This is a genomic window from Prosthecobacter gellanilyticus, from assembly GCF_007992435.1.
GTDB classification, from domain to species: Bacteria; Verrucomicrobiota; Verrucomicrobiia; order Verrucomicrobiales; family Verrucomicrobiaceae; genus Prosthecobacter; species Prosthecobacter gellanilyticus.
In genome coordinates, this window is sequence record NZ_BKAG01000013.1 from 1 (window position 1) to 115,343 (window position 115,343).

The 115,343-nt window shown below is 59.9% G+C and carries 100 protein-coding genes (1 of these 100 running past the window's edge); 52 read left to right on the forward strand and 48 right to left on the reverse strand.

Translation table 11 applies throughout. The annotated features are described in order from the left end of the window. Positions 1–110 precede the first annotated feature (110 nt). Positions 111–1,592 carry a chromosomal replication initiator protein DnaA gene (dnaA, locus tag BGE01nite_RS10790; RefSeq protein ID WP_146850467.1) on the reverse strand — a complete coding sequence of 494 codons (1,482 nt, stop codon included), beginning with the start codon at positions 1,590–1,592 and terminating at the stop codon, positions 111–113. 365 nt (positions 1,593–1,957) lie between these two features. Further along, on the reverse strand, positions 1,958–2,890 hold the full coding sequence (locus tag BGE01nite_RS10795) for a ThuA domain-containing protein (protein WP_146850468.1): 933 nt from the start codon (positions 2,888–2,890) through the stop codon (positions 1,958–1,960). Between the two features lie 231 nt (positions 2,891–3,121). Between BGE01nite_RS10795 and BGE01nite_RS10800 the strand changes: the two genes are divergently transcribed. Beyond that, positions 3,122–3,757: an NAD(P)H-dependent oxidoreductase gene (locus BGE01nite_RS10800; RefSeq protein ID WP_146850469.1), complete on the forward strand. Its 636-nt coding sequence runs from the start codon at positions 3,122–3,124 to the stop codon at positions 3,755–3,757. Between the two features lie 134 nt (positions 3,758–3,891). On the opposite strand, the gene BGE01nite_RS10805 is transcribed toward BGE01nite_RS10800, so the two are convergent. Both BGE01nite_RS10805 and BGE01nite_RS10810 read right to left on the reverse strand, forming a co-directional pair. After that, entirely contained in the window at positions 3,892–4,293 is a 402-nt protein-coding gene (locus tag BGE01nite_RS10805; protein ID WP_146850470.1) for a hypothetical protein, read from the reverse strand. 169 nt (positions 4,294–4,462) lie between these two features. After that, on the reverse strand, positions 4,463–7,201 hold the full coding sequence (locus BGE01nite_RS10810) for a phosphoenolpyruvate carboxylase (RefSeq protein ID WP_170266723.1): 2,739 nt from the start codon (positions 7,199–7,201) through the stop codon (positions 4,463–4,465). Positions 7,202–7,318: 117 nt separating this feature from the next. Between BGE01nite_RS10810 and BGE01nite_RS10815 the strand changes: the two genes are divergently transcribed. Beyond that, positions 7,319–9,205, forward strand: a complete 1,887-nt coding sequence (locus tag BGE01nite_RS10815; protein ID WP_170266724.1) for a hypothetical protein — start codon at positions 7,319–7,321, stop codon at positions 9,203–9,205. A gap of 7 nt (positions 9,206–9,212) precedes the next feature. On the opposite strand, the gene BGE01nite_RS10820 is transcribed toward BGE01nite_RS10815, so the two are convergent. After that, positions 9,213–10,664, reverse strand: coding sequence for a DUF1501 domain-containing protein (locus BGE01nite_RS10820; RefSeq protein ID WP_146850473.1), 1,452 nt, complete (start codon positions 10,662–10,664; stop codon positions 9,213–9,215). A 179-nt stretch (positions 10,665–10,843) separates the two neighbouring features. Between BGE01nite_RS10820 and BGE01nite_RS10825 the strand changes: the two genes are divergently transcribed. Continuing rightward, on the forward strand, positions 10,844–11,233 hold the full coding sequence (locus tag BGE01nite_RS10825; RefSeq protein WP_146850474.1) for a hypothetical protein: 390 nt from the start codon (positions 10,844–10,846) through the stop codon (positions 11,231–11,233). A gap of 13 nt (positions 11,234–11,246) precedes the next feature. Here BGE01nite_RS10825 and BGE01nite_RS10830 read toward each other — a convergent pair whose 3' ends face one another. Both BGE01nite_RS10830 and BGE01nite_RS10835 read right to left on the reverse strand, forming a co-directional pair. Further along, positions 11,247–12,797, reverse strand: coding sequence for a serine/threonine-protein kinase (locus tag BGE01nite_RS10830; protein WP_146850475.1), 1,551 nt, complete (start codon positions 12,795–12,797; stop codon positions 11,247–11,249). 99 nt (positions 12,798–12,896) lie between these two features. Beyond that, entirely contained in the window at positions 12,897–13,490 is a 594-nt protein-coding gene (locus BGE01nite_RS10835) for a DinB family protein (RefSeq protein ID WP_146850476.1), read from the reverse strand. A gap of 54 nt (positions 13,491–13,544) precedes the next feature. Between BGE01nite_RS10835 and BGE01nite_RS10840 the strand changes: the two genes are divergently transcribed. Next, positions 13,545–13,976, forward strand: coding sequence for a winged helix-turn-helix transcriptional regulator (locus BGE01nite_RS10840; RefSeq protein ID WP_218032956.1), 432 nt, complete (start codon positions 13,545–13,547; stop codon positions 13,974–13,976). Positions 13,977–14,068: 92 nt separating this feature from the next. On the opposite strand, the gene BGE01nite_RS10845 is transcribed toward BGE01nite_RS10840, so the two are convergent. Further along, positions 14,069–14,791 carry an RNA polymerase sigma factor gene (locus BGE01nite_RS10845; protein ID WP_146850478.1) on the reverse strand — a complete coding sequence of 241 codons (723 nt, stop codon included), beginning with the start codon at positions 14,789–14,791 and terminating at the stop codon, positions 14,069–14,071. Positions 14,792–14,896: 105 nt separating this feature from the next. On the opposite strand from BGE01nite_RS10845, the gene BGE01nite_RS10850 reads away from it, so the two are divergent. Next, positions 14,897–16,840, forward strand: coding sequence for a potassium transporter Kup (locus BGE01nite_RS10850; RefSeq protein ID WP_146850479.1), 1,944 nt, complete (start codon positions 14,897–14,899; stop codon positions 16,838–16,840). A gap of 49 nt (positions 16,841–16,889) precedes the next feature. On the opposite strand, the gene BGE01nite_RS10855 is transcribed toward BGE01nite_RS10850, so the two are convergent. Next, positions 16,890–17,312 (reverse strand): type II toxin-antitoxin system VapC family toxin, encoded by a 423-nt coding sequence (locus BGE01nite_RS10855; RefSeq protein ID WP_146850480.1) that lies wholly within the window; start codon positions 17,310–17,312, stop codon positions 16,890–16,892. Beyond that, on the reverse strand, positions 17,309–17,578 hold the full coding sequence (locus tag BGE01nite_RS10860) for an AbrB/MazE/SpoVT family DNA-binding domain-containing protein (protein WP_146850481.1): 270 nt from the start codon (positions 17,576–17,578) through the stop codon (positions 17,309–17,311). Before BGE01nite_RS10860 ends, BGE01nite_RS10855 begins: the two co-directional genes overlap by 4 nt. Before the next feature lie 148 nt (positions 17,579–17,726). On the opposite strand from BGE01nite_RS10860, the gene BGE01nite_RS10865 reads away from it, so the two are divergent. From BGE01nite_RS10865 to BGE01nite_RS10880, 4 genes are all read left to right on the forward strand, one after another. Next, positions 17,727–18,848, forward strand: coding sequence for a sensor histidine kinase (locus BGE01nite_RS10865; protein WP_146850482.1), 1,122 nt, complete (start codon positions 17,727–17,729; stop codon positions 18,846–18,848). Further along, entirely contained in the window at positions 18,845–19,510 is a 666-nt protein-coding gene (locus BGE01nite_RS10870) for a response regulator transcription factor (protein ID WP_146850483.1), read from the forward strand. Before BGE01nite_RS10865 ends, BGE01nite_RS10870 begins: the two co-directional genes overlap by 4 nt. Positions 19,511–19,582: 72 nt before the next feature. After that, positions 19,583–25,468, forward strand: a complete 5,886-nt coding sequence (locus BGE01nite_RS10875; RefSeq protein ID WP_146850484.1) for a LamG-like jellyroll fold domain-containing protein — start codon at positions 19,583–19,585, stop codon at positions 25,466–25,468. A 78-nt stretch (positions 25,469–25,546) separates the two neighbouring features. Further along, entirely contained in the window at positions 25,547–26,227 is a 681-nt protein-coding gene (locus BGE01nite_RS10880; protein ID WP_146850485.1) for a hypothetical protein, read from the forward strand. Between the two features lie 183 nt (positions 26,228–26,410). Here the strand turns inward: BGE01nite_RS10880 and BGE01nite_RS10885 are convergent, their stop codons facing one another. After that, positions 26,411–27,646, reverse strand: a complete 1,236-nt coding sequence (locus BGE01nite_RS10885; RefSeq protein WP_146850486.1) for an MFS transporter — start codon at positions 27,644–27,646, stop codon at positions 26,411–26,413. A gap of 244 nt (positions 27,647–27,890) precedes the next feature. On the opposite strand from BGE01nite_RS10885, the gene BGE01nite_RS10890 reads away from it, so the two are divergent. The 4 genes from BGE01nite_RS10890 to BGE01nite_RS10905 are packed head-to-tail and all read left to right on the forward strand — an operon-like array spanning position 27,891 to position 33,145. After that, positions 27,891–29,138 (forward strand): hypothetical protein, encoded by a 1,248-nt coding sequence (locus BGE01nite_RS10890; protein ID WP_146850487.1) that lies wholly within the window; start codon positions 27,891–27,893, stop codon positions 29,136–29,138. Next, the gene (locus BGE01nite_RS10895; RefSeq protein ID WP_146850488.1) at positions 29,135–29,659 is read left to right on the forward strand and encodes a hypothetical protein; all 525 of its coding nucleotides are present in this window, start codon (positions 29,135–29,137) and stop codon (positions 29,657–29,659) included. Before BGE01nite_RS10890 ends, BGE01nite_RS10895 begins: the two co-directional genes overlap by 4 nt. Next, positions 29,656–30,519, forward strand: coding sequence for a hypothetical protein (locus BGE01nite_RS10900; protein WP_146850489.1), 864 nt, complete (start codon positions 29,656–29,658; stop codon positions 30,517–30,519). The genes BGE01nite_RS10895 and BGE01nite_RS10900 overlap by 4 nt, the downstream gene beginning before the upstream one ends. A gap of 49 nt (positions 30,520–30,568) precedes the next feature. After that, positions 30,569–33,145, forward strand: a complete 2,577-nt coding sequence (locus tag BGE01nite_RS10905; RefSeq protein ID WP_146850490.1) for a secretin N-terminal domain-containing protein — start codon at positions 30,569–30,571, stop codon at positions 33,143–33,145. Positions 33,146–33,344: 199 nt separating this feature from the next. Here the strand turns inward: BGE01nite_RS10905 and BGE01nite_RS10910 are convergent, their stop codons facing one another. After that, positions 33,345–33,905 carry a hypothetical protein gene (locus BGE01nite_RS10910; protein ID WP_146850491.1) on the reverse strand — a complete coding sequence of 187 codons (561 nt, stop codon included), beginning with the start codon at positions 33,903–33,905 and terminating at the stop codon, positions 33,345–33,347. A gap of 381 nt (positions 33,906–34,286) precedes the next feature. Here BGE01nite_RS10910 and BGE01nite_RS10915 point away from each other — a divergent pair, with 381 nt between their 5' ends. Continuing rightward, the gene (locus BGE01nite_RS10915; RefSeq protein ID WP_146850492.1) at positions 34,287–34,943 is read left to right on the forward strand and encodes a TPM domain-containing protein; all 657 of its coding nucleotides are present in this window, start codon (positions 34,287–34,289) and stop codon (positions 34,941–34,943) included. Beyond that, positions 34,933–36,054 carry a hypothetical protein gene (locus BGE01nite_RS10920; protein ID WP_146850493.1) on the forward strand — a complete coding sequence of 374 codons (1,122 nt, stop codon included), beginning with the start codon at positions 34,933–34,935 and terminating at the stop codon, positions 36,052–36,054. The genes BGE01nite_RS10915 and BGE01nite_RS10920 overlap by 11 nt, the downstream gene beginning before the upstream one ends. Positions 36,055–36,061: 7 nt before the next feature. Here the strand turns inward: BGE01nite_RS10920 and BGE01nite_RS10925 are convergent, their stop codons facing one another. The 6 genes from BGE01nite_RS10925 to BGE01nite_RS10950 form a co-directional block, all read right to left on the reverse strand. Next, entirely contained in the window at positions 36,062–37,102 is a 1,041-nt protein-coding gene (locus BGE01nite_RS10925; protein ID WP_146850494.1) for an SAM-dependent methyltransferase, read from the reverse strand. A gap of 117 nt (positions 37,103–37,219) precedes the next feature. Next, entirely contained in the window at positions 37,220–37,993 is a 774-nt protein-coding gene (locus BGE01nite_RS10930) for a DUF1295 domain-containing protein (protein WP_146850495.1), read from the reverse strand. Continuing rightward, the gene (locus BGE01nite_RS10935; protein WP_146850496.1) at positions 37,990–38,328 is read right to left on the reverse strand and encodes a DUF1475 family protein; all 339 of its coding nucleotides are present in this window, start codon (positions 38,326–38,328) and stop codon (positions 37,990–37,992) included. The genes BGE01nite_RS10930 and BGE01nite_RS10935 overlap by 4 nt, the downstream gene beginning before the upstream one ends. 30 nt (positions 38,329–38,358) lie before the next feature. Further along, complete coding sequence (locus BGE01nite_RS10940; RefSeq protein WP_246145703.1) at positions 38,359–39,669, reverse strand: SAM-dependent methyltransferase; 1,311 nt, start codon at positions 39,667–39,669, stop codon at positions 38,359–38,361. 6 nt (positions 39,670–39,675) lie between these two features. Beyond that, complete coding sequence (locus tag BGE01nite_RS10945) at positions 39,676–40,479, reverse strand: DUF1365 domain-containing protein (protein ID WP_146850497.1); 804 nt, start codon at positions 40,477–40,479, stop codon at positions 39,676–39,678. A gap of 31 nt (positions 40,480–40,510) precedes the next feature. After that, complete coding sequence (locus BGE01nite_RS10950) at positions 40,511–41,803, reverse strand: NAD(P)/FAD-dependent oxidoreductase (RefSeq protein WP_146850498.1); 1,293 nt, start codon at positions 41,801–41,803, stop codon at positions 40,511–40,513. Between the two features lie 133 nt (positions 41,804–41,936). Here BGE01nite_RS10950 and BGE01nite_RS10955 point away from each other — a divergent pair, with 133 nt between their 5' ends. Together BGE01nite_RS10955 and BGE01nite_RS10960 are read left to right on the forward strand one after the other, a co-directional pair. Continuing rightward, complete coding sequence (locus BGE01nite_RS10955; protein WP_146850499.1) at positions 41,937–43,601, forward strand: NADH-ubiquinone oxidoreductase-F iron-sulfur binding region domain-containing protein; 1,665 nt, start codon at positions 41,937–41,939, stop codon at positions 43,599–43,601. Positions 43,602–43,854: 253 nt separating this feature from the next. Continuing rightward, positions 43,855–45,081, forward strand: coding sequence for a magnesium transporter (locus BGE01nite_RS10960; RefSeq protein ID WP_146850500.1), 1,227 nt, complete (start codon positions 43,855–43,857; stop codon positions 45,079–45,081). A gap of 10 nt (positions 45,082–45,091) precedes the next feature. Here BGE01nite_RS10960 and BGE01nite_RS10965 read toward each other — a convergent pair whose 3' ends face one another. The 6 genes from BGE01nite_RS10965 to BGE01nite_RS10990 all read right to left on the reverse strand — a co-directional run bounded on the left by BGE01nite_RS10965 (position 45,092) and on the right by BGE01nite_RS10990 (position 50,627). Continuing rightward, positions 45,092–45,652 (reverse strand): GNAT family N-acetyltransferase, encoded by a 561-nt coding sequence (locus BGE01nite_RS10965; RefSeq protein WP_146850501.1) that lies wholly within the window; start codon positions 45,650–45,652, stop codon positions 45,092–45,094. Beyond that, positions 45,649–46,317 (reverse strand): YoaK family protein, encoded by a 669-nt coding sequence (locus BGE01nite_RS10970; protein WP_146850502.1) that lies wholly within the window; start codon positions 46,315–46,317, stop codon positions 45,649–45,651. Before BGE01nite_RS10970 ends, BGE01nite_RS10965 begins: the two co-directional genes overlap by 4 nt. Positions 46,318–46,503: 186 nt before the next feature. Continuing rightward, a complete protein-coding gene (locus BGE01nite_RS10975; RefSeq protein WP_146850503.1) occupies positions 46,504–47,133 on the reverse strand; it encodes a hypothetical protein in 630 nt (209 codons plus the stop codon). Between the two features lie 450 nt (positions 47,134–47,583). Further along, the gene (locus tag BGE01nite_RS10980) at positions 47,584–48,843 is read right to left on the reverse strand and encodes a YcaO-like family protein (RefSeq protein WP_218032957.1); all 1,260 of its coding nucleotides are present in this window, start codon (positions 48,841–48,843) and stop codon (positions 47,584–47,586) included. A 208-nt stretch (positions 48,844–49,051) separates the two neighbouring features. Beyond that, positions 49,052–49,267, reverse strand: coding sequence for a hypothetical protein (locus BGE01nite_RS10985; RefSeq protein WP_146850505.1), 216 nt, complete (start codon positions 49,265–49,267; stop codon positions 49,052–49,054). Positions 49,268–49,604: 337 nt separating this feature from the next. Beyond that, complete coding sequence (locus BGE01nite_RS10990) at positions 49,605–50,627, reverse strand: cytochrome-c peroxidase (protein WP_146850506.1); 1,023 nt, start codon at positions 50,625–50,627, stop codon at positions 49,605–49,607. A gap of 229 nt (positions 50,628–50,856) precedes the next feature. Here BGE01nite_RS10990 and BGE01nite_RS10995 point away from each other — a divergent pair, with 229 nt between their 5' ends. Then, positions 50,857–51,765, forward strand: coding sequence for a nucleotidyltransferase family protein (locus BGE01nite_RS10995; protein ID WP_146850507.1), 909 nt, complete (start codon positions 50,857–50,859; stop codon positions 51,763–51,765). Between the two features lie 279 nt (positions 51,766–52,044). Here the strand turns inward: BGE01nite_RS10995 and BGE01nite_RS11000 are convergent, their stop codons facing one another. Next, positions 52,045–53,259 (reverse strand): class I SAM-dependent RNA methyltransferase, encoded by a 1,215-nt coding sequence (locus BGE01nite_RS11000; protein ID WP_146850508.1) that lies wholly within the window; start codon positions 53,257–53,259, stop codon positions 52,045–52,047. 133 nt (positions 53,260–53,392) lie between these two features. Between BGE01nite_RS11000 and BGE01nite_RS11005 the strand changes: the two genes are divergently transcribed. The 7 genes from BGE01nite_RS11005 to BGE01nite_RS11035 all read left to right on the forward strand — a co-directional run bounded on the left by BGE01nite_RS11005 (position 53,393) and on the right by BGE01nite_RS11035 (position 68,110). Then, entirely contained in the window at positions 53,393–56,002 is a 2,610-nt protein-coding gene (locus BGE01nite_RS11005; protein WP_146850509.1) for a VWA domain-containing protein, read from the forward strand. A gap of 52 nt (positions 56,003–56,054) precedes the next feature. Further along, positions 56,055–56,753, forward strand: coding sequence for a CDP-alcohol phosphatidyltransferase family protein (locus BGE01nite_RS11010; protein ID WP_146850510.1), 699 nt, complete (start codon positions 56,055–56,057; stop codon positions 56,751–56,753). Between the two features lie 76 nt (positions 56,754–56,829). Beyond that, on the forward strand, positions 56,830–57,300 hold the full coding sequence (locus BGE01nite_RS11015) for an ExbD/TolR family protein (RefSeq protein WP_146850511.1): 471 nt from the start codon (positions 56,830–56,832) through the stop codon (positions 57,298–57,300). Positions 57,301–57,560: 260 nt separating this feature from the next. Continuing rightward, positions 57,561–63,479, forward strand: a complete 5,919-nt coding sequence (locus tag BGE01nite_RS11020) for an alpha-2-macroglobulin family protein (RefSeq protein WP_146850512.1) — start codon at positions 57,561–57,563, stop codon at positions 63,477–63,479. Positions 63,480–63,764: 285 nt separating this feature from the next. Continuing rightward, positions 63,765–64,199 (forward strand): PIN domain-containing protein, encoded by a 435-nt coding sequence (locus BGE01nite_RS11025; RefSeq protein ID WP_146850513.1) that lies wholly within the window; start codon positions 63,765–63,767, stop codon positions 64,197–64,199. Between the two features lie 51 nt (positions 64,200–64,250). Continuing rightward, positions 64,251–64,646, forward strand: a complete 396-nt coding sequence (locus tag BGE01nite_RS11030; RefSeq protein WP_146850514.1) for a hypothetical protein — start codon at positions 64,251–64,253, stop codon at positions 64,644–64,646. Between the two features lie 77 nt (positions 64,647–64,723). Continuing rightward, entirely contained in the window at positions 64,724–68,110 is a 3,387-nt protein-coding gene (locus BGE01nite_RS11035; RefSeq protein WP_146850515.1) for a 3-keto-alpha-glucoside-1,2-lyase-like domain-containing protein, read from the forward strand. Between the two features lie 265 nt (positions 68,111–68,375). Here BGE01nite_RS11035 and BGE01nite_RS11040 read toward each other — a convergent pair whose 3' ends face one another. Beyond that, on the reverse strand, positions 68,376–71,993 hold the full coding sequence (locus BGE01nite_RS11040) for a PVC-type heme-binding CxxCH protein (protein WP_146850516.1): 3,618 nt from the start codon (positions 71,991–71,993) through the stop codon (positions 68,376–68,378). Between the two features lie 361 nt (positions 71,994–72,354). On the opposite strand from BGE01nite_RS11040, the gene BGE01nite_RS11045 reads away from it, so the two are divergent. From BGE01nite_RS11045 to BGE01nite_RS11060, 4 genes are all read left to right on the forward strand, one after another. Next, positions 72,355–73,062, forward strand: a complete 708-nt coding sequence (locus BGE01nite_RS11045; RefSeq protein WP_246145704.1) for a 3D domain-containing protein — start codon at positions 72,355–72,357, stop codon at positions 73,060–73,062. A gap of 47 nt (positions 73,063–73,109) precedes the next feature. Then, positions 73,110–74,324: an alpha/beta hydrolase gene (locus BGE01nite_RS11050; protein WP_146850517.1), complete on the forward strand. Its 1,215-nt coding sequence runs from the start codon at positions 73,110–73,112 to the stop codon at positions 74,322–74,324. A gap of 58 nt (positions 74,325–74,382) precedes the next feature. After that, positions 74,383–75,105: an N-acetylmuramoyl-L-alanine amidase gene (locus BGE01nite_RS11055; protein WP_146850518.1), complete on the forward strand. Its 723-nt coding sequence runs from the start codon at positions 74,383–74,385 to the stop codon at positions 75,103–75,105. Between the two features lie 96 nt (positions 75,106–75,201). After that, the gene (locus BGE01nite_RS11060; protein WP_146850519.1) at positions 75,202–75,840 is read left to right on the forward strand and encodes an ATP-dependent DNA helicase RecG; all 639 of its coding nucleotides are present in this window, start codon (positions 75,202–75,204) and stop codon (positions 75,838–75,840) included. A gap of 173 nt (positions 75,841–76,013) precedes the next feature. Here the strand turns inward: BGE01nite_RS11060 and argJ are convergent, their stop codons facing one another. Next, positions 76,014–77,309, reverse strand: a complete 1,296-nt coding sequence (gene argJ / locus BGE01nite_RS11065) for a bifunctional glutamate N-acetyltransferase/amino-acid acetyltransferase ArgJ (RefSeq protein ID WP_146850520.1) — start codon at positions 77,307–77,309, stop codon at positions 76,014–76,016. Between the two features lie 28 nt (positions 77,310–77,337). Further along, positions 77,338–78,387, reverse strand: a complete 1,050-nt coding sequence (gene argC / locus BGE01nite_RS11070; RefSeq protein ID WP_146850521.1) for an N-acetyl-gamma-glutamyl-phosphate reductase — start codon at positions 78,385–78,387, stop codon at positions 77,338–77,340. A gap of 235 nt (positions 78,388–78,622) precedes the next feature. On the opposite strand from argC, the gene BGE01nite_RS11075 reads away from it, so the two are divergent. The 7 genes from BGE01nite_RS11075 (at position 78,623) to thrS (ending at position 84,548) form a co-directional block, all read left to right on the forward strand. Beyond that, entirely contained in the window at positions 78,623–79,156 is a 534-nt protein-coding gene (locus tag BGE01nite_RS11075) for a signal peptidase II (protein ID WP_146850522.1), read from the forward strand. A gap of 125 nt (positions 79,157–79,281) precedes the next feature. After that, positions 79,282–80,058 (forward strand): polysaccharide lyase family 20 protein, encoded by a 777-nt coding sequence (locus BGE01nite_RS11080; RefSeq protein WP_146850523.1) that lies wholly within the window; start codon positions 79,282–79,284, stop codon positions 80,056–80,058. A gap of 125 nt (positions 80,059–80,183) precedes the next feature. Continuing rightward, on the forward strand, positions 80,184–80,717 hold the full coding sequence (locus BGE01nite_RS11085; RefSeq protein ID WP_146850524.1) for an RNA polymerase sigma factor: 534 nt from the start codon (positions 80,184–80,186) through the stop codon (positions 80,715–80,717). Further along, positions 80,707–81,075 carry a hypothetical protein gene (locus BGE01nite_RS11090; RefSeq protein ID WP_146850525.1) on the forward strand — a complete coding sequence of 123 codons (369 nt, stop codon included), beginning with the start codon at positions 80,707–80,709 and terminating at the stop codon, positions 81,073–81,075. Before BGE01nite_RS11085 ends, BGE01nite_RS11090 begins: the two co-directional genes overlap by 11 nt. Then, entirely contained in the window at positions 81,072–81,914 is an 843-nt protein-coding gene (locus tag BGE01nite_RS11095; RefSeq protein ID WP_146850526.1) for a Spy/CpxP family protein refolding chaperone, read from the forward strand. Before BGE01nite_RS11090 ends, BGE01nite_RS11095 begins: the two co-directional genes overlap by 4 nt. Positions 81,915–82,098: 184 nt before the next feature. Further along, positions 82,099–82,362, forward strand: a complete 264-nt coding sequence (locus BGE01nite_RS11100) for a hypothetical protein (RefSeq protein WP_146850527.1) — start codon at positions 82,099–82,101, stop codon at positions 82,360–82,362. Between the two features lie 227 nt (positions 82,363–82,589). After that, positions 82,590–84,548 carry a threonine--tRNA ligase gene (gene thrS / locus BGE01nite_RS11105; protein ID WP_146850528.1) on the forward strand — a complete coding sequence of 653 codons (1,959 nt, stop codon included), beginning with the start codon at positions 82,590–82,592 and terminating at the stop codon, positions 84,546–84,548. A 298-nt stretch (positions 84,549–84,846) separates the two neighbouring features. Here thrS and BGE01nite_RS28960 read toward each other — a convergent pair whose 3' ends face one another. Together BGE01nite_RS28960 and BGE01nite_RS11110 are read right to left on the reverse strand one after the other, a co-directional pair. After that, entirely contained in the window at positions 84,847–85,002 is a 156-nt protein-coding gene (locus BGE01nite_RS28960; RefSeq protein WP_170266727.1) for a hypothetical protein, read from the reverse strand. Between the two features lie 74 nt (positions 85,003–85,076). Further along, on the reverse strand, positions 85,077–85,511 hold the full coding sequence (locus BGE01nite_RS11110; RefSeq protein ID WP_146850529.1) for a VOC family protein: 435 nt from the start codon (positions 85,509–85,511) through the stop codon (positions 85,077–85,079). Between the two features lie 734 nt (positions 85,512–86,245). On the opposite strand from BGE01nite_RS11110, the gene BGE01nite_RS11115 reads away from it, so the two are divergent. From BGE01nite_RS11115 to BGE01nite_RS11125, 3 genes are all read left to right on the forward strand, one after another. After that, a complete protein-coding gene (locus BGE01nite_RS11115) occupies positions 86,246–88,465 on the forward strand; it encodes a tetratricopeptide repeat protein (protein WP_146850530.1) in 2,220 nt (739 codons plus the stop codon). 133 nt (positions 88,466–88,598) lie between these two features. Continuing rightward, positions 88,599–89,825, forward strand: a complete 1,227-nt coding sequence (locus BGE01nite_RS11120; RefSeq protein ID WP_146850531.1) for an aspartate kinase — start codon at positions 88,599–88,601, stop codon at positions 89,823–89,825. Between the two features lie 238 nt (positions 89,826–90,063). Continuing rightward, positions 90,064–91,389 (forward strand): ATP-dependent Clp protease proteolytic subunit, encoded by a 1,326-nt coding sequence (locus BGE01nite_RS11125; protein ID WP_170266728.1) that lies wholly within the window; start codon positions 90,064–90,066, stop codon positions 91,387–91,389. Between the two features lie 109 nt (positions 91,390–91,498). Here BGE01nite_RS11125 and BGE01nite_RS11130 read toward each other — a convergent pair whose 3' ends face one another. The 6 genes from BGE01nite_RS11130 to BGE01nite_RS11155 are packed head-to-tail and all read right to left on the reverse strand — an operon-like array spanning position 91,499 to position 97,028. Further along, a complete protein-coding gene (locus BGE01nite_RS11130) occupies positions 91,499–91,948 on the reverse strand; it encodes a hypothetical protein (RefSeq protein WP_146850533.1) in 450 nt (149 codons plus the stop codon). Between the two features lie 45 nt (positions 91,949–91,993). Then, positions 91,994–94,546, reverse strand: a complete 2,553-nt coding sequence (hrpB, locus tag BGE01nite_RS11135; protein ID WP_146850534.1) for an ATP-dependent helicase HrpB — start codon at positions 94,544–94,546, stop codon at positions 91,994–91,996. A gap of 57 nt (positions 94,547–94,603) precedes the next feature. Continuing rightward, positions 94,604–95,476 (reverse strand): DMT family transporter, encoded by an 873-nt coding sequence (locus BGE01nite_RS11140; RefSeq protein ID WP_146850535.1) that lies wholly within the window; start codon positions 95,474–95,476, stop codon positions 94,604–94,606. Between the two features lie 34 nt (positions 95,477–95,510). Then, positions 95,511–95,975: a YiiD C-terminal domain-containing protein gene (locus BGE01nite_RS11145; RefSeq protein WP_146850536.1), complete on the reverse strand. Its 465-nt coding sequence runs from the start codon at positions 95,973–95,975 to the stop codon at positions 95,511–95,513. After that, complete coding sequence (gene rpiB, locus BGE01nite_RS11150; RefSeq protein WP_146850537.1) at positions 95,968–96,396, reverse strand: ribose 5-phosphate isomerase B; 429 nt, start codon at positions 96,394–96,396, stop codon at positions 95,968–95,970. Before rpiB ends, BGE01nite_RS11145 begins: the two co-directional genes overlap by 8 nt. A 29-nt stretch (positions 96,397–96,425) precedes the next feature. Beyond that, positions 96,426–97,028 (reverse strand): nitroreductase family protein, encoded by a 603-nt coding sequence (locus BGE01nite_RS11155; protein ID WP_146850538.1) that lies wholly within the window; start codon positions 97,026–97,028, stop codon positions 96,426–96,428. Positions 97,029–97,205: 177 nt separating this feature from the next. Between BGE01nite_RS11155 and BGE01nite_RS11160 the strand changes: the two genes are divergently transcribed. The 3 genes from BGE01nite_RS11160 to rlmN all read left to right on the forward strand — a co-directional run bounded on the left by BGE01nite_RS11160 (position 97,206) and on the right by rlmN (position 99,484). Continuing rightward, complete coding sequence (locus BGE01nite_RS11160; protein ID WP_146850539.1) at positions 97,206–97,664, forward strand: hypothetical protein; 459 nt, start codon at positions 97,206–97,208, stop codon at positions 97,662–97,664. A gap of 41 nt (positions 97,665–97,705) precedes the next feature. After that, entirely contained in the window at positions 97,706–98,311 is a 606-nt protein-coding gene (locus tag BGE01nite_RS11165; protein ID WP_146850540.1) for a DNA-3-methyladenine glycosylase I, read from the forward strand. Between the two features lie 87 nt (positions 98,312–98,398). Beyond that, a complete protein-coding gene (rlmN, locus tag BGE01nite_RS11170) occupies positions 98,399–99,484 on the forward strand; it encodes a dual-specificity RNA methyltransferase RlmN (RefSeq protein ID WP_146850541.1) in 1,086 nt (361 codons plus the stop codon). A gap of 49 nt (positions 99,485–99,533) precedes the next feature. Here the strand turns inward: rlmN and BGE01nite_RS11175 are convergent, their stop codons facing one another. The 3 genes from BGE01nite_RS11175 to BGE01nite_RS11185 form a co-directional block, all read right to left on the reverse strand. Further along, a complete protein-coding gene (locus BGE01nite_RS11175) occupies positions 99,534–99,836 on the reverse strand; it encodes a carboxymuconolactone decarboxylase family protein (RefSeq protein ID WP_146850542.1) in 303 nt (100 codons plus the stop codon). Between the two features lie 34 nt (positions 99,837–99,870). Beyond that, positions 99,871–100,740, reverse strand: a complete 870-nt coding sequence (locus tag BGE01nite_RS11180) for a class I SAM-dependent methyltransferase (RefSeq protein ID WP_170266729.1) — start codon at positions 100,738–100,740, stop codon at positions 99,871–99,873. A gap of 88 nt (positions 100,741–100,828) precedes the next feature. After that, positions 100,829–101,698 (reverse strand): AraC family transcriptional regulator, encoded by an 870-nt coding sequence (locus BGE01nite_RS11185; RefSeq protein ID WP_146850543.1) that lies wholly within the window; start codon positions 101,696–101,698, stop codon positions 100,829–100,831. A gap of 122 nt (positions 101,699–101,820) precedes the next feature. On the opposite strand from BGE01nite_RS11185, the gene BGE01nite_RS11190 reads away from it, so the two are divergent. Beyond that, entirely contained in the window at positions 101,821–102,285 is a 465-nt protein-coding gene (locus BGE01nite_RS11190) for a cupin domain-containing protein (RefSeq protein WP_146850544.1), read from the forward strand. A gap of 6 nt (positions 102,286–102,291) precedes the next feature. Here BGE01nite_RS11190 and BGE01nite_RS11195 read toward each other — a convergent pair whose 3' ends face one another. Then, entirely contained in the window at positions 102,292–103,155 is an 864-nt protein-coding gene (locus BGE01nite_RS11195; protein WP_218032958.1) for an aspartyl/asparaginyl beta-hydroxylase domain-containing protein, read from the reverse strand. 62 nt (positions 103,156–103,217) lie between these two features. After that, positions 103,218–103,679, reverse strand: a complete 462-nt coding sequence (locus BGE01nite_RS11200; RefSeq protein WP_146850545.1) for a DUF5069 domain-containing protein — start codon at positions 103,677–103,679, stop codon at positions 103,218–103,220. 78 nt (positions 103,680–103,757) lie between these two features. On the opposite strand from BGE01nite_RS11200, the gene BGE01nite_RS11205 reads away from it, so the two are divergent. Next, positions 103,758–104,231: a cupin domain-containing protein gene (locus BGE01nite_RS11205; protein WP_146850546.1), complete on the forward strand. Its 474-nt coding sequence runs from the start codon at positions 103,758–103,760 to the stop codon at positions 104,229–104,231. 97 nt (positions 104,232–104,328) lie between these two features. Here BGE01nite_RS11205 and BGE01nite_RS11210 read toward each other — a convergent pair whose 3' ends face one another. Next, positions 104,329–105,084, reverse strand: coding sequence for a 3-oxoacyl-ACP reductase family protein (locus BGE01nite_RS11210; protein ID WP_146850547.1), 756 nt, complete (start codon positions 105,082–105,084; stop codon positions 104,329–104,331). Between the two features lie 114 nt (positions 105,085–105,198). Here BGE01nite_RS11210 and BGE01nite_RS11215 point away from each other — a divergent pair, with 114 nt between their 5' ends. Then, on the forward strand, positions 105,199–106,140 hold the full coding sequence (locus tag BGE01nite_RS11215) for a LysR family transcriptional regulator (protein ID WP_246145705.1): 942 nt from the start codon (positions 105,199–105,201) through the stop codon (positions 106,138–106,140). Positions 106,141–106,190: 50 nt separating this feature from the next. Further along, a complete protein-coding gene (locus BGE01nite_RS11220) occupies positions 106,191–106,529 on the forward strand; it encodes a hypothetical protein (protein ID WP_146850548.1) in 339 nt (112 codons plus the stop codon). Positions 106,530–106,541: 12 nt separating this feature from the next. Here BGE01nite_RS11220 and BGE01nite_RS11225 read toward each other — a convergent pair whose 3' ends face one another. Next, the gene (locus BGE01nite_RS11225; RefSeq protein ID WP_146850549.1) at positions 106,542–107,051 is read right to left on the reverse strand and encodes a response regulator; all 510 of its coding nucleotides are present in this window, start codon (positions 107,049–107,051) and stop codon (positions 106,542–106,544) included. Positions 107,052–107,147: 96 nt separating this feature from the next. Between BGE01nite_RS11225 and BGE01nite_RS11230 the strand changes: the two genes are divergently transcribed. The 4 genes from BGE01nite_RS11230 to BGE01nite_RS11245 are packed head-to-tail and all read left to right on the forward strand — an operon-like array spanning position 107,148 to position 109,270. Continuing rightward, on the forward strand, positions 107,148–107,837 hold the full coding sequence (locus BGE01nite_RS11230; protein ID WP_146850550.1) for a MotA/TolQ/ExbB proton channel family protein: 690 nt from the start codon (positions 107,148–107,150) through the stop codon (positions 107,835–107,837). Between the two features lie 22 nt (positions 107,838–107,859). After that, a complete protein-coding gene (locus tag BGE01nite_RS11235; RefSeq protein ID WP_146850551.1) occupies positions 107,860–108,279 on the forward strand; it encodes an ExbD/TolR family protein in 420 nt (139 codons plus the stop codon). Further along, entirely contained in the window at positions 108,276–109,031 is a 756-nt protein-coding gene (locus BGE01nite_RS11240) for a hypothetical protein (RefSeq protein WP_146850552.1), read from the forward strand. The genes BGE01nite_RS11235 and BGE01nite_RS11240 overlap by 4 nt, the downstream gene beginning before the upstream one ends. Then, on the forward strand, positions 109,028–109,270 hold the full coding sequence (locus BGE01nite_RS11245) for a hypothetical protein (protein ID WP_146850553.1): 243 nt from the start codon (positions 109,028–109,030) through the stop codon (positions 109,268–109,270). The genes BGE01nite_RS11240 and BGE01nite_RS11245 overlap by 4 nt, the downstream gene beginning before the upstream one ends. 10 nt (positions 109,271–109,280) lie before the next feature. On the opposite strand, the gene BGE01nite_RS11250 is transcribed toward BGE01nite_RS11245, so the two are convergent. From BGE01nite_RS11250 to BGE01nite_RS11270, 5 genes are all read right to left on the reverse strand, one after another. Continuing rightward, positions 109,281–109,424 carry a DAK2 domain-containing protein gene (locus BGE01nite_RS11250; RefSeq protein ID WP_308741214.1) on the reverse strand — a complete coding sequence of 48 codons (144 nt, stop codon included), beginning with the start codon at positions 109,422–109,424 and terminating at the stop codon, positions 109,281–109,283. 33 nt (positions 109,425–109,457) lie between these two features. Beyond that, complete coding sequence (locus BGE01nite_RS11255) at positions 109,458–110,450, reverse strand: ParA family protein (protein WP_146850555.1); 993 nt, start codon at positions 110,448–110,450, stop codon at positions 109,458–109,460. Beyond that, entirely contained in the window at positions 110,447–111,643 is a 1,197-nt protein-coding gene (locus BGE01nite_RS11260; protein ID WP_146850556.1) for an ATP-binding protein, read from the reverse strand. The genes BGE01nite_RS11255 and BGE01nite_RS11260 overlap by 4 nt, the downstream gene beginning before the upstream one ends. A 156-nt stretch (positions 111,644–111,799) precedes the next feature. Continuing rightward, complete coding sequence (dhaL, locus tag BGE01nite_RS11265; RefSeq protein WP_146850557.1) at positions 111,800–112,435, reverse strand: dihydroxyacetone kinase subunit DhaL; 636 nt, start codon at positions 112,433–112,435, stop codon at positions 111,800–111,802. Positions 112,436–112,505: 70 nt separating this feature from the next. Further along, on the reverse strand, positions 112,506–113,708 hold the full coding sequence (locus tag BGE01nite_RS11270; RefSeq protein WP_146850558.1) for an AGE family epimerase/isomerase: 1,203 nt from the start codon (positions 113,706–113,708) through the stop codon (positions 112,506–112,508). A gap of 120 nt (positions 113,709–113,828) precedes the next feature. Here BGE01nite_RS11270 and aroE point away from each other — a divergent pair, with 120 nt between their 5' ends. Both aroE and BGE01nite_RS11280 read left to right on the forward strand, forming a co-directional pair. Continuing rightward, the gene (aroE, locus tag BGE01nite_RS11275) at positions 113,829–114,731 is read left to right on the forward strand and encodes a shikimate dehydrogenase (protein ID WP_146850559.1); all 903 of its coding nucleotides are present in this window, start codon (positions 113,829–113,831) and stop codon (positions 114,729–114,731) included. 52 nt (positions 114,732–114,783) lie between these two features. Next, positions 114,784–115,343, forward strand: the 5' portion of a protein-coding gene (locus BGE01nite_RS11280) for an LpxI family protein (protein WP_146850560.1). Its footprint extends 256 nt past the window's final position; 560 of the gene's 816 nt are visible here — the first part of the coding sequence; its start codon is at positions 114,784–114,786; the stop codon falls past the right edge of the window.

Here is a 115,343-nt window from a genome sequence, read left to right on the forward strand (position 1 = left end):
GCCTCTCTGCCACCGCACTCCACGACGCTCCGCGCCTTCAACGTCCACCTAACAAAAAAGGTGGTGAGCCTTCCGGCCCACCACCTTGAAATATCAAATGCGCAGACGACTCAAGCCTCGAGCAGCTTGGACTGCAGTCGGTCCACCATGCTGCGGAACTCCACAGTTTCGCTCATGCGGGAACTGATGACCTTGCAGGCGTGGATGACGGTGCCGTGGTCACGACCACCGAACTCCTCGCCAATCTGGATCAGCGGCAGCTTCACCATGTGGCGGGTGAGATACATGGCCACCTGACGCGCCTCGGCGATGTTCTTCGGACGACGCGGGCCGGTAAGGTCGCTGACGCGGAGATCATACTCCGTGGCCACGGCACGCTGCACACGGTCGACGGTCACAGACTTCGCGGGTTCCTCATCAATGACATCGTGAAGAAGCTGGGCCAGCGCGGCATCGTTGGCGATGTGTCCCTCGAGGGACACGTGGGCGGCCACACGCATGAGAGCGCCTTCCAGGCGGCGGATGTTTGTGCGGATGCGCTGGCCGATGAACTCGAGAATCCAGGGCTCAAGCGTGACATTGTAGTCATTCATCTTGCGGCGCAGGATGGCCACACGAGTCTCGAAGTCAGGCACCTGGATCTGGGTCGTGAGACCCCACTCGAAACGGGAAACGAGACGTGCCTCGAGATCCTTGATGTCACCCGGCGGACGGTCGCTGGCCAGCACGATCTGCTTCTGGCTGTTGAACAGTTCGTTAAACGTATGGAAGAACTCTTCCTGCGTGCTGTCTTTGCCGGCAAAGAACTGCACGTCATCGATCAGCAGCACGTCCACCTTGCGGTACTTCTGGCGGAACTGGCTGAAGGTCTGTTTCTTGATGGCCTCCACGTATTCGTTCGTGAACTGCTCGGAGGTCACATAGCGCACCACAGCGCGCTTCTTCCGCATGAGCACTTCCTGGCCGATGGCCTGCATGAGGTGCGTCTTGCCCAGACCGGTCGGACCGTGGAAGAACAACGGGTTGTAGATGCGTCCAGGCTTCTCAGCCACAGCCCTGGCCACAGCGGCGGAGTAGCTGCAGTTGCTGCCGACCACGAAGCTGTCGAAGTTGAACTTGGCGTTCAGACCTGCGTCCGAAAAGGAGCGGATGCTCAGCGAGTCATCATGCACATGCGGGCTCGCACGCTCATCGGAATGATTGCGGGTGGAGATGACACGCGCGGCCTTCTTTTCCAAAGAGGCATCCGCAGGCAGCGGACGCAGAGGCTCGCTGGCGACCTCATAATGAATGCTGGCAGCAGCACCGAGAACCTGCGCCACGGCATCGGCAAAGGTGCCGGAAAAGTTGCTCTCGATGAGCAGCTGATGGATCGGGTTCGGCACATGCACCGTCACGCGATGATCATCGCTGATGCGTGCTGTGGTGCCGGAGAAGCAGCGTGTGTAGTTGTCCTTGCCGAGCTTCTTCAGAAGGATGGTGCAGATGCGTTCCCAAGGGGATGGCAGCACTTCAAGAACGGGCGTCGAGCTTTCGAGGTCGCGGGCATCTGGAGTTGGGGAGGAAAGAGTGGCTTCATATGCGGTCTCCATAATGCTGATGGTTGGTGCTGGACTGACGAGAGAGGTCGTTTCGGGAGAGGACAAACACGGCGCTGCATCGAGAGAAACAGCGCCGCTTGTTTTTTCAAAAATTAACACCCCTTGTTTATGGCGAATCTGACACGATTCAAAGTAAAAGTTAAGGGTCTTTAAAAAGACTTGGGAAACATCTTGGGTGTTCCACAAAGTTTTTAACCTTCACATATCCGAAGCATTCTTTAGCAAGTGATTTGTCGACGAATAATGCTTTGATTATGCCTTCGCAGACATGGCTTTTGAGAGCATCAAACAGGCATGAAAAAGCCGGGCCTTGTGAGCCCGGCTTTTGATCGAGGGATACGCTGTGAAGCCTGAGATTACTTGGCTTTGGGCTTCGCAGGTGCTGCTGGCTTCGGCTCGATGTAAGGCGGGTTCGTGTAGGCCCCGGGAGCCACGTCCTTGATGTTCGCGGGCACCTCTGCCTGCACTTCACCCAGTGCCCAACGGATGCCACCGATGAGGATGTCCTGGAACACGGGGTTGGTCCACATGTCCTCACGGTGTCCCATGGCGGTATACCACACACGGCCATCACCTTCCTTGCGTGCCCAGGTGCTTGGGAAGGCAGGGCGCTTGTATTCATCACCCGTCATCGCAGGTGCATCCATCACGCTCAGCACATGAATGTCCGGGGAGAAGTCTTTGAGTGAATACCACTCTTCCATGAAGGCATAGTCAGCGCCCACTTTTTCAAAGCCGGGGAACTTCGGATTCACCACCGAGTTCTTCACCACCTGCTGCGCACCGTGCTTGATGAACTCGCCACCAATGAAGCGCACATACGAGTCAGCCTGCTCACCATGATTGAGATAGCGGTCCGGACCTTTTTTAGACTCATTGTTAGTATGGAAGGTATCACTGGCGGAATGCGTGCCGATGAAGCCCTTGCCAGCCTTCACGAAATCAAACAGCGCCTGCTTGCCTTCCGCAGACATCGGCGGCTGCTTGTCCGTGCCTTCTTCAAGCAGGTTGCCCGTGGTGTAAAAGAAGACCGCATCAAACTGCGCGAGGTAGTCCTTGGAGAACTTCGAGCCATCTTTGGAAAACTCGAACTCCCACCCCTGCTTGGCCCCCAGTTCCTGCAGCACTTTTTCGGCATGGCTGGGCTTGCCATTCTTCCAGGAGATCACGCTGTGCTCGAAGCCGCTGGATTTGCTGAAGAAGAGGATGCGTGACTTTTTGGCCGCAGGGGCCGCGATCACGAGGCCGATGGCGGCCACAAGGCAAAACAGAGGGGCGAAGATTTTCATGGTTAGGTAGTAGTTGGGAGCATCAACGCCGGTCCAGATCAATGGGTAAATCGACAGCCGTCTTTGTCCCTCTCTTGCGTTATCCCTTCCTCTTGCGGTGTGAAACCTTCCCGTGAAGTCATTCCACGAGCGAGAAGAATAACGCAAGAGGACAGCAAGGCACCCGTTGACGAAACTCGCCCCCCGGCCATGGACTGGAGCGTATCCTGATCCCTGCCCAGACCTTTTCCCATGACTGACATCGTCTCCGCCCTGAACTGGCGCTATGCCTGCAAGCTCTTCAACTCCACCCGGAAGATCCCCGCCGATGTCTGGCAGCAGCTCGAGCAATCCCTCATCCTCACCCCCTCCAGCTTCGGCCTCCAGCCCTGGAAGTTCCTGGTGATCGAGGACAAGGACCTGCGTGAAAAGCTGGTCCCCCATGCCTGGAACCAGCGTCAGATCGCCGACTGCTCCCATCTGGTAGTCATCACGGTGCCAAAAGTCATGAGCCCCGGGCACATCGATGCCAACGTCACCCGCATGGTCGAGGTGCGCGGCGGCACTGCCGATGCGCTCACGGGCTTCCACAAAATGGTCAGCGGCTTCCGCGACGGCATGGAGACCAAGGGCGGCCTGGAACAGTGGGCCAAGCTGCAGAGCTACATCGCCCTCGGCCAGTTCATGCTCGCCGCTGCTCTCCTGGAGGTCGATACCTGCCCCATGGAGGGCTTTGTGCCTGCCAAGTTTGATGAAGTCCTCGGCCTCACCGACAGCGGTTACACCACCGCCGTCCTCTGCCCCGCCGGCTATCGTCACCCCGATGACCGCTACGCCGGCCTGCCCAAGGTCCGCTTCGAAGGCAAGGACGTGATCGAGCACCGATAGGAGATCGAAAGCCTCGGAGAGGCGAAAGGTACTAGCGCATGGCTTTAGCCATGCGTCACGACGAGCCACGTCCCCACCCATGACAGAGTCCCGGAAGGGACGAAAGAGGCTGACGACTCGTCACAAACCCCGCATCAAAACTCCGAACGAATCCGTCGGGACAGGAACACAAGCAGCAACACCCCACCCACCACGGCCGAAGGCATCTCCATCGAACTGACCTCGGAGGCCATCACCGTCGTCGGCACGCCGCTTTCCGAGATGTATTTCCTCTCAGGCTGCGGCCCTTTGACGATGGCCAGCACACTTTCCACGATCAACCACAGCAGCATCACATACAGCACGAGGATCGCCCAGCGCCAGCGCCGGATCAGGCCAATGCCCGTGCCGATGCAAATCCACGGCCCGAGGATAATCAGGATGAAGCCTGAAAGCTCAAAGGTATTGCTCCCATAACCTCCAACCAGCTGATTGGCACCGGCAATGAGACTCATTGGGGAGGCGATGGCTCCGATCAAGACCAGCAGCCACCCCATCAAGGTCACCAAAATGGAGCGTGACGCAGGAAGCGGCGGCGGTAGAGCAGGCTGTTCGGAGTTCATCGTGAATGAACCATCCTACCTCCAATCCCCCGCCTGCAAACGCCAGAGTGCCCGCCTCCGCCTAACGTCGGATGCGGATGGCGTAGCCAGCACCTCATCAGGACTAACCCGTCGTCCGCAAACCTGAGGCCAGCGCATTGATGGACACCAGCAGATCCGGCATCATCCCCTCCGCCGACTCGATCTGACCAGCCTGAATGCGGGCACGCCAGTCACGCAGCAGATTCACCTGCTGCGCATGCAGCACCTTCAGAGGCTCCTCACGAATCTCCAGCGTATAGGCCAGACGCGGACGACGAGCCGCAAACGAGCCATCAAAGAGGTCTTCCAGCACCGTGCGCGTGCGCTCAAACTCCGCCAGGATGATGTCCAGGAAGCGGTCACGGATCTCCGTTTCGGCCACCAGGCTGCTGTAGAGCTTCATGAGCTCAATGTTCGTGCTCACCAGACTGCTTTCGATGTTCGTGAGCACATAGCTCACGAAGGGAGAGTCATGCAGGCGGGCCTTCAGATCGGCAAAGGCAGCCGCATCCGTGGTGCGCAGCTTTTCCAGCGCGGCTCCAGCGCCAAACCAGCCCGGCAGATAAAAGCGGGACTGGGTCCAGGAAAACACCCACGGGATGGCACGCAGGTCATCCAGCGAGGCCTGGCCGGTGCGGCGTGACGGACGCGAGCCGATGCGCGCATTCTCCAGCGCGTCGATCGGTGTGGCCTGGCGGTAAAAGCGCATGAAGTCTGGTGTCTCCAGCAGCGCGCGATACGCCGTGCGACTGTCACTGGCGATCTGGTCCAGCACCCGTGCCAGGGCCTGGTCTGCCGGCTTGCCATGACGATGCCGCGCCGTGGCCGAGGCCGCGGAAGCCATAAGCAGCTCCGTGTGATACACGGCGGAGCCAAGGTGCGCGTATTTCTGCGCGATAGTCTCCCCCTGCTCTGTCATGCGCATCCAGCCACCTAACGAACCCTGTGGCAAAGCCTGCATGAACCAGTGGGTCGGCCCCGCGCCACGTCCCACCGTGCCGCCTCGGCCGTGGAAGAAAACGGCTTCCACCCCATGCTTCGCCGTGGTGGCAGACAGGGCTGCCTGGGCGCGATGCAGCGCCCACTGACTGGCCATGATGCCGCAATCTTTGTTAGAATCTGAATAGCCCACCATCATCTGAAACGCGGGCTTCTCTGCCTTCAGACTGCGCTTGGTGACGGGGTGCTGGAGGAACTCGTCCACGATTCCCGGCCCTGCATCCAGGTCGGCCATGGTCTCAAACAACGGCGTCACAGGCAGCGGGCAGCGCAGGCCGCCTTCACTCCAGGTCATGAGACCCGCCTCACGGGCCAGCACATAGACCGTCAGCAGGTCCTCCATGTTCCGGGTCATCGAGACGATCAGCGATCCCAGCCCCGCCGTGCCATGAGCGGCGATGTGAGCCGCCAGCACTCGATGACAGGCCAGCACCGTGTCAGCCTCAGGTCCGGCAGACATGCCTGCGGCCAGGAAGGGACGGGGCGATTGCAGTTCCTTCTCCAAAAGCGCCCGCTTCTCCGCCAGCGACCAGTCTTTGAGCGGCTTCTCGCCTAACAAACCAGCCGCGCTCAGAAGCTGCTCCAGCGCCTTCTCATGGAAGGCGGAGTTCTGGCGCACATCCAGCGCAGCGCAGTGGAAGCCAAAGGCCTCCAGGCGACGACGGAAAGGCACGATGTATTCCACCACCAGCGCATGATCACCCACGCTCTCCAGCGCCTCGGCATACGCGTTGATGTCCTGCAGCAGTTCGGCGGGAGCTGTATAGGCACCAGCGCTGCCCGGCTTCTCGAGAGCCGCGATCAATCGCGCCCGGATGAGGTAAGCGGCGGCACGCCAGGGCTCTTCCTTGTTCCGGTCCAGGATGTAGCCCACATCGGGATTGGCATCACCACCCAGCACGGTGCCGAGGCGGGAGGTCAGCTCCACCAGCACGGGAGGCGTCTTTTGGAACAAAGAGCTCAGCGGCGAATGATGCGCCAGCTGCTCCACCGCACGACGATGCACCCGCAGAGCATTCTTGCGCAGCTCACGCAGGGCGTTGGCCGTGACGTCCGCCGTCACAAAGGGGTGGCCATCACGGTCACCCCCGATCCAGGTGCCAAAGCGAATGAGCGGCGGCAGGGCATCCACACCCGCAGGATCAAACCCCGCACTGATCCAGGCCTCGCGCAGATGGATGTGCGCACGGGACAGCGCCTCAGGAAACACCTCGCGCAGGTAATGCAGCGCGTTTTGCAGCTCGGCATCGATCGTGGGCCGGGTCACATGGATCTCTCCGGTGCGCCAAAGGTTCTCCAGCTGCACCTCGAGCTGGGACTGGATGCGCGCCTGCTCACGTGGCGTGTAGTCCTTGTTCTCATGGCGGTTCATCAGTGCGTAGATCTCCAGATGCAGATCACGCACGGACTCACGCTTGGCCTCGGTCGGGTGCGCAGTGAGCACCGGCTCCACACACACCTCGCGCAGCACCTGCAGCAGGTCAGCCTCGCTCACGCCCAGAGCCTTCATCTCCTTCAAGTTCTCCGGCCACATGCCCGGCTCAGACTCAGGGCCGCGCTCCTTTTCCCGCAGACGGCGGGTCTGGGAGGCAGCGCGCTCCTCCACGATGTTCAGAAGCTGGAAGGCGATGGACAGTGCCTGCCCCAGCGCACGGTTCGGCTCCGCCCCCACCGTCTGGCAATGGCCAATCCAGGGCAGCTTCTCCGCCAGCCCACCCTCACCCACGCGATGGAGCACGGCAGCAAAGGCCGTCATCAGAAAGCTCAAATCATCTTCCAGGAGGCGGAAGCCGCGCTCCCGCAGGGGGTTGGTGGGGGTCATTCTCCACTCCATAAGCAGGAACAATGCCGCTGCACCTTTCTCGAGTGATGTTTTGCATCTTCCCTGGGACAAAAACCTTCCTGTTTGCCGCCACCCATGATTTAAGGGGCCTTCTCCATGAAAACCCCTGCTCAGCAGCCCTCCGCCCTTCTGGAAGCCCTGGAACCTCGTCTGTCCCCGGCCGGGATTGTGACCGTCAGCGTCGCCGGAGGCGTGCTGACCCTGACGGGGGATGGGGCGGCCAACATGATCGAAATCGTCTCTTCCCATGCCAATGAGTGGCAGCTGCAGGATCCAAATCTCGGCGAGCAGGACCCGTCATTGGATACCAAGTTTGTCTTTGCCGGGCAATCAGTCGACACGGCCGTCAAAGATCTGAAATTGCCCACCTACGCCGGCCTGAAAGTCGTGCTCAACGGTGGCAATGACAAGGTGGATGCGGTCAACCTCTTCACCAACGGCCCGGTGACACTCCAGGGCGGAGATGGCGATGACGACATGTTCATCTCCGGCACCTACAACGGCGCCGTGAGCTTTGATGGAGGCAATGGCAACGATGACGTCGGTGTCTACGGCGGCTACATCAACGGCACCGTCACGGCCAAAACCGGCGCGGGAAATGACACCGTCTATTTCGGTTCCGGAAACTACACCAAAGGCATCACGGCCGATCTCGGCACCGGGGACAACGTTTTCACCCTGCTCACCGACAACTCGTTGAATGTCTTTGGCAATATCAGCATCACCACCGCGGGTGGGGCTACCAATGAGCAGGACTACTACTTCGGTATCAAGAGCGGTGTCATCACGGGGAATGTGACCCTCAAAACGACTGCCGGAGCGGCCTACTACTTCCTCGGGCGGGATGCCAATGACGCCCTGCGCATCAATGGCAGCCTGAACATCACAGGCAGCGCAGGCGCTGACTCCATGCTTCTCGCAGGCAGCATCTCGATCGGCGGCGCGCTCACCGCCAGCCTGGGCGCGGGATCGAACGGGATCTTCAATGGCATCGACACGAACAACAACGACGCCACCCGCCTGGTGCAGCTCACCCTCGGTTCACTGGCCTACACGGGCGGTGCGGGCAGGGACACGGTCTATCTGGAGTGCCCTGAGGTCGTCATCGGCGGAAATGTCGCCGCCACCATGGGTGCAGGTAAAAATGCCATGAGCTTCTTCAACAGCACGGGCACTTTCATCGGCGGTTCCCTCGCCTACACCGGCGGCACGGGCGATGACCGGTTCGACTTCGCAGGTGCTGCGGTGACGGTGGGCGGCAAGTTCACCTTCAAAGGCATGGGCGCGCAGTCGCAGGATGCCGGTGCCGCGAACACTGACAGCGTCTTCATCTACTCCGACTATGCCGTCCTCCACACCGTGGAACTCATCGGAGGTGCCACAGGGAGGGACATCTTTCACCTCGGTGTCGCTGAGGGGGCAGACTTGAACTTCACCTCCACCCTCATCTCGGTTCTTGGCGACGTCATCACCAACACCGGCGCTGGCTACAGCGATGTGGAGCTCACGGACACAATCGTCCACGGCAAGGTCACCCATACGAGCGCCGTCGCCGCCTCCACGGCTTCCGACTACTACTTCATTGAGGATGGTTATGTCACCGGCGCCCTAACCATCAATGCTGCAGGAGCGGCCAATGCCCAGATCGTGATCAATGACACCCTCTGCATCTCCACGGTGACCATCACCACAGGTGCAGGTGACGACCGCGTGGATTTTGACACCCGAACCACCGAGAGCATCGGCATCTGCGTGTTCTATGGAGCGGTGAGCATCTCCCTCGGCACCGGCAATGATGACTGGGTGGCAGGCTGGAATCCCGTCACCGATACCGTGGGGAATAACTTCCGGAGCTCCGTCAAAGTCGATGGTGGCACCGGCAACAATCACTCCTACTACGGCCGCAACAGCAACTGGAACAACACCTTCGTCTACGATCCGGTGTTCCTCGGTGTGATGGCCTATGATCAGGCGGTGCCTTGAGCCTCGCTCAAACCAGCACATCCTTCACCACATTTGCCTGCTCCACGCCGGTGAGACGGAAGTCCAGGCCCTGCGCTCTGAACGTGAAGCGCTCATGCTCGATGCCGAGCAGATGCATCACGGTCGCATGCAAGTCACGCACATGCACGGGCTTCTCAGCCACGTTGTAGCTGAACTCGTCGGTTGAACCATAGGTTAGGCCTGGCTTCACACCGCCGCCTGCCATCCACATGGTGAAGCAGCGCGGATGATGGTCTCTTCCCGCCTCCGGGCTGTCCCATTTCCCCTGCCCTGCCACTCCGCGGCCAAACTCACCGCCCCAAATGACGAGGGTCTCGTCTAGCAGCCCGCGCTGCTTGAGATCCTTGATGAGGGCAGCACTCGGTTGATCCGTATCTCGGCAACGCGCCGTGCACCAGCTCGGCAGACGGCTGTGATGATCCCAGTCTGGATGGAAGAGCTGGATGAACCTCACCCCGCGCTCCACGAGGCGACGTGCCAGAATGCAGTTCGCCGCATAGCTGCCAGCTCTGCGTGAGTCCGGCCCATACATCTCAAAGACATGCTCCGGCTCCTCTCCCAGGTCGGTGAGCTCCGGCACGCTGGACTGCATACGATACGCCATCTCATACTGACGGATGCGCGTGAGGATCTCGGGATCCTGGGTCTTTTCGAAACGCTTTTGGTTAAGCTCGGCAAGCCCGTCCAGCATGCCCCGGCGCAGATGGCGCGGCAGCCCGTCTGGATCACTGAGATACAGCACCGGCTCCTTGGAATTGCGCAGCTTCACCCCCTGATAACGGCTCGGCAGGAAGCCGCTGCCCCAGTAATGATCATAGAGCGGCTGGTCGCTCGGGCGCTGCATCTTCGAGATCAGCACCAGATAGTCCGGCAGATTGCGGTTCAAACTGCCCAGCCCATAGCTCACCCACGCGCCCATGCTCGGCTTGCCTGCGATCTGGTTCCCCGTGAGGAACAGCGTCATGGCCGGCGCATGGTTGATCTGGTCCGTGGTCATCGACTTGATGAAGCACAGGTCATCCGCCACTCCTTGCAGATGCGGCAGCCACTCGCTGATCGTCGCGCCGCTCTGACCACATTGGGAAAACTTCGTGATGCCCGGCAGGATGAGCTGCTTCTGGTTCGCCGTCATCGTCGTCAGACGCTGACCGTTGCGCACGGATTCCGGCAGTTCCACGCCCGCCCACTTCATCAGGCCCGGCTTGTGATCGTACAGCTCGAGCTGCGATGGCCCGCCGGACTGCGTGAGGAAGATGACCCGCTTCGCCTTCGGCGCGAAGTGCGGCAGTCCTGGAAGCCCGGGGACACCCGACTCCACCGCCCCTGCGCTGCCCATCATCGAACCCAGCGCCATCGCCCCCACCGAAACCCCGGTGCATTGCCCCAGGAAATAGCGGCGTGTGGTATGGAGAGATTCGTGCTGAGGGTGATCGAGCATGCGTGTCAGGTAGCATCAACGTCCTCCAGCCCCCTTCAATGACGTCTTGGCTGGATTTTGCATGGTCACGCGAGTTTGCTGCAAGCCCGCCGCGGAACTCGGCCGCACTTGCACACACTGCCCAACGCGGCCACAGCAAGGACAAGCCAGCGAAGCCCAAGCCCGCTACCGACCACGATATGAAAAAGCTCCCTTTTGAATCCCTGCCCAGTGTCTCTGAGCTTTTTGATCATGCCCGGACGCTGGTCAAAGAGGGTAAAGTCGAGGGCAGAGACGCCCAGGGCCTGGCTCGCGACATCATCACGGACGCCGTTCACGACTGGCCTGAGCTCAACAAGAATGCCTTGATCAACAAGCTGCGGAAGATGCTGGTCATCATCCACCGCCGGGAAGACGGCACGCCGGACAGCTTTGAGGGCGTCATCCTGAACCCTCACAACAGCCAGTCTTACCCAGTCTGGGTGAAAGGCCTGGATGGCACCGAGTGGAAGGGTACCTATCACAAGAATCAAGACCCACAGGTGACGCATTTGGAGCGCATTGAGCCCGCCCCGCCACATCAGCCTTAAAAGGCCCGTCAGACTATTTCGAGGCGGGCTCCACCAAGGTCACCGACCGCCATTCGACACGATCAAACTTTGTCGGGCTCATGTAGGAACCCACGCCTAGCGCTGCTCGTCGCGCCCGTGAGTTCCACTCCCAGGGCGCTGTGGTGTTCAGCTTCTTGCCCGCAAGGTCGAACTCCTTCTGAAACACGCCGTCGACACTTACCCGCACCACATTCGGCCTCACCTCCAGGAGAAGCTCATAACTGCGCCCATTCTCCAGCGGAAAGCGGAAGCCGTAGCCCTTTCTCAAGTCCTCATCGTCGATCATCTGCACGCCTGCGAGGGCCTCGGCCCACGCATCCAGCTCCACGCTTCCGGTGGTGCCCTGAGCCATGAAAAACAACGCCACGGAATACTGCCCCGAGAGCCTCGTGAACTTCATCCGCGCATCATAACTCTCCGGCAGCTCATGCTCCAGAATGATGGCACAGATCTGGTCATTGGAACTCAGGATGCCGTTGTCATTCTTCCAGTCACCACCGACCACATCCTCATAGATCCGCGCTCCGGCGATCGCATCGCGCCACGGTCCAAACTGCTTTTCGACGACCTTCTTCTGTGACTGCATGATCCACAGAGCACCCAGAGCTCCCAAGCCCAGCACAAGCAACATCGCGACGGCTCCAATGATGCCCGCACGCGGCAGCCGAAACCGTGTTCGTGCCGGGCGATGCAGTGCCAAAATGAAATCCTCGATCTTCGCGAAGCGCTCCTCTGGATTCGGCTTCATGGCGCGCATCACAGCCTCACTGACATGCACCGGCACCTCAGGCCTCACACGATTCGGCGAATCAAAACTACCACGAGGTGTCTGCCCAGTAAGCAGTTCATAAGCGATGACACCGAGCGCGAAGACATCCAGCCGAGCATCCAGAACGCCGCCCTTGAGCTGCTCGGGAGCCATGTAGTCCACCGTGCCCACTGTCGTGCCCGTGAGTGTGAGACGTGCGCTGCTTTCATGCAGAGGCAGCGCCAGTCCAAAGTCCGTCACGCGCGCCGTGCCGTCACTCGTGAGCAGCACATTTTCCGGCTTCATGTCCCGATGAATCACTCCTGAGACATGCGCCACTTCCAGTCCTGCCGCGATTTGCCGCAGGATGCGCAGCGCCTCATCCACTGGCAGCCCTTTCGGATGCTGGCGCAGCTTCTCACGCAAGCTGCCACCTTCGATGAACTCCATCACGATGGCCGCGCTGCCATCTTCCAGCTTCTGAAAGTCATGCACGGCCACGATGTTCGGATGTCGCAGCCTGGCCATCAGTCGAGCCTCGCGCTCCAGCCTCTCTAAAAACAGCGGATCATCCGCGAGCTCACCCGCCAGCACCTTCACCGCCACCTCACGGTCCAGGCTCACCTGCCGCGCCAGATACACCGCGCCCATGCCACCACGGCCCAGCGGAGCCTCGATCTCGCACCCAGGCACCACCACTTCCTCAGAACCAGACTTCGATCCCAGCCCCTGCGCCATCAGCGCCTCCGGGTCCAGCCCGGAGAGTCGGCGATGCGGTGGCGTGCGGTCTGTCATTCGTCATACCGCTGCCGCAAACACCCCGCCCCTGCAACTGCGCAAACACCCCCCATCAAGGAGCGGGACTTGCCAAGTCCCGTCCGGGGGCCCTTGCCTTCAATCCGCCTTTCGCAGCCCCGCAATAATCTGCCTGATCTGCGCCCGATGCAGCGCCATGTGCATGGCCGCCACCGCATGCCACTTCGCCGCGTCAAGCGCGCCGAACCAAGGATGCTCAAAGCGCGACTGAGTCTTCAGATCCTTCACGCTCTCCACCACCGAAAGCACGAAGCCGCAGGACTTCTCATACTCAGCTTCCACATCTTGCGTCACCGCCGGATCAGGCTTCACCGCTGCCGTGCTCGCCTTCCCCGGAGGCACCACACCCTTTGCCAGGCTCTTGATCACCATCGCGAAGGAGATGTTCGTGATGCGCAGATGATCCAGCGTCATCCACACCGACCAGTAGCGGCTGCTGTCCTCCAGACCTCGCGGTCGCGGAATGAGCACGCGAGTCCCTCGCCAAGCAGGATCGCATGAATCCACCAACTCACGGATTGTAGCCCGCTCGCGCATAAAATCAGCCGTGTGCTTCTCTTTGCTTCCGCGAAGGCAGCGCAGCCCGAACATCAGCCAGGCCATGTAGAGCTCGACGACAGGCAGACCTGCTCCCGGAGGAGCCAGCGTGGGTTCAGCGGTGGTGGTGCTCATGGCAAAGCACGGCTGCCATTTTACTTTTACTTTGCAAGTAAATTAACTTTTGAAATGCAAGCATTCCTAAAGGATCATGTCACCATGCCCGCCGCCAAGAAGCGCCCAACACCCCGCTCCCGCGCCAAGACGCCTCCCCCGCCATCACGCCGATCCCCCTGCCCCGTGGCCTGCGCGCTGGACCTCTTCGGCGACCGCTGGACGCTGCTGGTGATCCGCGACCTCATGCTCGGCCGCACCAGATTCAAAGACTTCACCGCCTCCCCCGAAAGTATCCCCACGAACATTCTCAGCGACCGCCTGGGGCGCCTCATGGAAAGCGGCATCATTCACCAAATCCCCGCTGCCGATGGCACCAAGCGCCTCGCCTACACCCTCACCGAAAAAGGTACCTCCCTCAAACCCATCCTCAAATCCATCCGCGACTGGGGCCTCACCTGGGAACCGGGGACACAGGTCATGCAAGCAAACCCAGCTAACCACTAATAGTCACTGATGTTCACTTATGACCAAGCCATAAAGGTTTGGAACATAAGTGCCTATCAGTGGCCATTAGTGGTAAATAAATTCTGCTTCCATCAAGCGACGGCCAGCACCTGCATCAGATACCCCATCTCCTCATCCACCGGCGCACCATCCGGCTGGGTCTCAGCCACCGCCGACCTCAGCGACTCACGAAACCGCGTGCGCAGCCGGTGCACCGCCACTTTAAAAGTGTTCGCGCTCATGCCCAGCCTCTCGCCCGCGGCCGCATAGTCATCCGAACCACCTTCACCCGTGAGGAAAGGTCGCATCACCGCAAACTCGGCGGACTTGCCACGCGCCGTCACATGCTGCTCCACACTCGCCAACGCCTGATCCAGCACCGTGAGCGCCCATTGACGGTCATACATATGATCCGCGCTCTCGCCCTCGATCTGCTCCACCTCATACCAAGCCTCGGCCTTAGCCGCATCAAAGGAGATGATGTTCCCGCCACCGCGTTTCTGGCGTGATTCCTTCCGCTGCTCGTCATGCACATGCCGGCGAAACGCTGTGAGCATGAAAGTGCGCAGCTTGCCCAGGCTCGGATCGGCGGCGGCAAAGAGCTGCTTCGTCAGCACCTGCACAAAAAAACCCTGCACATAGTCTTCCGCATCTTCTGGCGATGCCCCGAATCGCCGGCTCCACGAATACAGCGGAAACCAATACGCCTGGCACAGATCTCCCAAAGCCCGCGCCGCCAGCTCCCCCTGCCCCTGCGATTGCAGCACAAGGCTCCAGCGGGTGGGTTTAAAAGCAGCGGGGAGGGTTTCAGGCATGTGCGGATACCCTAGAGCAGAAATTCCGGTCTTCACACTTTCTTAACACCCTTCCGCAGGTCGTTCACTGGTAGCGCGGGGCCGCTGAACAAGGGTGGGCCTGTCATGAATGACTCCGACAAGCCCGGTCTCCATAAGCTCTCCACCTCCACCCTCGTCATCGCCGCACTCGGCGTGGTCTTCGGCGATATCGGCACCAGCCCTATCTACACATTAAAAGAGTGTTTCAGCCCGCACAGCCCGCATCACATCGCCGCCACGCATGCGCATATTCTCGGCGTGGTTTCGCTCGTCCTCTGGGCGCTGATCCTGCTCGTGTGCATCAAGTATCTCGTCTTCGTGCTGCGGGCGGACAACAAGGGTGAAGGCGGCGTGCTCTCGCTCATGGCCCTGGCCGCGCACGGCTTGAGTGAAGCTTCCAAACGACGCGCGGTGATCGTGCTGCTCGGCTTGTTCGGCGCCGCGCTGCTTTTTGGTGATGGCATCATCACGCCCGCCATCTCCGTTTTGAGTGCCGTGGAAGGTCTGAAGGACGGCGGCCTGCTCGGTCATGCACCAGCAGATCTCCACGCGGCCACCGCCTGGGAACATCATACGCAGTGGCTCATCGTCATCATCACCGTGGGCATCTTGATCGGGCTCTTTTCCGTGCAGTTTCTTGGCACAGCACGGGTCGGCAGATTCTTCGGCCCCATCACCGCGCTGTGGTTTGTCAGCCTCGCCGCACTCGGGGTTCCGCATCTTCTGCGCGGACCAGAGATCCTCGCCGCTTTCAATCCCTGGCACGGCTGGCACTTCCTCATGACGGGTGGTCATGAGGGCTTCGTCATTCTCGGTTCGGTCTTCCTCGCCGTCACCGGTGGCGAGGCGCTCTATGCTGACATGGGCCACTTCGGAGCCAGCCCCATCCGCCGCGCCTGGTTCACGCTGGTGCTGCCAGCCCTGGCGCTGAATTACCTCGGCCAGGGTGCCATGCTCATGCATGAGCCAGAGCTAGCCCATGCGCCCTTCTTCCAAATGGCACCTTCATGGGCCGCGCTCCCACTGGTGCTGCTCGCCACAGCCGCCACGGTTATCGCCTCGCAAGCGCTGATCACCGGCACCTACTCGCTGACCCTCAGCGCGGTGCAGCTCGGCTACCTGCCGCGCATCAGCATCCGTCACACCTCCGAGCACGCACGCGGCCAGATCTACATTCCGCTGGTGAACTGGCTGCTCATGGTGGCCTGTCTCGCCCTCGTGCTGGTGTTTCGCACCTCATCCAACCTCGCCGCCGCCTATGGCGTGGCGGTGACGATGACCATGCTCATCACCACCATCCTCTTCTACTTCGCCGCACGTTCGCTCTGGCAGTGGAGCATCGCGAAAGCGCTGTTGTTATGCAGTTTGTTCGGCCTGATCGAGCTCGCCTTCCTCAGCGCGAACCTGCTCAAATTCTTCGATGGCGGCTGGCTCCCCATCGTCGTCGGCATCATCCTCTTCCTGCTCATGACCACCTGGGCCACGGGCCGCCGCCTCGTGCGTGCCCGCATGGATGAAAGCGCCCTCTCGCAGGAGATGCTGGTCACCAGCCTCATGCGCCGCCAGCCCATCACCGTGCCCGGCACCGCCGTCTTCATGACCAGCACCAGCGGCCGCACACCCGTGGCCCTTTTGCACAGCCTGAAGCACTACCACGCCATCCATCAGCGAGTGATCTTCATGACCCTCGTCGTCGAAGACGAACCCTGGGTGCCGCCGAGCCGTCGCGTGCTCGTCGAATCCCTAGGCGAAGGTTTCTGGCGCGTCACGGGTCGATACGGCTTCATGCAAAAGCCCGATGTCCCGCGCCTGCTCCGCCAATGCGCCGCGCATCACCTCGAAGTCGCCGCCGAGACCACCACCTTCTTCCTCGGTCGCGAGATCATCCTCCCCAGCTCCAAGCCCGGCATGGCCCGCTGGCGCGGCAAAATGTTCGCCCTCGCCAGCCGCCTCGCCGAACAACCCGCCACCTACTTCCAAATCCCCGTCGGCCGCGTCATCGAGCTCGGGCAGCAGGTGGAGATATAAAGTGTCTAAAGCATCGATGATCCATCTCTCGCTCCATCTCAGAGGCCACTCAAGAAGGTCGCTCAACCTTTGGGTCTCCTTCGCGACTGAGGCATTCGAAATCGGAGACGTTGATCGTGATGATCTTGTCTGCTCCAACTTTCTTGGCGGCGATGAAATGCATGTAGTCGTAGACGGCCCCACCACGAACACCTTGCTGTCGCGCTTGAGCCTGTGCATCCAAGATGTCATCGACGGTGAGTTCAACGAATTGCACACAGGGACGAATACTTTCTCGGATCATCCGCGCCGCGAAGTCAGCATCGATTCGTGTCCCTAACCTGCCGCCAGTCAGAGTGGCAAAAGTCTCATTGAGGGCATGGGGACTTGTCCAGATTCCAGCCTGTCCCATGAGTGCATCGCAAGCCGGATAGTCGGGATCATCGGGCAGAAGCGATGAGACCAGGATTGAACTGTCCAGATAACGCGTCATTTGCGGAGGGCACGGTTGGCGAGCGCCTCACGCTCCTCACGCACGGCACTCCCCACATCCATCTGCAATCCTGTCGGGGCGAGCACCAGACGGCCGCTGGGCGAAAGCATGGCTTCCGTGGCAACTGGAATGTCTTTGACGATCTCGATTCGTCCCGGCGTGACTTCGGCACGGATACGTACACCCGGTGCCAAGCCAAAGACACGGAGCAATGGCTCCGGGAGCGCGATCTGGCCCGATTGGTCAATGGTAAGGGTCGCCGTCATAAGGATAAGTTAGGCTTATCGGACAAAAGCTCAACCCCGGGTTTGCCCCTCTCAGAGAGGTCCTTGGGTACTCTTGTTTCACAGCTTCTTAACGGCCTAAGCACACCTGTTTACTGGCGGCGCCATGTTTTAAAGGCACCATGGAACCATGAACTCCTCCGAGACCCACTCCCCCAAGCCACCCCGCCCGCCGGTGCCGGTGGCGGTGGCGGTGGTGGGGCAGTTTAGCTGGGGGCTGACGACCTTGTTTGTGCTGGCCTCGGCTTGCTGGGCGGTGCTGCCGTACACGGGGCACATGTTTGCGGCGCTGGTGTTTCTGCTGGCGATCGTGCTGGCGGGCACGCGGTGGAATCGCAGCGCGGTGCTGACGATGGCGGTGGCAAGCGCGCTGGTGTGGAATTTCATTTTTGTGCCGCCGAGGTTCACGCTGCACATTGAGAGTCCGCAGGACGTGGTGATGTTTGTGATGTTCTTCATCGTGGCGCTGAGCATGGGGCATCTGACGACCCGCTTGCGCGAACGCGAGGCGGCGCTGGAGCGGCATCATCAGGAGCGCGAGCAGCTCCTGGCGGAGAAGCATCGCGCGGAACTGCTAGCGGAGGCGGAGACGCTGCATCGCACGCTGCTGGACAGTGTCTCGCATGAGCTGAAGACACCGATCTCCATCATCCGCACGGCGATTGACGGCCTCGGCACCGAGAATCCCTTTGCGCGTGAGATCGAGACCGCGAACCGGAGGCTGCAGCGGATCGTTGAGAACTTTTTGGAGATCACACGCGTGGAATCCGAAGCCGTGAAACCGCGCCCCGAATGGTGCGAGGCCACGGATGTGCTGGACCAAGCCACGCGGACACTGAAGCGCGAGCTCGGCGCGCATCCGCTGAAGGTCAGCGGGTTTGCGGATCTGCCGCTGCTGATGCTGGACAGCCGCCTGCTCGCCCAGGCCGTGAGCAATGTGCTGCACAACGCCACGCTGTATGCGCCGATGGGCACGCCGATTGAGCTCAGCGCCACGCTGGCGGACGAGCAACTGGAAGTGCGCGTGCGTGATCATGGCCCTGGTTTGCCCGAGGATGTGGACGACCGCGTGTTTGAGAAATTTTACCGCACTCCTGGTTCGCCCGCCGGTGGCACGGGCCTGGGCCTGGCCATCTCCCGCGGCCTGATGCGGGCACTGAAGGGCGACATCACCGTGCGAAACCATCCGGAAGGCGGCGCTGAATTCACGCTTCACCTGCCGGTCAAAATCCGCCAGTCTCCCGAGCCATGAGCAAAGCCCTGATCATCGATGACGAAACGCAGATGCGCCGGCTGCTGCGCATGGTGCTGGAAACTCGCGGGCATGAGGTGTGCGAGGCCGCGGACGGCCAGCTCGGTTTGCAGGAAGCGGCGTTTCATCGTCCAGATGTCGTCTTGTTAGACCTCGGGCTGCCGGGGCTGAGCGGCATCGAGGTGCTGAAGCGGCTACGCGAATGGAGTGATGTGCCGGTGCTCATCCTCAGCGTGCGTGACCAGGAAGCCGTGAAGGTGGAGGCACTGGAAGCCGGGGCCGATGACTATGTCACCAAGCCCTTTGGCACGGCGGAACTGCTGGCGCGGCTGAATGTCATTCAGCGGCGTCGTTTCACCCGGCAGAGTCCGCAGATCACGGCAGGCGCGCTGGTGCTGGATCTCTTGCATCATGAGGCGACTCTGGAGGATGCGCCTTTAAAGCTCACGCCCACGGAGTTTGCGCTGATCAAAGTGCTGGCGGAGCACGCCGGGCGCATCGTCACGCAAAACCAGATCATCCGCCAGGTCTGGGCCGGGCAGAGCAGCGATGCCAGCGAGGGCCTGCGCGTGCACATCAACCACCTGCGCAAGAAGCTCGGCGAGACCGGGCCGAAGATCGTGAATGAGCCAGGGATCGGGTATCGGCTGGAGGCGGAGTGATGTGTGGTGGCAGGAAAGATTTTTGAGGGTACCGTGTAACCGCCTGCTGGGTTTGACCAAGAAACAGGAGCCATGCCCCCCCTTTTCTCGAAAATCGTTCTCTTTCTCGGTCTGACCGTGCCTGCTCTGGCACAGGTCACGACGAGTGGTTTCCAGAACCTGCCGCGCATGGAAGCTCCCGGCACACTGCTGAGCCATCCCATCACCAACGGCTCCGAGCCGATCGGCCGCACGACTTCCATCAACTATCTGAATGGCTGGATCATCGTGGGCGCGGAACAACCCGGATCGCGCGGTGGCTCGGACTGGCTGATGCGTGTGTATGACATCAGTGATCCGACGAACCCGATCCGGCGCTATCCTTCGGACTTTGGGCTGCCTGCGAACCAATACCCTAACAATTCATGGATCTACGGGAACTACGGCTGGAACGCCCATGGCACGGCTCAGTATGGCAATCTGCTGCTGCCGGATCCCATTCGCGTGAACGGGTTTGGCGGCATCGTGGAGCGTGGTGGCACGAATGGCATTCCGGACTTGGCGCATCTGCCCGTGTGGTACAATCGCTCAGCTCAAGCAGGACCCTGGAATGCGACGCTGCTGTGGTATGACACGGATGACTCGGACATCACCATCAGCCGCTCCTACCTCGGCCAAAACGGCTTTGTCATCAATCGACCGCTCGGCACCTTTGATCATGTGGGGCCGTATGGCGGCGGCGACTGGCACCCGATGATCTTTGGTGACCTGCTGATCATGGCCCGGAGCGGTGGAGCAGCGAATGACGGCATCGTGGTGTATCGGCTGAACTACCTGAACATGGATGACGGCAACGCCGCGAATGATGTGGTGACACCGAGCTATGTCGGATCTCTCAGCGGCGGCTTCCAGGGCTACTGGCCTAACCTATTTAGCGATGGAACGGGGCTTTTCGTGATCGGCTCGACGACGAACATCCTCATGGGCGCGGACATCACCTCCGCCACGATGCCAGGTGTCACGCCGAACATTCAAACACTGGCGAGCATGACCGTGCCAGATTTCAGTAATGCGTCTTATCCGGTGTATCAGGACAATTTTGGGTTCATTCATAACCGGAAGATCGATATGACCCGCTTCCTGGCGGGCGATGCGAATCCGATTGTGCTTACGCTGAATGAAGCGAATCCGCCGAGGCAGGCCGGTGCCCCTGCCCTGCCCCAAGGTTCGCTGGTCGGAGTGAACTGCTCGCAGATGTCCCTGCCGCTCGGCAACCTCTGGCTCACAGGTGGTTATCCCATTCCAAATTTCAACCAGGGCATGGGCGTGTGGGTCCATCAGCAGGCCGCGGACACCACACCACCGCGTGTGAGCTTTCACATCCCGCAGGTGAACCGCACGAACTACTCGCGGCATGCACCGCTGAGCTTCCTGATTCACGAACATCCGCGCAATGGTGGCCCGCGCAATGGCATCGATTTTACCGTCCGGCCCGTGCAGGCAGGAGACACACTGGGTGCCTTTGTGCCAGGATTCCTCCTGCATGACTTCTCGGGCAACATGACCTTCACGCCGGATGCGAGTCTCGCAGCGGACACGACCTATCAGGTCGATTTCCATTCCAATCCTGGCCTCGAAATCGGCTTTCGAGATGCGGCGGGAAACTATATCGAACCTTACTCCTATCGATTCTCCACAGGCGGTGGCATCAACAGCACTTTGCCGCCAGTTTTCACCAGTCTGACGGCGAGCAACTACCAGCCTGCGCCGAACCAGCAGATCACCGCCACGGCTTCGGCCACGGGCACGGGACAGTTGCAGTATCGTTTCAACTTCGATAGCAGTTGGACGACCTGGAGCACGAGCGCCACGGCAAACTTCACTTATACCATTGCGGGCCGCCCGCGCGTGCTGGCGCAGGTGCAGGATGCGAATGGGAACATCGCCACGAACTCCATGCGGCTGCTGGTGATCACGGCGCTTCCGGGCGGACCTCGTCCGACACAGAGCTCCACCATGGCGATTGGCGATGATGCAGGTGTGCGCCGTCTTTGGAGTGTGAATCCGGATGCTAACACCGTGACCGTGATCCGTGCGGACACCGGAGAAAAACTGCATGAGCATGCCGTGGGTGTGAATCCACGCAGCATCGCGCGAGATGCGAATGGTCGCTACTGGGTCACCTGCCATGGCAGTGATGAGATCCGCGTGCTGAATGCGGATGGCAGCACGCATGCGACGATCCCGCTGGCGTATGGAGCCGCGCCTTTCGGTGTCGCGCCTTCACCGGATGGGCAGTCGCTCTTTGTCACGCTTTATGGTTCGGGGCATCTGCATCGCTACAGCGCGGCGAATCCGGCGGCGGCACCGGTGGTGCGCAGCACATTTACCACGGCACGAGCCATCGCGGTGAGTGCGGATGGCACACGGGTGCTGGTCACGCGCTTCATCTCACCTGAACTGGAAGCTGAGGTGGCGGAGTTTGCGGGCACTTCGGGGGCGCTGACACTCACGCGCACCTTCCGTCTCGCGGCTTCATCGACCATTGACATTGGCGACCGGGCCTCGGGCACGCCTAACTACTTGTCTGGCATCGCAATCTCACCGGATGGCACACGCGCAGCCATCGTCTCAAAACAGGACAACACACAGCGCGGCACCTTCTTTGGCGTGGGAAACCTCACGCATGAGACCACTTCGCGCGCGGTCATTTCCTTGCTGGATCTCGCAAACACTCAGGCCGAGATCCCGCACTCACGACGTGACTTTGACAATAGCGACAGCCCCAGCGCGGTGACCTACACGCCGCTGGGAGATACCTTGCTCGTCACACTGCAAGGCAACAATCGCGTGGTCGGGCTGGATGCCTTCAGCCTCGCGCCGTTGGTGGAGCAGATCACCACCGGCTCTACCTTCACCTCGCCAGCGGTGATCTCGCTGGATGTGGGCACCGGGCTTGCGCCGCAGGGTGTGCTGGTGGATGCGACGAGCCAGCGTGTCTTCACGCAGGACTTCATGGGCCGCAGTATCACGGTGCTAAATGCCGTGCCGTTTCTGGGTCAGAACCAGACCGCGCTGCCGAACCTCGTCACCACGAATGCGGTGAGCAATGAACTGCTCAGCACTCAGGTGCTGCAGGGCAAGCGCATCTTCTACAATGCCGCCGATGCGCGCATGAGCGCGGACAGCTACATCTCCTGCGCCACCTGCCATGTGGATGGTGGTCACGACGGTCGCGTGTGGGACTTCACCGGTCGTGGTGAAGGTCTTCGCCGCACCACGGATCTGCGCGGTCGCACCGGCATGGGCCATGGAGCGGTGCACTGGAGTGGCAACTTTGACGAGATCCAGGATTTCGAACATGACATCCGGGGTCCTTTCGGCGGCACGGGCTTCCTGAATCTCTCGCAGCAGCAGTTTGCCGCGCAGCATCCGAGTCCGGCGAGCGGCAAGACCGGCCTCAGCGCGGATCTGGATGCGCTGGCGGCCTATGTTTCCTCGCTCACTCCCGCGCACACACCTCGCAGCCCGGCGCGAAATGCCAATGGCACCTTCACGGCGGCAGCTCTTCGCGGCCAAACCATCTTTGCTTCACAGAACTGTGTCTCCTGCCATAGCGGACCGTCTTTCACGAACAGCACACTGGTGAATGTGGGCACGCAGTCGACGATCAGCGGGCTGCGGCTCGGACAGACATTGCCAGGCATTGATACCCCGACGTTGCATGGCCTGCATGCCACACGCACCTATCTGCATCATGGCCAGGCGGCGACCTTGGAAGATGTCTTCGGCTATGCCGGAGGCACCTTCCTGCCGGGCGCTAGTGGACAGTTCTTCGGAACTTCCACAGGACCGATGAGTGATGACAACACCCAGGGCGGAGGCGGTTTCAATCGCGGCATGCTGGCAGGGGGAGCGGCTTACCTTGGCGGCGCCGAAGGCAGCTCAGGCGTGACCTTCAACAATGTGAACGGAGGCAGCGGTGGCATCGCGAGAGTCGCGATGCGCTATGTCCGGCAGTACAATGGCGGCACGGCTTTCCTACGGGTGAATGGAGTGCAGCAGCAACTGACGGTGGAGCGGCAATACCCCGACAACTCCTGGCAGATCAGCGGCTGGCGCTGGCTGACGGTCAATGTCTCGCTGAATGCAGGGGCGACCAACACGATCGAGGTTGTGAAGGGCAATGGAGATCTCGTGGTGAATGCCCTGCTGGTCGCGAATGCCCCCCAGCTCACCACCGCGCAGCCGCACAGGTTGGTGCAGGATGTGCTCAACAGCGGTGATCGCAGTGATCTCCTCGCATACCTGGTGCAGCTCGATGGCCGTGATGCGGCAGGCGTGCCGCTGGCACCTCCGGCAGCGCCTTCACCGCTAGCCCCGAGCATCATCAGCGAGCCCTCCGCGATCACGCTCGCCGTGGGGAACACACTGCACTTCACGGTCGCTGTTGGCGGCACGGGTCCTTTTACCTTCCAGTGGAATCGTGGAGCCACGCCGGTGGGCACGAACAGTCCTGAACTGACGATTCCCTCCGTGCAGTTGAGCGATGCCGGAACTTACATCTGCACCATCACTAACGGTCAGGGCAGTGTGAGCACCACGGCTGCCCAGGTCACGGTCAATCCCAGCCTAACCATCACCACGACCACGCTGCCAGCGGCCACGGTCGGTGTGCCTTACCAGGTGAATCTGGCGGCGGTGGGTGGTGTTTCGGCTCGTACCTGGAGTCTCGAAGGCGGCGTGCTGCCGCCGGGCATCACGCTTTCCGCATCGGGCCTGCTCAGCGGCAGTTCCGTGGCTCCCGCGCTGTCCGGCCTCATTCTTCGGGTCACAGACACCTCAGGCACGGACACACAGGTGCTGACGCTGGATGTCCAGCCGGTCGCAGGTTTCGTGAGCGATCCCGATCTGATCCTGCACTACACCTTTGATGAAGGCGGCGGCACGCAGGTCTGGGACAGCGCCACTGCCGGCAACAACCACGCCACTACAGTAACGGGTGCGCATTGGGTCAGCAGCGGCCGCTTTGGCGGAGCCTATGGTCCCAGCGATGCCAGCAACGTGATCAACCGCTTCTTCCCGGCCAACCAGGGCGATTTGAATTTCACACCCCGTGGTGATGCCTTTACCATCTCCGTCTGGGTCCGCACCACGGGTGCTGGCGGTTATCGCATGGTCCTTGGCAAGGACGACGGTATCGTCAGCGGCTATGCCCAGATCCGCATGGGCACGGCGGGCTCCATGGGCATCCTGCAGGGCATTACGGGCGGCCAGTTCAGCGCCCAGTTGGGCATCTCCCCCGCTGTCAATGACGGCCAATGGCACCTGCTGACCCTGGTGAACGAGAATGTCTCAGGCACCTGGCGCAGCCGGTTTTACTACGATGGCGGTGTTCAGTTCACCCAGTTCAATACCGGTCCCGGGAGCACCCACCCCGGCCTGCTGCGGGTAGGAGATACCACCCTGGGCGGGAATCCCTGGCTGGGCCAGATCGATGACCTGCGCATCTACCGCCGAGCCCTGTCCGCCGCCGAGGTCACTGGTCTTTACACGGCTCCAGACGTGCAAAGCTTCTCCCACTGGCTGACCACGAATCTCACCCCCGCCCAGCAGGCTGATCCCCAGCTCAATGGCCCCGGCCATGATGCTAATGGCAATGGCGTGCCCAATGCGGTCGAGTTTGCCCTGGGCAGCGCCGCCATGACGCCCCTCAGCCTCCAGCTCAGCGGACCTCCGGGAAACCAGACCGCGCACCTCTCATTAACTCGCAACAGCCTCGCCCGCGGGCTGACGCTGATCGTGGAATCCACCACGGATTTTGGCACCTGGACACCCCTGGCGACGAGCATCAATGGCACGGTGCCGACGGGCCCGGCCGTGATCAACGAAGGGGCAGGCATCATCCGGACGCTCAATGTGCAGTCACCGGCAGGGGTTTTGCCCACTTTTTACCGCCTGCGTGTGCTGGTTCCGTGAGGGCTGGCTAAAATCTTTCCATCGACGACTTTAGTTTTGACATCCAAAGTGCGATTCGACATCCTCGCCCCGCTTTTTATGAAAAAATACCTCGCTCTCGCGGCCCTCCCACTTTTCGCCATTTCTTGCTCCTCGACTCCACGTCCCCTGAAGTATTCTGACATCCCTGAACGTCCGTCCCAGCAGTTCTCTGAGGATGGCACGGATCTCACAAACCGTGGACTCGGCTACCCAGTGCGCGGCGTGGGCCGTGGTGCCGAAACCTCCATCGACATCGTGGAAGACACCTCTGACTATGGCACTGGCGTCACCACCCGCTTCGCTCGTGACGGTTCGAACATCATTTTCAAATCCGCCAACCGCGGCACGAACGTGGTCCGCAAGGAAGCCACCCGTCTGGCTGAAGTCGTTTATGATGTGAATGACAGCGGCACGCAGTTCATCCATGACGAAACCATCGACAACACGAACTGGGTTCTGAACGGCTATGAGCGCACCATGTATTCCGGCGGCACCGTCGTTTGCGGCGTGATGACCACCTACGGCAACATCTGGGACAGCGCCACACGCGGTCTCTTCGGCGGCCTGCTCCGCTGCACCGTGCGTGACACCAAGCCTTACATGGTCGGCAGCCTGAATGACACCATCGTGGACAACACGATGCCTGGCCACGGCTGGCGCAAGCGTCTTCCAGACCTTTCCGCCTATCAGATGGTGGAGCAGACCAGCGCCAAGGAAGTCTACACCGGCTCCAAGTAAGCTGAACGGTCTAGTTTAAACTTTGAAGGCGGCTCCAGATGGAGCCGCCTTTTTTGTTAGCAGGCGGGAACTTCAATGAGGCGAACGAAAGGACTAAAAGGACAGCAAGGGACGCGTAGCAGCTCCCTAAAGGACAATGCTCAACTGGGAACGGCGAACGGAGAACCGTGAACTGTTTTTGATTTACAGCCTTTCGCCGGGACCGAGGCGGCGGCGGGTCTCATCATCACTGCCACGTGCGCGGACGGTGATGAAGGCGCTGGCACTGAGGATGGCGGCGCCACACCAGATACTAAGGGTTTGAAAACTCATCACCTGCAGAGCGGCGAATGCCAGCGGAGGTGCCAGGAGTCCGCGCGCCCCGGTGAGAAAGGAGTGCACGCTCATGTATTCAGCCACCGCATGCTTGGGGGCCAGCTTGGTGACCCAGAGTCCCCAGGTCACATTCCCACCGGCATTCGCCAAGCCCCAGAGGCCCATGCCGAGACACCAGGTGAAGTGACTTTTCCCCAGGAAGAAAATGAGGATGGCGACGGCAAAGATGACATTGAGAATGGAACGGACGGTGAAGAGCCCCACGCGATCATAGATGAGGCCCCAGGGATAAGAGCTCACCATGCGGAAGGCCACCGGCACCACGCCGGTGATCCAGGCCACCTCACGCTCCGGCAGATTGATGCCGTGCTTGGGATTGGCCAGATACTCCACAAACAAACTGGCGGCGATGAGATTACCGATGCCCATCATCATCCAGGAGATCAGCAAGGTGCGAAAGTCGCGGTCAATCCGCACCCAGCGCAAGGCTGACCACAGGCGGGTGTCACCATTTTCCGTGTTGTCCCAGGCAATGGCGGGAAGGCCATAGGTCCACGACCCCGAAATGAAGCCGCTCGCGGCAAAGCACCAGAGAAGCCAGGTGTAGTTGGAGATGTCCCGGTCTAACAACCAGGCGCCAAAGAATCCAAAAGCCACGGCGGCCGCAGAACGCGTGACACCTGTGATGGAATAAAGTTTGCCACGCTGTGCTTCCGGGTAGTTCAGCCGGTAGATCTGTGTCATCAGCGGGATCTGCATGGAGAAGCAGAAGAGCCCGAAGCTGAGGCCTAGAATGAAGACCCATGGCTCATGGGGAAACAAAGCCGCCAAGGCCATGCAGGCACCGCCGAGCATCTGCACCTTCGCCGCCGTGCGGGCGATGGTGCTGCGGGCGCGCAGCAGCAGAGGCGCGACGAACAAACTGGTGATCAAGCCGCCGCTGGTGGCACTGAGAAAGATGGACTTCTCCACGTGCCCGAGATGAAACACGCGCACCGCCACAAGCATGCCAAAGGTGGATGACATGGCATCCAGCACACCTGCGGGTAGCGACCGCCACAATTCATTGTGGAAGGTACGGCGAGTGGCTTGCTCAGGCAGCATGAAGGGAGGCCCAGGACGGCAGGTTGGAAGCCTCAGGCTTCGTCATGGTCCGCCAGAGAGTCAAGGAAGGTCGCATGCGTCCCGCGCCTCGTAAGAAGACCTCCTGGAAGGACTGAAGAGACGAGGCGTTTCAGAAATGTCGTTTAGAGATTGTTGAACTTGAATCACTCAGGCGCTGTCTCCCGCCTTGCACTTAGGGCTGAGTCCTCTAGTATCGCGCCCCTTACTTCCAAAAATCTCTCGCATGAAATCAGCCGACGAACTCCTCCTTGTGCCACATGAAGAGGGGTTCCGTGCCTGGCGGTCCAAAAGCGGGAGCATGCAGGTCGTGGACGGAGAGTCGCGGAGTTGGAAGAATGCCGAGTGGGTGGCGCTGCCAGCCCGGTCCTTGGTGAGCGTGCCCATGCGCTTTCTGGGCGTGGAAGGCGCGCGCCGGGACTCTGCCGCGCAGCTCGAGCTCGAAGCTGCAGGTTTCAGCAGCGAGACCGCCGAGAGTCATAATTTTGAGATCATCTCCCATGATCGTCCGGACGAAAAGGACCAGCCCATCGCCGCCCTGATCCAGGTGGCGCCGCTGCCCCCGCATGTGCTGGATGCCGCGGACAATGCACGCTTTGTCCCATCCGTCGCTTTTCACCATCTGGAGCCCGGTGAGGTGCTGATCTGGCGTGAGGCAGGCAGTCTGGCCATGGCCGTTCCAAATGCACACGGCGCGCCAATCCATAGCCAGGGTCTCGCTGCCCGTGTGCTGGATTCAGATGCTGCGGCTGAGATCCGGCGTGTGCTGGCCGGCCTGGAGTTGATCGGCGCGCTGCCAGATCTGAAGGCCGTCTGCATCTCCAGCACGACCGAGGAGGAGGAAATCATCCCCGCCACTTTTGCCGAAGGCCTGGACCTGCCGGTCATCACGCGCCGGGCAGGTCCGCCGGTGATGCCGGAGAAGGCCACACGTCTGGTGCCGGCACCGGTGGTGCAGCTCCGTCAGGAGCGCCAGCAACGCCGGATGATCATGATGGGCGTGGCCGCCTTCACCTTTGTACTGATCGCCGCGCTTGGAGCCTTTGCCATGCGCGTGCTGCTGCGCGAACGCCAGCTGGCCGCTGAAGAGCAGCGCTTGAATTCCATCGAGCCCGAGCTGACGGCGATACGCGATGCGAAAGCCAACTGGGAAGATTTGCGTCCCGCCCTGACCCCGGATCAATACCCTGTGGAGTCCATCTACCAGCTCATCCTGCTGATGCCGCAGACAGGCATCCGCGTGACACGCTTTGAGTTACGCACGGATGGAATCGTGATTGATGGTGAGGCAGCCTCGCTGGGGCATGGCATCGAGTTCCGTGACAAGCTGGTGGCCGCCCCAGCCTTCAAGCGCTGGCAGTGGGACTTCCCTGCCCCGACCAGCCTGCCGGATGGCCGCGCCACTTTCCGTGCAGAAGCACGCCCACCTGAAGCAGCCGCTGATGGAACCAGCACGGAGGTGACCTCGCTATGACCGCCAGTGAACAACGTCTCGCCCTCGGCCTCGGTGTCATCCTCATCGGTGGCGGAGCCTTCATCGGCCTGAACAAGCTGAAAACCTGGAAGCAACATGTGGACGGCCATGCCGCGGAGGTTTTCTCCCGGCGCGCTGAAGCGGACGATCTGCTCTCTCGTCAGGATTTCTGGCAGCAACGCTCCGCCTGGCTGGCGGAGAAGCAGCCCGTGCTCGACACCCCGGGAAAGGCCATCACGAATGTCATCGCACTGGCAGATGAGCTGGCCTCTAAACACAGCATCGAGATTCCGATCAAGCAGCCCAATGAAGCCGTCGAACGCGCAGGCATGTCCGCAGCAGTCGTGACACTGAAGGTGGAGGGAGAGATGAAACCGGTGATGAACTGGCTGCTCGAACTCCAGCAGCCAACCAACTTTGTTTCCGTGCCCGCCATGACGATCACTCCGAACGAGGAGAATCCGCAGAAAATTGAAGTGAACATGAGAGTCGAAAAATGGTTCAGACTGCCTCCGTCATGAAAACACATTGCCTCATCGCCCTTTTGCTTCTGGCCGCCGGCACCTCCGTCCGTGCCCAGGATGCTGCGCCTGCTGACGGAAGCGCGCCCGCCGCGCAAACACCTCCTGAAGGCGGCACCACCACCATCGACGCTCCTGCTGCAGACCAGCCCCCCGCAGCCGAGGAAGATGGTGCAGCCATCCCCATCGCCTATGACATGTCTCGCTACGACTCCGTTTGGGAGAACAACCCCTTCACCCGCAAAGTGGTGCCCCCCGCCCCAACAGAGAACAACTGGGGCCAGGATTGGGCTTTGGCGGGCATGTTCAGCCATAATGGCAAGATCCGCGTGAGCATCCGCAACAAGCAGACGAACGAGCTCAAGCGGATCACCAACGAGCCGAAGGATGGTGATGAATTCAAACTCGTGCACGCCAACTTCAATCGCAGCCGCAAGGAAGCCTCGGCGGAACTCGAGAAAGACGGCAAGACGGCCACGCTGAAGTATGATGAGAATGCCGCGCCGGTGACGATCAATAACACCGCACGTCCTGCCGGTGGTGGCGCAGGTCAGCAGGGAGTGCCTGGGGCTCAAGCTCTGCCGGGCCGTCCAGGCGGCCAGCCGATGATCACCAAACCACTGGCACCTCAGTCCAATGGCCGTGTCTTCAACGCCCCCAATCTGCCAGGCGGCATGTCTGCCGGACAGGCGGGGATGGTCCCCGGCATGGGCGGTAATCCAGCCACCGCCGCTCCCATGGCGAATGGCCAGGTGGTGCAGCCAGGCATGAACCCCAACCTTCCAGGCAACGTGCCCACCATCTCGCGCCGTCGTCAGCTGATCCCTGCGCCTGTTGTCGCCCCCCAGGGCAACCCTTGATTTCACCTCTCTGTAGCCTCCCCCGCCAGCCCACGCCCTTATCTCCGGCATGTCTTCCTTGAACCGCACCTTCATCACCTTCGGCGCCTTGCTGCTGGCCCTTCCAGGCTACGCTCAAATCCCAGCCCAGCCCGGACGTAACCCAAACACCATCCCGCCGCCCGGAGGCGCACGCCCGTTCAGCCGCCCAAGTCCTGGAGGTGCTCCAGGGGCCCTGCCTGCTCCTGCACCAACCCCGCCCCGCCCCGCCAATGCCGGCCCTGCGGGTGGCAATACCGCAGGCGGTGAGAAGAAGGCCATCAATGTGGATCAGGCCATCACGGACGAAGGGGTGGAACTGCAGTTTCCGAACACTCCGATCTCCGAGATCCTCCTGCTGTATGAAGATCTCACCGGTTTGAAGATCATCCGTGATGCGAATGCCGAGCAGGCCACGGTCTCCATCGAGACGACTGGCACCCTGCCGAAGGAGAGGGCCATCCTCTTCATCGAAAAGAGCCTCCTCTTGAATGGTTATGGATTCGCTCCTGCCGGTGAAGGCATGGTGAAATTCCTCGCCGTGGATGCGAAGAAGCCGATCACAGAAGGCATCCCGCTCGTCGAGTCCGCCATGGAGCTGCCGCTGACGGACCAGGTGGTGAACTACGTCATCCTGCTGAAGTATCTCAACGCCGAAGACGCGAAGAAGGCCATCGAGGAAGTGGTGAACCCTCTCCACACCTACGGCAAGATCATCCCCATCCCGAATGCCAAGGCTCTGGTCATCACGGAAAACAGCAACACGATCCGTTCCATCGTGGGACTGATGGAGCGCCTGGACCACAAGCAGGCGGAGACGACCCAGAAGACCTTCCAGCTCAGCCGCAGTGATGCGGAGGATGTGAAGACGGCGCTCGATGAGATCCTGGGCACGGAAGAAAAAGGCGGCAACGGCAACGGTAACACCCGCACCCCCGCCATTCCGCAGAACACTCCAGGGGCCATGCCCGTGCAGCCCAACATCCCGTTGAACATACCTACAGGCAACATTGCGGGAACCGCAGGAAGCTCAGCTGAGGCTGCACCGCCGAAGATCATCTCTATCGCGCGCCGTAACTGCCTCCTCGTCATCGGTTCCGCCGAGCAGATCGACTACATCGGCAAGCTGATCGAGGAGCTCGATGCCGCGTCCGAGCTGCGCAACTTCATCTCACGTCCGCTCAAGTATCTCGCCGTCGATGCGGCCATGCAGGTCATCAGCGATGCCATCACCCGCACCGAAGGAGATGGTGAAGGTGGCAGCTCTGGCGGCACCGCAGGCGGCACTGGCACGAACAACCAGAACGGCAACAACCAGAACCGGAACAACAACAGCAGCAGCCTGTTTAACAACAGCAACTCGATGGGCAGCAACGGGACGAGCAGCGGCTTTGGCAGCAACAGCGGCGGCATTGGTGGCGGCATCGGCGGAGGTTCCTCTGGCGGCTTCGGTGGTGGGGGGGGAAACCTCCAGCCTCTGCGCCAGAACAACGGCCCGAGCTCCATGCTGATCGGCAAGACGCTGCTCATCTCTGATCCGGTGGCGAATGCCATCTTCATCTCCGGTCCGCCTGAGCACCTGCGCATCATGGAAGAGATCATGGATGAGCTGGATCATCGTCCGCAGCAGATCATCATCTCCGCTCTCATCGGTGACTACCAGATGTCTGAAGGCCGTGGCTTCTCCCTGGAGACCGCCTTCCGCGGCCGCCGCACGAATGGTTCCAGCGGCTTCTTTGGCCAGGCTGGCTCTGCCGCAGGACTGCTCGGTGCCGACGTGGCTGCCAATGGCAACAACCCCGCGCAGTCCGCGCTTGACCCACGAAACGTCGTGAGCGCCGCCACCGCCCTCGCTTCGGGCAATGGCCTGACTTTCGTCGGCGGCGTGCATGCAGGTCTGGACTTGGTCGCCCAGATGCTTGAGGGCGACTCCAAGTTCAAGGTGATCTCACGTCCCACCGTCTTCACCCAGAACAACTCCCCCGCCACGCTCACCAGCGGTCTGAGCTTCCCCATCGCCTCCTCCACTCAGAGCTCCCTGGTCAATGGTGCGAACAACAACAGCTTCCTGTCGAACGTGCAGTATCAGGACATCGTGCTGAGCCTGAACATCATCCCGCTCATCAACTCGGCGGATGAGCTCACTCTGCAGGTTTCCCAGCAGAACAGCGAGCGCGCGGGCAACACGACCATTGCCGGCAACAACTACCCCATCATCAGCAAGCAGGAGCTGAATACCATCATCGCCTGCCGGAACCAGTCCACCGTGCTCCTCGGCGGTCTTGTGCGCACGGATGAAAACAAGACCCGCACCAGCGTGCCCATCATCTCCGCGATCCCCGTGCTGAACAAGGTCTTCGGTTCCCGCACCCGTGACACCTCCGCCCGTGAGCTGCTCATCTTCATCCAGCCGCGCATCGTGGAAGGCATGTATGACCTGCCACCTAGTGTGCATGATTCCGTGGGCTCCAGCCCGTTCTCGGAAGAGGCCACCGCAGCCTTCACTCGTGAGCGCAACGTGGCCAAGGAAGCTCTCGAGCCAGTCGCCAAGCCCAAGTTCAGCCAACGCCTCAAGAAGCTGCTGGATCGGATCTTGGTGAATGACTGATCGCGAATCTTTTTGATCTTCAGGAAGGGTCACACGAGTTCCGTGTGACCCTTTTTACATTCTGGTGAAGGAGGCTCGTCTTTGCCTCAGGCCTTCCCTGCTTTGTGCTAGAACTCAGGACAAAAAAAGGGCGCCCTGAGGACTTTCGTCCTGGCAGAGCGCCCTGAGGAATGAATCTCGAAAAGAGGTGTGTGAGGAATCAGTGCTTCGCAGGCTCGGCGCTCACGGCGGCAGGCTTGTGAGCGGCACCTGCACCGGTGTTGGAGGGGGCAAACTTGGCGACCATGAAGGCACCGCACACCGCCAGAACGCAACCGATGATGAAAGGCAGAGGAATGGACTTCATGCCACCTTCCGGCGGATGCACCAGCATGGCGGTGATCGTGTTCACCACGGGCGCTCCCGCGAAGACGATGGGCATGACAGCCGCTGCCGCAGCGCCTTTAAAGATAGGAGAGGCCGCACCCAGGGCGAGAACCAAGGTCAGCGCGCCCAAAGCTCCAGCGATGCCAGCCAGCGTGGCCAGCGGAATGCCGTTTCCTTCAGCACCGGTGAAGCTCCAGTTCGTGCCACGGCTTTTCAGGACGAAAACAGTCACCACGCCGATGGCCGCATAAGCGATGCAGACGAACAAAAAGGCTTTCAAGCTCGCATTCGGCATCTCAGGGCCCATGGGCATCTTCATTCGGGCGGCGTGGAGGATGACACCATAGACGCCCCAGGAGAGCACGGTGAGAAGAGCATAGGTAAGCCAGGTCATGTTGGATTTTTTGGGTGGAGGATTCACGACGGGTGAGAAAACGTTCAGGCGGCCTGAATGATGCGGAAAAGCGCGCCCGGCAATGACTTTGTTCAGTGCCAGTCCCTGAGGCACGCCGTTGCAATAGCCTCCACGGGCTGTTTTCTGAGACGGTTTGGAAGAGTCACAGCATTTGGCCGCGCCTTTTGCTGCCTGTCATCAATCATGAAAGGTGGGGCTGGGAGCCTTTTTCAGGGTGGCAGGCATTGCCTGGACGAATCCGGCGATGGGTGTCCCTTACTCCACCCGCGACCGTTTGAAGGTTCCTGGGTTATGGGACTTCTAGATGAACCGATGAAAATCTTGCGGCATGGAGGAATTTAAGAGAGATTAACTAAACGAATGAACTGTCCGCATTGCTCCGCTGCCATCTCCTCAGGCCAGGGTGCCTGCCTGGCCTGCGGATTTTCGGCGGGAGCCATCCGGGCTTATCTGGGATCTGATTGGGTGCGGCTGGAGCGCATCACAGATGTGTCCAATCGCCTGAACCTGCGTGACACACGTCACATCGAGGTGGTGCTGGATGAGTTCGAGCGCCGCTTTCCGCAGTGTTTCATGGCCGCTTACGTTGGCGTGCTGCCAGAGACGCTGACGCTGCGTGACCTGGGCTTCTGGCTGATCAATCATGGTGCTTTCCACACGCATCAACTCACCCGGCGCAATGATTTCGCCATCGTCATGCTGGTGGATCCGCTGCGCGAGGAAGTGGCGCTAACGCTGGGTTACGCCCTTGAACAAATCCTGCCTGAACCGGTGCTGACGAAGATCCTGGGCGAACTGCGCAGCCCGCTGAAACGGGGCCAGATCGCCCAAAGCATCGAACTGGCATGCACGCGGATCGATCGCGAGCTTCGCCGCTTAGGACGCCGTGAGAAACCTCGCGCCGAGCGTGCTCCTTCCATGGTGGGAGATGCCTCGGACCTGGGCCTGCAAAGCCTGCGCCCGGGCACGGCGCCCACACGGCCCGCCTCCAACCCTCTCATCCCCCGTGCGCACTGACCTCCATCTGCGGAGTGCTTCTTTCGCGCTGCTCAGCCTTCTGAGCAGTGTGTTCACGGCTGGCGCGCAAACGATCGACGATGATCTGCCGCTGCCGCGCTGGGATCAGCGGCCACCGCTGGTGAACGGTGCTCCCGTCCCGCTGGGACCCGGCAGCCAGTTTAACTCACTGCTTCCTGGAGAGTCACTCGTGCCTTCCCTGCCGGAGGATCCAGGTGCGCTTCAGTTCGGACCGCGGCTGATGGACACGCCATCGTCTTTGAATCCGCAGTTCGGGGCCACAGATCTCTCACTCTTTCTGCCTGGCAGTCTGCTCCAGCAGGCACGGCCCGCGCAGACACCCCGCGTGCCCACGCCTGTGATGGCCCTGAAGGATCTGCCTGCGGACATCATCGCCTCTCTCGATGACTCACCGGCCAACGATTACCTCATCGATCCGCAGAATCTTGTCCCTGAGATCGCCCGCGCGGACATCGAGCGCCTGCTCGAGTTTCATAACTCGGACGCGCGCATCCGTCTGCACATCCTGGTGCTTGATGCAGATCAAAAACTGCCGGACACGCTGGATCCAGCCACGATCGCACACGGTGCGCTAGGACGTCAGCACTCCTGCCTCGCCATCTATCCGCTCGGTGAACCCTGGCGCGCCCGTGTGCTGCTTTCACGTCCGCTGCATGCCGCGGCGAAGCCTGACATGCTCATGGACATGGTGGCGGACTGCATCCGCGATGCGCAGGAGGCAGATGAGCCGATGGAGCAGTTTCATCGCTACACCGTGAGACTTTCCACGCGTCTGTTCTGGCTGCAGAAATCCATTCCCACCACACCGGCCTCGCAGGCAGCATCACCCACACTGCGCGAGGTCACCGCTGGGGGTGAGTCACCTGCCCCGCTGTATCTATGGCTGAACAGCCCCGTCACGAAGATCGTGCTTTCGGGCATCGCCGTGCTCGGACTGGGCTGGCTGCTGCTTCGCAAGGTCATCAAGCCGCGTCTGGCACGTCAGGCCGGCAGCGAGGTCTGGATGCTGCCGGAACATGAGACGAAGGCGCGGCTTGGCGGCGCCTTTTCCGCAGGCGCAGGGGCTGCGCTCAGCTACAAGAAGGTTTGAAGCCTAACTAAAAGGGCTTCACGAACAGGTAATGGCTGACGATCCATTCCTCGCCATCGCGATAGCCCCACAGCTCGGCGCAGGCCATGAAGAAGATGCGCCAGTAACTCCACCATTTCACGGCCTCATGCTCGCCGTAGGTCTGGCGGAATAGCGGCATGATTTCAGCCTTGGCCGCATCCATCCGCGACAGCCAGGCTTCTGAGGTTCGGCTGTAGTGCATGCCGTTCACACACCAGTGCGCGCGGATCTGCAGATGATCCTGGAAGTAGAGCAGGAGATCGTCACTCGGCATCTGGCCGCCCGTGAAGAAGTATTTCGCCATCCAGTCAGCATCACTATGCACCTCGAAATGATAGGCATATTCGCGATGGGTGAAGATGTGCACGAAGAGCTTGCCCCCCGGCTTCAGCCACAGGGACACGCGGCGAAGAAGCTCCTGGTAGTTCTTCATGTGCTCGAACATCTCCACCGACACACAGCGGTCAAAGACAGCCTCTCCACAGCCCTCAAACCTAACTACATTTGCGGTGACGACCGTGAGGTTCTTGAATCCTCGACGCTCAGCCTCGGCATCAATGTACTCCTTCTGGGTGCGTGAGTTCGAGACGCTGGTGATCTGCGACTCCGGATAATGCTCCGCCATCCAGAGCGAGAGTGATCCCCAGCCGCAGCCGAGCTCGAGAATGTGCTGACCATCCGCCAGCTCGGCACGCTCACAGGTCATCCTGAGCATGGCAGCCTCGGACTCATCAAACGTGGTCGTCTCTTCAGGCCAGTAACCGCTGCTGTATTTGAGGTGGCTGCCCAGGCAGAGCTGGTAAAAGCGTGTCGGCACCTCGTAGTGCTGCTCATTCGCCTCCTGGGTGGCGATGGCGATTGGCATGGACTTGAGTTCGGCCACATGACGCATCAGCCGCGCCCGCTGCCCCTCCACGCTGGGCTCCTTGTTCTTCGCGAGCAGACTGGCGAGCCGCTGGCGGATGCCAAAGCGGATCACCGCATCTGGCAGGAGGTCTTTGGCGAGGAGGTCGTTGAGATTGAGCATGGGTTGCGAAGAGCCGCCTGATCGTCAGTCACGAAACAAGGCACGCCGTTGTACGCATTGAGGCCCAGAATTGGATTTAACCTCGGGCCGAATTGTCGCTTTCACATCAAAGTTTAATCAGCGGCGGCGGAACCACGGCACAAAGGTGCTCGTGGTGCGTTGATACTCGCGGTAGCGGTCTCCGCGCTTCTCGAGGGAGAGTTTTTCGGTGAGCGGGACGCCTGTGACGTTGAGCAGGAAGTGCAGCATCGCCAGCGGTGCGATGATGGAGGTCCAGCCCCAGGGCGCAGGCAGGGCCATCAGAAACAAACCCCACCAGAGTAGCGACTGGAAAAAATAGTTCGGATGCCTGCTGTAGCGCCAGAGACCGATCTCGCAGACCGCCATGGGATCATGATGGGTGCGCTTGAACTTCGCCAGTTGCGCATCGGCAAGGCCTTCTCCAATCAAAGCGATGGCCCAGACCGCGAGGCCCATGCCTTCCAGCAGTCCAAAGCGGCTCTCGGTGCGGTCGGCGATCAACCACACCGGCAGCATCAGCAGCCAGACGAGCACACATTGGGCTAGAAAGAACACGAGGAAGGCCCGTGGAGGATTTGCCGACCACTTCTTCCTGAGCACGGCATATCTGACATCCTCCTTGGGATGATGACTGGCGATGCGTTTCCAAAGAAACACTCCCAGACGCAGGCTCCAGGCTGCCACCAGCACCGCGATGGCGATGCGTCTCGGCAGCCAGCCATGCCCCGCCACCGCCAGCCACACCGCCACCGGCGCAAAGCTCAATGACCAGGTGACATCCACGAAGGAATAGTTATCAAGCTTCACGCTCAGCCGCCATGTGGCCAGGAAGAGTATGATAAGAATGATGGCAGCGATGAGAAGACTCATGCGGGTCTCCCCCTCAGCAGCACATCCTCGATCTTTGCATCCGCAGGCACTTTGAAGAGCACGATGAGCATGTAGATGGCCATGGCGATGTTACCCAGCAGCAGAATGCCCAGCAGCCAGGCAAGCCGGGCCAGCCATGAGGTCTCCTTGTAAGCCACCCAGCAGTAGAAGGTCAGAAAGCCCCAGTAAGTGTCGAGTAGCGTGGCGATGAACCACGGATGCGTGGCAACCTCCTGCGGGGTCTTCCACAAGGCGCACTCCATGCTCGCCCACGAGGTGACCGCGAGCATGGACAGCAGCACGAGGATGAAGAAAAGACGAAGGACAGTGATCATGAGGCGACGTTTCCGAGGGTGATCTCAAGCTCACGACTGCGGCTGCATGGCCTCATGGCAGTAGCGGCTCCAGGAGGCCTGGACCACGCTGATGTTCCGCGTGGCGAAGGCTGACTCACAGTATTTGAGATAGTAGTTCCACTTGCGGATGAAGGTCTCGCTGAAGCCCTGGGCGCGAACGTCATCAAGACGAGCATTGAATTGGTTATGCCACTCGCTCATGGTGCGGGCGTAGCCCCCACCCAGGTCTTCCAGAGCCAGCGGACTGAGTCTGCTGGTCTTGCGAATGACCTCGTTCACGTGGCCGACGGCCAGCAACAGGGAGCCGGGGAAGATGTGCTTCTGAATCCAGTCCGTGCCTTTGGCGAGCTGGCGGAAATGATGATCCGGGACGGTGATCATCTGCACGGCCAGGATGCCATGCGGCTCAAGCACCTCGGCGCATTTGGCGAAGAAGGTCTCAAGATACTTCTCACCCACGGCCTCAAGCATTTCGATGGAGGCGATCTTGTCAAACCGGCCCGTGATATGCCGGTAGTCCTGGAAACGGATCTCGATGAGGTGCTCAAGCCCGGCCTCCTTCACACGCCTCCTAGCCTCGTCAAACTGCTCCTGGGAGATCGTCACTCCCGTGACGCGACATCCATGCTTCCTTGCCACGTGGATGCTGAAACCACCCCAGCCGCAGCCGATCTCTAGAACATGGTCGTCAGGCTTCAGGCAGAGTTTGTCACACAGAGCATCATACTTGGCGATCTGCGCCTCTTCGAGGGTTTGGTCTGCCGACGTGAATTTGGCGGCGGAGTAGGTCATCGTGGGATCGAGCCACAACTTGTAGAAATCATTCCCTAGATCGTAGTGCTCGGCGATGTTTCGACGGCTCGTTTTGAGCGAGTTCGGCCGCAGCAGATGCTGCATGCGGTTTACAAACCTCAGGAAACCAATCATCTTAAAGCGCTGAGATGAGCCTTGGAGTTCCGGACTGCTCTGGATGTTGATGATGAACCAGTCGAGCACCGCGCGAAGGTCCGGCGTGTCCCACCATCCGTCCGTGTAGGCTTCGCCGAGGCCCACGCCACCATAGCGGGCCACGTGAACGAAGAAGGACAGCGGCTTCCGGATTTGGATGTGCGCCGTCGCTTGAGTGAGGGAGGGATCGCCAAAGAAGAACTTCTCGCCTCCCGGAAGATCCATCCGGAGCCGGCCTTTTGTGAAGGAGCGCAGCACGCGCAGCACTAACCAACGATGCAGACATCGCCTGGAGATGGCGAGCGCCCAGCGGTTGCAGGAGAGTGGCATCTCTAGAGGCTCGATGGAGGGAAAGGCTGCGGAAGAGTTCATGGGGGTCTAGGAATCTGTGAGACTATGGTGCGGGTGGTACAGATCGGTTTGCAGATGGCGGTCGCTTCCCTTGCGAAAGACCTCAAAGCCCCGCCACCAAAGGCGAAACGCCTGCCAGTGGATCTTGGCGATGACCTGAAGGGTGAGCGCCGGATAGCGCAGGAAGTAGAAGGCCAGCCGTTTGTCCGTAAGCGGCTGCCTCCGGCCCTGAATCCAACTCGCCAGTGTGCGGCGGTTGTTCTCCAGATCGTCGACCTGGAGCCGGATTTCTCGGCCAGGCACCTCCAGCTTGAAGTGAAAGGAGGTATCCAGCCGGGAGAACGGAGAGACATAAAAGTGCTTCGGCACGATCAGCTCGAAGACTCCCTCCCGCACCGGAGCGGCCAGGAAGTAGGGCTTCATCTCGTGGAACGTGTTCGTCACCTCGCACAGGGCATGCACCGCCTTCCCGCTGGCGTCGTAGATGAAGTAGAAACACACCGGGTTGAAGAAATACCCCGCGATACGCGGCAACGTCAGCAGCCGGATCCGCCAGTCGGCCTCAAGCCGCACACTGTGATGTTCCAGCAGCCACTTCTCCAGGTTCAGGCGCAGATGCCCCGCCCCGAGATCGAGATGATCGCCATTGCGGAAGCTGTACGCATTGAAGCGGTCCACGCTGAAGAGCCGCAGTTCTCGCTCGAGCGCTGGCAGTTCATCAAGCCATAGATCCATGAAAAAGAGATGGTAGCGAAACCCATGCCGCCGCGGCAGCAGACGCTCATGCACGACATCACACTCATAGAGAGAGGACTGGAAGTCGTGTGGCATGGCGGAAAGGGGCTTGATGTGAAGGCTCGGCTCAGGGGGTTCGCAGTGTCCAGGGATCACCGCCGAGAAGATGCTCGCAGGTCTGCACGGCTGACATGAACCCATCCTCATGGAAACCATATCTGCCCCAGGCCCCGCAAAAGTAAGTACGCGTCTCGGAGGCATTCTGGCGCAGCTCAGGAAGGCGCTTCTGAGCAGCAATCGCCGCGAGGTCGAAGAGCGGATGCTCGTAATCAATCCGCTGATGAACCTTGGACTCGTCCAGCGAGTCCGGGGCATTGATGGAAACGAAGTAGTTCCGCTTGTCGGAGACACCCTGGAGCTTGTTCATCCAGTAGTGCGTGCTCGGGATCATGGTTCCTGCCGAGTCGTGGTCAATGCGGTAGTTCCACGCGGCCCAGCAGCGACGCGTCTTGGGCATGAACTGCTCGTCCGAGTGCAGCGTGGCCTTGTTTGACTGATAATGAAACGCCGAGAGCACCTCCTGCTCCATCTGCGTGGGACGAGCAAGCATGCGCAGGCTGGTGGGCGCATGCGTGGCGAGGATCACATGGTCAAAGGTTTCCGCAGGACCATTTCGTGGCTGCACGATCACCTGGCCATCCCGCCGCTCAATCTGCATGACCGGAGTGTTCAGCCGGATGCGGTCGGCAAAGGGCGGGATGAGCTTCCGCACATACTGCCGCGAGCCATCACACACCGTCCACCACTGGCGGCGGGTGTTCATGGCCAGGAAGCCATGGTTGAACCAAAAGTGCATCAGCGTCCTCGCGGGAAAGTCCAGCATCCGCTCCGGTGGCGTGGACCACACCGCGCTGCCCATCGGCAGGATGTAGAGATCCAGGAAGTCCTGCCCATAGCCGCACTCGCGGGCAAACTGGCCCAGGGTCATGCTTTCAAAACGCGGATCATTCATCGCGGTGAGGCAGTGCGAGTTGAAGCGGTTGATCTGGAGGACGAAACGCCAGAAGCGGGGGCTGAGCAGATTGCTGCGCTGCCCGAAGACCCTGGCCAGTCCGCCGCCATTCCACTCATAGCCGCTGCGCTGGTGGGCCATGCTGAAGGACATGTCCGTCTTCTTTGTCTCGACCCCCAGTTCCTCAAACAGCCGGCACAGCAGCGGGTAGGTATGGTGGTTAAAGACCATGAAACCGGTGTCCACGGGCACCTCACGGCCGTCCTCAGGCACCGTCACCGTGTTCGTATGCCCGCCAATGTAGTCCGCAGCCTCAAACAGGGTCAGATCAAACTTCCGGTGGAGCAGGTAGGCGCAGCCAAGCCCGGAGATACCGGAACCGATGATGGCAAGACGCGAGGGGAACATGCCGCCATGTACGCCAGCCGGGACATTTTAGATTCAGCTTCGCCTGATTGGCCATTCCAGAGGCTCCAGGGAGCCCTCCAGAGCATTTCAATCGTGCAATATGCGCCGGTGTTCCGTAGTATGGGCCAAAATCATGTCGAAAAACCTCAGCGCGCTGTCTTTTCGTAAGGGTGTCGAAAAAAATGTCTTCGAGCGCATGGTCGAAGCGGCTGAAAAACATGGCACCGCCGAGAAGAACGATCTCGTGCACAGCATGGGACAGGATCATTTGTTCGGTGATGCCCTCACGCTCGGCGCCGTGTCCTTCTATGACTTCCTGAAGAAGGAGAACGAGGGCAAAAAAGTCTTCGTCTGCAATGGCAGCGCCTGCCTCTGCGCGGGCACGCAGGACAAGCTGCATCACAGTCTCGAAACCCACTTCAAGAAGGACGAGATCGGCCACATCTGCTGCCTGGGCCGCTGCCATGAGGGCGGTGCGTTCCAGTATCAGGGGAAGAACTACTCCGGACAGACGGACAGCGCGCTGGGTGATCTTTTCAAAACCGGCCAGGGTGATCACATCGATCGTTATGCCGTGGTCTCGCACCTTCAACCCGCACAACTCACGGCGGAATTTCCCGGCATCGAAACCTATTATGAGCCTTTCAAAAAGCTGATCACTGCGGGTGATCGTGATGCGCTGGCCACTGAACTCAAGGACAGCGGCTTGCGTGGTCGTGGCGGCGCGGGCTTCCCGCTGCACTTCAAGTGGTCGAGCTGCCGTGCCGCGGAGGGCAAGGTGAAGTACATCGTCTGCAATGCGGATGAAGGTGATCCAGGCGCCTACATCGATAAATACCTGATGGAGCAGCGGCCGCACAGTGTGCTGCTGGGCATGATGGTGGCGGGATGGTTCGCGGGAGCTGAGACAGGCATCCTCTACATCCGCGCAGAGTATCCGGACTCAGTCACGATCGTGAACGAGGCCATCGAAGACCTGCGCGCTGCGGGGTTGCTCGGGCAGGACATTCTGGGCACGGGGTTCAACTTCACCCTCAAGAGCATCAAAGGTGCCGGAGCCTATATCTGCGGTGAAGAGACCGCACTGCTCGCCAGTCTCGAGGGTCAGCGCCCGGAGGTGCGCACGCGACCGCCCTTCCCCACCATCGAGGGCCTTTTCCGCAAGCCGACCATCGTCAACAACGTCGAGACCTTTGCCAATCTGTACGCGATCCTCACCATGGGTGGCAAGGGCTATGCGCAGGTCGGGACGCCGCAGTCCACGGGACCAAAGCTGCTCTCGCTTGACTCACATTTTGTTAAGCCAGGCATCTATGAAGTGGCCATGGGCACACCGCTGCAGACCGTCTTTGACCTCGCGGGCGGCTTTAAGACTGCGATCAAGGCTGTGCAGATCGGCGGGCCGCTGGGCGGCATCGTGCCACTTTCGCACGTCAGCCAGCTCACGGTGGACTTTGAGAGCTTCAAGAAGGCCGGCTTCCTGCTTGGTCATGCGGGTGTGGTCAGCATTCCAGAGAGCCTGCCGATGATCGAGTACATCCAGCACCTCTTCCAGTTCACCTCCGATGAGAGTTGCGGCAAATGCTTCCCCTGCCGCCTCGGCAGCACACGGGGCAAGGAGCTCATCGCCAAGGCCCGTGACGACAGCAGCTACAAGATCGACCGCGAGCTCATCACGGACCTTTTGGACACCATGGAGCAGACCAGTCTCTGTGCCCTCGGTGGCGGAGTGCCTCTTCCCATCAAGAACGCGCTTCAGCACTTCGACGAAGAACTGAAGGGCTACTTCCAGGCTTAACAAAGTGGGACAGCTTTTCAACCTGTCTGGTGGAGCGCTGGTCCAGGGAGATGACGCCGCCGGAAGTCATTCGGCATTTTTGATCCACCGGCTGACGACCTCGAAATGAAAATTGGAACTGTCGCAGGCAAAAACACCGCCCCAGGCTGAAGCGCCAAGCTCCACAAACAGGCCACCCCGCCTCCGACTTTAGTCGTAGATGCTGCCTGGAGGGTGGACAAGCCGTCTGCGTCTGCTTTGTTTTCCGCGACACATGAGTTCCGAAGCCGAAGCCGCCATCACCAACACCCGCGAAGCCCTTCTCGATGAAGTGCAGAGCCTGGCCCCCCATGCCGTGGCGGACTTGCTCGAGACCAAGGCCCCGGAGGAAGGCGTGTTTGTGCTGGAGGCGCTGAACCCCATGGTGGCGCAGCAGGTGCTGCATGAGATGCAGGAGGAGCACCGCTGCAAACTCATCGCCGCCGCGCCGATCGAGAAGGCGCATCAGTGGATGCACAACCGACAGTATCCCGAGGACAGCGTGGGCTGGCTCATGGAACCGCCCGTGGCCGTCTTCCGTCCCACGATGACTGTGCGCGACACCATCGAGGCGCTGCGCAAGCTGACGAAGCGCGCCTTCATCACCTATGGCTATGTCACGGACGAGTCTAACAAACTTCTCGGTGTGCTGGTTTTCCGTGACCTGATGCTCGGCAAGCCCGATGCCCCTCTGTCCGAGGTCATGTACACAAACATCTTCGCCCTGCAGCCCGAGATGGCGCTGACGGACGCCATGAAGCTGACGGTGAACCGCCACATTCCGGTGTATCCCATCTGTGATGCACAGGGGCGCCTCCTGGGTCTCGTGCGCGGCCAGAACCTCTTTGAAGCCCGCGCCATCGAGATCAGTGCCCAGGCCGGTACGATGGTCGGTGTGGAAAAGGAGGAGCGTCTCAGCACGCCCGTTTCCCGCAGCTTAAAGTTCCGGCATCCGTGGCTGCAGATCAATCTGCTCACCGCCTTCATCGCCGCTGCGGTGGTCGGTGTGTTTGAGCACACGCTGGAGCGCATCGTCATCCTCGCAGCCTTTCTTCCCGTGCTGGCCGGTCAATCTGGCAACACCGGCTGTCAGGCTCTCGCCGTGACCCTGCGCGGCATGACCATGGGCGATCTCGATGCGGGCGATGAGAAGAGGCTCGTCTTCAAAGAAGGACTGCTGGGCTTCTACAACGGCGTGCTCGTCGGCCTCAGCGCTGCCATTGGCATGTTCATCTATGCGACGATGCAGGGCAATGCCGATGCCATCATGCTCTCCTGCGTGGTCTGGATGTCCATGGTGGCCAGCTGCGTCGTCAGTGGCCTCTGTGGAGCCCTGATCCCCCTGACCCTGCGCAAATTCGGCGCCGACCCTGCGACCGCTTCCAGCATCTTCCTCACCACCGCCACGGATGTGGTCAGCATGGGCGTCTTTCTGGGACTGGCGACGCTGTTGATCCGGTGAGACTGCTTTGTCAGTCTTTGCGGTCTTGGGGAGTGAAGCTCTTCTCCATCCGCACGACTGGCAGTGTCAAGCCGCCGAAAAGCGGGACCTCATAGCGCTCCGCAACGGTATAACCGCACGACGCGTAAAGAGGCTCCCCCGTCAATGTGGCAACGAGAACACCGCGGCGGAAACCGGCTGCAACGATAGCAGCCTCACAGGCCACAAGAACAGCGCGACCAATCCCGCAACGAGCCCAGTCGGGATGAACGAAAAAGGCGCGGATGCGCGCGGGATCGTGAGCGGGGTCGAGAACAGCCTCATCGGCCAAACGCGAGCCATCACCCCCAAAGACGGCACGCCGACGACTCCAGCCACCGCATCCAATGATGATGCCGGAATGCTCGACCACGAAGTAGGTGCCGTCATCGACCAACTGGCGGTCTACGCCGAACACCGGACCCAGAGCTGCCTCCATCTGCGCAGCGGAATAGACCGATGCTTGAAGCACACGCACGGACATCGGGATGAGAGCCTCCAGAGCCGCGATGTCTTCGTCCTGTGCCAGACGTATCGAAAAAGACTTGTTCATTCGGAACGGCGATGACGGACGTGGTAGATGCCATAGGCCAATGAGGTGATGGCCGTGAGCGCTGCTGGGATGAACAGGGCCGCATAGCTAAAGTGATGGAAGGCCACGGCACCCGCGATGCCGCCGCATAAAAATCCGCTGATGATGAGAAAACACAGCCGCAACCGGCGCATGTCCACGGGCAGGCGGCGCAAAGTGTGGCCGAGGAAGATGCCCAGGTCGGTGAACATGCCGGACAGATGGGTCGTGCGGACGACCGCACCGCTGTAAGTACTCACCATTGCGTTCTGCAGACCGCAGGCGCAGGACGCGGCGTAAATGCCGAGGATGCTGGTGCGCTGGAGCAGCAAGACGGCGAGGCAAAGCAGAAGCGACTCCAGCAGCAGGGCCAAACCGTAACGGCGACCGAGCTGGAGGACGCTGTCTTGGATGAGAAAGCCGCTCAAGACCGTGCCCGCGAGAAACGAACCAATAATGAGAGCGAAGTGCAGAGCCGCCGCACCATCCAGGGATGCCAAAGCCGCCCCCAGCATGGAAGTGGTGCCCGTCAGATGAGTGACAGCCTGATGCTCGAATCCCAGCAGCCCAACAACGTTGACGATCCCCGCAACGAAAGCCAGTGCCCATGCACCGGTCCAGACCCATCGAGGCAGCTTAGAAATCATCGTTGATAAGAGGCGGGTAGAGGAAGCAACAGTCCGCGCAATCTGCGGCATTCTTCCGGTCTCTTCAACGGTCACTGCGAGGTGCCTGCAGAGTCATACTCCCAAAACCAATAACTCAGATAGCCGAGGAACTCACGGACCGACGAGTAGATATCCCGACCTTCAAAGATGTGAGCGTGGCCAGAATCATCGTCTCAGTCTGCGAAACAGAATCACATGCATCAGAAGTGCAGCGCAAACGTGAACCGTCGGGAGCCAGACATAAGGAAAATCTGCCACCCAGGAATTGGCCGGGGTGAGCATCTGGAAACGGGTCGGAAAGCTCAGTGTGGCCACTGACACGACCCAGACGAGGAGGCAGAGACCGAGAATGTTCCAGGCTAGCAAAACTCCTCTGGGGACCCGCCCGGCAAAGGGTGCAAGGAGCAAAGCTGTCACCCCACTTACAATGTCGAAATTGAGACCAGACCAGGTCATCTGGGGAGGCGCGATATCCTCTGTCACCGCCTCGTGGATGCATAGCTCCACCAGGATTCGGAACGACTGAAAGCCGACAAAAAAAGGAAGCGGCAGAAGAAGCCATGAGGCGGACGCTTTCGAAAGCGCCACCCACATGGTCATGATAAAGCCCGCATAAAAGAGCACAGGAGCCGCCGGTGGCAGCGAACTGAAATCGCGTAGCGAGCCACGGGCCGCCAGGATGCCGGTGAGCACCAGCCACGCCAGGATCCCGAGCACCACCCACCGGTTGCGTGAGGTGACCGCAAGGATTGCGGCGACTACCAGAGACAGAACAATGAATGATGGAGCAAGCATGAACGGACGGGAGAGGGATTTGACCGAACGTTCTGGATCAGGCGATGGCCAGCGGGAAGCGTCGGCGAGACGAGAGATGCCATAGGTGCCACTGACTGCATCCCTTTTGTTCGCCTTCTGGCGTAACTAGATTCTCATTCAGTCTGGCGCTGCTGAACAAGCGCCGCATGAAGATAGGTGGCAGGAAGGACAATGCAAAAAAATCGCCATCTCTGGCAGGCTTTGTAGAATGATATCTGGTTAGCCGAAATCAGGTCTCCGGGAGTGTTCATCTAGCAATGCTTGAAGTCGGCACCATACAACTTATCAGCATATCCTTCTGCGTCTTCGCCATGATTTCTGGCCACATCGCACCGTGATATCGACTCATGAGGCACAGAATGCCGAGAAGTGGGGGCTTGTCTTTAACTGGCCTGGGGCACCAACGGAGTTTGATGGTGCCGATAACGACTAGCCCGCAAAATCTTTCAAACTCGCCGGGAAGGTTGACTTGCAGTTCTTAACATTGAAAAAGCGGTCCTCTCCAGTGATGAATGTATGAGTCACTGTGATGCCATTCCCCAAGACCCTAAGTTCGCTAGCATACGGCACTTCTCCGTTTTCATAAATCAGAGCAGTCAGTTGGGCCAGATACTCCTTGGGATCGTGTGAGAACGGAAGTGTGGACAGATTATCGTACTCTACCGTTTCGCAACCAAGCGTCCGGCATTTCCACCCCATGTCAAACACGGCACAATCTTGATGTAACGGGAGTCCTTTGAGCCTTGTTTGTATGGCTTCGCTTTTGGATCTCAACCAGTCGAACCCAAAGATGTGCTTACTCAAAAGGAAGTACTGGGACAGTTCGTAAAGACATCTCAAGATCGCATGTTCCGCAGAAAGGGAGCAACCATAGCCAGCTATACCAATTTTAAATTCATATTGTTCCATCCAACTGACATAGGCTGGCACGCCAAATTTGTTAGGCATTTGGAATACAAATATCCTGCTGGAAATTTCCTCTTCCAGACGGCCAAAAACATCTCGGATGTTAGGCGGCAAGGTTAGCGGGTTGACCATCCGTAAATAGTCTTTCTTGTTCTTCAGAAAGACATCTGCCAGGAATTTGGACAACGAAGTCCTTTCAATACCTTCAAGGAGACCGTGGATCACAGCCTCGTCGGCATTCATCCCGATTGCAGTCCCGGAATTCGTGGAATAGTGCTCCAGGCGCCCGTAGTTAAAGGTATCTTTTCGCCTTAGCTCCCCGTTCAGCAACTGGAGATCAATATACTCTGGGCAAGTCAGCGCCAATGGATAGAAGCACGTCTGGCAGCCATTCACAGCGTGGTGTTTTAAAAACGGAATATCAGCACCTTCCCCGCCTTTTAAGAGAACTAACGGGAGCTGTTCGCACATGGGATTATCCCGACAATAATCCAGACTGTTCATGTAGAATATCTTGTCCGGATCGAGCGAATGGTAGTTCGATAACAGATGCTCTGTAGCTTCAAAAAGGCTGCCCGCGCGGGAGGCCATTAATTCTCCTTTGCCATTTCCCGAGGCAAGGAACTTGCCGCTCTTTTTATCAGTGATGGAACATTTAGCCGTGTGGATAAATTCACCAGCAATCTCAATGTCGTAATTCAAGCCGAGGGCTTCAAGCTCCTCCAGCAACGCTGCTTCCGCGTCCAGTAAAGAATAAGACCTTTCGATGGGGATACCTGTCATTGAATATGAGACGGGGAGAAGACAAAAAATAACAGAGTCCGTCATTTTTTGGTGAACTGCGGCACACTACACATCCAAGTGCAGCGCTCCTCTCAGTGAAATGAGGAATTTTTTGTTCGGCGGGAGTTTAATACGTGCGCAGTTGCCCAAGAACCGCGGCTGAACGCATCGAAATCAGTTCAGCCGCGGGAAGGAATGGCATTCAAAGCTATTTCTCCTGACGGAAATCTTTCCCCTCGCGGCAATCTCTTGCTACTTTCTCTGCAATTTCGTTAATCAATTTTAACATATTCGCCTCAAAACCAGCCAACTCCTCTCGAGAAATCGAATCTTTGCCGCGAGCAGCAATATCGTACGGTTTCGGGTCATCATGAACTTTGCCGGGCCATGACAGAGTAGAAAAATCATTAACTACGCTTCCCATATGGATAAAGTTTTTTGATTGTTGGGAGATTTCTCCTTCAAGCCCCGCTGGTCGATCGCTCGCACTTGACGAGTTTAGTTCATTGGAGAGAAAGAGAGAGGAAGACCCTCATCACACTGATAAGCTAGACCGTAGTCTCTCTGACTGTCAAGCGCCGTCTTTATTTCCTTGTAGATCCTTTTTCGAGGGGGTGGCATCCGCACTATTTAGAGCCCATTAAAACACTTCAAAGTTCATCCAACAAAAATCCCCCAACCGAACCATGCGTATCAAGGCATGGCAAAAAAAGCCCGCCATTTCTGGCGGGCTTCGTGGAATGATCACTGGTTAGCCGAAATCAGGCCTTCGGGGTGTTCGGACCGCTGGCGGGGAGTTTAGGGACGGCGATGTACTCCTTCGGCAGGTCGCCTTTCAGGGACTTGAGGAAGGTGACGATGCTGGTGGTCTCCTCAGCGGTGATGGTCTTGCCAAGCTGATGCTCAGCCATCTTGGAGACCATCTCCTCGAGCGTCACGACCGAGCCGTCGTGAAGATAGGGGCCGGTCTCGGTGATGTTGCGGAGGCTCGGGACTTTGAAGTGATGCTTGTCGCTCTCGAGCTTTGTCGTCTCCATGCGGCCGATGTCCTTGAGCTCAGGCCAGGCTTTGGCGAGGCCGAGCTTCTGATACATGGCCCCGCCGATGGCAGGACCATTGTGGCAGGTGGCGCAACCAGCTTTGGCGAAGGTTTCGTAGCCCTTCACTTCGGCGGAGGTGAGAGCTTCCTTTTTACCCTTGAGGTAGTCATCCCAGCGGGAGGGCGTGACGAGCTTGCGCTCGAAGGCACCCACGGCCTTGCCGAAGTTGTTGTAGTTCACGGGGTCAGACTCACCTGGGAAGGCGGCTTTGAAGGCATCCACATAACCGGGCATCGATTTCAGCACGTCGACCACAAAGTCAGCGCTGGGCATGCCCATCTCGACGGGGTTCAGCACCGGGCCTTTGGCCTGCTCTTCCACGGTGGGTGCGCGGCCATCCCAGAACTGGGTCACGTGCAGAGCGGCATTGTAGGTGGAGGGGGAGCTGCGGCCGCCGAGCTTGCCTTCATGGCCTGGGGAGAAGGGCAGGTTGTCCTGGCCGTATTTGTCCAGCATGTGGCACGAGTTGCAGCTCATCTTGCCGCCTTTGGAGATGCGGGTTTCGAAGTAGAGCATGCGGCCAAGGTTGATCTTGGCTTCGGTGAGCTCGTTGCTGGCCGATGGTGCCTCAGCGGGCAGCGGCTTGAACATGGCGAGGAAGGAATCCGAGAGAGCATCAGCCTTCAGGGACTGGCTGCCCATGGCGAGGGCGGCCACGACGAGGAGTCGGGAGGTTTGTATCATTGGGGGGTGGTCGGGAGGACGTGAAAAAACGCGGGCGCGGAGGCTAGGGTTTCAGTCAAATGAGGCAAGCTGGGATTTGCTACGGCCATGAAACGGGACCGGGTCACGACAGGCCAATCCCCGCACAGGAGATGACAAGCGGGGACACATCCGCGTTTGACGCGCCCTCTCTGCCGTCCATGAATCCGCCACAGCGATCACAGCATCGCTCCCCCCTTCCCTTTTCTACATGAAACCCACTCTTCTCATCCTCGCTGCCGGCATGGGCAGCCGTTACGGCGGTCTCAAGCAGCTCGACGCCATGGGCCCCTCCGGCGAAGTCGTGCTCGACTACTCGGTCTTTGACGCCATCCGCGCCGGTTTCGGCAAGGTCGTCTTTGTGATCCGTCGTGACTTTGAAGAGCAGTTCCGCACGCAGATCGGCTCCAAGTTTGGCGACCGCATCGCGGTGGACTATGCCTTCCAGGATATCAATGACCTGCCGGAAGGTTTTACCGTGCCGGAAGGCCGCACCAAGCCCTGGGGCACGGCCCATGCGGTGCTGGCTGCTGAGAAGGTGGTGAACGAGCCCTTCCTCATGATCAATGCGGATGACTTCTATGGCCGTGATGCCTTTGCCAAGATCGCCGCGGATCTCACCACGCCACGTCCAAATGATGGCAAGAGCCACTACTCCATGGTAGGCTTCTACCTGAAGAACACGCTTTCCGACCACGGCAGCGTGGCCCGCGGCGTGTGCACCCGCGACAGCAACGGTGCGCTCAGCTCCGTCACGGAGATGACGAAGATCTTCAAGACGGCCAATGGTGCTGAGAACCGCGAGACCGATCCTGCTCTGCCGCTCACCGGTGAAGAAGTCGTCTCCATGAACTTCTTCGGCTTCACGCCAGACATCTTCGGCCACCTGCGCACTGCCTTCACCGGCTTCCTCAAGGAGAACGGCCAGGAGCAGAAGTCCGAGTGCTATGTGCCAAAGGAAGTGGATGTGCTCATCCAGACCGGCAAAGCGGATGTGAAGGTGCTGGAGTCCAATGATTCCTGGTTCGGCGTGACCTACCCTGAGGACAAGGCTGACGTGGTGGCCTCCATCCGCGCGCTGGTGGATGCAGGTGCTTATCCGCAGAACCTTTGGGCGTAATTTTAGTTAGGCGTATTAGATGTGTCTCGTGATCGTCACGGGACACATCATGTATTGCGCGGCAGCGTCGTGGAGTGCGGTGGGAAGCGCTCAGGCGCGACACCGCTGTGTGCGCAGAAATGATCTGGCAAATTGGAGACGTCGCATGCGAACGCTAGCGGTGTCGACGATGCACGGTGGCCCGTGCATCTCTGCCACCGCACCCCGGGACGCTGGCGCGACTTCGGCGGACCATGTCGTAATGCCGTTTTTCCAAACCGCCGCGAGGGGACTCGCGGACTACGACTGCTTCGAGAGCGTCATCACGCACTCGAGATGCTTCGTCTGCGGGAAAAGATCGAAGGGCTGCACCTCGCCAAGATTGTAACCAGCTTCAGAGAAGAGCACGAGGTCACGCATCTGGGTGGCGGGATTGCAGGAGACGTAGACGACAAGCTTCGGAGCAAAGGCGAAGAGCTGCTGGAGGAACTCCGGACTGCAGCCGGCACGCGGTGGATCAATGATGACCACCGTTTCACTGCCCACATGCGGCACCTGGGCAAAGATGGCGGTTGCATCCGCTGCCAGGAACCGGCAGTTGGTTAGGCCGTTGATCTCGGCGTTGTGCGCAGCCTTCGCCACAGCGGTCTCGGAGATCTCCACGCCGATCACCTCTTCAAACTCAGGCGCAGCACAGATGCCGAAGAGGCCGCTGCCGCAATAGGCATCCACCAGATACTTCGCGCCGCTGGCCTTGGCTTTGCGCACGGCATAGCCCACGAACTCGGGAAGGATGAAGGGGTTGTTCTGGAAGAAATCGCCTGCCTGGAACTCGAACTTCATGGACCCCACATGCTCCACGGCGATGGCATCGGGCCGAGTCAGCACGCCATTGTCTGCAGCACGCAGGAGAATGGTGGCGCCGTTTTTACAGCTGCCAGCGCGGGCGGCTTCGCGGGCCTTCGTGAGCGCCGTGTTCAACTGCGGCATGGCGATGGGGCACTCCTTCACGTCCACCATGGCATTGCGCGTGCCGACACGGAGGAAACCGATCTCACTCAGCTCACCGTCTTTCGGCCGGTGAAAATGCGGGGTGATCTTTGAGCGATAGCCATACTGCTTCGGCGAGATGATGACCGGCAGCACGGGATGATCGATCTTCGCCATGTGGTGGAGCAGTTCCTCCACCTGACGGCGCTTGCCCTCCACCTGCTGGTCATAGGACAGGTGCTGGTACTGGCAGCCACCGCAGGTGCCGAAGACGGCACAGACATGCTCCACACGGTGCGGTGAAGGCTCGATGACCTGGACGATGTCGGAATCGCTGTAGTTCTTGTGGTTCCGGAAGATGCGGCAGCGGACGAGCTCGCCCGGCAGGGCAAAGGGCACAAACACCACCCACCCATCCACACGGGCCACGCCCTTCCCCTCATTGGTCAGGTTCTCGATACGGACATCAAGCTCCTGATGATAGGCAAAGGGGTGGGGATTGAACTTCCTGGGCGGTTGGGACATCCAGGGCCTTTAGCAGCATGGCGGGGGAGATCAACCCCGGGGGTGATCCGCATTGCCTTGTCTCATCTACAGGAGTTCACAATGGCGGTTGCACAAATCCGCCGCACCGCTGAAATGGAAGCCGCTTCAACTCATGGACTGGGCCCACCCGAAACTGCTGCTGCTGGCGCTTCCCGCGTTTGCGCTGCTGCTTTGGTTTGAGAGCCGGTCCGTGCATCCCATGGCGGGTTTGCGGAAGCGGCTGCTGCTGATCGTGCGGGCGGTGATCGTGCTGCTGGCACTGCTGGCACTGGCAGGACCGGCGCGGGTCACGCAGACGGGCAAGAAGGCGCTGGGGATCATCGTGGATGCCAGCCAGAGCATGGGTGAGGAAGGCCTGACCAAGGCGCTGAATGCGGCGCAGGCAGTGCAGAAGCAGGCCGGAGGGTCGGCAGAAACCTTTTTGGTGCGGCTCGGCAGCCAGCCGGAGCTTTTGAATACGGACACCCCGCTGGACCTGAAGCAGCAGTTGCAGTGGCAAAAGGATCGTGGAGGCGACAGCCACTACTCGGCGGCGATTGATTATGCCTTGGCACTGTTTCCAGCCGGAGCCAGCCGTGATCTGGTCGTGATCGGGGACGGGCATGAGACACGCGGGAGCCTGCTCGCCGCAGCACGAGATGCGGCGGTGTCTGGAACCAGACTGCACGCCATGCCCATCGCCGGACCGCAAAAGCCGGATGCGCGGGTGCTTCAGCTCGCGCCGAATCGTTCGCGACTAACTGAAGGTGCGACTCTGAAACTCACGGCTCAACTTGAGTCGACGATCGAAGCGCAGGGCACGCTGAAGCTCTATGAAAACGGAGTGCAGGTGGAGCAGCGCAGCGTCTCGCTGAAGCCGGGCAAGCCACAGAGCGAGACTTTCACGCGAACACCAGGCGTGCGGAACATCTACAAGTATCGCGCGGTGCTCGAAGGCATCGCGGGAGACACCTTGCCCGCGAACAATGATGCACTGACGCTGGTGGATGTGCGCGGTCGCTTGAGACTGCTCTACATCGAGAGTGATCCCACGGAAGGCCAGTATCTGATGCAGGCCATGGAAAAGGAAGGCGTGCAGCTCGAGCTGCGCCAGCCGGGTGGCATCCCGAGCACGCTGGATGCGCTTTCGGGTTATGACGGCATCGTGATCAGTGATGTGCCTGCGCATCAACTGGGTGAGCCGACCATGAACGCGATGCGTGACTATGTGGACAAGCTTGGCGGTGGTTTGGTGATGCTCGGTGGGCCGCAGAGTTTTGGCGTCGGTGGTTACTACCGCACGCCGATTGAAGAGATCCTGCCGGTGCGACTGAAGTCTCCTGATGAGGAAGAGAAGCAGAGCGCGGCGGTGGCGCTGGTCATCGACCGATCCGGCTCCATGGCCGGTGAGAAACTGGAGATGGCGAAGAGTGCTGCGATCGCGACAGCGGAGGTGCTGGGCAAGAATGACTTCATCGGAGTATTCGCCTTTGATAGTGAGGCGCATGTGGTGGCACCGATGACGAGGCTGACCTCAACCGCCGCCGTGGCGGGGCAGATCGCCGCTGTGGCTTCGGGTGGTGGCACGAACCTGCAACCGGCCTTTGAGCAGGCGCGCACGGCACTTCAGCGAGTGAAGGCGAAGGTGAAGCACATGATCATCCTCACGGATGGCCAGACCTCAGGCGGTGGCTATGAAGGGCTGGCATCGCAGTGTCGCGGTGAAGGCATGACGGTCTCCACGGTGGCCATCGGCGAAGGCTCGCACGTGGCGCTGCTGCAGGCGATCGCAAGCGCAGGCGGCGGTCAATCCTACAGCACGATGGATGCGGCCACGATCACGCGCATCTTCACGCAGGACACGCTGATGCACACGGGACGCATGATTCGCGAGGAGCCCTTCCAGTCCAAGTATGCTGAGAAGCATCCGATGCTCGCGGGTTTTGACAACTGGGAGACCACCACCCCTGCCCTGCTCGGCTATGTGAAGACACTGCGCAAGTCCACCGCGCAGATCCCGCTGGTCACCGATCTGGGTGATCCACTGCTGGCGCACTGGCGCTTTGGCCTGGGCAAGGTCACCGCCTTCACCAGTGATGCGAAAAGCCGCTGGGCCTCGCTATGGATCACGCGCTGGCCGGGCTTCAGCCGCTTCTGGTCCCAGGTGCTGCGTGAGACCGCACGTCCGCCACAGGGCCGGCACATGGATCTTTCCGCCGAGACCGATGGTGATGAAGCCAGGCTGCGCGTGGACCTCCAGGAAGATGCTGGCACGCGAGCCAATGATGCACGGGTGGATGCCGAGATCTTTTTTGTAGCGGCAGATGCGCTGGGTGCACCTCTGAAGATGCTGCAAAAGATCCCGCTCAGCCAGAGCGGCCCGGGTTTGTATGAAGGCAGCTTCCGCCCGGATCAGCCCGGTGTGTATCTGGTGCGCGCGCAAAGCGGTGCAGAGATGGTGTCCGCAGGTCTGGTGCATAATCCCAGCTCCGAGGCCAGTCTCGGCACGGTGAATGAAGCGCTGCTCCAGGAAGCCGTGAAGATCACGGGTGGCACGCTGATGACCAGCGCCGCGCTGCCGGACCTGAGCACCACGCGCGCGGTGCAGTATGTGGAACTCTGGCCGCCGCTGGTGATTGCACTGCTGCTGCTCTTCCTGCTGGATGTGGGCATCCGCCGCTGGGAGCATGTGCAGGGCATCTGGGAGATGTTCACCGCACGTGGCAAAGCCAGCACGCCGTGAGGCTCGCTCTTGAGCTTGCGCAAACATCCGGCCCGCCCTTAGCTTTAACCCCATGGACACCCCGAAGCCCACAGGACCGCGCCGTGAACTGAAATCCCGCAACACTGCCTGGGCGCGAGCCGTGGCCAAGGCAGCCTGCGCCTCCGGCCTAACACCGAATGCGATCTCGGTCATCAGTATCCTCTTCGCCGCAGGTTCGCTGGTCTTCTATCTCCTGGCTCCGGAGATGAAGACATCTGGAGCAACAGCGCTCATGTGGTTTGGTGCGGCCGCCTGCATCCAGTTTCGACTGCTGTGCAATCTGCTGGACGGCATGGTGGCTGTGGAAGGTGGCAAGGGCTCGGTGACGGGTCCCATCTATAATGAAGCGCCGGATCGCATCGCGGATGTCCTCATCCTCGTGGGTGCCGGCTACAGCACGAATGTGGAGCCGGGGGTGATCAAGCTCTTTGGCGAACTGCCGCTAGGCTGGGCCTGCGCCGTGCTGGCCATGGGCACGGCCTACATCCGCCTGCTCCAAGGCACCCTCACCCATCAGCAGAGCTTCATGGGACCGATGGCGAAGCAGCACCGCATGGCCGTGCTGACCCTGGGCACCTTCATCGCCATCGGCGAGCAGCTTTTCAGTCCAACCATCGCCGGTGCGGACATTCGCTTTTTGAAGATCGCGCTCATCGTGATCTTCTTTGGCGCCATCGTGACCTGCGTGAGGAGGCTTTCGCTGATCGTGCAACAGCTGCACGGCCGCTAACCAAGATTGCGGCTGCCCTGCGGGTGACCTGTGGAAGTCCACCCCAAGAAACCTTCACGTCGGGAGTCAACCTGGCATGAAGAAGACTCGCCTCCACACCGCCTCACGCAAAGCCGCTCAAACTGACGACGCCCCTCCGAGCTTCCAGATCGCGCCGATGATTGATGTGATCTTTGTGATCATGCTCTTCTTCATGGTGATGGCAGGCAGTGTGAAAGTGGAGCGTGAACTGAGGATGAAGCTGCCTGGTGGTCCTGCGGCGGATGCCACCTCACGCATGCCCGATGCGGAGATCCTTCTCGGTGTGCATGAGGATGGCACGGTGACTCTCAATGAGGAACCCATGGATCATCCCTGGGACAAAAACCTCCCAGCCTTGACGGCCACCCTGAACCGGCTCGCGCAGGCCTCGATGCGTGACCGGAGCCACATTCTGGCCACGGTGGAAGCCGAGCCGGCAGCCTCCTACAGCCGCATCATCGATGTCCTGGCCTCCCTGCAGCGCGCGAGCATTCCTGACGTGACTTTTACCGTGGGCGGAGAATGAGCTGAACTGAGCCAAGCTGGAGAACCACATACTTGGTTAGCTTCGCCTCGACGCCCGCTCTCGCAGGTAGCTGGAAACGCCACAAACGGAGCTTTCGCGTGCGCTGCTCCCTCCTCCCAAAGTCGGATGTCAGGAAGTTGTCACGTGCTGGCACTGCCCTTATCCAAAGGTAGTAGTCCAGCCTGCCGAAAAATTTCAGCAAAACTGCCCTCGCGCTTTCCGAGGCATGCTATTCTCAGACGCGCCTTCCCCGCACCCCCATGAAACTGCTTTCACGCTCCGGGCTCACGATAGCCCTTTGCCTTGCGATCTTCATGCCGCTTTGCCTGACCCAAGCGGCACCGGCTAAAAAAGCCAAGACTCCACCAGCCCCAAAACCTGAGCCTGTGCTCGAGGCGGAGTTCACCATGAATCCGCCGGAGCTGTCTCCGGCGAGCACGATCGAGGTCGTGTTTCCCACGCCGATGATCGCGAAGGAGCGAGTCGGCACCACGGAGACCGATTCACCGCTTGTGGTCAGTCCAGCGCTCAAGGGTGACTTCCAATGGGTGAGCACGCGAAGCGGTCACTTCAAACTCACGGAGGCACCGAAGTTCAACACGGGCTATGAGTTCGCACTGCGCAAAGGTTTGACAGATCTCGCGGGCAAGGCGCTCTCCACGGATCAACTCGCTTCTGTGAGCAGCGCGCAGTTCCGCGTGATCGATCAATCGCCGAAGTGGTTTGATTCCAGTGATGCGAACCGCACGCCGAAGTTTGTGTTCGAGTTCAATGATGCCGTGGATGTCACGAAGGCTGCGGCGGGCATTCAATTTGTGTCGGAGAAGCCGCCGCTCAAAGTAGGTGCCAAGGTCCGTCATGCCACTGGCAAGGATTTTGGCACCGGTGTGAATCCGCAACCGACCTGGGCGGAAGAGATCGCCAAGGTGAAACCCACGATCACACCGGAAGCGGCACGCTTGAGCGCCATCGTGGTGGAGCCAGCGACTCCCCTTGCTGTGGCGACGAACTGGAAGCTCACCATCGCCACCACCCTAACCAACTCTTCTGGCCATGACACACTCGCGCAGGGAGACGACATCGCGCTCGGCGAGGTGCGACCTTTCGGCGTGAACAGCATCACCGCGCACACGCCGTTTGATTCGAGCTACTACATCGACATCGACGTCAACAAGGCGCTGTTTCCAGATCGTGAGGAGGAATGGAAGAACGAGGAGCTGGAACCCATCGCACAGAAACTGGCGGCACTGGTGGCCATTGAGCCGAATGTGGCGGTGAAGCCCACGCTCACGCGCCGCACGCTGCGTCTGGAGGGCAATTTTGAGCTGAACAAGCCTTACCGCATCGTGGTGGATCCACGTGTGGCCTCTGCTGACGGGCTGGCTCTGGAGAAGCCTGAAGAAAAAGAGATCACCTTTGTGCCGAACCCACCCTATGTGGCCGCGCCTGCCTTTGTGCGCGCGCAGCTGGCGAAGGGGCTGGGTGATTATGAGATCTCCACCGCGAACGTGCGCGAGGTGCGTGTGCGTGTGAAGAAGCTCACGGGCCCTGAACTGCTTCAGGCGATGGGCAAGTATTTTGAGTACCGCACCAAGTACTGGGTTGAGGATCAGAAGAAGCAGGGCTTCAAGCCGGTGGGCATCGATGAGTATGCAGGCACCCAGATCCTGGACAAAACTTTCCCGATCAACAAGCCGCTCGACAAGAGCGAGTTGATCAAACTGAACTGGAAGGAGATCCTGGCAGGTGCGCCTACAGCGCCGTTGTTCATCGAGATCGAAGGCCGTGCCGCGGAAGGACTGGCGCAGAAGGGTGTGATCACACAGTCGCTGATTCAGTTCACCGACCTTGGTTTGTTGCAGAAGAGCAACGGACGCGAGACGATGGTCTTCGCGACCTCGCTCTCCACCGGCAAACCGGTGGCTGGCGTGCGCATGACCATGGTGGATCATGAGCAGAAGCTGCTCGGCTATGCGGACACGGATGCGAATGGTCTCGCGACGCTGAAAGGCAACGAGCCTTCCCTGGTGTTGGCGGAGAAGGATGGCGACAGCACGGCCATCCAGACCTATGACTCCGGCATCAATGGGGTGATCCCGTATGACATTCCCACGGCCTGGCGGGATGTCTGGAAGCCTGCACGCCGCACCTTTGTGTTCTTGGACCGGCCGCTCTATCGCCCCGGTGACACCGCGCATCTCAAGGCTCACACGCGCCTGAGCAGCGGCGATGATTTGACGCTCGATCCTGAGGCCGCAAAAGCGCACCTCGTCATCCGTGATGCACGCTATCGTGTGATCTTGGACAAGGAGATCAGCTTCACCACGAACGGCTCCTGGGCTGATGATGTGAAGCTGCCCGAGTCGCCGCTCGGCTGGTATTCCGTCAACATCCGTTTCAACAGCAGTGAGGACAATCCGAATGACATGTCCGGAGGTGACTACGGCTTCCGTGTGGATGATTACAAGCCGAACACCTTTGAGGTGAAGCTGGACAATGAGAAGGTACAAATCCTGGCGGACCGCATGAAGCTGCCCATGAGCGCGAACTACATGATGGGCAAGTCACTGAGCCGCGCGAAGGTGAGCTGGAGCGCCTCCTCCATGCGCGAATACACGCCGCCGGAAGCCTTCCAGGACTACCACTTCGGTGATGCGCCGCGTTGGGCGCACTATGGCAAAGATCGCGATGCTGATGGCTACTACGACGACAGTGACAGCGATAACGATCCCGAAGGTGAGTGGTGGGTGAATGGCGATCTTTCGATCGATGATGACGGCACGGCCACACTCGAGATGCCGATGCCACCGCCGGACCGGGCTTCCCTGCCGCAGCAGGTGCGGGTGAGCGCGGAGGTGACGGACATCAATCAGCAGACGATCACAGCCTCCACGCAGTTTGAGGTGCCTGGGGCAGACTTCATCATTGGTCTGAAGGGCCCGCAGTTCTTTGGCCGCTCCGGTCAGGACACCGCCGTGGAGATCATCGGCATTGATTCGAAAGGCGCGCCTGCTCCAGGAGCCAGCAAGATTGATGTGCGCATTGAGCGCCAGGAATATCACACGCTGAAAATCGCCACCGCTGGTGGTGGCAGCACGACGAAGGACCAGGTGATCCTGCGTGAAGAACTGAAGCAGCAGGTCGACCTGAAGCCCATCAGCGCAGGCAGTGCCCCGAGTGCCACCCTGCCCTTCAAGCCAGCTCGTGGCGGCACCTACTTTGTGACCGCTGAAACCACGGACAGCAAAGGCCGCAAGGTGCTCTCACGGATGCCGCTTTATATCATCGGCGGTGATGAGTTCCCCTGGGCCATGGAGGACGGCGCGCGTATCCTTTTGCAGCCGGAGAAGAAGAAGCTGAAGCCGGGTGAAGAAGCCGTGATCGTGGTGAAGACACCGATCGCCGGCACCGCGCTGGTGAGCGTGGAGCGCAACAAGATCCATCACCAGTTTCTCACGCAGATCTCGCCTGAGCAGCCGGTGATCAAGGTGCCCGTTCAAGATGCGGAAGCGCCGAATGTGTATGTCTCCGTGATCCTTGTGCGCGGCAGCGATGCCAGCCCGAAGAAAAACAAGATGCCTGAATACAAGCTGGGCTACTGCGAGCTCGAAGTGGAATCGCATGTGAAGGAGCTGAAGGTCACGCTGAATCCCTCGAAGCCCGAGGTGAAGCCTGCGGAGCATTTCGCAGTGGCTGCGACGGTGACGGATCATCAGGGCAAGCCAGTCGCGAATAGCGAGATCACCCTCTATGCCGTGGATGAAGGTGTACTGAGCCTGATGGACCATGAGACACCGGATCCGAGCTCGTTCTTCCATGCGCCCTCACCGCTGGCGATTCATAACTATGCTTCGTATGATGACATCCTGCCTGAGGAGTTCACCGCGCGAGAGCGTGGCAACAAAGGTTTCCTCATCGGTGGTGGTGGTGATGAGAACGATGCGCCGGTGAAGCTACGGAAGAACTTCGTGGCGACCCCGCTGTGGCTCGCCACGGCGATGACGGACGCGAGCGGCCAGGTGACGACGGACATCACGGCGCCGGACAACCTGACACGTTATCGCCTGATGGCGGTGGCGGTGCATGGAGCGGATCGTTTTGGGAAGGGCGAATCAGCCTTCAAGATCAACAAGCCGCTGATGGTGGAGCCGGTGGTACCGCGCTTTGCACGTCTGGGTGATGAGACACTGCTTAAAGCCGTGCTGCACAACACCACACCAGCTTCCGGCGAGGTGGAGGTCACGCTGGAGCTCGATGCCACGGCTGATTTCATCCGTGAGGAGCGCTTCTTCATTCCGGCGTCCATCAAGGCGCCTGAAGATCCGAAGGTGTGGAAGCAGAAGGTGGCGCTGAAGGCGAATGAGACCGCTGCCGTATCCTTCCCGGTTATCTTCACCAAGCTCGGTGATGCCAAGTGGAAGTGGACCGCCCGCACCACGACCTGGAGCGGACCTGCGCTGGATGACGGCACGGAGTCCGTGCTGGCGGTGAATCATCCGGTGCCAGAACTCCGCGAAGTTCGTTATGCCCGACTTGGCAAGGATCCGGTCGAGAACCTGCTGGCGAATGTGAATCCGAGCGTGCTTGAGGGTGAAGGCTTGATCTCGGTGAGTGTCAGCACCTCGCGCTTGTTTGAGGCGCGTGATGCCCTGGAGTATATTTTGCAATACCCGTATGGCTGCGTGGAGCAGACCAGCTCTGCCACCCTTCCCTGGCTGGCGCTGGGCGGATATCAGCCGCTGTTCCCCGATCTGCTGAGCACGGACAAGACGAAGGAAGCGGTGCAAAAGGGTGTGAACCGTCTGCTGACCATGGTCACGGATGAAGGTGGTCTTGCCTACTGGCCGGGTGGTCAGGAGTCGAGCTTCTGGGGCAGTGCTTATGGCGGCTTCATGCTGCTGCGCGCACGTGATGCGGGCGCCAATGTGCCGAACGAGGTGATCGACAAGCTCACAGCCTATCTCTCCAAGAAGCTGCGCGGCCTGGAAGACGAGAAAGACCTGTACATCACCACAGACTCCGCGCTGGCTCTCTACACGCTGGCCAAGGCGAAGAAGCCTGAACCGGCCTACCAAAATTTGCTTCATGCCAAGCGCGACCGTCTGCCTGAGGCTGCCCGTCTCTACACGGCCCTGGCCATGTGCCTGAGCAACACGCCGGATGCGCAGATCAAGGAGATGCTCGGCTGGAAGCCGCCGGCTCCTCCGCCTGCAGCTGACAAGAAGACGGCCAGTAACAAGGCCAAGAAGAGTCCGAGCAAACCTGCCGCGAAGCCTTCCACACCTCCTGCGCCCGCTTGGTCGCACTGGGCTGGCAATGGTGCGAACCGCGCGCTGCGTCTGATCGTTTACACGCACCTCGGCCTGACCAGTGATGCGGAAGAACTGGCGAAGACGATCCTTCAATCGCGCAACGGTCGCGGTGAATGGGGCAACACGTATTCAAATGCGTGGACGCTCACGGCACTTGCCGCCTATGAGCGCAGTCTGAAGAAGACCTCCGAGCCTGTGCTGGCCAAGGTGCTGTGGGACACGCAGCAGCCTGAGCTGAACATCCCGGCGCATCCGGGCAGTGCGAAGGTCAGCTTCCCGATTGATCCGAAGCTCACGGCCACACCGATGAAGATCGAGCTGCCTGCCGGTCGCGAGCTGTTCTCGCGCATCGATGCGCGCAGTCATCCGCAGGATCGTGAGTTCAAGGGCGAGAACAAAGGTTACGCCATCGAGCGCACCTATGAAAAGGTGCTTCCCGATGGCAGCGTGGCTGAGGCCGAGGATCTGCGCGTGGGTGACATGGTCGTGGTTTCTCTCACGATCGACATCGGTGGTGGTGATCGCTATCTCGCGATCAATGATCCCCTGCCCAGCGTGCTGGAGGCCATCAATCCAGAGTTTGAAACGCAGAACAGCCGTGGTGAAGACCAGCTCCCCGAAGGCATCGAAGCCTGGTTCTGCGATCATCGTGAGATCCACGCGGACCGCGCGCTCTTCTTCACCGACTACGCGCCGCAAAAGGGCAAGTTCCAGCTCCGCTACCTCGCCCGAGTCATCGCCGAAGGCGACACCATCGCCCCGCCCGCGAAGATCGAAGCCATGTACCAGCCCGACAAATACGGCCTCAGCCCGACCCAGCATCTCCGCACGCTGCCAAGCGGTGGCGGGCAGGTGGCCGGGAAGTGATTTTCAGTGAGTGCAGCGGGAGTTTCAGCTCCCGCTGCGGTCTGAAACGGGGCGTTGCAAAATGGCGATGTTCCTTCATACTTTGGTTATGGCAAAGGCCTCGAACAAACCCGCTGAAAAAGCAGCTACACGAGTGGCTCGGACTCCAGTGTCCAAGTTCAACGACCTTTCTTTACAAGCACGTCGGAAGAAGCTCAGGGCATTTTTTGACGCCGCTGAGGCCAGTTGGGCCGGGAAGCCCGACATCGATGCGACATCTGTCCTGGCGAAAATGCGTCGTGGCTCATGAAGCATTTTGCGGATGCCAGTTTCTTGATCTCCTTCTGCGTGCGGGACAAGCATCGGCGCAAGGCACGTGAGTGCTGGGAAAAGCTGGGAACGACCATGTATACGAACCGGCTTGCCTATTTTGAAGCGGAGAATGCCATCCGCGTGCTCCGTGTTGGACGCAGCATTACACCCGAGGAAGAGCTCGAGGGACTGGAAAAACTCAAACGAGCCGTGCTCGAAGGATTCGTTGAGATCCGAGACGTTTCCATCAAGCGCATTCATGCCGAAGCTCGTCGCATCAGCCTTCATAACACCAACCAAAGAGGTTTCGGTGCCATGGACATTCTGCATATCGCCAGCGCCAAGGATATGGATTGCGATGCGTTGTTATCTTTTGACGATGCTCAACGGCAACTGGCCAAAGCTGAAGGGCTCAAGGTGCTACCCTAAAGGATATCGGACGACTGGCGAGCAATCAAGAGCCCTTCCCTTTTCCCCAGCATGAACCACCAATCCTTTGAGCTGCTCCGACTGCCCCGAGTGCATTGGGATCGGCGAGTGGTGATCTGGCTGGGTATCTGGTTTGCTCTTACTGACAGGATGTGGGTGCTGGGATTGGTCGTCCTTGGCATCTGGCTGGCCTGGGCGATTTACCGGCTGCGTCGTTCGGCTCATCACCTGCGGCTGACGGAGACTCAACTGAGCCTTTCCAACACAGGCCTCAATCTCCAGAGACACGAGGTGGAAGAAATCTATCCAGCACCCAAAGGCCTGACCATTGCATGGAGGAGGAAAGGGGTGGCCCGCTACTCGGATATCCTGGAGAATCACTTCGCGGAGAGCGTGTGGGCACAAGCGCGCGCGGCTTTGCTGCAATGGGGAAATGCGAGGGTGTGAGCCGCTGATTGCGAAATCCGACACAGGTTTTGCTGGCAGATTGGGAAAGGTGGGCGCGTTGATGTGCGCGACCAACTATGAAACGTCTCGTTCTTCTCTCCTTTCTTGCCTTTGCCGGCCTCGCTCCTGCCCAGGATGGCTTCAAACCGATCTTCAATGGCAAGGACCTCTCGGGATGGGATGGGAATCCGGAACTTTGGAAGGTGGAGAATGGTGAGATCGTGGGCACCACCACGGGACCGGAACAACTGGCCTACAACCAGTTCCTGATCTGGCGCGGCGGGAAGGTGAAGAATTTTGAGCTCAAGGCGAAGATCCGCCAGAAGGGCAACAACACGGGCATCCAATACCGCAGCAGCGAGAATGCCGACAAGAAGTGGTCCATCCGGGGCTACCAGTGTGACATCCACCCGAACGCGCCTTATCGCGCGATGATGTATGAGGAGGGTGGTCGCGGCATCGTCTCGCAGAATGGCCAGAGCGTGGTCATCGACCCCGCAGGTGTGAAATGGCTCGCGGGTGAGCATGATCCCGTCGAGGTCGACATTGCCGAATGGCATGAGTACACGGTCACCGCGAAGGGTAACCACCTCGTGCATCAGATCGATGGCAAGACGACAATGGAGCTCACCGATTTCGAGGAGGCCAAGCGTGCGTTCGAAGGTTTGATTGCCTTCCAGATTCATCGCGGCCCGGCCATGGAGGTCCACATCAAGGATGTCGTCCTCAAAGAGCTTCCCGAGGGTGGCGTGACATCCTTTGAAAAATCGGCGATCCCGAGTGATGCGCAGATCATCGAGGCCAAGGCGCCTGCGAAGGGCAAAGGCAAGGCGAAGGCTGATGCCAAGAAAGCGGCGGCACCTGCTCCAGCTCCGTCCCCTGCCCCTGATCCAGCGAAGGACAAGGCTGCGGAACGGGCCAAGAAGAAGGCTGCACGTCCGCAAGCGGTGGGGCCTGCCATTGGCGCGAATGTGGCGACGCCGGTGAGCAACATCAAGACGCTCAAGGATTTCAAAGTGGAGCTGATCTACAGCGTGCCGGGTGGTGAGCAGGGTTCCTGGGTGAACCTGACCACGGATGATCAGGGCCGCATCTATGCGAGCGACCAGTATGGCATGCTGTATCGCTTCAAGGCTCCTGCGGCCGGCCAGACGCTGAGCGCGGCAGACATTGAGAAGGTGCCCGCGGAAATCCGTGGTGTGAACGGCATGCTCTTTGCCTTCGGCGCGCTGTATGTCGGCGTGAACGACTATGAGAAGAAGATCCCGAGCGGGGTGTATCGCATCAGCGACAGCAATGGCGACGACATGCCAGACAAGGTGGAGATGCTGCGTGAGTTCGACGCGGGCAGCGACCACGGCGTGCATGCCATTTTGAAGACTCCGGATGGCAAGGGGCTTTACCTCATCAGCGGCAACAATGCGGTACTGAAGGAAGGCCCGAAGGTGGGAACGCTGGACAGCTCCCCGGTCGCGAAGCTGTGGGGTGATGATCATCTGCTGCCGCGCATGCCGGACGGTCGCGGTCACAACCGCCATGTGATGGCGCCTGGCGGCATCGTGTATCGCTTCTCGCCGGATGGAAAGCAGTTCGAGATCTTTGCCTCGGGCTTCCGTAACATCTTCGACGGTGGTGTGAACCGCGATGGTGAGCTGTTTGTTTACGACGCGGACATGGAGTATGATTTCAACACTTCATGGTATCGCCCGACCCGCATCAACCATGTCGTCAGCGGTGGTGAGTACGGCTGGCGCAATGGTGCGGGCAAGTACCCGGAATTCTACTTCGACAACCTGCCTGCGACGCTGAACATCGGCCCTGGCTCACCGACTGGCACCACTTTTGGTTATGGCGCGAAGTTCCCGGCGAAGTATCAGGACGCCTTCTATGTGCTCGACTGGAGCTGGGGCAAAATCTATGCGGTGCATCTGAAGCCCGAAGGCAGCACCTACACGGCCACGAAGGAAGAGTTCGTCACGGGTGGTCCGTTGCCAGTCAGTGATGCGATCATCGGCAAGGATGGCGCGATGTATTTCACCATTGGTGGACGTCGTGTGCAGAGCGGACTGTATCGGGTGACTTATGTGGGGAAAGAGAGTACCTCTCCGATTTCTTTGGAACCAAGCAGTTCGACGAGAACAGAACTGCGAGATGTGCGTGCAAGCCTGGAAGCTTTCCATGGCAAACAGGATCCGAAGGCGGTCGCCACGGCCTGGCCGTCTCTTAGCAGCAAGGACCGTTATATTCGTGCTGCGGCACGCACGGCGCTGGAGCATCAGCCGCTGGCTGAGTGGCAGGACAAGGCGCTGAATGAAACGAATGTCACGGCTCAGCTTGAGGCGCTGCTGGCACTGACTCGACGGACCGCTGTGTGCCCGACCCATAGGCCGGATGGGACTTACAGGACGGATGAAAAGATGCGTGATTCTATCTGGGCAGCGCTGCTGAAGCATGACTTTGCGAAGCTGACTCCTGAGCAGAAGCTGGCTTATGTGCGGCTGACGGAGATCGTGCTGCATCGCTTTGAGAATCCGGATGAGGCGACGGTGGGCAAGATCATCGCGAAGCTCGATCCGGCGTATCCGGCGGATAACTTTGAGTTGAACTGGCTGCTGACGGAGACGCTGGCGTATCTGCAGGCTCCGAATGCGGCGGAGAAAGGCATGGCGCTGATCGCCGCCGCTGAGAGTCAGGAACCGCAGATCGAGTATGCGCGCAGCCTGCGCTTCCTGAAGACGGGTTGGACACCGGAGCTTCGCAAGCAACAGCTCGAGTTCTTCCTGAAGGCCGCGAACTACAAGGGTGGCAGCAGCTTCGCCATCTTCATCGATTTCATCCGCAAGGACTCGCTCTCTACCTTCACGCCGGAAGAAAATGCGCAGTTCGCCGAACTCATCGCCAAGAAGCCTGAGGTGAAATCTGCGATTGAGAACGTGGGCGCGATGTTTGTGGGACGCACGCCGACGATGTGGACGCTGGATGAGCTCAGCAAAGCTGCGGAGACAGGCCTGAAGGGACGGAGCTTTGAGAACGGTCGCAAGATGTTCAGTGCCTCCGCCTGCTATACTTGCCATCGCTTTGGCAATGCGGGTGGCATGACGGGGCCTGATCTTACGGGCGCGGGTGGTCGATACAGTCCGCATGATCTGCTGGATCAGATCATCAACCCGAGCGCAGTCATCAATGAGCAGTTTGCTCCGATTGTGGTCACGAAGAACGATGGCACGATCATGACGGGTGTGGTGGTGAACCTCAGTGGTGATGGCGTGACGCTGAACACGGATCTCACGGATCCGAACCAGCGTGTGAACGTGGATCGCAAAGAGGTGAAGAGCATCGAGCTCAGCACGGTCTCCCCCATGCCGCCAATGCTGCTGGCCATGCTGAAGAAGGAAGAGATCCTGGATCTGCTGGCTTATGTGCTCAGCGGCGGGAACAAGGAGAATGCGATGTTTGGGAAGTGAAGACTTTGACGTGCCTTCTCAGACATTTTTAACCGCTAATTAGACGCTGATAGGACGCTAATATCAGAAGGTTTCGGACTTCTTTATGAGCGTCTGGTTAGCGTCATATTAGCGGTTAAGAAGCTTCCGTCGCAGGTCAGAAAGTGCGCAGGAAGTTAGCGGTAAATTGAAGACGTCGACTGCGAACGATAGCGGTGTCGACGATGCACGGTGGCCCGTGCATCTCTGCCACCGCACTCCAGGACGCTTCGCGATTTCGGGGGCGCTATTTCAATTCTGGCTCGGTCCAGAAGGTGGTTCGCTGAGTCGCGTCGCGGATGGTTTTGACTTGAGCGGGGGTGACGGCGGGGGATTTGTTGCCGAACTCGCTGCGGACGTAGGTGAGGACGTCGGCCATCTGCTGGTCATCGAGGCCCATGGGGGGCATGGGGATGGGGGCGAGCTGGGTGAAGGCGGTGCCATTCACCTGGATGGGGCCGGTGAGGCCGTGGAGCACGACTTTGATGAGCCGGGCAGGATCGCCATTCACCCAGTCACTCTCGGCGATGCTGGGGTAGACGCCGGGAAGGCCCTTCCCTTCCGGCTGGTGGCAGTTCAGGCAGAGGGCATCATAAACAACCTTGCCAGGATGAGCGACGACAGGCGCGGCGCTGGCGATCTTCTTGACGTATTCGGCCTGAGCGGGGTTCTTGAAGGTGAGTTTGCCTAACTGAGATTGCCACTGCGGCTGGAGGGCACGCACGGCCTGCTTCAAGGCGTAGTCAATAAACTTGTCCGTCGGCTGCTGGAGCACCTGGGTGGTGATGGTGACGGTCTCAGGCTTCTGGATGCGGGCGCTGGCGACGACGGCCTCGAGGCGCACGCGAGGGTGGGTGTCGTTGGCGGCTTCGGTGAGAAGGATGGAGGTGTTGGGGAGTTGGTTGGCCCAAGCGCCGATGACACGGGCTGCATAGGCGCGGACGCGGCCGTCCTTGGCCTGATGGAGACGAGCGAGGAGAGCTGCGTTGGGTGACTGATGGGCTTCGTAGATGCCGCAGACATCCATGAGCACGCGCTCATCGTTTTCCTTGGCGATGAAGGCATCACAGGCGGCGAGGGCTTCCTTGGCTGGGAGATCGAAGAGGAGACGCTTGGCTTGATAGCGGGTCCAGCGCTCGGGGGACTTGATCTGCTCCAGGAGCTCGGCGGGCTTCATGGTGGCGAGAGCTGGCTGCTTCACACTGGGGCGGCCTTTGGCAGTGATGCGCCAGATGCGGCCGTGGCTGCGATCCCGACGAGGATCGGCATAGCTGGCCTGGTAATGGCCGATGACGGGATTGAACCAGTCACAGAGATACATAGCACCATCTGGACCGACGCTGACATCGACAGGACGGAAGGAGGTGTCACTGCTCTTCACAAGCTTCGGAAGCTGGGTGGTCTTGAAGCCGGAGCCTTCATCCGCAAAGCGATGCAACTCGACCACGCTGCCAAAGTAACCGCCAATGAGCGCGCAGCCCTGGATGTCGTCTGGAAGAGCCTTCGTACCGATGATGTCGAGCGAGTTGGTCTTCGGGCTGCTGTCAAAGAGCATGCCGGTGGGGTGGTACTCATCCGGGTCCTTGATAGCGATGAGGCCAGGGGTGCTAAAGTAGCCTGCAGGGCGGTCGCCACTTTTGTGGAAGACTTGGTTATAATCGTCAAAGGCCACGCCCCAGCAGTTGTGGCCTGCCTTGCCGCCATTGAAGAAGCCCTCCATCTTTTCCGTGCGCGGGTTGTAGCGCCAGACACCGGCTTTTTCCAGGATGGCGAGACCGTGCGAGGTCTCGACACGGGAGAAGGCATGCAGGCCCTGGGTGAACCAGAGGGAGCCATCGGGGCCGTGGCAGATGGAATTCACCAGCTGGTGCGTGTCGCCAATCCCGAAGCCGGAGAAGAGAACCTTCTTCACGTCGGCTTTGCCATCGCCATCGGTATCTTTGAGATGCAGGAGCTGGTCGAAGTCACAGACGTACACGCCGCCATCGCCAAGCTCGACGCCCTGGACCATGGTGAGGCCTTCGGCGAAGCGAGTGTGCTTGTCAGCGACGCCATCGTGATCTGTGTCTTCAAGAACGAGGATGTAGTCACTCGGCTTCACGCCGGGGAGCGCCTGCGGATAGGTGGGGGAGCAGGTGACCCAGAGGCGGCCTTTTTCATCCCAGGAGAACTGTGTGGGCTTGGCCACGCCTTGAGTCTCGGATGCGAAGAGATTGATCTCATAACCTTCCGCGACGGTGAAGGCAGCCATCTGCTGTTCGGCAGTGAGCACGGCTTCGGTCACAGGCTTGGGCGCAGGCTCGAGAGGTGGCACCTGCTCGCCACGAGCGAGGGAGTGAATGCGCTGATCCATCTTGGCGATAAGCGGCTTGTGGCTCTCAAAGGCTTCACGCAGTGATGGGGCATCCGCAGCAGGCTTGCCGAACATCTGGGTCACGCGATCTCCATAGACGAAGGACCAGTTGGCGGGGCGCCAGCAGTCAAACCAGAGGCGGTTCTTCTCGACGATGGCCTCACGGATCTTGGAGAGGTCATCGGAGTCACTGGTGGAGACACCGAGCTGGGAGGCGATGAGCTGACCGACCGTGCGCAGACCTAACTCATTGAGGTGAAGGCCGTTGTCCGTGATGCGGGCTTTGGCGGCAGGGATGGAGAGGGTGGTGAAGAGATCCACGAAGATGGCACCACGCTGCTTGGCAATCTCGCGCACGGCCTCGGCGTAGGCTTTCACGTCTTCATTACGCTTCGTGAGGTCCGGGGCATGCGGCGAGCCGGTGGCCTCGAAGGGCATGGGCGAGATCAGGACGAGGCGCGGGGTACGCGAGCGGAACTGGTCTAACAAGCGATGATACGCGGAAGTGAACTCGGCGAGGCGGGCCTTGCCATCAAAGGACTCGACCTGGCCGAACTGGCAGATGACGATGCCCGCACCGACGGCGTCGAGCTGGCCTTTCCAGTCGCCAAAGTTCAGGTCGCGCCACTGCTCATACACCGTATCACCCTCCCAGGCCATGCTGCGGAAGCGGGGCTGCTTGTCCGCGAGGCCATGAGAGAGGATGGCTTCGAGTTCGCCGGCCTTTTGTTCGCGGACGAGATTGGTCTGGCCGGTGAGGACGACGACTTCGTTGTTGGTGACTTCGAAGCGGTTGTCTTTGAAAGGGACGAGGGCGGTGGTGGCGCCGTCAGCATCGCCGAAGCGATTGAGGATGTCTTTCGGGCCAGGGACGATGGCGTCGGGGAGCTCTTCGATCTGGATGTTGCGGAAGGCGATGACGGCCTTGCACTTGCCGTGGATCTGCAGGGCGATGTGGCCCTTCATTTCGATGCCGGGCTCGCGCTCGGTGTAGTCGACGGTGCGCACGCCATTGACGAAGATCTGGATGCGCTGGTCCTCGACCTTGATCTCGTGCTTGTTCCATTCGCCCGGCTTTTCGGCGCTCTTGATCAATTCTTCCGCAGGTTTGGAGAGCATGGTCTTGCGGCGTGACTCATCATAGAGGCAGCCGCTGTAACCGGCACCGATGTCCGCCTGGTAGCCGATCATTTCGTTCGGCGGCTCTTTGATGCGCAGGCTGCGGAACTGCACGCCGCCATTCACGAAGCCTTCGGTACCTTCGAGCTTGTACTCGAGGCTGATGCGGAAGTTCCGGTACTGCTTCTTGGTGGCAAGGAACTCGTTCTGCGGGTTGCCTTCCCCGTCCTGAGTGCCGCCGTAGATCACGCCATCCTGGATGCGCCAGACCTTGGTGGTCTCGCCTTCCCAACCGTTGAAGGTCTTGCCATCAAAGAGCGGGACGGTATCCGCCGCTGAGGCAGTGCTGAGGATCAGAAGCGGGGACAGGAGAAGGAGGGCGGACCTGAGCATGAAGGCAGCGGGAAGTGGAGTTTCGAGGAGGCGAGCTATCCTGTACGCGATGGGTGCGTGGCAACTTCATTCTCTTTAAGTGCGGAGTTCGGAAGGCGGAGGTCGGAGTTAGGAAGAGGCGGCCTTGTGGGGGCGAAACGGGGATGACTGAAAATGGGGGACGGTGGAGTGGCGGAGCGGAGGATAGGGTGGTGGCAGGATGCCACCCCATTGGAATGGGGTGGCACGGTTGGAGGTCAGATTGCCCTCGGCACCCCCGCCGACTGAAGGTCAAGACAACTTAAAAATTCAGTAATTATGGTTTTTAGATTGATATTTTCTAAATTTGAGTTATTAATTCCATAATTACTGAAATAAAGCCATGAACGCCTCTCGCCAACTGACCGGACTGCTGGGGACCATTGCCCTCCTTGCTTCGCTGTCTTCCTGCGCACTGCCGGAAGGTGGATTCAGCGCTCAAGAGGCTGAAAATGTGAGCGGCGTGCCGCTTCAGCCAGGCGTGAAATATGAGGTCAGAAAGGCTCTCGCCGCAGGCGTGGCCTTCAAACCGACAGAGATGAAGCGTTACTATTTTGTGCTGGAGGCTCCGCGGCCTCCGCTCATGTCGGCGGCTAGCATTCCGGGACAGCACATGAAGGTGCGCACCACGGCCTACTGCCATGATGAGTCCGATCACATCGTTTACGGGGCCAAGAACGCCTTGGGAACGCCACTCAAATTTGGGAACATTCGCAGCGCTGCAGCAGATTGGTCAATGTATCCGGTGGGCACAAAATTCCGAATCGCCGGTCAGCCGGGGGTCACTTATGTGGTGGATGATTACGGCAGCGCCCTCGTCGGCACCGGCACGATCGACATCTACAAGCCGACCCGCGGTTTGATGGATGCGTGGGGTGTGCGGCATGTGGACATCGAAGTACTGCAGTGGGGCTCGTATGAGCAGAGCATGAACATCATGCGCGACCGCATGAAGTGGCCGCATGTGCGCGAGATGATGCGCGGCATCCAGGAGCGCATGTTCAGCACACGGACCGGTGGATATCAGGGCCCGATCACAGCGGCGCTGTGATTCGTTGGAAAAGATGGCTCACATGCATCGTTTGAGGGCGCATAATCATGCGTCCTCTTTTTTTGTTCTTGTGGCTGGTGGCTTCAGGCAGTGTGTGTGCCCAGACAACTGCGCCGATGGCGATCACGCCGGTGGCTTTGGAAAGGGCCCTGACCTCTGCCCCTGATCACACAGCGGCGAAGGATCTGCATCAGCAGGTGATGCGGCTCTTTGGAAAACAGAATCTGCTCAAAGGCAAGGCGAGCGCGCGCATCGAAGGTACGACGGTGGCCTGGGCTGTGATGGATCCGCATCCTGCGCAGGTGGTGCGTGCTGATGGGACGGTGGTCGGCCATATGACCTCTCTCGGTGATGACGGTCTGCAGGTGCTGGTGAAGACGGTGCCGAACTTCAGCGAGTTTCAATACCAGATCGTGGCGGGTGGTGCGACGCGTGTGGGTGGCATGGTGCACGTGGAGAACTATGAGTACACGGCGGACAGCAAGAGGAAGAAAGATGTACCGCAAGGCCGGCTGGAGAAGTTCACCTGGAAGGACAGCCGCATCTTCCCGGACACGGTGCGTGATGTGACAGTGTACATCCCGCAGCAGTATCAGCCCGACAGCGAGGCCTGCCTGATGGTGTGGCAGGATGGCAGCCGGCATGTGGACCCAAACGGCTCGATGAGGGTGAGCGTCGTCTTTGACAATCTCATCCATCAAAAGGAGATGCCGGTGACGATCGGCGTGTTTGTGGATCCTGGCCGCCAACCTAACCAAAAGGCTGGCGAGAAAGCGAAGAACCGGAGCTTTGAGTATGACGGGCTGGGTGATGCGTATGCGCGCTTCCTTCTGGAGGAGATCCTGCCGGAGGTGCAGAAGCGGCAGAAGGTGAAGTTCCGCCAGCAGCCCGAGGCGTGGGCCATCGCTGGAGGTTCCTCAGGTGGCATCTGCGCCTTCACGGCGGCATGGGAGCGGCCGCAGAAGTTTCACAAGGTGCTGAGCTGGGTGGGCACGTTTGTGGACATCCGCGGCGGCAATGCTTATCCCTATCTGGTGAGGATCACGGAGAAGAAGCCGATCCGCGTGTACCTGCTGGATGGCACGAACGATCTGGACAACAAGTTTGGCAACTGGCCGATCGCCAACCGGATGATGGAAGCGAGCCTGAAGTACATGAAGTATGATTACCGCATGGACTGGACGGAGTGCTTTCACGGCAGCAAAGGCATGGCTCCTGCTCTGCCTGATGCTTTACGCTGGCTCTGGCGTGACGTGAAGTGAGGGAAAGACCTCACTCCTTTGTCTTGGCAGGGCTGGGTTCTTACTCCACGATCTCTGCATGACCTTCCTCCGCCTTGCTACTGCTGTCGTTGGTGTGCTGTTCCTGGCCTCGTGCCAGGCGCCGAGTCTGCCCGGCATGGGCCGAGGCGGGAGCACGTATGGTGATCGCGCGGGACCTCAGGGTTTCAGGACGGTGGTGATCGATGCTGGACATGGCGGCAAGGACTCGGGCGCACGTGCCCGGGGGCTGACAGAGAAGACGTATGCGCTGGACATCGCGAAGCGGGTGCGCGCTGAGCTTTCGGGCTATCGGGTGATCATGGTGCGCAGTGATGACCGCTTCATTGAACTGGATGACCGGGTGCGGATCGCCAGCCGGAGCGGTGATGCGGTGCTGGTGAGCATCCACCTGAACTATGGGCGGAGTTATCGCGCAGGGCCGGAGACCTACTGGTGGCGGGTGGACAGCTATGGGCTGGCGCGGAGGCTGCACCAGAACATGAATGCGGTGTGTCCGCATGAATCCGGCAATGCGGGCTTTGTGCGCCGGAGGCTGAGGCTGACCCGCAATCCGACGATCCCCTGCGTGCTGGTGGAGTGCGGGTATCTGACGAATTCACGGGATGCGAGCTCGCTGGCGTCCTCGGCTTATCGCGAGCGCATGGCGGAGGCCATCGCGAGGGCGATCAAGACGCAGTCGGCGTCTGGTGACTCGGGCATGGGACCGCTGCCGAGGCCGATCTATGCGCCGCCGAGCAAGGCCAGTGATGCGCGGGGGTAGACAGGCCCGGTCCAGCCCAGGTTTGGTTTCGGAATTGTCTCCGACTTCTGTTTGATCTCGATCTTCCAGCAGTCAATCTCTCGCCTAACCAAATCCATGAAAGCAGCTCTCCGCCATCTCCTCATCACCCTGACCGGCCTCACGGCCAACGCCCATGCCGACACCTGGGGGCTGGCGGACGGCATGAGTTTTGAAGCTCAGATCAAGGGGGTGATGCCGGGCATGACGATCTTCACCCTGGCCAGCGGGCTGGAACAGCGCATCGAGACGAGCAAGCTGTCTGATGACAGTCGCAAGAAACTGGCCGAGTCGCTGGGGCTGGTGGTGGCCGCGCCTGCTACCACGGCATCTGCGGCACCCACGCCCGCGATGCCTCAAGCGGCTCCTGGAACGGCGAGCACGACGGCAGGGGTGATGCCCACGGTGGCCCGTGATCCGGGGGCCATGGATGCCACGGATGTGAACATGATCGATTCCCAGTTCGGCAAGCGCGGGACGGTGATCGGCAAGGTGAAGACGGTGATCACGCTGGGCAGCAGCGGTCACAAGAAGCTGACGTTTGAGGGGACAGATTTCAACGTCTTCATCAGCAAGCGGTCCCTGGATCAGAACAGTGACTGGCACCTGGATGATCTCGCGGGGAAGACGGTGCAGGTGACGGGCGAAGTCGCGAAGTTTCAGGAGCAGTTGCAGATCTCGCCACGGGAGCCTTCGCAGGTGGGGGTGGTGGAGTGAGGTCGTGATGCGCTCGGACATGCGAGATCGTGGGAGGTAGCTGGCCTTCTCGCGCCCTTCCAGGGCGCGATAACGTGAGAGATTTACTGCCCCTCAAACCGGTGGTTCTCGCAAGCTGCGCTTGCTTCACCACCGGCTAATTTCTCTCGAGCCTCCGGCTCGCCGAACCAAGATTACACCAAGCCCTTCTGGCGCTTGGCGTGGAGGGCGGCGGCGTATTCGCTGCTGTTGAAGTCCACGTAGGCCTCGGAGAGGTCGGTGGTGTAGACGGTGTGGTTGGCGCTGCCGCTGTTCAGGTCGATGGTGACGGTGAAACGGGGCTCCTTGACGACCTTTTCGAGATCGGAGACGGCGGTCTTGGAGGTGAGGCCGCCTTTGCAGGCGATGAGGCCGTTGAAGTAGATGTCGATCAACTCCTCCTTGATGCGGGCGCCGGAATAACCAACAGCGTGAATGATGCGACCCCAGTTAGGATCACTGCCATTGAAAGAGCATTTCACGAGGAGGCTCTTGGCGACTGTCTCTGCGGCCTTGCGGGCATCTGCCTGGGTGCGGGCATGGACCACGCGGATCTCGACGAACTTGGTGACGCGCTCGCCATCGCTGACGATCATCTTGGCGAGCTCCATCATGACCTTTTGAAGGGCGCAGCGGAAGATCTCGGCCTCGGGGCTGCCTTTCTTGATGGCGGGAGCCTCGGCCTGGCCGTTGCTCATGACGATGACGGTGTCATTCGTGCTGGTATCACCATCAATGGTGATGCGGTTGAAGGACTGGTCGACTGCGAAGCGCATGGCGCGCTTGAGCTCATCCCTGGAGACTTTGGCGTCCGTGGTGATGAAGCTGAGCATGGTGGCCATGTTCGGGCAGATCATGCCGGCACCTTTGGCGATGCCGCCGACACGGAAGCTGGCGCCTTTGCCCAGCGGCACTTCGATGGCGTAGATTTTTGGCTTCGTATCGCTCGTCATGATGGCGCGAGCGGCGTCTTCATTGCCTGTGGGGCTGAGCTTGGCGGCGACTTCGCTCACACGCGGAGTAATGCGCTGGATGGGCATGTTCATGCCGATGATGCCGGTGGAGCAAACGAGCACCTCACGCATCTTCAAACCAAGGGCTTCAGCCGTGGCCTTGCACATGGCCTTGGCGTCCTGAATGCCTTGCGGGCCGGTGCAGGCGTTGGCATTGCCGCTGTTGGCGATGATGGCACGGGCATCCCCCAGCTTCACATGCTGCTGGGAGACACGCACGCAGGCGGCACGCACCTTGTTCGTGGTGAAGACGGCATCCGTGATGGCGGGTGTGTCTGACGTGATGAGCGCGAGGTCGAGACGCAGCACTTCAGGGTTCTTGATGCCGCAAGCCACGGCCGCAGCGCGGAAACCACGCGGAGCGGTGACACCGCCGTCGATGGATTTGAAGGGCACGCTCTTCTTGGAGCAAGGGTCGAGGTCAACAGCAGCGTTCATCGGGAGTGAAGGCGTTTTCGTTTTCAAATCAAATGTTCATGAGGCCTGCGGTCGGCTCGAAACCGCAGACGAGGTTGAAGTTCTGAACGGCCTGGCCGGACGCTCCTTTGCCAATGTTGTCCTCAACGCTCATCAAAATGAGCTGGCCGGCGCGGGCATCATAGGCCCAGCCGACATCGACGAAGTTTGTGCCGACGACGTTCTTGGTGTCGGGGCTCTTATTGGCGCCGAGCAGACGCACGAAGGGCTGGCCTGCATAGAAGGTCTGGAGGGCCTCGCCGACTTGGTCGAGCGTGACACCGGGCTTCACGCTGGCGAAGATGGTGGTGCAGATGCCGGAGTGCGTGGGCACCAGGTGCGGCACGAAGGTGAGCTTCACCGGATGGCCTGCGGCGATCTCGAGCTCCTGGCCGATCTCGCTGAGGTGGCGGTGCTTGGGCACACTGTAGGTGCGCACGCTGTTCTGCACTTCACAGAAGAGGAGCGGCACGCTTTCCTTGCGGCCTGCGCCGCTGGCTCCGCTCATGCTGGAGACAGAGAGAGGTGCATCGCCCAACAGCCCGGCTTTAAGCAAGGGGATGAGCGGCACGAGAATGCTCGTGGGATAGCAGCCTGGGCAGGCGATGAGGCGCGCTTTCTTGATATCATCCGCACGCACTTCAGGAAGCGCATACACGGCTTCGGAGAGAAGGTCGGGCGCGGGATGCTCGTGATCGTAAAACTCTTTATACAGCTCTGCGCTGCGCAGACGGAAGTCCGCACTGAGGTCAATGACCTTGATGCCGGCATCCAGCAGGCCTTTGGCATACTCCACAGAGACGCCATGAGGCAAGGCGAGGAAAGCGATCTCAGCGCCGGTGGCTTTGAGAGTCTCAGTGTCTGGATTGGTGAACTTCAATGAGTCCGCGACGCCGACGCCACGGAAGCGCGGGAACTCGGCAGAAAGTGCCTTCCCCGCGAGTGTGCGCGAGGTGACAGCGACGAGCTCGGCATTGGGATGCCGCAACAGCAGACGCAGGAGTTCGATGCCGGAGTAACCACTGGCACCGAGAACAGCAACTTTGACAGAGTCAGACATGAGAGGGGGAGCGAGTATGGGGTTTCCGGCCCTTCGTGCAATCGCGATTTACAACCGATGCGTGGTCCTTTGTGAGCATCTGAAAGAATGTGAACAAAGGTCCAGGGAAGCCCAGGTGTATCTACCGGTTTCAGGGTGAAGCGTTGCAGGAAAAAATTTCGTCACCCTGGGAATACGTGCCAGCGTTGGATTGGATTTGCCGGAATGGGGGATCAGTGCTGAGTGGGGGCCGCTCATGCTGAAGCTCATCCTCTGCCTTTCCCTGCCCCTCTACATTCTCGACCAGTGGTCGAAGAACTGGATCGTGGCGCACTTTGATCTGCATGGGCGCGAGCAGGAGGTGATCCAAGGCACATTCTGGCTGCACCACATCGCCAACCGGGGTGTGGCCTTTGGTATGTTCAACGGCACGCAGTATGCGAACTATGTGTTCACCGTGGTGTCACTCAGTGCGCTAGCTTTTCTGATCTGGGGCAGCCGGACAAATCTGTTTCCGGGCAAGCTGAGCCGGCTGGCGGTGGCGCTGCTGGTTTCGGGGATTTTTGGGAATCTGACCGACCGGTTGTTTCGTCGTGAGGATGACGGAGTACTGTTTGGCGGCGGGTTCCTGAAAGGGTATGTCGTGGACTTTTTGCGGTTTGATTTTGGGTTTCCGCCGTTCAATCCGTGGCCTTCGTTCAATGTGGCGGACTCGTGCGTGGTGGTGGCGGCGGTGATGCTGGCGATTGCTTCGTTTGTGGAAGCGCCGCCGGTGAAGAAGAAGGCGTGAAGCCATGAAATGCTCCGCACCAGGACGTCGGACGCCTTGAAGGATGCCTGTCCTTTGGGCGCGTGCCTACGGAGCAGAGCAGGTCTGCCGCCATACGTCATATAGACGGGCATTCTGGAGCACTCATGGCCGTGCGCATCCTCCTCATTGTCGTGTTCGTCCTGACCTCGTGCGACCGTGGAGCCGATCCACAAGCACGCGAAAAAGAGCTAGCCTACCTGCGTGTTGTGATGCCTGAAGACTTGCTGCCCTATGCCCATGTGGAGGTGCCCGCAGTCGAAAACATCGCCATCCTCGGTGAGGGTGCGGACAGGCATCTCGGACTACACACCATCCCCGGCCAGAAACGGCGCAGCGGCGGTGTGCGTGCTGAGGTCAGTGTGGATCGGCCTTTTGAAGAGGGGGACACCCTGCGCTACGAATGGCAGTTCCGCGTGCCCGAGGATTTCAAGTCCGACGCGCCCCGGAACCGTTGGTGCATCATCGGCCAGTGGCATGACCAGCCGGACATTCGTCAGGGCGAGACGTGGGAGGGCTTTCCGTCTCGCAGTCCGCCTGTGCTTGTTGGCCTTGGCGAGTGGCAGGGGCGGCTTGCCCTTGGGATCGAATATGGGCCAACCCAGGCACAGAAGCACGGCCCCATTTTCATCCAACGTGGGAAGTGGCATCGCATTGCGATGGTGATCCGTTGGTCCAGGAAGGCCGATGGCAGGGCCAGCGTCTATTTTGATGACATGACAACAGCGGTGAAGACCTTTGACGGCCCGAACATGCACAACGGCTACCAGCACTACTTTAAGTTCGGCATGTATCGCCACCCGGACATCGCCACCGAAAACTGGATTCACCTGAGGGAGTTCAAGACGAGCAAAGTGGCGCCGCAGCCCTCTCCCGGCCAATGACCCGATGCTGACGGAAATCGGAGGGGGCTTCTGCTGGCCGATGGTGTTTTACGAAAGATGTTTTGAGATTCCCTGCGAGCCGCTGTCATACATACGCCCGTCCCGTGGCACTCACCGGGAAATGAATGGAGCGCGAAACCGCCGACCAACTCGAAGCCCTGCATCCCGACGCCTTTGGCTGGGCGCTGCATTGCTGCGGGGGCGATCACTCACGCGCCGAGGATGTGCTGCAGAATGCCTATCTGAAGGCGGCCTCGGATCGCGTGGTTCACTCGGGGGCTTCCAGCTTCAAGACGTGGTGGTTCGGGGTGATCCGGCTGACGGCGCACGAGGAGTTCCGGCGGCTGCGGTATCGCGAATCTCTGCTCGGCAAGCTGCTGGCGCAGTTCACGGGCGATGCGCACGATCCACGCCCTTCAGCGGCGCAGAAGATCGATCTGGACGAACAAACATTGCGCATGCGCGAGGCTCTGGCGCAACTGCCCGCTCGACAGGCCGAGGTGATGCACCTGGTGTTTTATCAGGACCTTTCCATCAGCGAGGCGGCCACCCTCATGAAGATCAGCCTCGGGTCCGCCCGCCAGCACTACGAACGCGGCAAGGCGCGACTGCGCACGCTGCTGCAAACCTCATCCCCTGTATTTGCCCATGAATCCTGACCACCACCCTGATCACGATCGCGATCTACGTGATGCGTTTGCGCAGCAGCGTCGCTCCGACCACGAGCAGGCTCCGGCATGGAATCCTGATGTGCTGCGTGCGCCATCGAAGAAGGAGACAAGACGTCTGCCGATGTGGCTGCCGATCACGGCGGCTGTGGCTGCCTGCGCGCTGCTGAGCCTCGTATGGCTGCGGGATGAAGTGAAGACCTCCCCTACCCCGGATCTTGCGGCGCTGCCGGAGTTCTTCGCGCCTCAAGGCGAGCCTTTGTTTGCCAGCCTCGATTCGGGTTCTGGATCGAGCGCCATGCCCAGTGATTCGCTTCTGCCTGTTTACCTCACCATCCAACTGCCATGAAAACTCTCTTCCTTACTCTGCTTAGCGTTGTCGTTGCCAGCCTTGCTCATGCGGGTGCTGAAGCCTGGTTGCAGTCCGGTGCCATTACGCCTGAGAAGATCACGGCGCTGAAGGGCGAGATCGGTCTTTCCAGCGAGCAGGAGGAGCGCATGCAGGCGATCGTGACGGCCACGCGTGCTGAAGGCGAGGCATTGGAGAAAACGGTACGCGAAGGTCAGAAGGGGCTGAACGAGGTGCTGCGCAACAAGGCCAGCACGGCTGATGAAGCGGGTGCGGCTTTGACGAAGCTGCTGGAGGCCGAGGCCCCGGTGAAGCAACTGCAGTTACGGACGCTCATTCAACTCCGTGATGTGCTGACGCCGGAGCAGTTGAAGAAAGTGGCCCAGCTTTCGCCGGGCCGTGTGGCGAAGTCCGAAGATATCGAGGCCAAGGTGAGGCAGAAGGCAGAGAAGCTGCGCGCGGCGCTGGACTCCCTGGGCATCAAGCCGACCACGGCGATCAGCGAGCGTGGCGCGGAGATCGAGGGCCTCATGAAATCCGGTGACTGGAAGGGCGCGGACACCGCGCTGGCCAAGCTGGAGAAGGACAGCCATGCGAACGAGCTGGAAAGCGCGCAGGAGGTGGACTTTTCCAAGTATGAGCCAGGGAACACGGATGTGGAGGAGCTGCGCCAGCGCTATGCCGTGGTGCTGGAGAAGGGGCAGCAGGTGGTCTCGCTGCCGCTGATCTGGCAGTTTCTGAGAGCGAAGGAAGCTTTTGAAGAGGCCAAGGCGAACCAGGATGTGGAGAAGGTGGGACGGATTCTGACGTGGGTGGAGGGGGAGCTGGCGAAGCTGTGAATTTTAACCGCAGATAACACAGATGGGCGCAGATGACCTGAAGGAGAACCGTGCCCTTCGATGCCTTTGAATTTGCCCAGAACCTTGAGCAGATGAATGGGGTCTCTTGTTTGTTCTGCCAGATCTGGTAGAGCCGCTGCAAAAGTGAGTGACGATGGGTGGGAATGCGTTTTAGCATCCGGTCATGGAAGACTATGTTGGCTATCTACCTTATGTGCCGCCGGTGCTCACAATCTTGTGGGCGCTGATCTGTCTGCGCATTTACACGATGATCTCGAAGGACAATCCGGGGCAGCGGAGGCTGATTGCCATCGGTGGAGCAGTGGGAGCAGCGCTGATTTATGTTTTGGCCTCGAATCTGACGGCTCTGCTGCAAGCGCCGTCGAGTGAGCCTGCGGAAGCCAAGACCGAGGAGGGGCGGGTGAAGGTGCAGATGAAGGCGGAGTGAGGGTTGTGGGCGATGGCAGAGCTTCTCGCGCCCTTCCAGGGCGCGGGTCACGTGAGGCGGGATTGGGTGGGTGTTTCCGGCGGTTCTCGCTCGTTCCTCGCTTCACCGCCGGCTAATCTCTCGCGAGCCTCCGGCTCGCCAAGCGGAGCACCTTAGCAGCATTGAGACCAGCCCGGGCCTTGCGCTCGGGACTTCCCGCGCCAGTATGCGCGCCCTTTTCCCTTTCCATGTCCACCGAACGCAAGACCCTCGAACAACGCGCCCAGATGACTGACATCGAGCGCCTGCGCCACTCCTGTGCCCATATCATGGCCACCGCCATCCTGCGCATCTGGCCGGACGCCCAGTTTGCCTACGGGCCGCCGATCGAGAACGGCTTTTACTATGACTTCCAGATGAAGCACCGGGTCACGCCGGATGACTTTGAGAAGATCGAGGCGGAGATGAAGAAGATCTCCAAGGAGAACCAGAAGTTCGAATGGAAGGGCATTTCCCGCGAAGACGCCAAGGCGATGGCCGAGAGCGGTCGTCTGGGCGGCCTCTCTGAGCGCCCGGGCAACCCGAGCGTGTTCAAGCTGGATCTGATCGACAAAATCCCTGAGGGCGAGCAGATCTCCTGCTTCCAGAACGGTGACTTCATCGACCTCTGCGCCGGCCCGCACGTGGGCTACAGCGGCAAGTGCAAAAACGTGAAGCTGACCTCGGTATCGTCCTCCTTCTACATGGGCGATGAGACGAAGCCGCAGCTTCAGCGCCTTTATGGCACGGCCTTTGAATCCAAGGAAGAGCTGGAAGCTTATTTTGTTCGTCTGGAAGAAGCGAAGAAGCGCGACCACCGTCGTCTCGGCAAAGAATTGAAGCTTTTTCACATCGATGAGGATGTGGGCCAGGGCCTGATTCTCTGGACGCCGAATGGTGCGACCCTGCGCCAGGAGCTGCAGGACTTCATCAGCCAGGAACTGCGCAAGCAGGGCTACTCCCAGGTCTTCACGCCACACATCGGCAAGCTGGCGCTGTACAAAACCAGCGGTCATTTCCCCTATTACAAAGATGCGCAGTTCCCGGCGATCATGGAGCCGAACCAGCTGGAGCAGATCGCCACGGAAGGCTGCGGCTGCGCTGAGATGACGGCGCGTATCGATGCGTGCTCGGCTCAGTTTGCCGCGCAGATGAACGAGCGCACGGGACGTCAGATGATTGGGCCGGACCGCATCATGGATGCTGAGAAGCTGCTGGACGGCTTCCTGCTGAAGCCGATGAACTGCCCGCATCACATCAAGATTTTTGGCAGCCAGCCGCGCAGCTATCGCGACCTGCCGGTGCGCCTGGCCGAGTTCGGCACGGTGTATCGCTGGGAGCAGAGCGGTGAGCTGAATGGCCTCACTCGCGTGCGTGGTTTCACGCAGGATGATGCGCACCTTTTCTGCACGGAAGATCAGGTTGCCGCGGAAGTGCTGGGCTGTCTCTCCCTGGTGAAGATTGTGCTCAACACCCTGGGCATGAGCGACTATCGCGTGCGTGTGGGTCTGCGTGATCCAGACAGCGGCAAGTACACCGGCAGCCCCGAGCAGTGGGACCGCGCCGAAGCTGCGTGCCGCGAGGCCGCTGCGACTCTGGGTGTGCCCTTCAGTGAGGAGCCAGGTGAAGCCGCCTTCTACGGACCGAAGATCGACTTCGTCATCAAGGACGTCATCGGCCGCGAATGGCAGCTGGGCACCGTGCAGGTGGACTACCAGCTCCCGATCCGCTTTGACCTGAGCTACACCGGTGCGGACAACAAGCAGCATCGCCCCGTGATGATCCACCGCGCGCCCTTCGGCAGCATGGAGCGCTTCACGGGTGTGCTGATCGAGCACTTCGCCGGTCATTTCCCGACCTGGCTGGCCCCTGAGCAGATCCGCATCCTCACGATCAGTGAGAAGGCGGATGAATTTGCCAACGACGTCTTTGGCCAGCTCAAGGCTGCCGGGCTGCGCGTGACGCTGAACAACGACGCGGACAAGATCGGCGCGAAGATCCGTCTGGCGCAGCTCGACAAGGTTCCTTACATGCTCGTCATCGGTGAGAAAGAAGCCGCTGCCGGTGCTGTGGCCGTGCGCCATAGCAAGAAGGGTGACCTAGGCGTGCAGCCTGTGGCTGAGTTCATCACGGCAGTGACGGACGAGGTGAAGGAGCGGAGGTTGTAAGAGACTCCGACATTGAGATGTTTTTGCGGCGGTGACGGGCTCGGCTTGTCACCGCCGAATTGTGTGTGGATGACACGGATGGAGATCGATTGGGGTGGGTGGGTTTTGTGGAGGGCTTTGGGCGCGAACGAAAGCGGTGTCGACGATGCACGGTGGCCCGTGCATCTCTGCCACCGCACTCCGGGACGCTTCGCGACTGCCTAACCAGGTGTATTTTCAATCATAAGTCTACCGCCACGCTCCGCTTCGCTTCAATGCTTTGCATAAGCATCCTGCAGCATGGGCCGCAATGGGCGAACTAGCGCGCGTATTTCCTGCTCTGCTGGATCTCCTGAATGGCTTGTGCCGTGATCGGCCCCTGAGTCTGTAGTTGCTGCTGCCGTGCTTCGCGAAAGATCCGGCGAACCTCTGCATAGGGCAGAGGCTTCTTCACGGTCGGTGGATTCGTAGACATTGTGAAAGAGTAATAAGCCAAGATGATACCTCAGCTGTTGCCACACACAAAATTCGTCAGGCAAGGTGTGTCCACTATTTGCTCGATGGCGGCTTCTCTTGATTCCACTGGATGCCGGCGTGCTGGACTTCGCGGTAGGGGAGGAGCCAGATGAGGGACTCGTCGTAGAGGTCGACGACTTGGATGCGGTTGCCCCAGGGGTCGCGGAAGTCGCAGCGGAACCCTTGGATGAGTTTGAGGCCGTATTTACTGGTGAGCTTGTCGCGGACTTCGGCGAGCTGGGACTCGTCGCGCACCATGATGCCAAAGTGGCGGTCGGAGGTGTCGGGCTGCATGCCTTCGCGCTCGAACATGGCGAGGAACTGGTGCTCGCCGAGCTTGAAGAAGGCATCGCCTTCGCCCTCATCGAGCTTCTTGAGGCCGAAGACGTCTTCGTAGAAGGACACGGCCTTTTCGATATCGCCGACCTCAATGGCGACGTGGTTGCAACCGTAGACTTGGATGCTCATGGCTGGAGGGGAATCGCGGCTGCGATGGCCTGTGGTTGGCTGGGTTTGCGGTGTCCAAAGGGTCCACTTGGGTCACTTGAGGGTGGGGATGGGTGTGGTGGAGATTGAGGGGCTATGAGTGCGCTTTTTTACAGGAGAATTGGACAGACCTTCGCTGAGGCTACGGACTGCATAGTGGGGGAGTATTGGCCTGCGGAAGGCGGGACGGCGGGAGCCGTTTACGGTCGTTTACAGTGGTTGACGGTTGTTTACGATGGTTTCAGAAGAAGGGGCGATCCGAGTCAATCCGACTGGATCCGACCTGCTTGGGATGGGAGAGGTGGATGGAGGTGGCGTGGGCGTGGGGCTCATCACACGGAGTGTGATGGCTACTTTGCTGACGTGCTTCGCGGCGGGGGCTGGGGGCGAATCCGAGTTAATCCGACCAGATCCGACATTTGGCTGGAGCTGGAGGGCGAGAGGTGGGGCCAGCTTGCGGAGAAAGTTGCCACTTGGAGGCGATCCAGCCTAATCCGACCAGATCCAGGTCAAAAAGGGCGAGGGGAACTTGAGCGAATCTGGAGGTGGGTGGTCGGAGTGTGGCCCCGGCGATTTGACGGGCTGGCAGGGGCTGGGTGCGGCCTCGGGACTGGCTTGGAGCGGGGCCTTGACGGCATCTTTTGTTCGCGAGGGACCTGAGATTTATGACAGCACTATTTACAAAAACTAAGCTTCCCGTTAAATTCCGCCTCCCCATGAAGTTTTGCCCCCCCCTGTTTCTGGCTCTCGCTTTGCTGGTGCCCGCGAATGATTCGCGTGCACAATTCTCCGGCACGGACGAGGCGGCGGACCTGTTTTTCCAAGGCTATGTGCTGAAGAATGACGCTGAAAAGATGGAGCAGGAGGGCAATCTCCAGGGTGCGCTGTCACTGTATCAGCAGATGAAGCAGAGCTTTGATGATCTGGCTGTGACGCACCCGCAGTGGCAGCCTGGGATGATGGGTAATCGCCGTGCGCTGACGGAGCAGGCTATTTCCCGGGTGAAGGCTCGGCTGGCGCAGCCGCAGGCGGCTCCGGCACCGAATGCGGCACCCGCAGGCGCGGCTCCAGCGGCCGCGGCTCCGACGACTCTTTTTGGCATGCCGAGCGGTGGTGCCCCGGTAGCGGCTCCAGCAGTCCCCTCCCCTGCCCCGGCGCCAGCTTTGGGCGGTGGTGTAGCGATGGCTCCGGCAGCGAATGGTTCCATGCCGAGCTTGGCCGAGGTGCTGTCCCAATGGGAGGCAGCGTATCGCCAGCGCATGACGGCTTTGGAAAGCCAGAACAGCACGCAGCAGGTGGACCTGCAGAAGTGGCAGCAGTGGTATCAGTGGGCGTCCGGTGAGATCACGACCTCCCGCGACAAGCAGCAAAAGCTGGAAGGCCAGATGACGTCCAAGGATGAGGCGATCGCGGTGATGAAGATGGAAGTGGCCGCGGGTCGCGCCTCCGAGCAGCAGCTCGACGCTTTGACGAAGGAGAAGATCGCCATCGAAGTGGAATACAAAAAGGCGGCGCAGCGCCTCTCTGCCGCTGAAAGTGCTGCGAAGGAAGCCTCGCAGAAGCTGGCGGAGGCCTCCCAGCGCATCGTCGCGGTGGAAGAAGAGAGGAACAAGATCCTGGCGGAACGTGATGCAGCCGTGAAAGAGCGCGACGCGAAGTCCATGGCGCTGGTCGAGGCTGAAAAGAAGGCTGACAGCGCCACCAAGGAGCGCGATGCGCTGAGCGCGCAGGTGCTGGGCTACAAGACGGAGGTGGAAGACCTGCGGAAGAAGAAGACGGCGATCCTGCCAAACGATGTGAAGAAGATCGTGGCGGATTATGAGCACCTGAAGAAGGACTTTGATGAGGCGCAGAAGCAGATCGTGACGCTGAAGGCGGACTCGATGCGCAAGGATGAGGAAGTGGTGAAGCTGCGCGGCCAGCTGACCACGCTGCAGAGCGAGATGGCAACGCTGCGCCAGCAGAGCGCGGGCTATCAAACCCAGGTGGCAGACCTGACGCTGCAACTGAAGAAGATCCAGGACAGCGATCCCACGGGCATGACGCCGGAACTGGCGAAGGAAAACACACTACTGCGTGAGATCATCATGCGCCAACTGCGCAGCCAGTACCGCCAGCAACAGGCGAAGGACTTGGTGATCTCCGATCTGAAAAAGATGGAAGGCGTGTCTAACAAGATGCTGAACCAGGTGGAGGATCTGACGCAGAACCGCCTGACACTGACACCGGATGAAGAAAAGCTTTTCACCGACCCGGCCGTGCGTGAACTGCTGGGCAGCGGTGGCATCCAGGGCACGATGATCGCCCGCGTGTCCAAGCCCGGCGATGCGAATGAGAATCCTGAAGCGACGAAGAACCCTGCGCAGGCGCTGCTGGACAAGGCCAATGAGGCCTTCTCCGCGAAGCGTTTCCCGGACGCTGCGGCGCTGTATGAAGATGCGCTGCGCGCAGATCCGAAGAACACGACGGCGCTGGTGGGCCTGGGTTATGCCCGTGAGCGCGAGCAGAAGTATGCGGAAGCTGAGACGGCGCTGAAGAAGTGCCTGGTCTATGAGCCTGAGAATGAGACGGCGGCCTTTCACCTGGGCGTGACCTACTTTAAACAGGACCGCTGGAATGATGCGATGGGCTCCTTTGAGAAGAGCCTGACGATCAACCCGAAGAATGCGCGCGGCCGCCACTACCTGGGCATCATTTCCACAAAGCTGAACTTCATCGAGCGCGCGGAGCGTGAGTTCAAGACGGCGCTGGCGATCGACCCGAGCTATGGTGAGGCGCACTTTAACCTGGCGGTGCTGTATGCCACCTGGGACCCGCCGCAGTGGGACAAGGCCCGCGCTGAGTATGACGAGGCTCTGAAGAAGGGGGTGACCCCGGACGAGAACCTGGAAAAGCTGCTGAAGGGCAGCGCGGAGAAGTCCGTCTCGGCACGCTAAGATCGGAACCCGGAAGCCCCTCAGTTAACGTGTGTCAAGTGCCTCCTGGGCCCAGGGGGGCACATGTGTGCAAACTTCCCGTTGCAGGAAAGGGCACGCGTGCCACTTTCGCGGCCCTTTCCCCCCAACCAGCATGGCTCTCATCGTCCAGAAATATGGCGGCACGTCCGTCGGCAATCCCGAGCGCATCCGCAATTGCGCCCGCCGCATCCTGGAAACCCAGCGTGCCGGAAATCAGGTCGTGGCCGTGGTTTCCGCTATGTCGGGTGTGACCGACAGCCTGATCAAGCTGGCGAAGGAAGTGTCCCTGGAGCGCGACCCCATCGAGCGTGAGATGGATGTGCTCCTCTCCACGGGCGAGCAGACGACGATCGCCCTCACGGCGATGGCTATCAATGCCCTGGGTGGCAAGGCTGTCTCCCTGACTGGAGCGCAGGCGGGCATCTCCACGGACCGTGTGCATACGAAGGCGCGGATCGTGAACATCACCCCGGATGCCGTGCACAAGATGCTGGACGAGGGGAACATTGTGATGCTGGCCGGATTCCAGGGCGAGACCGCCAGTGGCGAGATCACCACGCTGGGCCGTGGTGGCAGTGACCTGACCGCCATCGCCATGGCCGCGGCCATCAAGGCTGACCTTTGCCAGATCTACACGGACGTGGACGGCGTGTACACCTGCGATCCACGCGTGGTGAAGTGCGCCACGAAGATCGAGGACCTGAGCTACGATGAGATGCTGGAGATGGCATCCAGCGGCAGCAAGGTGATGCAGAGCCGGAGCGTCGAATTCGCGAAGAAATTCGGCGTCCGCTTTGAAGTCCGCAACAGCATGAACAACAACCCCGGCACCATTGTGAAAGAAGAAACCCCAGGTATGGAATCTGTCGTCGTCCGCGGCGTCAGCCTTGAGCGCAACCAGGCTAAAGTCACGATCGATGACGTGCCTGACCGTCCCGGCATCTCCTCGGCCATCTTTGGTGCCATCGCCGGCGCGAACATCATGGTGGACATGATCGTCCAGAACGTGAGCTTTGATGGCGAAACGGACATCTCCTTTACTCTCGGCGGTGCCGATTTGCCGAAGGCTGAAGCTGCTCTAAATGCCATCCTCCCTTCCCTGGGTGACAAAGTGACGCTCCGCACTGAGAGCGGCATCGCCAAGCTCAGCGTGGTGGGCATTGGCATGCGCAGCCACAGCGGTGTGGCGGCGAAGATGTTCAAGGCCCTGGCGGACGTCAGCGTGAATATCCTCATGATCTCCACCAGCGAGATCAAGACGGCGGTCATCGTGAACGAAGGTGACATCGAGAAAGCCGCACGCGCCGTGCACACGGCCTTTGGTCTGGATGCGGCTTGATCGGGCGTTTGGGGCGGGATGCGTGTCACGCTTTCCGCAGCTAGAAGCACTCGTTTTCATGTATCGGGAGTGAGCCTGACGGCTAGGTCGGGCCATTTTCGGCTCAGGGTCAGGGACTAAGTCTTTGTAGCGGCGGCAACCGCTACAGATGGGGGCGAAGTTTTTTGAACGATCGGCTCCGGATTGGTGTATTATATGCTGTCAGTGGGTCATCTCCCGGGTCCCCTCCATTACACACATGCGCCGAACCCTAGCCCTATCCACAGTCCTGCTGTGCCGCCTCGCTCTCGCTGCCGGTGAAACGACTACTTCCCCGGCCGACAGCCCTCCTGAAGCCCCCAAAGCTGCTGAACAACAGCAGCAGAAAGAACAACCGCCGGCCAAACCGGACCCGCTTGAGGCCATCAAGACCGAGACGGCCAAACTGAACGCCGAGCGAGAGAAGATCGCCGCCCAGCTTGCCCTCGAACAGACGAAGCAGGACGAGCAACTGGCGCCTCGCCGCCGTGCTTTGGCGGAGCAACAGATCAAGATGGAGGAGATCAAGTCGAAGCTTGATCTCGCGGAGACGGAACGTCGCGCCAAGGATGATCCTGCGCTGATGGAGCTGCGTCGTCAGAATGAGAAGCTGATGATCGACTACTCCATCGCGAAGAACGAGACGGACATCGACGGCTTCAAGTCACGCATGGAAGAGAACGGGGTGCGTCGCAAGACCTCCGCGCTCAGCCTGCAGATGGAGCTTCAGCAGAAGGAAGCCGAGTCCCGCAGCTACGCGGTGGGCAAGGCTCCGAGCTACCCTCTGGATCCCCTCCAGGGCAAGAAGCTGGTGCTTTCTGACCGCACGATCGGACTCAATGGAGTGATCACCTCTAAGACCGCAGATAGCATTGCGGACCGCATCGCCTACTTCAACAACCGTGATGACCAAGCGCCTATCTTCATCGTGATCGATGACAGCCCCGGCGGCAGTGTGATGGCTGGCTACAAGATCCTGAAGGCTATGCATGGCTCCAGGGCTCCCGTCTACACCGTGGTGAAGTCCTTCGCCGCCAGCATGGCGGCGTGCATCACCACGCTGTCGAAGAAGTCCTTTGCCTATCCGAATGCGATCATCCTGCATCATCAGCTCAGCGTGGGTGTGATGGGCAATCTCACGCAGCATCGTGAGAACGTGAAGGAGCTCGAAGAGTGGTGGAAGCGTCTCGCTGACCCTGTGGCTGCGAAGATGGGCATCACGCGTGATGAGTTCATCGCCCGCATGTACAAGGAAGCCTCCACCGGTGACTGGAACGAGTTTGCAGATGACGCGCAGAAGCTCGGCTGGGTGGACGTGATCGTGGAAGACATCGAGGAGACTGCTCTTCTACGTCATCCTGACACTCAGCAGGCCCAGCAGCAGAACGGCCAGCAGCGCCTTGCCTCGGATGGCGATGCCAATGCCGTCTCCGGCGTGGTGCCGGATCATGATGAACGCGGCAAGCCCATGGCCCTGCTTCCCCGCCTGAATCCGCTGGATGCCTACTGGATGTACAATCCCGACGGGTACTATCGGATGCAGTAATTAGTTAGGCCGACTGGTTCTTTTCAGAGGGGCGATGCAAGAGCATCGCCTCTTTTTTGCATCATTAACTATTCTAAAACCGGGTCTTCAAAATTCGAGAACGCGCCGTCTAAAAAACAGCGTGCCTAACGTACAAGATGGTCTGGCCGCCCTCTTCTCTCACGACAAGCCTAAGGTAGCTTCCGTCGGACTGATTGTGCTGGCGATCCACCAGGGTTGGGGTTCCAGGTGGAGGCCACCACTTTACTTTCTCTACCAGACCTCCGGAAATATTGATCGCCTCATTCGGCATGGCCTCAATCTGCGTGATAAAAGCCGCGCTTTCACTTCTGGGGATTTCAATCCTCGCGATGAATGATGGATCAATTGGCGGACTGTATCGAAAGTTCAGACCCCGCGCGCCAGCCGGTATAGAAAGCTTTGCCTGATCCTGAACCATCTGCATCGCTTCCGAATCAAAGCTCTTTTCATTCAGCTCAAACTCCCTGAGCCATCGCGATTCACGACAACCTGCGAGAGCTAGAATCAACGGGATCAAGCATTTGAGGAGGGTCTTCATTTGATCGTAGATGTTGATGCTGACTCAGCAACAACCTTGAAACCGTTACCTCCACTCATGCCTCGGATACCGTCCACGAAGCTGCGCCTTCACCGCAGGATAGCTTTCCTTCCAGAAGCGACCGAGATCACCCGTGGTCTGAATCGGACGCTGCGCTGGTGAAAGCAGGTGTACGACCACGGTGATGCGGCCTGCGGCCACCTTGGGGTTCTCGTTCACATCATAGAGCTGCTGCAGCACCACGCTCACGCTCGGGGCCTGCTTCTCGTCATACTCGATGCGCGCGGTCTTGCCATTCTTCAGCGGCAGACGCTCAGGAGCATAACGATCAAGCAGTTCACGCTGTGAGTGACTAAGCCATTGATGCAGCGCCGGGAAGACATCCTTGTCCTTGAGCTGGCGATAGGTCACGCTGCCTTCGCAAACTTGCTCGATGATCAATCGGCGATCATCCTCGGTGATCGGTGGGATTTCCATCTCGGGCATCCATTTGGACAGGCAGTTCACGCGCGTGATCCACTGCTCCACGCGCTCGTTCCAAAGCGGCAGCAGCAGACGGCCGGCGCTCACTTCTTCAGCCAGCAGAGAGGCCGCGGTGGATGAATCAGGCTCGCCGCGTTCCTTGCTGCTGAGCACGAGGCTGCGGAAGCGGATCTCCTCCAGATTCACGACACGGCGGTTGATGCTGTCATACTGCGCGCGCTTGCCGCTGGTAAAGTCTTCAGGAAACATCTCGCGCAGCCATTCCTCTTCCACCTTGGTCACAAGGTTGAGCTGCACGGTCAGTGCTTTGCCCTGCACCTCCATGATCTCAGAGGCGACAAGCAAGCGCGGTGGTTTGATGTGCGCATCCTTGCCAATGTGCCCGCTGTAACCGCCTGGCAGACGATAAATGCGGCTGCCACTGCTGGTCTCGACACCGAGATGATCACTGAAAGCGGCTAACAAAGTTTTCGCCAAAGACTCGGGCGATGCCACTTCATCATTGATCGGAAGCCCTGCACGCTGGGCGATGCGCAGGAACTGGTCGTAACTGCGTCCTGCCTCACGGGCACTCACGGCATGCACATTCAGCGGGATGCAGGCCTGCGGATCGAAGTTCAGCGCCGAAGCACGAATGAAGGCACGCAGCAGTGCCTGGAACTCACTGACGTCATTGGGCTCCCAGAAGTCCTCGTTCTTGAAGTGGGAGTTGTTCTTGCCCACCATCAGGATCTCGCGTCCCTGCGCCAAGGCCGCGCACATCGCGGCCTCACGCACACAGCCATAGTCAGCGGCGGCGAGCAGCATGCGCGCAAAACGCGGATGCGTGGGGAAGGCAGACATCTTCATGCCTGTCTGAGTCAGACGGTGGTCATGAATGGCACCCAGATCATGCAACAGCGTCTCCGCTTTGGTGAGCGCAGCTTCCGCGGGTTTCTCGAACCACTCGATCTTCAGCTTGGCCTTGTCCTGCGCGACATGCAGCGCCAGCAGGGCCTCGCCGAGTTCAAGACGCTGAATCTCCGGAAGCTCGCTCTCCGCACGGTGCAGATGCTCGCGCTCGCCCCACAACCGAATGGCGATACCTGGCCCAAGACGGCCCGCACGACCTGCCCGCTGCTCGGCACTGGCGCGGCTGATCTTCTGCACGATCAGCGTGTTCAGACCACGGCGCGGGTCATAGCTAGCCACACGTGCGAGACCACCATCTACCACCGCGCGAATGCCTTCGATGGTGAGCGAGGTCTCCGCCACATTCGTGCTGACGATGATCTTCGGCTGCTCGCCAGGAGTCACGGCCGAGTCCTGATCCTGCGGCGTCATCTCGCCATGCAGGGACACGATGCGCCGGCCCTTGGCAAAGCTTCGGCCTTGCAGCGCTGTCATCGTCTTGCGGATCTCATAAGCGCCGGGCATGAAGACGAGGATGTCTCCACTGCTGCCAAGTTCAGTGGCGAGGGATTCACAAGCTCTCGCGGCTTGATCCCACACGGCCTCGGTTTGGTTCAAACGCAAATCTCTGTTAGGCGCCTGATAGCGCACCTGCACGGGGAAGGTCCGGCCTTCGCTCTCCAGCAGCTTCACCGGCTGCATGAACTCCGTCAGCGGTCCCGGCACCAGAGTCGCGGACATCACGATGATGCGCAGATCGGGCCGCCGCTCGCGCTGCAAAGCTAGAGCCCAGGCCAGCACAAGATCACCATCGAGATGACGTTCATGAAATTCATCAATGACCACGCAGCCCACGCGCGAGAGGTCTGGGTCCTCCATGAGCTGGCGCAGCATCACGCCCTCGGTCACATAGGCCAGCCGTGTGTCACGTGAGGTCACATTGTCAAAGCGCACTTGATAGCCCACCTCGCCACCCACACGGCCATCGCGCTCCTTCGCCACACGCTGCGCCAGCATGCGCGCAGCGATGCGCCGGGGCTGCAGCACGATGCAGCGCTGGCCTTCCTTTAAGATGCCGGAGTCCAGCACGAACTGCGGCACCTGCGTGGACTTGCCGGAGCCCGTCGGCGCCTTGAGCAGCAGGTTCGGCGTGGCTGGGTCACGAAGCTGCGCCAGGACGGCGTCACGGATCTCAAAGATGGGCAGGCTGGCAGGGGCAGGCATGGTTGAACTTCATCTCTGTGCGCTCTGCGAGCCCAGGGGTCAAGGTGCAGAGTGCCCTCACCTGCCCCGCGCCAGCCACACACCGAGCACCGCCACCACCATGCCCACAAGGGCCAGGCCGGTCAGCGTCTCACCGAAGATACCCCAGGCCATGATCGCAGTGACCGCGGGCACGGTGTAGAAAAGGCTGGCCACATTCACCGCCGTGCCGCTTTTGATCAGGTAGTTTAGAAGAGTGATGGCACCGATGGACAGCACCAGCGCCACCCATAGCAGCGCAAAGACAAACTGCCCGCTCCACTGCACCTGCATGGTCTCCGTGGTCACGGCCAGAATGGCAGTGATGATGAGGCTCGCCGCATACTGCACCACCGTGCTCGTGCGCAGATCAAAGGCCGGGCAATGCCGCTTCTGCCACATCGTGCCCGCTGTGATGCCCACCAGCGCTGCAATGGCTGGAACAGTCATGATGAAAGTCACACCACTGCCCATCTTATGCGCCACCACCATGATGGTGCCGATGAAGCCGAGCGCCAAACCCATCCATTGCCGGGGCAGCACTCTTTCACCAAGTGCCACGCCCGCAAAAGCCGCCGTGAAGAGAGGCTGCATGGACACGATCAGGCTCACGACACCCGCGGGAAGACCAAGCTTCAGCGCCCACACGCAGCCGCTCAGATACAGGGCGTGAATGAGCAGGCCTGCAAAGGCCACGTGCATCATCTGCCCCTTCCCTGCGGGCCACGGAGCGCGTGAGATCAGCGAGATCGGCACCAGGATCGCAAGCACGATGCAGTAGCGCATCGTCAGGAAGGTGAAGGGCTCCGCATACGGCACGCCCAGCTTGGACCCGATGAAGCCACTGCTCCACAGCAGCACGAACAACCACGGAATCGCGGCCATCCATCGAGACTGATGCGGTGAGTTCATTCGCAAGGTTGGTAAAACAGTTTCATCGGTCGGATCATCCTTCGCGCATCGCGACAAAGCTGCCTTCAAACTCCACGCAGACCTTTCCAGCCTCTTCAATCACCGCCTTGAGTGTCAGGCTCGCACGCCCCGTCTCCGTGAACTTGAGCTGAAACGCCTCCATGTCTTGATCCGCAGGCCGATGCCCTGTCGCCCTCAGCGCACCACGCACAGGACTGCGATAACGAATGCTGCTCTCACGCACCACGATGTGTGCCTGACGGTCGCCCAACATCAACCATAGCAAGCAGTAGCCTGTGAGAGTGGCCAGCGCACTCAGACTGCCGCCAAAGGCCGTGCCGAGATGGTTATGGTTAGGCGCGAGCGGTGCCTGCAGCACAAGCTGCTGCCCATCCCAGCTCTCCACCATCACTCCCATCGCGAGCGTCAGCGGGATCTGCTCGTGAAGGAACGTCTCGGTCTCGCGCAGCAGTGGCTCGTTGATGGAAGCCTCACTCATCGATTTGATGGATGCGGGCCAGATGACGGCCACCTTCAAAAGCGGTCGTCAAAAACACATCGACGATCTTCAGCGCCGTCTCTTGATCCATCATTCGTTCGCCGAGCGAGAGCACATTCGCGTCATTGTGCAGACGGGTTAGCCGCGCCGACTCCAGATTCCAGCACAGGCCGCAGCGCACGCCTTTCACACGATTCGCCGTGATGGCCTCGCCATTGCCGGAGCCGCCTAAAACAATGCCGCGCTCATAGGTGCCTGCTGCCACGGCTTCAGCCACAGGCCGGATGAACTTCGGATAGTCCACCGCCTCATCCGAGTGCGTGCCAAAGTCTTTCACCTCATGACCACCCTCCCGCAGATGCTGGATGATGGCCTGCTTGTAGCGAAAGCCTGCGTGATCAGAGCCAATGGCGATTTTCATGGTCGTTGGGAGCGCTTCACATCATCTTCTCAAAAGCGATTCTGGATCACCACTTCCTCATAGGCCAGCTGACCACCTTTCGGCCAGGCAGGCTGGGTGCCCTTGCCGACAGAGATCATGAACGAGATCACATGATCTTCCGGCAGGTTGATGACCTTGGCCACGGCATCAAAATCAAAACCATCCATCGGGCAGGAATCATAGCCCATGGCCTTCGCAGCCAGCATGATGGTCATGCCCGCCATGCCGCAGGAGCGCATGGCCTCATCTCGCTGCACCTGCTCGCGGCCCGCATAGTATTGACCGATGGCAGGCACCAGGAAGTCCTGCACAGGCTGCGGCGCATTCTTCCAATAGCGGCCAGCATCTTTGCTCCATGACTTCGTGTCCGCACACAGCACGATCAGCAGCGAGGCCTCGGTGACCTGCGCCTGATCCCAGGCCACGGCACGGATCTCTTTGCGCACCTCCGGATCCGTCACGGCTACAAAGCGCCAGTTCTGAATGTTAAAGGCCGTGGGCGCCAGCATGGCTGTTTCGAGGAGCTGGCGGATCTCCGCTTCGCTCATGCGATGAGCGGGATCATAGTGCTTGATGGCGCGGCGGGATTGGATGGCATCGAGAGTGTTCATGAGAGTAGGGGGAGCGGGTGATAGAGGCCCGGTGAATAGAGAGCGCGGACGGTCAAAAGGCAAAACAATCGCGCTCCGACATGACGCTCCTACGATTTCGAGGTCACCTGCGATGCGCGTGAATGAGATTGATTGCACCATTCTGCTAAGACAGACTGGCAAGCGCAGACTCATCCTATGAACCCGCCCCCTGCCGAATCTGCCCCCTACTGGCTGCCGTTCGCCATCGTGGGCGGCTTTCTCATCGTCTTCCCCACCATCTGGTGCTTCGTCGTGTGGCTGCTCAGCCACATGGGCGGATGGCAGGCTCTGACACCACGCTACGCCAGTGGCAGCCGTCCCGTCGCCGGCACACGCCACAGCGGTCTGACCGGCATGGTCGGAGGCGTGAGCTACCGTAGCACTTTGACTGCACACCTTGATACTGATGGCTTCTTCATCGAGGTCATGCCGCTCTTCAAAATCGGCCATCCTCGCCTGTTCATCCCATGGCCGGACATCAGCGACCGCAAGCAGCGTCAAGTTCTCTGGTGGAAGGCCGAGGTCCTCAGCATCGGTCAGCCCGTGATCACCACGATCGCCCTGCCATCGGCTTTGCTGGAAGCCCAAGATCTCTCGGCAGGGCGAGCAGCCTAACCAAAGGTGATCGAGCAACTCTCATCCTCTTCCCGATCCTCATGAGCAAGACCTACATCGCCGATGACGGCAAAGAGCGTTGCCACTGGTGCAGTTCCGCCCCGGAGTTCCCTGCCTATCATGACAAGGAGTGGGGTTTCCCTGTCGCAGACGATCATCGGCTGTTTGAAAAACTCAGTTTGGAAGGCTTTCAGTCCGGGCTGAGCTGGCGCACCATCCTGACCAAGCGCGAAAATTTCCGCACTGCTTTTCACCTCTTCGACTTTGACCGCGTGGCCAGCTTCACAGAAAAGGATGTCGCACGCCTGTTGCAGGATGCGGGCATCATCCGTCATCGGGGCAAGATTGAAGCTGTCATCAACAATGCTCGCCGCGCCCAGGAGCTCGTAAAGCAGGAAGGCTCACTCGCTGCCTACATCTGGAGCCACGAGCCTGATGACAAGAAACAAGCGGAGCCGCAATCAGCCTCCACCTCGGCCGAATCAATCGCTCTCTCCAAAGATCTGAAGAAGCGCGGATGGAAGTTCGTCGGCCCAACCACCGTGTATGCCTTCATGCAGGCCATGGGCCTCATCAACGACCATGCCGAGGGCTGCATCATCCGAGCCAAGGCAGAGAAGGCGCGCAAAGCATTCAAGCGACCTTGATCGCGAGTTATTCGGATAGCGCCATGGTCATCACGACGGTGATTCGTCCTCGACGAGTCACCAGAGCTTGTTAGTGAATAGCTGCCGATGCCTTCACCCACCACCTCGCCACGCCCCCTCGCAGACCTTTCTGCCGAGGAACTGGCGGCGTGGATGCAGGAGCATGGCTTCAATACCTATCATGCCCCACGCCTGCTCAGGCAGGTGTATGAGGTCAGCGCCACGTCAAACAAGGACCGCATGCCGGCGGGTCTCGAAGACTTGGTGAAGTCCAAGTTCGCTCTGGATGCCGCCAGCCTCGCCATGCGCCAGGTGTCTGAAGACGGCACCACGAAGCTCCTGCTCCGCCTCAGTGACGGGCGCACGGTCGAGTCCGTGCTCATGCCAGACTATCATCCCGAGCGTGCCGCAGGCTGCATCTCCAGCCAGGTGGGCTGCGCCATGGGTTGTGACTTCTGTGCCACCACCCAGACCGGTTTTGAACGCAATCTTAGTTCGGGCGAAATCGTGGAGCAGTTCATCCGCCTGCGCCGCGAGGCACGCTCCGCAGGCCGCACGCTGCGCACCATCGTCTTCATGGGCATGGGCGAGCCCATGCTGAACCTTAAAAATGTCATCGCCGCCGTGAGACGCATCGCGGATCCCGCGCTCGGTGCGCTTGGCTGGAGACAGGTCACCGTATCCACAGTCGGCATCGTTCCCGGCATTGAGGAGCTTCGTAAAGCTGACCTCGGTGTGCACCTCGCCTTGTCCCTGCATGCGCCTGATGATGTCACGCGCGCGGATCTGCTGCCGATGGGCAAACGCTTTGACGTGAGAGATGTGCTGGAGGCCGTGGACCGCTATCAGGAGAGCAGTGGCCGCATCACCACCATCCAGTATTGCCTGCTCGATGGCGTGAACGATTCTCTCGCCCAGGCCCGCGACCTTTCACGCCTGCTTGAGGGCCGTCGCATGCATGTGAATCTGCTGCGCTACAATGCCACCGGCCTGAGCCTGCGCGGCCGTTCCTATGCCCCCAGCTCCATGGAGCAGACGGAAGCCTTCCTCGCCGAGCTACGTGCCCACGGCACCGTGGCCCATCTACGCCGTGCACGCGGACCGGACATCGATGCTGCCTGCGGTCAGTTGAGGAAGCGCGAAGTGGCTCAAAGGCAGTCTCTGTCAGTGTGAAGATGAAAGCGGACGAGCAGGATTTCTGCATCGTCCGCTTCAGCATCGATCAACCAAGAGCATGCGTGGCATGGGTGATCGCACCGCCGGCACGCAGCGCCGCCGCCACGATGGTCGCTTCCACGATCTCCGTGTCAGTCGCACCCGCCTTGCGCGCATTCGCACTGTGGATGTCGATGCAGTACGGACACTGTGTGGTCACAGCCACCGCCACGGCGATGAGCTCCTTGTATTTCACGGGGATCTCTCCCTCGGCGAGCGCCAGTTTGTCGAAAGCCCAGAAGGCCTTCATGGCCTCCGGTGCAGCCTCGTTCATGGTCTTGATCTTGGTCAGATTTTCTTTGTTGTACATAGGATGTGTTTTTTGAATTTGAGGTTGTTTTTAGTTAGGCCTTGGAGGCCGTGATGTGCAGGTATTCAGCAGCCACTTCTGTGGTGCCGGGCTCGGTGGAGCGGTTGTACTCGGTCTGGAGCTTCACCAGGTCCTCCCGCAGCGCGGGCCTGTCTGAGGCAGGCAGAGACTCAAAAGCGCGCAGCGTGGGACCGTAGTATTGGCGGAAGAAGTCCACCGTCTCCGCAGGTGGGAACGGATAGCGCATTGCGGCCATGTGGCGCATCACGCGCAGATCTGTGAAGCCCTGGCTGAGCAGCTCGCGCACATTCGCTTCCCTGCCCCATTCCATGGGCGATGGCACACCCGCAGGTGGCGGTGGCAGATGCGCCTTGAAGATGGCGAACATTTTCCCCAGGAAGCCCTCCGGCGTCCAGTTGGCCAGGGCAATCAAGCCGCCCGGCTTGGTCACACGCAGGAGTTCTGCGGCGGCCACCTTCGGACGCGGCGCAAACATGACGCCAAACATGCTCACGGTGAGATCGAAGCTATTATCGGCAAAAGGCAGCGCCTCGGCATCCGCCTCCTGGTATTCGATGCTCAGACCTTCCGCAGCCGAGCGCTCACGGGCTTGGGTGATCAGGTTTGCTGCGACGTCAATGCCACTCACGGAGCATCCACGCCGTGCGGCAATCATGGCCAGATTGCCTGAGCCGCAGGCCACATCCAGCACCTTCATGCCGGGTCGCAGTGGCTGCCGCGCCATGAACTCCTCGGCGACGTTTTCAATCGTGCGAGCGATCTGCCCGAAGTCGCCGGACTCCCAGGTGATCTTTTGCCGGGCCTTGATGACTTCGATGTTGGGGATCGAAACGGTGTCTGTGCGTGTCTCTGACTTATTCGGTTGGGGGGTTAGTGTTTGCATGGGTTGTTCGGTCGTTAAACCGAGCTCACCCTAGCGAATCCTCATTCCGCCTGCTTTGCCCTGCGGCTCAATCTTTTGACTGTGCGGTTCAGACCGTGGCCTTTTCCTGCCGATAGGTCAGCGGCGGCACTCCGAAGCGGGTTTTGAAGACACGGCTGAAGTGCGAGACATGCTCGAATCCGCTTTCAAACGTCACCTCCGTGATGTTGAGCGGGGAGGTGCGCAGCAGCTTCGCAGCATGATCCAGCCGCCGCTGCAGCAGCCACTTTCCTGGAGGCTCCTGGTAGTGCGCCTGAAACTCGCGCTTGAAGGTGGACAGGCTGCGGTGGCAGAGCTTCGCATACTCTTCTAACGAAAGATTAAACCGGAAATTCGCCTCCATGATCTCCGCGATGGACGGCGCATCACGGGTGCCCGTGGTGCAGAAGTAGGCTGCCAGCTCGGTGTTGGTCCTGCTGGTCAGCACACTGATGACCAGTTCCTTCAGCTTGTGCCTCATCAGCGGCTCCGGCGGCGTCTCATCTCCAGCGAGATAAGTCCGCATGGACTGGAAGAGCGCCGCCAGCGTCACATCGTTCTCCACACGCAGCGCCGTCTTGACCGGTGTGCGACTGGCGGCATGGAGCCCGAGTGCCTCGACCACTTCACGCACCGTGCTCCGCATGAGCGCATCTGGAATGAAGAGCATCAGGAGGCACACATCCTCCTCAAAGTGCTGCTCCGTGATGGTGGCGCCTTTCTTGAAAAACAAGGTGTCTCCTGGACTCGCCTTCCAGATGCCATCTGAAGTGTACCAGGTCTTCTTTCCCGTGACGACATGCACCAGATAGTCTGCCTCCGTCCAGTTCTCCAGCATCTTCTGGTCCGTGCCGCAGGTGAACTCCGCGAACAAGAAGTCGCCGATCACGAGCTTGCTGTAGCTCGGATTGTCGCGCACGGCTTGGTAAAGATTCAGCATGTCGAATCCCGGGTGAAGGCCGCCATCATAGCGCTGCCATGAAAATGTCGACAAATGGTTGAGTGACCTTTCCTGTCCGAACCTTGCACCGCGCCAACCCGGTGGCAGTTTGGCCTCCGATCATGAATCCCATCCAAGGCTACCACCTCATCACGCCGCAGGACCTTTTCTGGCGGAAGTCGAACCTCATGAAGATCCCGAATGCGGACTATCTGGAGCGCACGGGCAGTGAGAACCTCAGTGCCCGCCTCTGGCGAATGCCGCCGAAGAGCGCCAGCACCCTGCACAAGCATATCCGTCAGGAGGAGTTTTATTTCGTGCTCGAAGGCACCGGCCGGATCCGCGTGGGCGAGGACACACTCACTGTCCCGAAATACGGCGCCGTGATGGTCGGCCCAGATCAGATCCGCCAGACATTCAATGACACGGAAGAAGAAGTGCTCTGGCTCATCGTCGGCGCGCCGGAGGAACTGGAACTGCTGCCCACGGCTCCGGTCAAACCCGACCTGTCCGTGATCTATCCCGTGGAACCTACCCAATTGCCGAAAGAGCTCGCAGGCGTGGAATGGCCACCGAAGGATGCCTGACGCGCATCAGCTATCCTTCGCCGTCAGCGCCCAGAACTTCTTCTCACTCGCCTTCTGCCGGCCTTTTGCCTCACGCAGAAAGGGCGCGAGGGCGCTGAGGTTCATAAGCCAGTTGTTGATAACATTCAGCGGCCAGCGCAGAGGCCGGGCGAAGTCGACAAAGAGCACCACGCGATAGCCATCCGTGTCATTCCACACTTCATGGTTATACGTGTCATCGAAGATGAGGCACTTGCCTTCCTGCCAGGCATGAAACTGATCCGCCACACGGATGCGGCACTGATGCGCCGGCTCCGGCACCTGCAGCCCCAGATGCATGCGCAGCACACCTGCCCAAGGTCCGCGATGATGCGGGATGTGCTTGCGCGGTGAGAGGATGGAAAAGAAGGCCGTGCTGCATGCCGGAATCTTCTCCAGCACCTTCATCGTCTCCGGGCAGCGCCGTGCATTCTCCTCACAGTCCATGCCGACTCCACGCAGAAAAAAGGTCTTCCACTGATCATCCTGTTGGATCGTCGCCACTTCCTTGATGATGTCCTGAAAGCTCGGCATCGCATCACGATACTTCATCACGCTGTCCAGCTCCGCGCGCACCTTGTGCCAGTCTGCTTCCACTCCACTGACCCAGGGAAAATTCTTCGCCTCAAACACCGGCATGTCTCCCACGGCGGAGAACTTCACCAAGATGCCCTCCAGGATGTTCTGAATCCCATTCATCAGCTTCTGCGAGAGCGTGTTGCTGAAGGTATGATGCGTGCGGTCGTAGTCCGACTGGGATTTTACCTCGTAGCCGCGCGGCGGACTGGCAGGAACAGAAACAGCGGACGGCGAATACGGGATCGAGGTCATCACGGAGGTGGACGTATGCATGACGGTGTCAACCTATTCGTCCCGCCTGCCCGCTTTGGCCTTATGTCCTGCCTCACAGGCAGTCAGATCCCCTCCCAGGCACGATCCGCCACCGGATCACGTCCTTCATCATATTCGATGTGATCGATCAGCGTCTCAATGGGTTTGCCCGTGAGACCGCTGTCCAAAATACGCTGCGGCAGCACAGCGGAGCGTTCATCACGCCAGCCGAGCTTCGCAATGAACCGGTTCCACACATGGCACTCCTCATCCGTGCGCTCTTTACCACCCGTATGCACCCAGGCCAGGATCTCCTCATCACTGCCGCCTTGCAGAGTGCGCTCCCGGACCTGCGCATACGGCACGCCGAGGAAACGGCAGCAGCGGCCATCCAGCGTGTAGAACTGCGCATCGCCAAGCTGGGCATGGTAATCCTCAGGAAGCTGGCCGACAGCATGCAGGCGGATCTTGTCCAGCATACGCCCAAAGTAGATGAGGCGGCCAGTTTTGGCGTAGACACTGCGGAGACCTGGGACGTGGGGCATGCGCCCAGCCTGCGCGTTTGCCACGACTAGACAACAACACTTGCGAGAAAAAGACGGCGCAGTAAATCGCACCTCGTCATGAATCCCCCGCCCTTTCTTCTCCCCTCCATCACGACTCCAGGTTCGGGCAAGGTCCTCAGCGCGCTCGGCGACGAGGTCACCGTGCTGCTGAGTGGCGAGCAGACCGGCGGCGCCTTTACCATGGTGCAGGTGGTCACACCACCCGGCGGCGGACCACCTCCGCACTGGCACACGAAGGAAGACGAATGGTTCCTCATTCAAGAAGGCCGCGCGGAGTTCTGGATGGATGGCGTCTGGAAGGAAGTGCCCGCAGGCACCGCCGCCTTCCTGCCTCGCGGCTCCAGGCACACCTACCGCAATTGTGGCGACACACCGCTGCGCATGATCGTCCACGCCGCACCTGCCGGCTTCGAGGTGTTCTTTGAGCGCATCGCTGAAGCCTTCCATCAGCCCGGCGGCCCTCACATGCCGCGCATTCTCGAGATCAGCACCGAGCACGGCATCTTCTACGTGCCGCCGGAGACTGAGTGAAAGCGATGATGGATGGCCCACGATCTGCCAGCGGTTTTGAACCGGTTGCAAGATCGCCAGCCACCCATCACCATTCAGAACAACTCAGCCTTGTTGGTTAGGCAGAAAAACCACCGTCGATCATCAGGCTGGCACCCGTGACGAAAGCCGCCTCGGGACCGGCAATGTAGGAAACCATGGCGGCGACCTCGTCAGCATGGCCGTAGCGTGGCAGGGCCATGAGAGCCTTCAGGCTTTCGGCAAAGGGGCCGCTTTCAGGATTCATGTCGGTATCGATCGGGCCGGGCTGCACGTTGTTCACCGTGATGCCACGGGGGCCGAGGTCACGGGAAAGGCCTTTGGTGAGACCGACGATGGCCGCCTTGGTCATGGCATAGACCCCGCCACCAACAAACGGCATGCGCTCCGCATTCGTGCTGCCGATGGTGATGATACGACCACCTTCCGTCATGTGCTTCGCGGCTTCTTGTGAAGCCACAAACACGCCACGCACATTGATGGCCACCGAGCGGTCGAAGTCCTCGAGCTTGAACTCATTCAAAGGAGCCACGGCGAGGTAGGCGGCGTTGTTCACCAGGATGTCGATGCTGCCAAAGGCCTTGATTGTCTCGGCAACGGCCTGCACGACCTCGGAAGCCTCAGCCGCATCAGATTTGATGGCTAGAGCACGACCTCCGGCTGCCTCGATGGCCTTGACCACTTCATCCGCCTTGCTGGCAGATGAGGCATAGGTGAAGGCCACAGCGGCACCTTCTGCCGCAAGGCGCTTGGCGATGGCCGCGCCAATGCCACGGGATCCGCCGGTGATGAGAGCTGTCTTGCCTTTGAATTTTTCGGTGTTGAGCGTTTTCATGATGTTCTGGGAGTTCGTTGTTGGGGTGGACCTGTTGTCCGTCTGGGGATGCAGTAGTCTGTGTCGCAGTTTCTGCCCAATACCTCCTTCCTTGCGCAGCCATGCTTTTAAAGCATGATGAACTCAGACATGGAACTCCGGCATCTTCGATACTTCACCGCCGTGGCGGAGGCACTGAACTTCACCAAGGCCGCCGCGCGTTTGAAGATCGCCCAGCCCGCGCTCAGCCGGCAGGTGCAGGATCTGGAGGACGAGATCGGTGTGGACCTTCTCAAGCGCAGCCCGCGAGGTGTCACGCTGACTGCCGAGGGCAAACTCTTCCTGGAGGAAGCCCGGGACACGCTCAAGCGCGTCGAGGATGCCGTCCTGAAGGTTCGCGCCCTGGCCCGTGGTGAATATGGCGAACTACAAATTGGTTACGCACCTTCACCGAGTCTGGAACTCCTCCCACCTGCGCTCTCCGCCTTCCGCGCCGCCGCCCCCTCGGTGAAAGTGGTGCTGCATGATCTGGCGGGAGATGAGCTCACCTCAGGATTGCATGATGGCTCGCTGGAGCTCGCGGTGATGATCCAGCCCAGCCTGGAATCTGGTGCGGGGCTGGAGTTTGAAGAGCTGCGGCGCTATCCTTTTTATGTCGCCATGCCCGCTGGGCATCCGCTTTCTAAACTGAAAACAGTCACGGTAGAAAGGCTGGCCGAGGAAGCTCTGGTGGCATTTCGACGCCTCGACTACTCGGAATACTACCGCATCCTCGACAGCATCTACCCGCCGCCAGGACCTCGCCCACGCATCGCCGTCGAGTGTGATGGCGTGAGTTCCTTGATCACGGAGATCGAGATTGGCAAAGGTGTCGGACTCGTCAGCGAGATCTTTCAGCGCGCCGCCGGCAAGCGGCTGGTCTACCGCCGACTCTCCAACTGCCAGGAGTTCCATCGTGTCGGCATCGCCCGTTCCATCAAAGGTGACGTCACGCCTGCCGGGGAGAGGTTTTGTGAGATCCTGCGGAAGGTCAGCAAATCTGGCACCAGCAAGTCCGCCAGACCTGGAAGCGTTTGACTCCCGACGGAGGGTCGGCCTATCCTGGAGCACAACTCAAGCTCATCCCCATGAAACTCCCGTTTCGATTCGTGCTGCTCGTAGTCCTCACCTGTCTCCAGGCTCTCTCATCTCTTTATGGGATCAATCCGGACGACCAGCCGCGCATGCGGAAAGCGATCGAGCATCTGGAGGCTGCCAAGACCGCCGAAAAGCCTCTCGCCAGCCTTCAAGCCGCCCGCAAGACCCTGGCCAATGCCAGGCCCAACAAGGAAGGCGAGCGCATCGATGCCCTGGGCGAGGTCAAAGAGGCCATCGCTTATGCCACCACCGGGGACAAACCGAAGATGATTGAGAAGATCGACAAGGCCCTTGGCAAGATCAGGTCTGGCATCGCCCGGTCCCGCTGAGGCGGCCTGGCTTCAGAAAAGCGGAGGCAGGCTCCCCCGGCCCGGAGCCTCTGGCAGCAGCCCGGCCGTGAGGCTGAGCAGGGCGTCCAGTTTAGGCGGGTAGGAGAGGATCCCACGCAGGCGGACATCCCGCTGATGGGCCGCAAGGGCATTACCATCCTCCGGACGGGCCAAAAAGATCACCGGAGGAGCCGTGTGACTGCCGCGGTGGGTCAGCGGGTAGGCCTTGGAGATAAGACGGTCCAGCATCATCCCGCTCATATCCGGCAGGGGGATGGCCAGGATGAACAGGTGGTAGGGTCGGGACAAAGCCAGCTCAAAGGCCCGCTCCGCCGTAGGCGAATCATCCACCTCGCAGTGCCGGAAGGAGGTCAGGGCCTCCCGGATCACCCGACGATAGGGCAGGCTCTCCTCGGCGAGGAGAACCCGGGTGGGCGGAGTGCTGGAGGCAGGAAGGCTCAAAATATTATCATCCAGATGGATGAAGGCTGGACTTGTGGCGTTTTTTGGAATTCTTATCAAGAGGCATCCATCTTGCTCATGGTGAAGACGTCGCGCTGGCCCGGCCAGGACTCCTTCAGCATTTTCTGACCCCTTTCCCCTGTTTCTTACCCGACCATGACCGAACTGATTTCCAAAGGCGGACCCCTCGTGTGGCTGCTGATGGCTTGCCTGGGCTTTGCCACGGCCATCTTTTTGGAGCGCCTGGCCTACTTCCACCGCGCCAGCATGAACGTAGGCGAGTTCCTCGCCGGTCTCGCTGCCCTGATCCGCCGTAAAAACTACGCTGAGGCCCTCCAGGAGTGCGTGGCCACCCGCGTGCCTGCCGGCCGGGTCATCCACGCCGCCCTCCTCCGCCACCACTCCCCCCGCGAGCAGCTGAAGGAGATCGTCCAGGAAGCCGGTCAGCTCGAGGTTCCCCGCCTGGAGCGTTACCTCGCCATCTTGAATGCCATCGCCCATGCCGGTCCCCTCATCGGCCTCCTGGGGACCGTCATCGGCCTGCTGGACAGCTTTACAAACCTCTCCAGCGCCAACGGCATCACCACCCACGCCGAAGTGGCCCGTGGGGTGTATCAGAGCCTCGTCACCTCCGCTCTCGGTCTGGTGGTGGCCATCCCTGCCTATCTCTTCTTCGCCTTCCTGAGCGCCCGGTCCCGCTCCATCATGCATGACCTGGAGCGCGCTGGCGTGGAAATCGTGAACCTGATCGAGGACGCGAAGTCTGCGGACAACATCGTCGAGTTCCGCCAGCCTGCCGCTGACGAGGCCACCGGGCGTGTTCGCCCGCGCAAGGCGCAGTCTTGAAGCCCCGCACCTTTGCCGCGCCATGAAGCTTGAGAGCCACCTGCCCAAGCAGAGCCCCTGGCTCTACATCACGCCGTTGCTGAACGCCATTCTTCTGCTGCTGGTGTATTTCCTCTTTAGCAGCGGCTTTGTGGTCCAGTCCGGCATCACCGTGGAGATGCCCCGTTCCAGCAGCCGCCTGACCGGCTTTGACCGCGCCCACATTGTGACCATCGCGGGAGGTGAGAGCGCCGCCATGTACTTCGATGGCAAGCTGGTGACCTGGGACGAGCTCCGCGCTACGCTGGAAAAGCTTCGCAGCGGCGAGCGTCGAATCCTCCTGCATGCCGACCGCTTTGCCCCCACCGGCAAGTTCACAGAGGTCAGCAGCCTCGCCATGGAAATGGGGTATGAGGTGGCCCTCTCCACCACCCCCACCCAGCCCGCCACCGCGCAGCGATGAAAAAGGCGCGTTCACCCGAATCCGCCCTGGTTTTTGACTGGCATCGCCGGGAGGCGCGCGGCCCCTGGCTCCTGGCCTTCTTCCTCCTCACGGCTGGAGGCATCGGCTCCCTCTTCATCATTTTTCGCATCATCACGCCGGAGACGCCGAAGATCACCTCCCGCCCGCAGCAGATGATCGTGCTGAATCCGGACGTCCCTGCGGAGCGCGCCCTCATCCATCGCGCGCAGGATCGCAGCTTCACCCTGGTGCCCTCAGACTCCCCCGTGAGCCAGAGCCTGCCTCCCGCAGCCAAGCTTCCAGAATTCCAGCCCGCCATCCGCTCCTTCGAGATGAAGCTCAAATCCGCCGGCAGCCAGATCGCCACGAACGATCACAACAGCCTCATGGAGCAGGACTTCCTGGATGCCCTGCCTCCGCTGCCCGCTCTCGCGCCCAAAGTCCCGCGGAAGACCTCTCCGCCCAGCGTACTCAAAGCCCTGGTGGAGGAGCAGGGCGCGCGCGCGCTGCTTTCCGGCGCAGATCTGAAGGACATCCCGCTCATGGATCCCACCAAGCCGCGTTTCCGGGTCGCCATCGGCTCCCTGGGAGAGGTCGTGATGGCCCTGCCCGTGTCCTCCTCTGAAGACCCCGCTATCATGGTGAAGCTGCACTCCGCCATGACCCAGCTCCGCTTCCAGCCTGCGCCGGAGAAAAAGGATGTCGAATGGGCGGAAGTCAGCTTCGCCTGGAAGAAGGAGGCCGCGCCATGATCCGCGTCGGCCTCAGCGAATTGATCGTCATCGTCATGCTCATCGGCGTCTGCCTTGTGGTGACACTGTGGATATGGACCCTTTGGCGTGATCGCCGCCGCGAGGTGCATCGCCGCCGCATCGCCATCCAGTGCCGCATCTGCAACTGCACCTATGCGCTGCCGAAAAAATCCCCGCTGGTCTCCAACTGCCCCTCATGTGGCAGCAAAAACCAGCGCGGCGCCCTGGAACCGATCTAAAAGCTTTTGGTTAGGCCGTGATGTAGTCCACAAACGCACCGATGATCACGGTGACGGACATCCCGCCCGCGTCTGGGAAACCAAGACAGCCTTCACCCAGCGTCTTAGCACGACCGAACTTGGCGATCATGCTCTTGCTGGCTTCCAGACTGATCTTGGTGGTTTGGGAGCACTATATAATTCCCAATCACATCAGATCGAACCAATCAAGGCGCTTGAGGATACCATCTGCCAAGACACGGAAGTCTCCGTATGCTGATTGAACTGAATAGCTATGGGCACCGATAGCACCATCCGCAGCTTTGAGCTCAAAAATCGGTTTACGGGCTTCCATCGCCATAGGAACTAAAGAACGATAGTGCTTCAGCATAGCGATCTGATGATCTTCCACGCTATCCCAAGACTGGGACAATCCTTTCTTCCCCAGAATAAACTCTTCGTAAATGGCGGGAATCTTTTGCGCCCACCGATCATAGGCTTTTACCAAACCCGAATCACGCAGACCAAACTGGAGGATAACATAACCAAGAGCACGCAGATCTCCCGCAGGTAAGGGTAAATCATCTGCAGGGTTGACTTTCAGTCGCGTTTTCCATTCTGAGCGCCACCGCTTCAATGTTGGCCCAAGATTTTTGAGGCCTTGAAGAGAAAAGAGATCTGGCGCTAACGGCAGAACAATCGCATCAGCACAGATGAGAGCCGACCGGTTGATGGCACCGAGATTCGGTCCTACATCGATGAGAATCAGGTCCGCTTTCGCATCATGGCCGGCAGCTTGAATTATACGGTAGAATGCACTGGTAGTTCGGAACGCCGGCTCTCTCTCCTCCAGACACTTGCCCCATGCTTCTGAAAGCTCTGCTTCAAACAAGGCAAGGCCGAGATCGCCGGGGATGAGACGTAAAGAATCGCGGATCCTTTGGACCGGTGCTGGAGCAATGTCGCCAGTGCCTCGAATGATCGGTGACAAGGCAAGCAAAATGCTTTTACCTGGCCCCGAGTCACTCCAGATGTCTTCCAGCTTATCCTCAGGCAAAAACATGGAAGTCAGGTTGGCCTGGGGGTCAAGGTCGGCCACGACAACACGCTTGCCCATCCGTGAAAACATCCAGGCTAGGTGATAAACGAGCGTGGTCTTACCAACGCCGCCCTTGTTGTTGAAGAAGGCAATGGTTTTCATCGGAGGGGATGCTTGCGAAGAAGTGCGAGGAAATGCTGTTGGGCAGGCGTGAACTCAATAGGAGGGCTCCCATTATCCTCCATGCTGCGCTTTGCCATGCGGATGCCATAACCGTAGCGATTCACATACCCCAGAGGCTTCATTGCCTCGGCAATTATCGGATTCCGATAGTCGTTGAGACTTGGAAACTGACTTTGAGCTAGGCCATACAGGCCGCCAGCATTCTGCACCTCGATCCGATCGTTAAAGAAGTAGATAGTAATGGGACGATTGAACTGATAGTCGCGGTGAACCACCGCATTCATCACGATTTCGCGCACAGCTGTCTCTGGATAGTCCCAGATCAAGCGTTCACGCAGTGTCGTGTCCTTGATTGGTCGTTGAGTGAAGCGAGACTTCATGAACATGTCCAATTCCCTCAACACAACCATCAAGGGACCTGTAAACTGCTTCTCTTCAACCGGAGGTCCGTCCTCAAGGTTCTGCCCTTCAAAACGGGCAAACTGAACATATGCCCCCGAAAAAAAGTTAAGTGGATCTTTCCCAAACATCAGCACACCAGCATTGGTCGGGCATTTTTTGATCGGGTTATAAAAGCGAAGCGCTGCAAGTTGCTCTTCAATACCGCGCCCATTCTCACGAATAACCTCAGCATCCACAGCCTCTCGTCGATAGGTGTTTTGAAAAGCATCCAGATCTAGGTCTTCCAAAGTGGCTCCTAGAGACGGCGCGGCGTCAAAAGTGCGGAAGTAAACACTTCTGCGTTCACTCAATCGACGTTCTTCCGTCTCAGATGCTGTTGCCCGGCGCGGTCCCACCCGAATATGCACACGCCCATCGTAGAAAACCGGCGGGATCTCTGACGGCTGGACTTCCACAACCAAAAACTCCCCGCCACCAGGATGAGGCTGCTTGAAGACCGATATCATGGGCTGGGGAAGGATGTGTCCATCATCTCGATAGGCGGCAAACTGCTTCTGCAGGTCGTCAGTGATCGGAACATTGGCCGAGAGAGAGCCATCGTCCTCAACCCCTATAAGAAGGTATCCGGGTTTTCCATGTCCCGGCATATCATTGGAAAAGGCACAAATTGCCTCCCGAAACTTTGTTGTATTAGTAGTCGAGCGTGTCCGCTCGATCCGGTCGGCTTCGGTCGAGGTCAGGACTTCTTGAACTTGTTCAGGGGTCAGCATGGCAGAGGACAGTCTAAGGGGCAGGATTCTGGGACGCAATCCCTGCGTGCTCTCCAAGAACTGCAATGACTTCGCCTCCGTATGAGGCCGAGATTGAGCCGCGACGCGAGAACTATCTCGTCACTGCGGATCCACCCCCTGATCTTAATCCAGGCCTCAAACCGTGATGTAATCCACAAACGCACCGATGATCACGGTGACGGACAGGCCGCCTGCATCTGGGAAGCCGAGGCAGCCCTCCCCGAGCGTCTTAGCACGACCGAACTTGGCGATCATGCTCTTGCTGGCCTCCAGGCCATCGAGCGAAGCCGTGTTCACCGCCATGATGGCTTCCGGAAGCGAAAGCGCGGTCACCGTCGCAGCTTTCTCCGCCGCAGGCTGCATCACATCCACGACCGTCTTGTCACCCACAGCCGCACCACCGCGCTGCTTCACGCCTTCCACACCGGCCTGCAGAAAGGTCGCGAGCGCTGCTGCATCAAAACTCTCCGTGCCAGCCAGGGCCTTGCCGCCATTGCGGAAAAAGGTGCCGAAGATCGCACCACTCGCACCGCCCATGCTGCTCATCATGGCCGTGCCCACGGAGACAAAAGCTTTCTCCACGGACTCCACCTCACCGGCCTCGAGCTTCTCTTTCGCAGCCGTCATGCCGCGCTGCATGCCCAGGCCGTGATCCCCGTCACCGAGATTGCGGTCGGCTTCGGAGAGCTGCGGCTCGGCGGCGATCACACGATCACAGGCGAGGAGGAGCATGGCTTTGACGTCGTCTTTGGAGAGGCTGGTTTTCGGCATGGCGGCGATGGTGACTGGATGTGGGCAGGCGTCAAACACTGATTCTGCATTCCTGAATCACGAACTTCGATCACGCCTTCTCGAGCTTCAGCAACTCGCTGACATACCACAGCGCTCTCGGCAGGTGGAACGGCCCTTTGAAAAGACTGCCTTTCGCAGGCTGCGAGACCCGGCCATCCCGATGCAGCCAGCCATACCACTCTCCGTATTTCGGATCCGCGAAGTGCTGGAAGCTCCAGTCATGCACGGCAGCATGCCAGGCGGCGTATTTGGGATCTTGCGTGAGCTCATAGGCCAGCGCGGTGGCGATGATACCCTCGCAGTGCGGCCACCAGAATTTCATGTCCTGCCAGTACTCGAGCACGGGCTTGTCATGCAGATCACGGTAGTAGAGCAGACCGCCGTTCATCTGGTCCCAGCCCCGCTCCCACATGGCATCCAGGATCTTCAGGCCTAACTGAATGTAACTTTTTTCACCGCGCAGCTTCCCCTCATGCAGGATGAACCATGCGCACTCGATGGCATGTCCCGGATTTAAGAGACGTCCTTCCGCATGCTCGATGATGCTGCCATCAGGAGCCACGGTCTCCATCAGCACATTCAAATCTGGCTTCCAGAACAGGCGCTGCACTTCAAAGATGAAGCGGTCGATCCACTCCGTGGCCGTGCGGCCGGCGTGCTCGAAATGACCGAGATTCGCCCGCAGTTCCTGCGCTGTGACAATGCCGATCATCAGCGGCCCGAGTCCGATCATCGGACGGGTTTCCTGGTTCACCTTGGGCGTCATCACCCCGGGCTCAAAGGAGTGCTTCATGTAAAAGGCAAAATCCTTCAAAGCCAGCTCACGGTAGTGCTCATCGCCCGTCGCCTTGGCATAAGCCGCATGGGCGATGGAGGCAAAAGCCTCGCTGAAGACATAACGCCGCATGCGCAGCGGCTTCCCTTCACGCGTCACAGTGAAGAAGAGCTTCCCGTCCGTGGCATAACCATGTTTGTCGAGAAAATCGACACACGAGCCCGCCGCGTCAAAGTAGTCACGCTTCTTTTCCACCGTGTTGAAAAGCGTGGCAAACATCCACCCGGCGCGCCCTTGGAACCACAGGCTCTTGTCGCAATCGAGCAGGCTGCCATCACGATCCACACAGGTGAAGATGCCATCGTGCTCAGGGTCCATGCCGTGCTTCAGCCAGAAGGGCATCACATCATCCACCAGGGCGGCGCGATAAAAACTGTGCAACTCAGCCCGGCGGGCAGGATCAGTGAGGTAGGACATGCAGGTGTGGATGACTCTGGAAAGATGGAAACGGAACTTCCACCGTGAGTTTCGGGTTTCCGGCGGGATTCAGAGAATTCATCGTTGCCCATCCCTTCCCGAACGTGCCATGACTGGGCCGTGGCCTCCCCGTTTTTCACTTTCGACCAGCTTCACGACTTCCCTGCCCTGACTCCTCCCGCGCGGCTGGCAGTCATTGGTGATCCTATCTCCCACTCCAAATCCCCGCAGATGCATAACCCCGCTCTGCAAGCCTGCGGCATCGAGGCCCAGTATGTGCGTGTGCAGGTGCCCGTGGGCCAGGTGAAGCAAGCCTTCGGCCTCTTGGTGAAGCAGGGCTTTCTCGGCGTGAATATCACCATCCCGCACAAGTTTGAGGCCCTGGATGCCGTGGACGTCGTGGACCCGCTCGCCCGTCAACTCGGTGCGGTGAACACACTGGCGATTCGTGATGGCAAGATGTTCGGCTACAACACCGATGGCCCGGGCTTTCTACGCAGCGTGAAGGAAGCCTTTGGCCGCGAGGTGAAGGACCTGCGTGTGCTCATCATCGGTGCCGGTGGTGGCGCCGGTCGTGCCGTGGCCGTGCAGAGCGTGCTCGTAGGCTGCAAGCGTCTCGTGTTGGCAAATCGCACCGAGTCGAAACTGGCACCGTTGGTAGCAGAACTCAGCGCCATCTCATCTGCGGTCTCTTTCCAAACCTGCACGCTCGATCACACCGATATCGCACAGCATCTGCCTGAGATTGATCTCATCGTGAATGCCACCTCGGTGGGCATGAAAGTAGAAGACACGCCACTGCTCGCCACAGGTGGCCTGCAGTCTCGACACCTCGTCTATGATATGGTCTACCGTGCCAGTGGTCCCACAGATCTCATCCAGCAGGCTGAGCAAGCCGGAGCCAGGCATGCAGATGGCATGTGCTTGTTGCTGCATCAGGGTGCCATCTCCTTCGAGCATTGGTTTGACATCCCAGCTCCGCTGGAGGCCATGCGTGAAGGTTTGAAGACTGCCGTTTCCTGAGGCATTGACTACCCTTCCACGCTGTTTCAACTGGCACATTCATAATTGCTCCATGGCCGTCGACCTCACCTCCATCGCCCTCATCGCCGGAAACGGGATTTATCCCGAGACTTTCGTGGCGGCAGCACGCCGTGCAGGTGTGCAGCGTCTGGTCGCTGCAGCTTTTGAAAACGAGACCAAGCCCGAACTCGCATCACAAGTCGATGCCATCGCTTGGTTCCGCGTGGGCCAGCTCAGCAAGATGATCACCTTCTTCAAAAAAGAAGGCATCAAGCAAACCGTGATGGTCGGCCAGATCGCGCCGAAGAACCTTTTCGATCTGCGTCCAGATCTGCGCACGCTGCTCATGATTGCGCGATTGAAACAGCGCAATGCAGAAACTTTGTTCGGCGGAATTGGTGATGAACTTGCCAAGGATGGCATCACGCTTCTGCCTGCCACCACCTTCCTCGAAAGCCTCATGCCGCCTGCTGGTCACGTGGCCGGGCCGCAGATCAAAAAACGCCGCTGGGAGGATGCTGAGTACGGCTTCAAAATCGCCAAGGAAAGCAGCCGCCTGGACATCGGACAGACCGTGGTCGTGAAGAACGGCACCGTGCTCGCCGTGGAGGC

Coding starts and splice junctions, on each gene's coding strand:
- BGE01nite_RS10875 (WP_146850484.1), top strand. CDS start 19,583: ATGCCCCCCCTTTTCTCGAAAATCGTTCTCTTTCTCGGTCTGACCGTG.
- BGE01nite_RS10985 (WP_146850505.1), bottom strand. CDS start 49,267: ATGGGAAGCGTAGTTAATGATTTTTCTACTCTGTCATGGCCCGGCAAA.
- rpiB (WP_146850537.1), bottom strand. CDS start 96,396: ATGAAAATCGCCATTGGCTCTGATCACGCAGGCTTTCGCTACAAGCAG.
- BGE01nite_RS11050 (WP_146850517.1), top strand. CDS start 73,110: ATGCGTCCTCTTTTTTTGTTCTTGTGGCTGGTGGCTTCAGGCAGTGTG.
- BGE01nite_RS10935 (WP_146850496.1), bottom strand. CDS start 38,328: ATGATCACTGTCCTTCGTCTTTTCTTCATCCTCGTGCTGCTGTCCATG.
- BGE01nite_RS11100 (WP_146850527.1), top strand. CDS start 82,099: ATGGAAGACTATGTTGGCTATCTACCTTATGTGCCGCCGGTGCTCACA.
- BGE01nite_RS10960 (WP_146850500.1), top strand. CDS start 43,855: ATGAGTTCCGAAGCCGAAGCCGCCATCACCAACACCCGCGAAGCCCTT.
- BGE01nite_RS11020 (WP_146850512.1), top strand. CDS start 57,561: ATGAAACTGCTTTCACGCTCCGGGCTCACGATAGCCCTTTGCCTTGCG.
- BGE01nite_RS10990 (WP_146850506.1), bottom strand. CDS start 50,627: ATGATACAAACCTCCCGACTCCTCGTCGTGGCCGCCCTCGCCATGGGC.
- BGE01nite_RS11230 (WP_146850550.1), top strand. CDS start 107,148: ATGACCGAACTGATTTCCAAAGGCGGACCCCTCGTGTGGCTGCTGATG.
- BGE01nite_RS28960 (WP_170266727.1), bottom strand. CDS start 85,002: ATGTCTACGAATCCACCGACCGTGAAGAAGCCTCTGCCCTATGCAGAG.
- BGE01nite_RS10915 (WP_146850492.1), top strand. CDS start 34,287: ATGAACTGTCCGCATTGCTCCGCTGCCATCTCCTCAGGCCAGGGTGCC.
- BGE01nite_RS10885 (WP_146850486.1), bottom strand. CDS start 27,646: ATGCTGCCTGAGCAAGCCACTCGCCGTACCTTCCACAATGAATTGTGG.
- BGE01nite_RS11140 (WP_146850535.1), bottom strand. CDS start 95,476: ATGAACTCACCGCATCAGTCTCGATGGATGGCCGCGATTCCGTGGTTG.
- BGE01nite_RS10860 (WP_146850481.1), bottom strand. CDS start 17,578: ATGACGGCGACCCTTACCATTGACCAATCGGGCCAGATCGCGCTCCCG.
- BGE01nite_RS11130 (WP_146850533.1), bottom strand. CDS start 91,948: ATGAAGACCCTCCTCAAATGCTTGATCCCGTTGATTCTAGCTCTCGCA.
- hrpB (WP_146850534.1), bottom strand. CDS start 94,546: ATGCCTGCCCCTGCCAGCCTGCCCATCTTTGAGATCCGTGACGCCGTC.
- BGE01nite_RS10895 (WP_146850488.1), top strand. CDS start 29,135: ATGACCGCCAGTGAACAACGTCTCGCCCTCGGCCTCGGTGTCATCCTC.
- dnaA (WP_146850467.1), bottom strand. CDS start 1,592: ATGGAGACCGCATATGAAGCCACTCTTTCCTCCCCAACTCCAGATGCC.
- BGE01nite_RS10845 (WP_146850478.1), bottom strand. CDS start 14,791: ATGCCTGAAACCCTCCCCGCTGCTTTTAAACCCACCCGCTGGAGCCTT.
- BGE01nite_RS11015 (WP_146850511.1), top strand. CDS start 56,830: ATGAAGAAGACTCGCCTCCACACCGCCTCACGCAAAGCCGCTCAAACT.
- BGE01nite_RS10940 (WP_246145703.1), bottom strand. CDS start 39,669: ATGAACTCTTCCGCAGCCTTTCCCTCCATCGAGCCTCTAGAGATGCCA.
- BGE01nite_RS11270 (WP_146850558.1), bottom strand. CDS start 113,708: ATGTCCTACCTCACTGATCCTGCCCGCCGGGCTGAGTTGCACAGTTTT.
- BGE01nite_RS10855 (WP_146850480.1), bottom strand. CDS start 17,312: ATGACGCGTTATCTGGACAGTTCAATCCTGGTCTCATCGCTTCTGCCC.
- rlmN (WP_146850541.1), top strand. CDS start 98,399: ATGCCTTCACCCACCACCTCGCCACGCCCCCTCGCAGACCTTTCTGCC.
- BGE01nite_RS11215 (WP_246145705.1), top strand. CDS start 105,199: ATGATGAACTCAGACATGGAACTCCGGCATCTTCGATACTTCACCGCC.
- thrS (WP_146850528.1), top strand. CDS start 82,590: ATGTCCACCGAACGCAAGACCCTCGAACAACGCGCCCAGATGACTGAC.
- BGE01nite_RS10815 (WP_170266724.1), top strand. CDS start 7,319: ATGAAAACCCCTGCTCAGCAGCCCTCCGCCCTTCTGGAAGCCCTGGAA.
- BGE01nite_RS11110 (WP_146850529.1), bottom strand. CDS start 85,511: ATGAGCATCCAAGTCTACGGTTGCAACCACGTCGCCATTGAGGTCGGC.
- BGE01nite_RS10970 (WP_146850502.1), bottom strand. CDS start 46,317: ATGATTTCTAAGCTGCCTCGATGGGTCTGGACCGGTGCATGGGCACTG.
- BGE01nite_RS11045 (WP_246145704.1), top strand. CDS start 72,355: ATGAACGCCTCTCGCCAACTGACCGGACTGCTGGGGACCATTGCCCTC.
- BGE01nite_RS11025 (WP_146850513.1), top strand. CDS start 63,765: ATGAAGCATTTTGCGGATGCCAGTTTCTTGATCTCCTTCTGCGTGCGG.
- BGE01nite_RS10880 (WP_146850485.1), top strand. CDS start 25,547: ATGAAAAAATACCTCGCTCTCGCGGCCCTCCCACTTTTCGCCATTTCT.
- BGE01nite_RS10900 (WP_146850489.1), top strand. CDS start 29,656: ATGAAAACACATTGCCTCATCGCCCTTTTGCTTCTGGCCGCCGGCACC.
- BGE01nite_RS11180 (WP_170266729.1), bottom strand. CDS start 100,740: ATGCAAACACTAACCCCCCAACCGAATAAGTCAGAGACACGCACAGAC.
- BGE01nite_RS11010 (WP_146850510.1), top strand. CDS start 56,055: ATGGACACCCCGAAGCCCACAGGACCGCGCCGTGAACTGAAATCCCGC.
- BGE01nite_RS11055 (WP_146850518.1), top strand. CDS start 74,383: ATGACCTTCCTCCGCCTTGCTACTGCTGTCGTTGGTGTGCTGTTCCTG.
- BGE01nite_RS10945 (WP_146850497.1), bottom strand. CDS start 40,479: ATGCCACACGACTTCCAGTCCTCTCTCTATGAGTGTGATGTCGTGCAT.
- BGE01nite_RS10870 (WP_146850483.1), top strand. CDS start 18,845: ATGAGCAAAGCCCTGATCATCGATGACGAAACGCAGATGCGCCGGCTG.
- BGE01nite_RS11120 (WP_146850531.1), top strand. CDS start 88,599: ATGGCTCTCATCGTCCAGAAATATGGCGGCACGTCCGTCGGCAATCCC.
- BGE01nite_RS10975 (WP_146850503.1), bottom strand. CDS start 47,133: ATGCTTGCTCCATCATTCATTGTTCTGTCTCTGGTAGTCGCCGCAATC.
- BGE01nite_RS10820 (WP_146850473.1), bottom strand. CDS start 10,664: ATGCTCGATCACCCTCAGCACGAATCTCTCCATACCACACGCCGCTAT.
- BGE01nite_RS10890 (WP_146850487.1), top strand. CDS start 27,891: ATGAAATCAGCCGACGAACTCCTCCTTGTGCCACATGAAGAGGGGTTC.
- BGE01nite_RS11165 (WP_146850540.1), top strand. CDS start 97,706: ATGAGCAAGACCTACATCGCCGATGACGGCAAAGAGCGTTGCCACTGG.
- BGE01nite_RS11160 (WP_146850539.1), top strand. CDS start 97,206: ATGAACCCGCCCCCTGCCGAATCTGCCCCCTACTGGCTGCCGTTCGCC.
- BGE01nite_RS11090 (WP_146850525.1), top strand. CDS start 80,707: ATGAATCCTGACCACCACCCTGATCACGATCGCGATCTACGTGATGCG.
- BGE01nite_RS11095 (WP_146850526.1), top strand. CDS start 81,072: ATGAAAACTCTCTTCCTTACTCTGCTTAGCGTTGTCGTTGCCAGCCTT.
- BGE01nite_RS11255 (WP_146850555.1), bottom strand. CDS start 110,450: ATGAAAACCATTGCCTTCTTCAACAACAAGGGCGGCGTTGGTAAGACC.
- BGE01nite_RS10955 (WP_146850499.1), top strand. CDS start 41,937: ATGTCGAAAAACCTCAGCGCGCTGTCTTTTCGTAAGGGTGTCGAAAAA.
- dhaL (WP_146850557.1), bottom strand. CDS start 112,435: ATGCCGAAAACCAGCCTCTCCAAAGACGACGTCAAAGCCATGCTCCTC.
- BGE01nite_RS10800 (WP_146850469.1), top strand. CDS start 3,122: ATGACTGACATCGTCTCCGCCCTGAACTGGCGCTATGCCTGCAAGCTC.
- BGE01nite_RS11115 (WP_146850530.1), top strand. CDS start 86,246: ATGAAGTTTTGCCCCCCCCTGTTTCTGGCTCTCGCTTTGCTGGTGCCC.
- BGE01nite_RS11240 (WP_146850552.1), top strand. CDS start 108,276: ATGAAAAAGGCGCGTTCACCCGAATCCGCCCTGGTTTTTGACTGGCAT.
- BGE01nite_RS11000 (WP_146850508.1), bottom strand. CDS start 53,259: ATGTCCCAACCGCCCAGGAAGTTCAATCCCCACCCCTTTGCCTATCAT.
- BGE01nite_RS11080 (WP_146850523.1), top strand. CDS start 79,282: ATGGCCGTGCGCATCCTCCTCATTGTCGTGTTCGTCCTGACCTCGTGC.
- BGE01nite_RS11205 (WP_146850546.1), top strand. CDS start 103,758: ATGAATCCCCCGCCCTTTCTTCTCCCCTCCATCACGACTCCAGGTTCG.
- BGE01nite_RS10805 (WP_146850470.1), bottom strand. CDS start 4,293: ATGGGGTGGCTGCTGGTCTTGATCGGAGCCATCGCCTCCCCAATGAGT.
- BGE01nite_RS11030 (WP_146850514.1), top strand. CDS start 64,251: ATGAACCACCAATCCTTTGAGCTGCTCCGACTGCCCCGAGTGCATTGG.
- BGE01nite_RS11060 (WP_146850519.1), top strand. CDS start 75,202: ATGAAAGCAGCTCTCCGCCATCTCCTCATCACCCTGACCGGCCTCACG.
- BGE01nite_RS10840 (WP_218032956.1), top strand. CDS start 13,545: ATGCAAGCATTCCTAAAGGATCATGTCACCATGCCCGCCGCCAAGAAG.
- BGE01nite_RS11005 (WP_146850509.1), top strand. CDS start 53,393: ATGGACTGGGCCCACCCGAAACTGCTGCTGCTGGCGCTTCCCGCGTTT.
- BGE01nite_RS11085 (WP_146850524.1), top strand. CDS start 80,184: ATGGAGCGCGAAACCGCCGACCAACTCGAAGCCCTGCATCCCGACGCC.
- BGE01nite_RS10995 (WP_146850507.1), top strand. CDS start 50,857: ATGAAACCCACTCTTCTCATCCTCGCTGCCGGCATGGGCAGCCGTTAC.
- BGE01nite_RS11235 (WP_146850551.1), top strand. CDS start 107,860: ATGAAGCTTGAGAGCCACCTGCCCAAGCAGAGCCCCTGGCTCTACATC.
- BGE01nite_RS10910 (WP_146850491.1), bottom strand. CDS start 33,905: ATGACCTGGCTTACCTATGCTCTTCTCACCGTGCTCTCCTGGGGCGTC.
- BGE01nite_RS11260 (WP_146850556.1), bottom strand. CDS start 111,643: ATGCTGACCCCTGAACAAGTTCAAGAAGTCCTGACCTCGACCGAAGCC.
- argC (WP_146850521.1), bottom strand. CDS start 78,387: ATGTCTGACTCTGTCAAAGTTGCTGTTCTCGGTGCCAGTGGTTACTCC.
- BGE01nite_RS11220 (WP_146850548.1), top strand. CDS start 106,191: ATGAAACTCCCGTTTCGATTCGTGCTGCTCGTAGTCCTCACCTGTCTC.
- BGE01nite_RS11035 (WP_146850515.1), top strand. CDS start 64,724: ATGAAACGTCTCGTTCTTCTCTCCTTTCTTGCCTTTGCCGGCCTCGCT.
- BGE01nite_RS11155 (WP_146850538.1), bottom strand. CDS start 97,028: ATGAACACTCTCGATGCCATCCAATCCCGCCGCGCCATCAAGCACTAT.
- BGE01nite_RS10830 (WP_146850475.1), bottom strand. CDS start 12,797: ATGACAGACCGCACGCCACCGCATCGCCGACTCTCCGGGCTGGACCCG.
- BGE01nite_RS11075 (WP_146850522.1), top strand. CDS start 78,623: ATGCTGAAGCTCATCCTCTGCCTTTCCCTGCCCCTCTACATTCTCGAC.
- BGE01nite_RS10810 (WP_170266723.1), bottom strand. CDS start 7,201: ATGACCCCCACCAACCCCCTGCGGGAGCGCGGCTTCCGCCTCCTGGAA.
- BGE01nite_RS11185 (WP_146850543.1), bottom strand. CDS start 101,698: ATGCTGAATCTTTACCAAGCCGTGCGCGACAATCCGAGCTACAGCAAG.
- BGE01nite_RS10835 (WP_146850476.1), bottom strand. CDS start 13,490: ATGAGCACCACCACCGCTGAACCCACGCTGGCTCCTCCGGGAGCAGGT.
- BGE01nite_RS11175 (WP_146850542.1), bottom strand. CDS start 99,836: ATGTACAACAAAGAAAATCTGACCAAGATCAAGACCATGAACGAGGCT.
- BGE01nite_RS10850 (WP_146850479.1), top strand. CDS start 14,897: ATGAATGACTCCGACAAGCCCGGTCTCCATAAGCTCTCCACCTCCACC.
- BGE01nite_RS10865 (WP_146850482.1), top strand. CDS start 17,727: ATGAACTCCTCCGAGACCCACTCCCCCAAGCCACCCCGCCCGCCGGTG.
- BGE01nite_RS10980 (WP_218032957.1), bottom strand. CDS start 48,843: ATGACAGGTATCCCCATCGAAAGGTCTTATTCTTTACTGGACGCGGAA.
- BGE01nite_RS11125 (WP_170266728.1), top strand. CDS start 90,064: ATGCGCCGAACCCTAGCCCTATCCACAGTCCTGCTGTGCCGCCTCGCT.
- BGE01nite_RS11190 (WP_146850544.1), top strand. CDS start 101,821: ATGAATCCCATCCAAGGCTACCACCTCATCACGCCGCAGGACCTTTTC.
- BGE01nite_RS10795 (WP_146850468.1), bottom strand. CDS start 2,890: ATGAAAATCTTCGCCCCTCTGTTTTGCCTTGTGGCCGCCATCGGCCTC.
- BGE01nite_RS11040 (WP_146850516.1), bottom strand. CDS start 71,993: ATGCTCAGGTCCGCCCTCCTTCTCCTGTCCCCGCTTCTGATCCTCAGC.
- argJ (WP_146850520.1), bottom strand. CDS start 77,309: ATGAACGCTGCTGTTGACCTCGACCCTTGCTCCAAGAAGAGCGTGCCC.
- BGE01nite_RS11145 (WP_146850536.1), bottom strand. CDS start 95,975: ATGAGTGAGGCTTCCATCAACGAGCCACTGCTGCGCGAGACCGAGACG.
- BGE01nite_RS10825 (WP_146850474.1), top strand. CDS start 10,844: ATGAAAAAGCTCCCTTTTGAATCCCTGCCCAGTGTCTCTGAGCTTTTT.
- BGE01nite_RS11200 (WP_146850545.1), bottom strand. CDS start 103,679: ATGCCCCACGTCCCAGGTCTCCGCAGTGTCTACGCCAAAACTGGCCGC.
- BGE01nite_RS10965 (WP_146850501.1), bottom strand. CDS start 45,652: ATGAACAAGTCTTTTTCGATACGTCTGGCACAGGACGAAGACATCGCG.
- BGE01nite_RS10950 (WP_146850498.1), bottom strand. CDS start 41,803: ATGTTCCCCTCGCGTCTTGCCATCATCGGTTCCGGTATCTCCGGGCTT.
- BGE01nite_RS11245 (WP_146850553.1), top strand. CDS start 109,028: ATGATCCGCGTCGGCCTCAGCGAATTGATCGTCATCGTCATGCTCATC.
- BGE01nite_RS10925 (WP_146850494.1), bottom strand. CDS start 37,102: ATGCTCAATCTCAACGACCTCCTCGCCAAAGACCTCCTGCCAGATGCG.
- BGE01nite_RS10930 (WP_146850495.1), bottom strand. CDS start 37,993: ATGAGTCTTCTCATCGCTGCCATCATTCTTATCATACTCTTCCTGGCC.
- BGE01nite_RS10905 (WP_146850490.1), top strand. CDS start 30,569: ATGTCTTCCTTGAACCGCACCTTCATCACCTTCGGCGCCTTGCTGCTG.
- BGE01nite_RS11195 (WP_218032958.1), bottom strand. CDS start 103,155: ATGCATACGTCCACCTCCGTGATGACCTCGATCCCGTATTCGCCGTCC.
- BGE01nite_RS11210 (WP_146850547.1), bottom strand. CDS start 105,084: ATGAAAACGCTCAACACCGAAAAATTCAAAGGCAAGACAGCTCTCATC.